The 112295-nt window shown below is 69.7% G+C and carries 109 protein-coding genes and 2 pseudogenes; 39 read left to right on the plus strand and 72 right to left on the minus strand.

Features of this window, described 5'->3' with window-relative positions; translation table 11 throughout:
- Positions 1-97: 97 nt before the first annotated feature.
- Both ABMQ42_RS00005 and ABMQ42_RS00010 read right to left on the minus strand, forming a co-directional pair.
- A complete protein-coding gene (locus ABMQ42_RS00005) occupies positions 98-415 on the minus strand; it encodes a hypothetical protein (protein WP_349720521.1) in 318 nt (105 codons plus the stop codon).
- A gap of 3 nt (positions 416-418) precedes the next feature.
- Positions 419-634 (minus strand): hypothetical protein, encoded by a 216-nt coding sequence (locus ABMQ42_RS00010; RefSeq protein ID WP_349720522.1) that lies wholly within the window; start codon positions 632-634, stop codon positions 419-421.
- A 79-nt stretch (positions 635-713) separates the two neighbouring features.
- Between ABMQ42_RS00010 and ABMQ42_RS00015 the strand changes: the two are divergent.
- Together ABMQ42_RS00015 and ABMQ42_RS00020 are read left to right on the plus strand one after the other, a co-directional pair.
- Positions 714-863: pseudogene (locus ABMQ42_RS00015) on the plus strand (transposase); the annotation flags it as partial.
- A gap of 22 nt (positions 864-885) precedes the next feature.
- On the plus strand, positions 886-2235 hold the full coding sequence (locus ABMQ42_RS00020) for a GNAT family N-acetyltransferase (protein WP_349720523.1): 1350 nt from the start codon (positions 886-888) through the stop codon (positions 2233-2235).
- 21 nt (positions 2236-2256) lie between these two features.
- On the opposite strand, the gene ABMQ42_RS00025 is transcribed toward ABMQ42_RS00020, so the two are convergent.
- The gene (locus ABMQ42_RS00025) at positions 2257-3102 is read right to left on the minus strand and encodes a LysR family transcriptional regulator (protein ID WP_349720524.1); all 846 of its coding nucleotides are present in this window, start codon (positions 3100-3102) and stop codon (positions 2257-2259) included.
- A gap of 396 nt (positions 3103-3498) precedes the next feature.
- On the opposite strand from ABMQ42_RS00025, the gene ABMQ42_RS00030 reads away from it, so the two are divergent.
- The 5 genes from ABMQ42_RS00030 (at position 3499) to ABMQ42_RS00050 (ending at position 7191) form a co-directional block, all read left to right on the plus strand.
- On the plus strand, positions 3499-4401 hold the full coding sequence (locus ABMQ42_RS00030; RefSeq protein ID WP_349720525.1) for a DMT family transporter: 903 nt from the start codon (positions 3499-3501) through the stop codon (positions 4399-4401).
- A 95-nt stretch (positions 4402-4496) separates the two neighbouring features.
- Positions 4497-5159: a hypothetical protein gene (locus tag ABMQ42_RS00035; protein WP_349720526.1), complete on the plus strand. Its 663-nt coding sequence runs from the start codon at positions 4497-4499 to the stop codon at positions 5157-5159.
- On the plus strand, positions 5156-6058 hold the full coding sequence (locus ABMQ42_RS00040; RefSeq protein WP_349720527.1) for an alpha/beta hydrolase family protein: 903 nt from the start codon (positions 5156-5158) through the stop codon (positions 6056-6058). Before ABMQ42_RS00035 ends, ABMQ42_RS00040 begins: the two co-directional genes overlap by 4 nt.
- Positions 6059-6127: 69 nt before the next feature.
- On the plus strand, positions 6128-6955 hold the full coding sequence (locus ABMQ42_RS00045; RefSeq protein ID WP_349720528.1) for a class I SAM-dependent methyltransferase: 828 nt from the start codon (positions 6128-6130) through the stop codon (positions 6953-6955).
- Positions 6952-7191 carry a DUF2249 domain-containing protein gene (locus tag ABMQ42_RS00050; protein ID WP_349720529.1) on the plus strand — a complete coding sequence of 80 codons (240 nt, stop codon included), beginning with the start codon at positions 6952-6954 and terminating at the stop codon, positions 7189-7191. The genes ABMQ42_RS00045 and ABMQ42_RS00050 overlap by 4 nt, the downstream gene beginning before the upstream one ends.
- A gap of 4 nt (positions 7192-7195) precedes the next feature.
- On the opposite strand, the gene ABMQ42_RS00055 is transcribed toward ABMQ42_RS00050, so the two are convergent.
- Positions 7196-8116: a LysR family transcriptional regulator gene (locus ABMQ42_RS00055; protein WP_349720530.1), complete on the minus strand. Its 921-nt coding sequence runs from the start codon at positions 8114-8116 to the stop codon at positions 7196-7198.
- Positions 8117-8208: 92 nt separating this feature from the next.
- Here ABMQ42_RS00055 and ABMQ42_RS00060 point away from each other — a divergent pair, with 92 nt between their 5' ends.
- On the plus strand, positions 8209-9414 hold the full coding sequence (locus ABMQ42_RS00060; RefSeq protein ID WP_349721494.1) for an MFS transporter: 1206 nt from the start codon (positions 8209-8211) through the stop codon (positions 9412-9414).
- Here ABMQ42_RS00060 and ABMQ42_RS00065 read toward each other — a convergent pair.
- Both ABMQ42_RS00065 and ilvD read right to left on the minus strand, forming a co-directional pair.
- A complete protein-coding gene (locus ABMQ42_RS00065) occupies positions 9314-10003 on the minus strand; it encodes a YdcF family protein (protein ID WP_349720531.1) in 690 nt (229 codons plus the stop codon). The genes ABMQ42_RS00060 and ABMQ42_RS00065 overlap by 101 nt on opposite strands.
- A gap of 54 nt (positions 10004-10057) precedes the next feature.
- Positions 10058-11971 (minus strand): dihydroxy-acid dehydratase, encoded by a 1914-nt coding sequence (ilvD, locus tag ABMQ42_RS00070; RefSeq protein WP_349720532.1) that lies wholly within the window; start codon positions 11969-11971, stop codon positions 10058-10060.
- Positions 11972-12048: 77 nt separating this feature from the next.
- Here ilvD and ABMQ42_RS00075 point away from each other — a divergent pair, with 77 nt between their 5' ends.
- From ABMQ42_RS00075 to ABMQ42_RS00110, 8 genes are all read left to right on the plus strand, one after another.
- Entirely contained in the window at positions 12049-12822 is a 774-nt protein-coding gene (locus ABMQ42_RS00075) for a helix-turn-helix transcriptional regulator (protein WP_349720533.1), read from the plus strand.
- 167 nt (positions 12823-12989) lie between these two features.
- Complete coding sequence (locus tag ABMQ42_RS00080; protein ID WP_349720534.1) at positions 12990-14156, plus strand: ABC transporter substrate-binding protein; 1167 nt, start codon at positions 12990-12992, stop codon at positions 14154-14156.
- 19 nt (positions 14157-14175) lie between these two features.
- Positions 14176-15978 carry an ABC transporter permease gene (locus tag ABMQ42_RS00085; RefSeq protein ID WP_349720535.1) on the plus strand — a complete coding sequence of 601 codons (1803 nt, stop codon included), beginning with the start codon at positions 14176-14178 and terminating at the stop codon, positions 15976-15978.
- Positions 15975-16832 (plus strand): ABC transporter ATP-binding protein, encoded by an 858-nt coding sequence (locus tag ABMQ42_RS00090; protein WP_349720536.1) that lies wholly within the window; start codon positions 15975-15977, stop codon positions 16830-16832. The genes ABMQ42_RS00085 and ABMQ42_RS00090 overlap by 4 nt, the downstream gene beginning before the upstream one ends.
- Positions 16829-17557 (plus strand): ABC transporter ATP-binding protein, encoded by a 729-nt coding sequence (locus ABMQ42_RS00095; RefSeq protein WP_349720537.1) that lies wholly within the window; start codon positions 16829-16831, stop codon positions 17555-17557. Before ABMQ42_RS00090 ends, ABMQ42_RS00095 begins: the two co-directional genes overlap by 4 nt.
- Positions 17554-18579, plus strand: a complete 1026-nt coding sequence (locus ABMQ42_RS00100) for a putative FMN-dependent luciferase-like monooxygenase (protein ID WP_349720538.1) — start codon at positions 17554-17556, stop codon at positions 18577-18579. Before ABMQ42_RS00095 ends, ABMQ42_RS00100 begins: the two co-directional genes overlap by 4 nt.
- A complete protein-coding gene (locus tag ABMQ42_RS00105) occupies positions 18572-19159 on the plus strand; it encodes a CMD domain protein (protein WP_349720539.1) in 588 nt (195 codons plus the stop codon). The genes ABMQ42_RS00100 and ABMQ42_RS00105 overlap by 8 nt, the downstream gene beginning before the upstream one ends.
- Before the next feature lies 1 nt (position 19160).
- On the plus strand, positions 19161-19769 hold the full coding sequence (locus ABMQ42_RS00110) for an alkylhydroperoxidase domain protein (protein ID WP_349720540.1): 609 nt from the start codon (positions 19161-19163) through the stop codon (positions 19767-19769).
- Between the two features lie 141 nt (positions 19770-19910).
- Here the strand turns inward: ABMQ42_RS00110 and ABMQ42_RS00115 are convergent, their stop codons facing one another.
- The 5 genes from ABMQ42_RS00115 to ABMQ42_RS00135 all read right to left on the minus strand — a co-directional run bounded on the left by ABMQ42_RS00115 (position 19911) and on the right by ABMQ42_RS00135 (position 24165).
- On the minus strand, positions 19911-21788 hold the full coding sequence (locus ABMQ42_RS00115; protein WP_349720541.1) for a penicillin-binding transpeptidase domain-containing protein: 1878 nt from the start codon (positions 21786-21788) through the stop codon (positions 19911-19913).
- Positions 21789-21973: 185 nt separating this feature from the next.
- On the minus strand, positions 21974-22348 hold the full coding sequence (gene crcB / locus ABMQ42_RS00120; protein WP_349720542.1) for a fluoride efflux transporter CrcB: 375 nt from the start codon (positions 22346-22348) through the stop codon (positions 21974-21976).
- Positions 22345-22761, minus strand: coding sequence for a fluoride efflux transporter FluC (locus ABMQ42_RS00125; RefSeq protein ID WP_349720543.1), 417 nt, complete (start codon positions 22759-22761; stop codon positions 22345-22347). Before ABMQ42_RS00125 ends, crcB begins: the two co-directional genes overlap by 4 nt.
- 4 nt (positions 22762-22765) lie before the next feature.
- Entirely contained in the window at positions 22766-23269 is a 504-nt protein-coding gene (locus tag ABMQ42_RS00130; RefSeq protein WP_349720544.1) for a universal stress protein, read from the minus strand.
- Positions 23270-23568: 299 nt separating this feature from the next.
- Positions 23569-24165 carry a TetR/AcrR family transcriptional regulator gene (locus ABMQ42_RS00135; RefSeq protein ID WP_349720545.1) on the minus strand — a complete coding sequence of 199 codons (597 nt, stop codon included), beginning with the start codon at positions 24163-24165 and terminating at the stop codon, positions 23569-23571.
- 100 nt (positions 24166-24265) lie between these two features.
- Between ABMQ42_RS00135 and ABMQ42_RS00140 the strand changes: the two genes are divergently transcribed.
- From ABMQ42_RS00140 to ABMQ42_RS00150, 3 genes are read left to right on the plus strand one after another with little or no spacing between them, the layout of a single operon-like run.
- On the plus strand, positions 24266-24862 hold the full coding sequence (locus ABMQ42_RS00140) for a DUF6230 family protein (protein WP_349720546.1): 597 nt from the start codon (positions 24266-24268) through the stop codon (positions 24860-24862).
- A complete protein-coding gene (locus ABMQ42_RS00145; protein WP_349720547.1) occupies positions 24853-25338 on the plus strand; it encodes a DUF6114 domain-containing protein in 486 nt (161 codons plus the stop codon). The genes ABMQ42_RS00140 and ABMQ42_RS00145 overlap by 10 nt, the downstream gene beginning before the upstream one ends.
- Entirely contained in the window at positions 25335-26096 is a 762-nt protein-coding gene (locus ABMQ42_RS00150) for a hypothetical protein (RefSeq protein ID WP_349720548.1), read from the plus strand. The genes ABMQ42_RS00145 and ABMQ42_RS00150 overlap by 4 nt, the downstream gene beginning before the upstream one ends.
- Positions 26097-26353: 257 nt before the next feature.
- Here ABMQ42_RS00150 and ABMQ42_RS00155 read toward each other — a convergent pair.
- Both ABMQ42_RS00155 and ABMQ42_RS00160 read right to left on the minus strand, forming a co-directional pair.
- Positions 26354-27157: pseudogene (locus ABMQ42_RS00155) on the minus strand (EamA family transporter); the annotation flags it as partial.
- A 62-nt stretch (positions 27158-27219) separates the two neighbouring features.
- Positions 27220-28512 carry a serine hydrolase domain-containing protein gene (locus ABMQ42_RS00160; RefSeq protein ID WP_349720550.1) on the minus strand — a complete coding sequence of 431 codons (1293 nt, stop codon included), beginning with the start codon at positions 28510-28512 and terminating at the stop codon, positions 27220-27222.
- A 100-nt stretch (positions 28513-28612) separates the two neighbouring features.
- Between ABMQ42_RS00160 and ABMQ42_RS00165 the strand changes: the two genes are divergently transcribed.
- Both ABMQ42_RS00165 and ABMQ42_RS00170 read left to right on the plus strand, forming a co-directional pair.
- Entirely contained in the window at positions 28613-28918 is a 306-nt protein-coding gene (locus ABMQ42_RS00165; RefSeq protein ID WP_349720551.1) for a DUF2470 domain-containing protein, read from the plus strand.
- 80 nt (positions 28919-28998) lie between these two features.
- Positions 28999-29652 carry a biliverdin-producing heme oxygenase gene (locus ABMQ42_RS00170; protein WP_349720552.1) on the plus strand — a complete coding sequence of 218 codons (654 nt, stop codon included), beginning with the start codon at positions 28999-29001 and terminating at the stop codon, positions 29650-29652.
- Between the two features lie 15 nt (positions 29653-29667).
- Here the strand turns inward: ABMQ42_RS00170 and ABMQ42_RS00175 are convergent, their stop codons facing one another.
- Positions 29668-31026 (minus strand): ATP-dependent DNA helicase, encoded by a 1359-nt coding sequence (locus tag ABMQ42_RS00175; RefSeq protein WP_502884562.1) that lies wholly within the window; start codon positions 31024-31026, stop codon positions 29668-29670.
- A gap of 203 nt (positions 31027-31229) precedes the next feature.
- On the opposite strand from ABMQ42_RS00175, the gene ABMQ42_RS00180 reads away from it, so the two are divergent.
- Positions 31230-32318, plus strand: coding sequence for a hypothetical protein (locus ABMQ42_RS00180; protein WP_349720554.1), 1089 nt, complete (start codon positions 31230-31232; stop codon positions 32316-32318).
- An 18-nt stretch (positions 32319-32336) separates the two neighbouring features.
- Here the strand turns inward: ABMQ42_RS00180 and ABMQ42_RS00185 are convergent, their stop codons facing one another.
- The 6 genes from ABMQ42_RS00185 to ABMQ42_RS00210 form a co-directional block, all read right to left on the minus strand.
- Positions 32337-34307 carry a bifunctional copper resistance protein CopD/cytochrome c oxidase assembly protein gene (locus tag ABMQ42_RS00185; protein ID WP_349721496.1) on the minus strand — a complete coding sequence of 657 codons (1971 nt, stop codon included), beginning with the start codon at positions 34305-34307 and terminating at the stop codon, positions 32337-32339.
- 199 nt (positions 34308-34506) lie between these two features.
- Entirely contained in the window at positions 34507-34794 is a 288-nt protein-coding gene (locus ABMQ42_RS00190; RefSeq protein WP_275278049.1) for an HU family DNA-binding protein, read from the minus strand.
- A gap of 526 nt (positions 34795-35320) precedes the next feature.
- The gene (gene rpsN, locus ABMQ42_RS00195; RefSeq protein ID WP_349720555.1) at positions 35321-35626 is read right to left on the minus strand and encodes a 30S ribosomal protein S14; all 306 of its coding nucleotides are present in this window, start codon (positions 35624-35626) and stop codon (positions 35321-35323) included.
- A 4-nt stretch (positions 35627-35630) separates the two neighbouring features.
- Complete coding sequence (gene rpmG / locus ABMQ42_RS00200) at positions 35631-35801, minus strand: 50S ribosomal protein L33 (RefSeq protein WP_029145259.1); 171 nt, start codon at positions 35799-35801, stop codon at positions 35631-35633.
- The gene (gene rpmB, locus ABMQ42_RS00205; protein ID WP_228179498.1) at positions 35801-36037 is read right to left on the minus strand and encodes a 50S ribosomal protein L28; all 237 of its coding nucleotides are present in this window, start codon (positions 36035-36037) and stop codon (positions 35801-35803) included. Before rpmB ends, rpmG begins: the two co-directional genes overlap by 1 nt.
- 429 nt (positions 36038-36466) lie before the next feature.
- Positions 36467-37228 carry an SDR family oxidoreductase gene (locus ABMQ42_RS00210; RefSeq protein ID WP_349720556.1) on the minus strand — a complete coding sequence of 254 codons (762 nt, stop codon included), beginning with the start codon at positions 37226-37228 and terminating at the stop codon, positions 36467-36469.
- A gap of 105 nt (positions 37229-37333) precedes the next feature.
- Here ABMQ42_RS00210 and ABMQ42_RS00215 point away from each other — a divergent pair, with 105 nt between their 5' ends.
- Positions 37334-38170 carry a helix-turn-helix transcriptional regulator gene (locus ABMQ42_RS00215; protein ID WP_349720557.1) on the plus strand — a complete coding sequence of 279 codons (837 nt, stop codon included), beginning with the start codon at positions 37334-37336 and terminating at the stop codon, positions 38168-38170.
- 28 nt (positions 38171-38198) lie between these two features.
- On the opposite strand, the gene ABMQ42_RS00220 is transcribed toward ABMQ42_RS00215, so the two are convergent.
- Entirely contained in the window at positions 38199-38924 is a 726-nt protein-coding gene (locus ABMQ42_RS00220) for a DNA-3-methyladenine glycosylase (RefSeq protein ID WP_349720558.1), read from the minus strand.
- Positions 38925-39071: 147 nt separating this feature from the next.
- On the opposite strand from ABMQ42_RS00220, the gene ABMQ42_RS00225 reads away from it, so the two are divergent.
- Entirely contained in the window at positions 39072-39791 is a 720-nt protein-coding gene (locus tag ABMQ42_RS00225) for a glutamine amidotransferase-related protein (RefSeq protein ID WP_349720559.1), read from the plus strand.
- A gap of 24 nt (positions 39792-39815) precedes the next feature.
- On the opposite strand, the gene ABMQ42_RS00230 is transcribed toward ABMQ42_RS00225, so the two are convergent.
- The 15 genes from ABMQ42_RS00230 to ABMQ42_RS00300 form a co-directional block, all read right to left on the minus strand.
- Positions 39816-41297, minus strand: coding sequence for a hypothetical protein (locus ABMQ42_RS00230; RefSeq protein ID WP_349720560.1), 1482 nt, complete (start codon positions 41295-41297; stop codon positions 39816-39818).
- Complete coding sequence (locus tag ABMQ42_RS00235; RefSeq protein ID WP_349720561.1) at positions 41287-42186, minus strand: TIGR03943 family putative permease subunit; 900 nt, start codon at positions 42184-42186, stop codon at positions 41287-41289. The genes ABMQ42_RS00230 and ABMQ42_RS00235 overlap by 11 nt, the downstream gene beginning before the upstream one ends.
- Entirely contained in the window at positions 42176-43069 is an 894-nt protein-coding gene (locus ABMQ42_RS00240; RefSeq protein ID WP_502884594.1) for a permease, read from the minus strand. Before ABMQ42_RS00240 ends, ABMQ42_RS00235 begins: the two co-directional genes overlap by 11 nt.
- Positions 43070-43208: 139 nt before the next feature.
- Complete coding sequence (locus ABMQ42_RS00245) at positions 43209-43649, minus strand: Fur family transcriptional regulator (protein ID WP_349720563.1); 441 nt, start codon at positions 43647-43649, stop codon at positions 43209-43211.
- A gap of 49 nt (positions 43650-43698) precedes the next feature.
- Positions 43699-44457 carry an ABC transporter permease gene (locus ABMQ42_RS00250; protein ID WP_349720564.1) on the minus strand — a complete coding sequence of 253 codons (759 nt, stop codon included), beginning with the start codon at positions 44455-44457 and terminating at the stop codon, positions 43699-43701.
- Between the two features lie 32 nt (positions 44458-44489).
- Positions 44490-45791, minus strand: a complete 1302-nt coding sequence (gene efeB, locus ABMQ42_RS00255) for an iron uptake transporter deferrochelatase/peroxidase subunit (protein ID WP_349720565.1) — start codon at positions 45789-45791, stop codon at positions 44490-44492.
- Positions 45788-47014, minus strand: coding sequence for an iron uptake system protein EfeO (gene efeO, locus ABMQ42_RS00260; protein WP_349720566.1), 1227 nt, complete (start codon positions 47012-47014; stop codon positions 45788-45790). The genes efeB and efeO overlap by 4 nt, the downstream gene beginning before the upstream one ends.
- Entirely contained in the window at positions 47001-48572 is a 1572-nt protein-coding gene (efeU, locus tag ABMQ42_RS00265; RefSeq protein ID WP_349720567.1) for an iron uptake transporter permease EfeU, read from the minus strand. The genes efeO and efeU overlap by 14 nt, the downstream gene beginning before the upstream one ends.
- A 149-nt stretch (positions 48573-48721) precedes the next feature.
- Positions 48722-49585, minus strand: coding sequence for a metal ABC transporter permease (locus ABMQ42_RS00270; protein WP_349720568.1), 864 nt, complete (start codon positions 49583-49585; stop codon positions 48722-48724).
- Positions 49582-50403: a metal ABC transporter ATP-binding protein gene (locus tag ABMQ42_RS00275; protein WP_349720569.1), complete on the minus strand. Its 822-nt coding sequence runs from the start codon at positions 50401-50403 to the stop codon at positions 49582-49584. Before ABMQ42_RS00275 ends, ABMQ42_RS00270 begins: the two co-directional genes overlap by 4 nt.
- 62 nt (positions 50404-50465) lie before the next feature.
- Entirely contained in the window at positions 50466-51419 is a 954-nt protein-coding gene (locus tag ABMQ42_RS00280) for a metal ABC transporter solute-binding protein, Zn/Mn family (protein ID WP_349720570.1), read from the minus strand.
- Positions 51420-51892: 473 nt separating this feature from the next.
- Positions 51893-53260 carry a dihydrolipoamide acetyltransferase family protein gene (locus ABMQ42_RS00285; RefSeq protein WP_349720571.1) on the minus strand — a complete coding sequence of 456 codons (1368 nt, stop codon included), beginning with the start codon at positions 53258-53260 and terminating at the stop codon, positions 51893-51895.
- 14 nt (positions 53261-53274) lie between these two features.
- Positions 53275-54318, minus strand: a complete 1044-nt coding sequence (locus ABMQ42_RS00290) for an alpha-ketoacid dehydrogenase subunit beta (RefSeq protein WP_349720572.1) — start codon at positions 54316-54318, stop codon at positions 53275-53277.
- Entirely contained in the window at positions 54315-55463 is a 1149-nt protein-coding gene (gene pdhA, locus ABMQ42_RS00295; RefSeq protein WP_349720573.1) for a pyruvate dehydrogenase (acetyl-transferring) E1 component subunit alpha, read from the minus strand. Before pdhA ends, ABMQ42_RS00290 begins: the two co-directional genes overlap by 4 nt.
- Positions 55464-55467: 4 nt before the next feature.
- Positions 55468-56574 (minus strand): histidinol-phosphate transaminase, encoded by a 1107-nt coding sequence (locus ABMQ42_RS00300; RefSeq protein ID WP_349720574.1) that lies wholly within the window; start codon positions 56572-56574, stop codon positions 55468-55470.
- Between the two features lie 96 nt (positions 56575-56670).
- On the opposite strand from ABMQ42_RS00300, the gene ABMQ42_RS00305 reads away from it, so the two are divergent.
- A complete protein-coding gene (locus tag ABMQ42_RS00305) occupies positions 56671-57069 on the plus strand; it encodes a phage holin family protein (RefSeq protein WP_349720575.1) in 399 nt (132 codons plus the stop codon).
- Positions 57070-57116: 47 nt separating this feature from the next.
- Positions 57117-58370: an FAD-dependent oxidoreductase gene (locus ABMQ42_RS00310; protein ID WP_349720576.1), complete on the plus strand. Its 1254-nt coding sequence runs from the start codon at positions 57117-57119 to the stop codon at positions 58368-58370.
- 248 nt (positions 58371-58618) lie between these two features.
- Here ABMQ42_RS00310 and ABMQ42_RS00315 read toward each other — a convergent pair whose 3' ends face one another.
- The 6 genes from ABMQ42_RS00315 to ABMQ42_RS00340 form a co-directional block, all read right to left on the minus strand.
- A complete protein-coding gene (locus ABMQ42_RS00315) occupies positions 58619-59647 on the minus strand; it encodes a pirin family protein (RefSeq protein ID WP_349720577.1) in 1029 nt (342 codons plus the stop codon).
- Positions 59648-59699: 52 nt separating this feature from the next.
- Positions 59700-60092, minus strand: a complete 393-nt coding sequence (locus ABMQ42_RS00320; protein WP_349720578.1) for an OsmC family protein — start codon at positions 60090-60092, stop codon at positions 59700-59702.
- 69 nt (positions 60093-60161) lie between these two features.
- Complete coding sequence (locus tag ABMQ42_RS00325) at positions 60162-60431, minus strand: HPr family phosphocarrier protein (protein WP_349720579.1); 270 nt, start codon at positions 60429-60431, stop codon at positions 60162-60164.
- Positions 60432-60458: 27 nt separating this feature from the next.
- Complete coding sequence (locus ABMQ42_RS00330; RefSeq protein WP_349720580.1) at positions 60459-62483, minus strand: PTS fructose transporter subunit IIABC; 2025 nt, start codon at positions 62481-62483, stop codon at positions 60459-60461.
- A 29-nt stretch (positions 62484-62512) separates the two neighbouring features.
- A complete protein-coding gene (locus tag ABMQ42_RS00335; RefSeq protein WP_349720581.1) occupies positions 62513-63451 on the minus strand; it encodes a 1-phosphofructokinase family hexose kinase in 939 nt (312 codons plus the stop codon).
- Positions 63448-64233, minus strand: a complete 786-nt coding sequence (locus tag ABMQ42_RS00340; RefSeq protein ID WP_349720582.1) for a DeoR/GlpR family DNA-binding transcription regulator — start codon at positions 64231-64233, stop codon at positions 63448-63450. Before ABMQ42_RS00340 ends, ABMQ42_RS00335 begins: the two co-directional genes overlap by 4 nt.
- Positions 64234-64342: 109 nt before the next feature.
- Here ABMQ42_RS00340 and ABMQ42_RS00345 point away from each other — a divergent pair, with 109 nt between their 5' ends.
- The gene (locus tag ABMQ42_RS00345) at positions 64343-65035 is read left to right on the plus strand and encodes a YceI family protein (protein ID WP_349720583.1); all 693 of its coding nucleotides are present in this window, start codon (positions 64343-64345) and stop codon (positions 65033-65035) included.
- Positions 65036-65067: 32 nt separating this feature from the next.
- On the opposite strand, the gene ABMQ42_RS00350 is transcribed toward ABMQ42_RS00345, so the two are convergent.
- The 6 genes from ABMQ42_RS00350 to ABMQ42_RS00375 form a co-directional block, all read right to left on the minus strand.
- Entirely contained in the window at positions 65068-65793 is a 726-nt protein-coding gene (locus tag ABMQ42_RS00350; RefSeq protein ID WP_349720584.1) for a DUF1684 domain-containing protein, read from the minus strand.
- Positions 65794-65906: 113 nt separating this feature from the next.
- The gene (locus tag ABMQ42_RS00355; protein WP_349720585.1) at positions 65907-67400 is read right to left on the minus strand and encodes an amidase; all 1494 of its coding nucleotides are present in this window, start codon (positions 67398-67400) and stop codon (positions 65907-65909) included.
- Between the two features lie 44 nt (positions 67401-67444).
- Positions 67445-68629, minus strand: coding sequence for a M20 metallopeptidase family protein (locus ABMQ42_RS00360; protein ID WP_349720586.1), 1185 nt, complete (start codon positions 68627-68629; stop codon positions 67445-67447).
- Between the two features lie 17 nt (positions 68630-68646).
- Positions 68647-69951 (minus strand): metal-dependent hydrolase family protein, encoded by a 1305-nt coding sequence (locus ABMQ42_RS00365; RefSeq protein ID WP_349720587.1) that lies wholly within the window; start codon positions 69949-69951, stop codon positions 68647-68649.
- On the minus strand, positions 69948-71372 hold the full coding sequence (locus ABMQ42_RS00370) for an MFS transporter (protein ID WP_349720588.1): 1425 nt from the start codon (positions 71370-71372) through the stop codon (positions 69948-69950). The genes ABMQ42_RS00365 and ABMQ42_RS00370 overlap by 4 nt, the downstream gene beginning before the upstream one ends.
- 26 nt (positions 71373-71398) lie before the next feature.
- Complete coding sequence (locus ABMQ42_RS00375) at positions 71399-72013, minus strand: TetR/AcrR family transcriptional regulator (protein WP_349720589.1); 615 nt, start codon at positions 72011-72013, stop codon at positions 71399-71401.
- Between the two features lie 223 nt (positions 72014-72236).
- Between ABMQ42_RS00375 and ABMQ42_RS00380 the strand changes: the two genes are divergently transcribed.
- Positions 72237-73340, plus strand: a complete 1104-nt coding sequence (locus tag ABMQ42_RS00380; protein ID WP_349720590.1) for an alcohol dehydrogenase catalytic domain-containing protein — start codon at positions 72237-72239, stop codon at positions 73338-73340.
- 76 nt (positions 73341-73416) lie between these two features.
- Here ABMQ42_RS00380 and ABMQ42_RS00385 read toward each other — a convergent pair whose 3' ends face one another.
- From ABMQ42_RS00385 to ABMQ42_RS00415, 7 genes are all read right to left on the minus strand, one after another.
- The gene (locus tag ABMQ42_RS00385) at positions 73417-73830 is read right to left on the minus strand and encodes a hypothetical protein (protein ID WP_349720591.1); all 414 of its coding nucleotides are present in this window, start codon (positions 73828-73830) and stop codon (positions 73417-73419) included.
- 257 nt (positions 73831-74087) lie between these two features.
- Entirely contained in the window at positions 74088-75143 is a 1056-nt protein-coding gene (locus ABMQ42_RS00390; protein WP_349720592.1) for an ABC transporter permease, read from the minus strand.
- A gap of 5 nt (positions 75144-75148) precedes the next feature.
- Positions 75149-76813, minus strand: a complete 1665-nt coding sequence (locus ABMQ42_RS00395; protein WP_349720593.1) for a sugar ABC transporter ATP-binding protein — start codon at positions 76811-76813, stop codon at positions 75149-75151.
- Positions 76814-76820: 7 nt separating this feature from the next.
- Positions 76821-78053, minus strand: a complete 1233-nt coding sequence (locus tag ABMQ42_RS00400) for a sugar ABC transporter substrate-binding protein (RefSeq protein ID WP_349720594.1) — start codon at positions 78051-78053, stop codon at positions 76821-76823.
- Positions 78054-78306: 253 nt separating this feature from the next.
- Positions 78307-79704, minus strand: coding sequence for an NAD(P)/FAD-dependent oxidoreductase (locus ABMQ42_RS00405; protein ID WP_349720595.1), 1398 nt, complete (start codon positions 79702-79704; stop codon positions 78307-78309).
- A 49-nt stretch (positions 79705-79753) separates the two neighbouring features.
- On the minus strand, positions 79754-81304 hold the full coding sequence (locus ABMQ42_RS00410; RefSeq protein ID WP_349720596.1) for an aldehyde dehydrogenase family protein: 1551 nt from the start codon (positions 81302-81304) through the stop codon (positions 79754-79756).
- Between the two features lie 60 nt (positions 81305-81364).
- Entirely contained in the window at positions 81365-82822 is a 1458-nt protein-coding gene (locus ABMQ42_RS00415) for a purine-cytosine permease family protein (RefSeq protein WP_349720597.1), read from the minus strand.
- Positions 82823-82948: 126 nt separating this feature from the next.
- On the opposite strand from ABMQ42_RS00415, the gene ABMQ42_RS00420 reads away from it, so the two are divergent.
- The 3 genes from ABMQ42_RS00420 to ABMQ42_RS00430 are packed head-to-tail and all read left to right on the plus strand — an operon-like array spanning position 82949 to position 85067.
- Positions 82949-84382 (plus strand): PucR family transcriptional regulator, encoded by a 1434-nt coding sequence (locus ABMQ42_RS00420; protein ID WP_349720599.1) that lies wholly within the window; start codon positions 82949-82951, stop codon positions 84380-84382.
- A 42-nt stretch (positions 84383-84424) separates the two neighbouring features.
- Positions 84425-84658, plus strand: coding sequence for a FitA-like ribbon-helix-helix domain-containing protein (locus ABMQ42_RS00425; protein ID WP_349720600.1), 234 nt, complete (start codon positions 84425-84427; stop codon positions 84656-84658).
- The gene (locus ABMQ42_RS00430; protein WP_349720602.1) at positions 84642-85067 is read left to right on the plus strand and encodes a type II toxin-antitoxin system VapC family toxin; all 426 of its coding nucleotides are present in this window, start codon (positions 84642-84644) and stop codon (positions 85065-85067) included. The genes ABMQ42_RS00425 and ABMQ42_RS00430 overlap by 17 nt, the downstream gene beginning before the upstream one ends.
- Before the next feature lie 178 nt (positions 85068-85245).
- Here ABMQ42_RS00430 and ABMQ42_RS00435 read toward each other — a convergent pair whose 3' ends face one another.
- Positions 85246-86202: a nucleoside hydrolase gene (locus tag ABMQ42_RS00435; RefSeq protein WP_349720603.1), complete on the minus strand. Its 957-nt coding sequence runs from the start codon at positions 86200-86202 to the stop codon at positions 85246-85248.
- A 108-nt stretch (positions 86203-86310) separates the two neighbouring features.
- Positions 86311-87756 (minus strand): threonine/serine exporter family protein, encoded by a 1446-nt coding sequence (locus ABMQ42_RS00440; protein ID WP_349720604.1) that lies wholly within the window; start codon positions 87754-87756, stop codon positions 86311-86313.
- Between the two features lie 439 nt (positions 87757-88195).
- On the opposite strand from ABMQ42_RS00440, the gene ABMQ42_RS00445 reads away from it, so the two are divergent.
- Positions 88196-89191 carry an ADP-ribosylglycohydrolase family protein gene (locus tag ABMQ42_RS00445; RefSeq protein ID WP_349720606.1) on the plus strand — a complete coding sequence of 332 codons (996 nt, stop codon included), beginning with the start codon at positions 88196-88198 and terminating at the stop codon, positions 89189-89191.
- A gap of 35 nt (positions 89192-89226) precedes the next feature.
- Here the strand turns inward: ABMQ42_RS00445 and ABMQ42_RS00450 are convergent, their stop codons facing one another.
- Together ABMQ42_RS00450 and ABMQ42_RS00455 are read right to left on the minus strand one after the other, a co-directional pair.
- Positions 89227-90771, minus strand: a complete 1545-nt coding sequence (locus tag ABMQ42_RS00450) for a carboxylesterase/lipase family protein (RefSeq protein WP_349720607.1) — start codon at positions 90769-90771, stop codon at positions 89227-89229.
- A gap of 3 nt (positions 90772-90774) precedes the next feature.
- Positions 90775-92061 carry an MFS transporter gene (locus ABMQ42_RS00455; protein ID WP_349720609.1) on the minus strand — a complete coding sequence of 429 codons (1287 nt, stop codon included), beginning with the start codon at positions 92059-92061 and terminating at the stop codon, positions 90775-90777.
- 83 nt (positions 92062-92144) lie between these two features.
- Between ABMQ42_RS00455 and ABMQ42_RS00460 the strand changes: the two genes are divergently transcribed.
- Positions 92145-93326, plus strand: coding sequence for an ROK family transcriptional regulator (locus ABMQ42_RS00460; protein WP_349720611.1), 1182 nt, complete (start codon positions 92145-92147; stop codon positions 93324-93326).
- Here the strand turns inward: ABMQ42_RS00460 and ABMQ42_RS18160 are convergent.
- On the minus strand, positions 93230-93610 hold the full coding sequence (locus ABMQ42_RS18160) for a helix-turn-helix domain-containing protein (protein ID WP_502884566.1): 381 nt from the start codon (positions 93608-93610) through the stop codon (positions 93230-93232). The two genes, ABMQ42_RS00460 and ABMQ42_RS18160, sit on opposite strands and share 97 nt — an antisense overlap.
- A 104-nt stretch (positions 93611-93714) precedes the next feature.
- On the opposite strand from ABMQ42_RS18160, the gene ABMQ42_RS00465 reads away from it, so the two are divergent.
- Positions 93715-94863 (plus strand): Fic family protein, encoded by a 1149-nt coding sequence (locus ABMQ42_RS00465; protein WP_349720612.1) that lies wholly within the window; start codon positions 93715-93717, stop codon positions 94861-94863.
- A 30-nt stretch (positions 94864-94893) separates the two neighbouring features.
- On the plus strand, positions 94894-95142 hold the full coding sequence (locus ABMQ42_RS00470) for a hypothetical protein (RefSeq protein ID WP_349720614.1): 249 nt from the start codon (positions 94894-94896) through the stop codon (positions 95140-95142).
- A gap of 92 nt (positions 95143-95234) precedes the next feature.
- Here the strand turns inward: ABMQ42_RS00470 and purU are convergent, their stop codons facing one another.
- From purU to ABMQ42_RS00505, 7 genes are all read right to left on the minus strand, one after another.
- Positions 95235-96116 (minus strand): formyltetrahydrofolate deformylase, encoded by an 882-nt coding sequence (purU, locus tag ABMQ42_RS00475; protein ID WP_349720616.1) that lies wholly within the window; start codon positions 96114-96116, stop codon positions 95235-95237.
- A 41-nt stretch (positions 96117-96157) separates the two neighbouring features.
- Positions 96158-97300 (minus strand): hypothetical protein, encoded by a 1143-nt coding sequence (locus ABMQ42_RS00480; protein ID WP_349720617.1) that lies wholly within the window; start codon positions 97298-97300, stop codon positions 96158-96160.
- Positions 97301-97500: 200 nt separating this feature from the next.
- A complete protein-coding gene (locus tag ABMQ42_RS00485) occupies positions 97501-97938 on the minus strand; it encodes a thioesterase family protein (protein ID WP_349720618.1) in 438 nt (145 codons plus the stop codon).
- On the minus strand, positions 97935-98537 hold the full coding sequence (locus ABMQ42_RS00490; protein ID WP_349720619.1) for a MarR family winged helix-turn-helix transcriptional regulator: 603 nt from the start codon (positions 98535-98537) through the stop codon (positions 97935-97937). The genes ABMQ42_RS00485 and ABMQ42_RS00490 overlap by 4 nt, the downstream gene beginning before the upstream one ends.
- Before the next feature lie 27 nt (positions 98538-98564).
- Complete coding sequence (locus tag ABMQ42_RS00495; protein WP_349720620.1) at positions 98565-100061, minus strand: class I adenylate-forming enzyme family protein; 1497 nt, start codon at positions 100059-100061, stop codon at positions 98565-98567.
- Between the two features lie 50 nt (positions 100062-100111).
- Positions 100112-101512 carry an MFS transporter gene (locus tag ABMQ42_RS00500; RefSeq protein ID WP_349720621.1) on the minus strand — a complete coding sequence of 467 codons (1401 nt, stop codon included), beginning with the start codon at positions 101510-101512 and terminating at the stop codon, positions 100112-100114.
- 466 nt (positions 101513-101978) lie between these two features.
- A complete protein-coding gene (locus tag ABMQ42_RS00505; protein ID WP_349720623.1) occupies positions 101979-102722 on the minus strand; it encodes an MFS transporter in 744 nt (247 codons plus the stop codon).
- 127 nt (positions 102723-102849) lie between these two features.
- On the opposite strand from ABMQ42_RS00505, the gene ABMQ42_RS00510 reads away from it, so the two are divergent.
- From ABMQ42_RS00510 to ABMQ42_RS00525, 4 genes are all read left to right on the plus strand, one after another.
- Positions 102850-103311 (plus strand): DeoR/GlpR family DNA-binding transcription regulator, encoded by a 462-nt coding sequence (locus tag ABMQ42_RS00510; protein WP_349720624.1) that lies wholly within the window; start codon positions 102850-102852, stop codon positions 103309-103311.
- A 288-nt stretch (positions 103312-103599) separates the two neighbouring features.
- On the plus strand, positions 103600-104997 hold the full coding sequence (locus tag ABMQ42_RS00515) for an extracellular solute-binding protein (RefSeq protein ID WP_349720625.1): 1398 nt from the start codon (positions 103600-103602) through the stop codon (positions 104995-104997).
- 87 nt (positions 104998-105084) lie between these two features.
- Positions 105085-106005, plus strand: coding sequence for a carbohydrate ABC transporter permease (locus tag ABMQ42_RS00520; protein WP_349721497.1), 921 nt, complete (start codon positions 105085-105087; stop codon positions 106003-106005).
- The gene (locus ABMQ42_RS00525) at positions 106002-106886 is read left to right on the plus strand and encodes a carbohydrate ABC transporter permease (RefSeq protein WP_349720626.1); all 885 of its coding nucleotides are present in this window, start codon (positions 106002-106004) and stop codon (positions 106884-106886) included. The genes ABMQ42_RS00520 and ABMQ42_RS00525 overlap by 4 nt, the downstream gene beginning before the upstream one ends.
- A gap of 19 nt (positions 106887-106905) precedes the next feature.
- On the opposite strand, the gene ABMQ42_RS00530 is transcribed toward ABMQ42_RS00525, so the two are convergent.
- Genes ABMQ42_RS00530 through ABMQ42_RS00550 form a run of 5 tightly spaced genes read right to left on the minus strand, consistent with a single transcriptional unit; the run spans position 106906 to position 112243 of the window.
- Positions 106906-108150: a four-carbon acid sugar kinase family protein gene (locus tag ABMQ42_RS00530; RefSeq protein ID WP_349720628.1), complete on the minus strand. Its 1245-nt coding sequence runs from the start codon at positions 108148-108150 to the stop codon at positions 106906-106908.
- Positions 108147-109139, minus strand: a complete 993-nt coding sequence (locus ABMQ42_RS00535) for a transketolase family protein (protein WP_349720629.1) — start codon at positions 109137-109139, stop codon at positions 108147-108149. Before ABMQ42_RS00535 ends, ABMQ42_RS00530 begins: the two co-directional genes overlap by 4 nt.
- The gene (locus ABMQ42_RS00540) at positions 109136-110011 is read right to left on the minus strand and encodes a transketolase (RefSeq protein ID WP_349720630.1); all 876 of its coding nucleotides are present in this window, start codon (positions 110009-110011) and stop codon (positions 109136-109138) included. Before ABMQ42_RS00540 ends, ABMQ42_RS00535 begins: the two co-directional genes overlap by 4 nt.
- Positions 110012-110020: 9 nt before the next feature.
- On the minus strand, positions 110021-111343 hold the full coding sequence (locus ABMQ42_RS00545; RefSeq protein WP_349720632.1) for an MFS transporter: 1323 nt from the start codon (positions 111341-111343) through the stop codon (positions 110021-110023).
- Positions 111344-111376: 33 nt separating this feature from the next.
- Positions 111377-112243: an NAD(P)-dependent oxidoreductase gene (locus ABMQ42_RS00550; protein ID WP_349720633.1), complete on the minus strand. Its 867-nt coding sequence runs from the start codon at positions 112241-112243 to the stop codon at positions 111377-111379.
- Positions 112244-112295 lie beyond the last annotated feature (52 nt).

The raw sequence follows: 112295 nt of genomic DNA on the forward strand, positions 1-112295 counted from the left end.
TTGATCGCACCGACCAGGTCGGCGCCGTCTTCCAGGAGCAGGGTGCCCGCGAACGGGGAGGTGTGGTCCTGCGCGGTGGCCACCAGCGGGTTGGCCATCAGCCCAGGGCCCCCTCGATCTGCCGGATCGAGGCAGCCAGTTCCTCTTCGAACGCGGCCATGTCGTCGCCCACCCCACGGACCTCGTCAGCGGACCGGTCGACCAGGCCCTGCGCGGAGCCGATCGCCGCCGAGGCGGCGGTAGCGACCAGGGTGGCAGGGCCCACCAGGAACGCGCACAGGATCCCGAACGCGCCCCCGGACATGCTGGTGGCCGAGGCGGCATCCCGCGCGGTCTGCACGTCGGCGGAAACCTGCCGCACGCGTGCGGCGTGGGCGATGATCAGGTCCTGATCGATCGTGATCTGACCGGCCACCGGTTACCGTTCCTCGTCCGGGACGCCGGTGCGGGCGGTCACCTCGTCACGCAACCGTGCGACCACCGGGGAGTCCTCCCCGAACGCGGCCGCGGCCAGACCCACCGCCTGCTGCCCGGCATCGCGGGACGCGGCCTGCGCGCGCTGTTGCGCGGCGGCGACCTGATCCTGCACCCGGGCGATCAGAACATCCGGATCCTCAGCCGTGAAACCATCCATCCCGCAAAACGATACGACAAGAAGGACAGGAAGAGGAGAGACCGCTTCTCCGGATCTGATGCGCAGCCTGCTGCAGACGATGATCAACGTCGTGAAACAGCTCGGGATCCACGCCCTGTCCAAGTCGCAGGTATCCCGGATGGCCGCGGACCCCGACGAGCAGGTCGACCAGTTCCGGCACCGGCCCCTTGGCGATGCGGGCCCGTTCACGTTCGTCGCCGCCGACGCGCGGGGAACGGGAAGAACGCCGGATGCGCACGGCTGAGCTCTTCCCGTCGTTGCTGCGGCCGCGCGTCTCGGCCGTCGATGCCGCCGCGCCTACACCGCGGCGCGATGCGACGGCCGATCGCGTCGATATCGTCACGGGGCGTTCCGCCACCCTCGCCGCCGAGACGATTTATGCTGGCCGGAGAGCGTTTTCAACGCGTGCGGGCTGTGACTCACCGGCAGAACTTCTGCTTCTCAAGACAGCGCGGGTTCGATCCCCGTCAGCCCCTCTCAAGCTCCGGCATGCGGCTGGCGCAGAAGGGCGAACCGGCATGGCACAGACATCTCTTCGGCCGCTGGAGCTCGGCGATGTGCCGGCCCTGACCGCGCTGCTTCGTGAGAACCGGGAGCACCTGCGTCGGTGGGATCCACGCCGCACGGACGACTTCTTCACCGAAGACGAGCAGATCCGGCGTGCCCGCAGCACGCTCGCCGAGATGGATGCGGGCAACTCCGCGGCGTTCGTCATCACCGACGGGGACGAATTGCTCGGCCGCCTCACCCTGAGCGGTATCGTCCGCGGCGTGTTCCAGTCGTGCGCGATGGGCTACTGGGTGCGAGCCGATCGCCTCGGCCGCGGGCACGCCACCCGCGCGGTCGAGCTCGCCACCGCCCACGCCTTCGGCGAACTGGGCCTGCATCGCGTGCAGGCTGAGACGGTGCGCGAGAACGTCGCGTCCCAAATCGTGCTGCGGCGCAACGGCTTCACCCAGTACGGCGTGGCCCCGAAGTACCTTGAGATCAACGGGCGCTGGCGCGATCACCGGATGTTCCAGCTGCTGGCAGAAGATGCTCCGCCGAGGCCTGCACCACCGGCATCCACTGTGGTCGACGTCATCACCACAGAAAGACTTGCTCTGCGCCAGATGACAGCCGACGACATCGACGACATCGCCGGGTTGCTCGGCGATCCCGACGTGATGCGCTACTACCCGCGGCCCAAGACGCGCGAAGAGGCCCGGCGCTGGATCGACTGGAACCGTGGTCTCTACCGCGACCACGGCTTCGGCCTCTGGTACATGACGCTTGCGCACAGCGGCGAGTTCATCGGCGAGTGCGGTCTGACGATACAGATGGTCGATGGTGTGCCCGAGGTCGAGGTGGGCTATCACGTTCTGCCTGCTCATCAGGGGCACGGCTACGCCACCGAGGCCGCGGCCGCGTGTCGTGACGCCGCCCGCGAGATGCTCGGAAGCGACCGCATCATCGCGGTCATCAGCCCCGACAACCGCCCGTCGCAGATCGTCGCCGAGCGTATCGGTCTGCGCCTCGAGAAGCACGCCGAGATGTACGGCGAAGGCCGCCTGATCTACGCGTCGCCTGGCCAGACATAAGCGCAGGCGCCTTCGCCTCACTCAGGGCCCCGAGGTCCCTTCCCCTGCCTGCGCCGCCCACACCTCACGCAGCTCCCGGTGGATGCTCTCGCGCACCGGGGCGGTGACCTCCGCCTCGGCCACGAGCGTCAGCGGGACGGTGCCGAGCGCGGGGAGTCCCTCGATCGGCCGTAGGCCGGGCGCGAGGCGGGCCCGCGAGGGCAGCGCGGTGATGCCGACGCCCGATCGCACCGCGCCGAGCAGGCTCGCCAGGTCGATGCACTCGCGCTCGATCGTGAAGTCCTCCCCCAGAGCGAGCATGCGGTCGCGGATGACGCAGGGCCGTGCGAATGCGACGAGCCGATGTGCGGGCACGGTCGCGCGATCCGAGCCGACCCAGCGCAGCGGCACGTCGGCGACGTGCTCGACGCCGCGCCCCAGGTCGCCGAATCCGATCGCCACGGTCGCGGTGCGCTCGTGCACGAATTCGCGCAGTCGCGCGGTGCGGTGGAATTCATACCGGATGCCGCGGTGCGGGAACTCCTCCTGCAGAATGCGTCCCACCCCTTGCAGCATCGGCGCCGACGTGTACTCGGTCGAGGCGACCACGATGTCATCGGCGTCGGCGCACCCCAAACGGGCCAGCGCGGCATCATGGGCCGCGAGCAGCGCATACGCCTCGTGCAGCAGGTTCTCGCCCTGCGCTGTGAACGCGATCGACCGCCCCTGACGGAACACGATCGGGAATCCGAGCTCGTCCTCCAGCCTGCGCAGATGCCCACTCACGGCGGGCTGGGACAGGTGCAGCGCCTCGGCCGCCCGACGCACCCCTGCCAGCGAGGCCACCGCGATCAGACTGCGCAGAGCGGTGATGTCCAGGATCGCCATGTATCCACCTCCTGTGACCGATCACGTTCGGTGATCGGTCAGGTCTCGATGGTACGCCCGCACCGAAGCTGACAGGACGCCGCAGCGCATGTGCGCGCTGCAGCATCCCGAGGAGGTCATCCCATGTTGTTGAATTCGCTGCTCGCCTCCGAACTCGTGCGAGCCAAGCAGGCCGACCTACGGCGCGAAGCCGAACATCATCGCCTGCTCAATTGCGTGCAACTCGCAGCCCATCGCTCGGCGCCGGGCACGCCGGCATCCATCCACCGAACGGGGTGCACAACCGACTGATCGGTGGATCCGCGAATCGACGCCGCGCGCGAGGTACACTCGGAGAATGATCAGGTTTCTCGATCGATCACACCCGTAGCATCGGTCTCCGCCGACGCTGGGAACATGCGAATGGTTCCCGTCTGCGCCGCCTTGTTCATCGCGATCAGCTATCCGATCGGAGCGCTGGCCGTTTCTGTGGTCAGCCCCTTCCTGCTGATCACGCTGCGCTTCACCGTGATCGCAGCAGTGCTGTGGGGGTGGCTGTTGCTGCAGCATTTGACCCGGCCGCAACGGACGTTGCTGCCGCGCGGCGTGCAGTGGAGATGGAGCATCGCCGCAGGCATTCTGGTTCAGGGCGTGCAGATCCTCGCCGCGTACTGGGCGATCGCGCACGGCGTCTCGCCCGGCATGTGCGCCCTGGTGATCGCGATGAACCCGGTCGCCACGGCGGCGCTCGCCCACGTGCTGCGCGGCGCGCGCGAGAACCGCTGGGGCTACGTCGCCCTGGCATCGGGTGTCGTCGGGGTGGTGATCGCGTGCCTGCCGACGCTGGTGGTCGACCCGCAGCTCGGCCCCGGGCTCGTCGCCGTGCTGATCGCGCTGGCGGGCCTGGCCGGAGGCTCGCTCTTACAGGGGCGGCACCTGGCCGGCGTCACTCCGCTGGTCTTCACGGCCGTGGGCAGCGCGGCCTCGGTGCCGCCCGCGCTGGCGCTGGCACTGGTCACGCCTGAGCACGTGACCGATCTGCGCGAGGCGGCGGTGCTGCTGGGCGTACTGGTGATCACGTCGGCGCTGGGCATGGGCTTCTACGCTGCCTGCGTACAGCGGTGGGGCGCCCGGCAGGCGTCGGTGCTGTTCGCGATCATCCCCGCGGTGGCCGCCGTCGGCTCGTGGGCGCTGCTGGGAACGGGCATCGGCGTGTCGACACTGGTCGGACTCGCGTTCGGCACGCTGGCCTGCCTCGCGCAGGTCAGGGCCACACGGTTCGCATCGTCACATGTGGCGACCGTCACCTGCAGACCGTGACGTTCGGCCTATGCGCGTGTCGCACGCTGTGGGCAGGATGGCAGCAGGCGGGATGCCGCCGTTCCGCCCGCACGACAACGAAGAGAGGTCTCGGCATGAACGGTGTGACCGAGTCGATCGTGCTCTGGGTCGCCTTCGCCGCGGGCTGGCTGGCGGTTGCCGCGGCCGCGCTCCGGCGCGCGCCCGAGCTGCCTCCGGTGCGGTTCACCTGGTGGGGCCTCGTGCTGTGGTTGGTCGTGGCGATCCCGTCACTGATCCAGCTCGCCGTTCCCCGGCTGCTCGAGCACGGCATGCGCGACGATGCCATCGTGCAGCATGGCCAGTGGTGGCGGCTCATCACTGCGAACGTCCTGCAGGACGGGGGTCTTGCCGGCACGCTGAGCAATCTGTCGATCCTTGCGGTGACGCTTCTGGTCGTGGGGCGCACGGTACGTGGCATCCTGGCCGTGCCGATCTACGTCGTCGGCGGCATCGGCAGCATGCTGCTGCAGCTGTCGAACCCCGGTGCCGGCAACTCGATGGCCACCCTCGCGCTGCTCACAGCGGTGGTCGTCATCACCCTGGCACGGCCCGTGTCGCCCGCGACGCTGATCGGCTCCGCGGTTCTCATCCTGATCGGCGCCGGGCTGACCGTACTGAGCAACGAGCACGGGCCGGCCATCCTGCTGGGCCTGGCGATCGGGGTGGTGGTGCGGCTGGTGCAGCGCGCAGGGCGACGCGCCACCACCACGACGAGCCAGGATCGGCCGAGCGCATGACCGCGGTGACCGAGCAGCCGCTGCGAGCCCACAATGGCGCTGTGCACCTGGCCGGGTCGATATGGCGGCCGCCGGCAGAACCGCGCGGTCTCGTCATGATGCACCCCGGCTCTGGCCCGAGCGATCGTCACAACGACGTGCTGTTCCCGCCGATCCGCGCGGCGCTGCTCACTGCCGGCATCGCGGTGTGCTCGTTCGACAAACGGGGTGTCGGCGACTCGACCGGCGACTGGCGCGACGCCGATATCGCGATGCAGGCGGATGATCTTCTCGCCGGCCTCGGCGCCGCCCGGCGGGTCGTCGGCCCTCTGCCTGTCGGGCTGTTCGGTCACAGCCAGGGCGGGTGGGTCGTGCTCGAAGCCGCCGCCGACGCACATGCCGATTTCGTGATCATGAACTCAGGGCCGGCGGTGTCGCCGCGCGTGCAGGAGACATACTCCACCGTGCAGACCCTGCACCGGCAGGGATGGGACGATGTCGCGGCCCAGACCGGACTCGCCACCTTCTCGCGCACGATGGATCTGCTCTCGCTGACCTTCGAAGAGGCGCAGCCGCAGGTGCGTGCGCTCCCACTGGTCGAAGAGCTGATCGCGGCCGGGGTGTTCATCCCGACGGATGCTCGACTGTGGTCGCTCGCGGCACGGCTGATGCCCCACGGCCCCGCCGACGCCCTGAGCGCGCTCGACGTTCCGCTGCTCGCCCTGCTGGGTGAAGACGACGACATCGTGCCGGTCGGCGAGTGCGCCGACGTCTTCCGACGCCGGGTACGGCCCGACCTGCTCACGCTGTGCATCCTGCCCCGCGGCGACCACCGTCTGCAGCACGATGACGCCTTCGTACCCGGCTACCTCGACGCGATCACCGGGTTCGCCACGGCGCACGCGAAACGCGCCCTCTGACGCGGCGGGCTTCGGCGGTCGCTCGCCGCTTCCGGAGCCACGTGTCCCCCGCCCCGGTACCGTGGAGGCATGACCGAGGCCGCGGCATCCACACCCCGCTCCCCCGAGATCCCGCTCGGCGATCGCCCTGCCGACGCCGTGCCCGCGCACTGGCTGCTCGCCCGGGTCGGCAAGAAGGTGCTGCGTCCGGGCGGGGTGCAGCTGACGAAGAGACTGGTCGGGATGCTGCCACTGAAGGGCGCCGACGTCGTCGAGCTCGCCCCGGGTCTGGGATTGACGGCGCGGATGCTGCTGGAAGCCCACCCCGCCTCGTACATCGGCGTGGAAGACGATGCGTCGGCCGCGAGCCTCGCCGCCGAGGCGATCGGCGAGCGCGGGCGCGTGATCGTCGGCGACGCGAAGAGCACCGGTCTGCCCGATGCCTCGTGCGATGTGGTCCTCACCGAGGCGATGCTCACGATGCACACGAACGCGCATCGGGGCGAGATCCTCGACGAGGTCGCGCGCATCCTGCGGCCGGGCGGCTGCTACGCGGTGCACGAGCTCGCCCTGGTGCCCGACGACATCACCCCCGCGCAGGCCGACGACGTGCGGCTGTCGCTCGTGCGCTCGCAGAAGGTCAACACGCGCCCGCAGACCACGCCCGAGTGGCGCGCGCTGTTCGACGCGCACGGGTTCGACATCCAGCGCATCGAGCATGCGCCGATGCGCCTGCTGCACCTGCGGCGCCTCGTCGCCGACGAGGGCGTGCGCGGCACCTTGCGCATCGTGCGCAACGTGCTGCGCGACGCCGACGTCCGCCGCCGCATGCTGACCATGCGCGCGGCCTTCAAGCGAAACGAAGACCACATCGCCGCCCTCGCGATCGTGGCCGTCCGGCGAGAGGAGAGAGCATGACCGACTCCGACGAGCAGATCGTCGACGCCCGCGTGCGCGGCGAGATGAGCTGCGCCGACATGGCGATGGGCGCCTTCGACGCACTGGCCGACCAGGCGAGTTTCGTGTTGGTGGCAGACCATGATCCGTGCGGCATCCGCTACATGCTGCAGGCCGAGCGCCCGGGCGCCTCCGGCTGGGACGACCTCGAGTCCGGCCCCGAGCTGTGGCGGGCCCGCATCACGCGCACCGCCTGACCCGCTACCGCTTCGGCAGCCACGCGTCCGCCCGCGCGGCGAGCGCGCACACGGTGCGCGCGGCGGTGGATGCCGCGGCCCGCGTCGACCATGAGATGCCGATCTCGCGGTTGGCGTCGGCATCCCGGATCGGCACCTCGACGACGTCGGTGGGCGCAGGGCTCGCCGGTGGCAGGATCGCGACACCGAGACCGACCGAGACGAGTCCGCGCAGCGTGTGCACGTCTTCGCCCTCGAACCCGCGCTCGACGACGGCGCCCGATCGCTCGAGCATGCGATCGGCGAGGATGCGCAGCCCGTACTCGGGCCGCATCTGCAGCAGCGTCTCGCCGTCGATCTCGCGCAGGCGGATGCCGCGCCGCGCCGCGAACCGGTGGTTCCGGGGCACGGTGAGCACGAGCGGCTCGGCATAGAGACGGACGGTGTGGATGCCGCCACCGCCGTCGTACGGCGGCGACAGCAGTGCGACATCCGTGCGGCCTGATTCCAGAGCCTCCAGGCACAGATCGCGCGCGCCCTGATGCAGCACGAACCGGGTGTCGGGGCGCTCGGCGAGCACGGCGCCCAGCAGCGCCGGCACCACGACCCGGCCGAACGTGTGCTGGAAATGGATGGTCGCGGTGTTGTCGCGCTCGGCCGCGCGACGCTGCGCGATGCCGGTGCCGGCGAGCACCTCGTCGAGCGCACGGCGTGCGTGCGGCAGCAGGTCGGCCGCCTCGGCGGTGAGCGAGACCCCGCGCCCGCGTCGCTCGAGCACCGCGAAGCCGAGCCCGTCGGCGAGCCGTGCGAGGCTGCGGCTGACGGTCGACTGCGGAACCCCGAGCTCGTCGGCCGCCGCGCCGACGCCCCCCGTATCGGCGACGGCGATCAGATACGGCAGGTCCGCGAGGATTTCGCGCAGCGGAGGTGCGGCGGCGTGCGGCATCCACCATTCATAGCACGAGTGGATGTCACTACACCGACTCATGCATTTGAGTCACGGCTTTGACGCGCCTAACGTTGCCCGACGTGAAGACGATGCCGGCGCCTGTCGTATGGGAGGGCCACCCCAAGGGGTCCCCCGAGTACCGGCGCATCCTGCTCGCGCTCGCCTGCGCCGGCGTCGCGACGTTCGCGCAGCTGTACTCGCCGCAGGGCGTGCTGCCCGAGGTCGCGGCCACCCTGCATGTCACGCCGGACCAGTCGGCACTGCTCGTGTCGGCCGCGACGATCGGGCTGGCGATCGGCGTGCTGCCGTGGTCGTGGCTGGCCGACCGCATCGGACGCCTGCCGGCCATGAAGTGGTCACTGGTCGCCGCCACCGTGCTCGGGATCGCGGTCGTGACGTGCCCGTCGTTCGGCGGCATCCTGGCGCTGCGCACGGCAGAGGGCTTCGCCGTCGGCGGCCTGCCCGCACTCGCGATGACCTACCTGCAAGAAGAGGTGCACCCGCGGCACGCGGCGCTGGCCGCCGGCACATACGTCGCCGGCACCTCGCTCGGAGGTCTTGCCGGCCGCATCATCGCGGCACCGATCGGCACCTGGTTCGGCTGGCGCTGGGGTGTCGGCACCGTCGTCATCGTGGCCGCGGCGGCCGCCGTGGCCTTCGCCGCGCTCGCGCCGCGCGCCCGGGGGTTCCGTCGCACGCCGCGCGAACAGCAGGCGCCGATCGCACGGATCGTGTGGCGCCACCTCACCTCACCGAGGATGCTCACGTTGTTCGCGCAGGGGTTCCTGCTCATGGGCGGCTTCGTGACGATCTACAACTACCTCGCCTTCCGGCTCGCCGCGGCGCCGTTCGGGCTGTCGACCGCGGTGACCTCGCTGCTGTTCCTCGCCTATCTGTCCGGCACGTGGTCGTCTCGGCGCGCCGGCGGCGCCGTCGAGAAGCACGGGCGGCTGCGCGTGCTTCTCGCGATGACCGCGGTGATGGTTGCGGGCGTCCTGCTCACGCTCATCCCGCTGCTGCCCGTCATCCTGGTGGGGCTCGTCGTCCTCACGATCGGGTTCTTCGGCGCGCACGCGGTCGCCAGCGGCTGGACGGCCGCCGCCGCCCGCACGGGCCGCGCCCAGGCGACCTCGCTGTACAACCTCTTCTACTACGCGGGCTCGAGCATCGTCGGCTGGGCAGGCGGCGTCGTCTTCACCCACCTCGGCTGGGATGCGACGGCCCTCGTCGTGGCGGCGCTGGCGGTGGGTGCGGGATGCTGCGCGGCGGTGTTCCTGCGCGGGCACCGGGCCTGAGAGCGGGGCCGCACCGTCGCGCCCGCCGCAGCCCGACGAGACCCGCGACGGCGGCGACGGGCTTGAGCCAGATCAGCTCACCGAACCGATACTCGCGGCCGCGTACGAGCCGGGCGGCGAGTTCGGGGCGCAGCATCCTGAGGTACATCCGCCCCTTCTGCGCGTGCAGCGGGTCGGAGACCACCCTGATCGCCTCGGCGCTCTCGATCATCGGGACCGCGTTGCGGATGTTCTGCTCGGTCGTCAGGCTCTCGCGCTCGCGCAGCAGCCGGCCGGTGTATCCGCGCTCGCGTGCGTAGCGGGCGAGGATGTCGGCCTCGGGCTCGGCGCCTGCCACCGCGCCCCCGCAGACCACGAGAGTCGCGTCAGCGCGGTCGATCGATCGGATGCCGGCGCGCACCCGATAGCGGTTGACGAGGTTGGCGCGCCGGCTCTTGTTGCCGAAGCCGAGCACGACGACCACCTCGCTGCGCGGGTGCGGCACACCCGGCCCGAGCTCGCGACGGCTCGCCTGCCAGCTCGCGTACTCGCCCCAGCCGAGCACACCGCACAGCACCGCCAGCGGGATCGCGATCAGTCGGGCGCGCACGACCCCAGCGTAGGCGGGGTAACGAAGCTGCGGATGTCGCGGCCCGCCGCCCGCTCAGACGTTCGCGGCGTCCTCGACGAGCGCGTCCTCGGCCGAGACCCGCGCCATCGCGCGCTCCACGGCGTCGACATCGCGCACGGCGCCCTTGTCGGCCGACTGCGCCATGACGGCATACGCCCGCAGGGCCGCCGAGACCTCGCGCACGCGGGTGCGCGGCTTGTAGCCGCCGGCGGCCAGCAGCGCGCGACGCCGCTCGGCGAGCACCTCGTCCGGCACCTCGAGCACGAGTGCGCGGGTCGGGATGTCGATCGAGATGATGTCGCCGTCCTCGACGAGGGCGATCACCCCGCCCGAGGCCGCCTCGGGCGAGATGTGCCCGATCGACAGGCCGCTGGTGCCGCCCGAGAAGCGGCCGTCGGTGATGAGCGCGCACTTCTTGCCGAGGCCGCGGCCCTTCAGGAACGACGTCGGGTAGAGCATCTCCTGCATGCCGGGGCCGCCCTTGGGGCCCTCGTAGCGGATCACGACGACGTCGCCCTCGCCGACCTGCTTGTTGAGGATCTTCTCGACGGCTTCCTCCTGCGACTCGCACACGACGGCGGGGCCCGAGAACGTCCAGATCGACGGGTCGACACCGGCGGTCTTGACGACCGCGCCGTCGACGGCCACGTTTCCGCGCAGCACGCCGAGTCCGCCGTCGGCCGAGTACGCATGCTCCACATCGCGGATGCAGCCGGCCGCGGCATCCTCGTCCAGCGCCAGCCACCGCTCGGACTGGCTGAACGCCGTCGACGACCGCTTGCCGCCGGGCGCCGCGAACCAGACGTCGCGCGCCTCATCGGTGGCCGAGCCGCCACGGATGTCCCACTCGTCGAGCCACGCACCGAGCGTCTTCGCATGCACCGAGTGGACGTCTTCGTGCAACAGCCCGCCGCGACGTAGCTCGCCGAGGATCGCCGGGATCCCGCCGGCCCGGTGCACGTCCTCCATGTAGTACGTGCGGTCGTAGGCGACGTTCGGCGCGACCTTGGCCAGGCACGGCACGCGGCGCGAGACGGCGTCGATGTCGTCGAGCCCGTAGTCGACGCCGGCCTCGTGCGCGGCGGCGAGCAGGTGCAGGATCGTGTTCGTCGACCCGCCCATCGCGATGTCGAGCGCCATGGCGTTGTCGAACGCGTCGTGTGTGGCGATCGAGCGCGGCAGCACCGTCGCGTCTTCGTCGTCGTAGTACTTGTGCGCGATGTCGACGACCAGCGCACCGGCCCGCTCGTACAGCGCGCGGCGGGCGGTGTGGGTGGCCAGCACCGACCCGTTGCCGGGCAGCGCGAGGCCCATCGCCTCGGTGAGGCAGTTCATCGAGTTCGCGGTGAACATGCCCGAGCACGACCCGCACGTCGGGCAGGCCGACTCCTCGATGCGCAGGATGTCGGCGTCGGAGATGCTCTCGTTCACGGCCTCGCTGATCGCGTCGACGAGGTCGAGGGTGCGCACGGTGCCGTCCTGCAGCACGGCGCGGCCCGACTCCATCGGCCCGCCGGAGACGAACACGGTGGGGATGTTCAGGCGCAGCGCCGCCAGCAGCATGCCGGGCGTGATCTTGTCGCAGTTCGAGATGCACACGAGCGCGTCGGCCTGGTGCGCGTTGACCATGTACTCGACCGAGTCGGCGATGAGGTCGCGGCTGGGCAGCGAGTAGAGCATGCCCGAGTGGCCCATCGCGATGCCGTCGTCGACCGCGATCGAGTTGAACTCGCGGGCGATGCCGCCGGCCTGCTTGATGGCGTCGCAGACGATGCGGCCGACCGGCTGCAGGTGCGTGTGACCGGGGACGAACTCGGTGAAGCTGTTGGCGACCGCGATGATCGGCTTGCCGAAGTCGGAGGCGTCGACGCCCGAGGCGCGCATGAGCGCGCGGGCGCCGGCCATGTTGCGGCCGTGGGTGACAGTGCGGGAACGGAGTACGGGCATTCTTCGATTATGGGGTGGTGGTGGGATGCCGCGGCAGACGCCGCTGATACTGGTGCTGCCACCACTACCCTGGTGTGATGGTGGTCGATCCGCGTCGTCGAGAGCTCGGCGCGTTCCTGCGCTCGCGCCGCGAGCGTCTCGACCGCGCGGCGCTCGGCCTGCCCGCGGGCGGGCGCGGCCGGACGGCCGGTCTGCGCCGCGAAGAGGTGTCGGTCTTCTCCGGGGTGAGCATCACCTGGTACACGTGGCTCGAGCAGGGTCGCGACATCCACCCCTCCCGCCAGGTGCTGCTCGCGGTCGCCGATGCGCTGCGGCTCACCGATGCCGAGCGGAGGTATGTGCTCGACCTCGCCGGCTACGCCCCGCCGCGGCCGGCCCGGGTCGAAGAGGCCCCCGCGCACGTGCAGCGGCTCATGGACGCCCTGCCGCACCCTGCGTATGCGCTCGCACCCGACTGGGGCATGGCCGGGTGGAACGCGGCGTATGAGCGGCTGTATCCGCCGATCGCCGACGTCGCCCGCGGCGAGCGCAATCTGCTGTGGCTCGTGTTCACCGACCCCTACGTGCGACGGCTGCTGGATGACTGGGATGTCACGAGCCGGCGCTTCCTCGCCGAGTTCCGGGCCGAAGCGGCCCGGTCCGCCGATCCGCACGTGGCGCAGCTCGTCCAGGCGCTCATCGAGGCGAGCCCCGAGTTCCGTGCCGGGTGGGAGTCGTACGACATCGGCGGATTCGAGTCGCGCGAGCGCGTGTTCCACCTTCCCGACGGACGGGCCATGACGTTCGAGCATCACCAGCTGCGGCCGTCCGACCGGCCCGATCTGCAGGTCGTCCTCTACACGCCGGTGTGACGGCATCCGGGCCGCAACATGTCGCCGCGTGTCGCCGTGTGACGACACACAGCGTCGCGCGACGACATATACGATCCCCGTGCGCTCTCGGCCTGGCACGGTGGAGGGGAACCGCCGGACGAGCCGTCCGCGCGGCATCCCCCTCATCCCGACGCCAAGGAGTCCTCATGTCCAGACCCATCCGACGCACGCTGCTCGCCAGTGCCGTTGCGAGCCTGGCCGTCATGACCCTCGCGGGCTGCAGCCTCGCCGCCGATGCATCGAGCAGCTCCGACTCGTCGGCGAACAGCACCGTCTACTTCGGCGTCTCGGCCGCCGAGACCGGCCAGTACGCGCAGTACGGCGAGCAGTTCAAGCAGGCGTTCGACCTGGCCGTCGAGCAGGTGAATGCGAACGGCGGCATCGACGGCCACCCCGTGGCGCTGAAGTACGAGGACTCGCAGTCCGACCCCAAGCAGTCCGTCACCGTCGCGCAGAAGTTCGTCGCCGATCCCGACGTGATCCTGGTGTTCGGCGACTATTCTTCGGCCGCGTCCATCCCGGCCTCGCCGATCTACACGTCCGGCAAGCTGCTGCAGTACGGCTTCAACAACTCCAACGCCGACTTCACCGAGAAGGGCACCGACTACCAGTGGTCGAGTTCGACCACGACCGCCGATGAGTACGTGTGGGAGGCCGACTACATCAAGGACCAGGGCGTCGACTCCATCGGCGTCACGTATCTGAACACCTCGGACTGGGGCATCCCCGCCTACGACGCGTTCAAGGCGGAGGCCGACAAGATCGGCCTGAAGATCACCGACGCCGAGGCCGTCGACCCGACCTCCGACGACTACCGCCCGTCGCTGACCAAGGCCGTCGCGGGTGACCCGGAGGCATTCGCACACCTCGGCTACGGCCCCGACTCGGCCAAGCTCGTCACGCAGCTGCGCGCGATCGGCTACACGGGGACGTTCTACGGCGGGCAGGACGAGCAGTCGTTCGATGAGACGCCGGATGCCGAGGGGTCGGTCATCCCCGCGCAGTTCGTCGCTTCCAACCCCGACGAGGCCGTGCAGGCGTTCGTCACGGCCTTCCAGGCGAAGTACCCCGACGACAAGGATGTGACGAGCTTCGAGGCCGGCGCCTACGACGCACTGAACATCGCCGTGGCCGCAGCCAAGGCCGGCGGCACGACCCGCGCCGGAATCCTCAAGGGCTTCCAGGAGATCAAGGACGTCCCGAGCGTCGTGTACGGCAGTGTGACGTTCGATCCCCAGACGCGCCGCATCCTGAACCCGCAGTTCACCCCGACCATCCTGAAGGACGGCACGTGGGTCACTCTCGACAAGTGAGCGGCGCCCGCTTCTCATCATGCTCGACACGCTGATCGCCGGGCTGCTCCGGGGGAACGTCTACGCCCTCGGAGCAGTCGGCATCTCCCTCGTCTTCGGCGTCATGAACGTCGTCAACTTCGCACAGTTCTCCTTCTTCGGACTCGGCGCCATGCTGGCATGGTTCTTCGTCGTCAAGCTCGAGCTGTCGTTCTGGATCGCCCTCCCCCTGGTGCTGATCATCTGCGCACTGCTCGGACTCGTCATCAACATCTCCGTCGTCCGGCCCCTCGCGAAGTACCTGCCGCTCGCGGCCATGCTCTCCACCTACGCGGTCTCACAGGTCCTCGACAACGCGTCGCAGCTCGCATTCTCGGCGCAGTTCCGCGTCTTCCCCGAAGTCCTGCCGACAGGCAACCTGCACATCGGGAACATGCGCATCGGCACCTCCGACATCGTGATGCTCGCCGTCACCGCCGTCGTCATGGTCGCGATGTCGCTGTTCCTGAAGTACGGCAAGACCGGCCGCGCCATCCGCGCGACGGCACAGGACCAAGAGGCCGCCCTGCAGATGGGCATTCCCGTCGGCCCCGTGCAGAACCTCTCGTTCGTCATCGCCTCGGCCCTGGGCGGGCTGGCGGGCATCTTCTTCTCGCTCTACATCGGCGTCGTCAACCCCACCTCGGGGCTGAACATCGGCATGACGTCGTTCGTCGCGGCGACGCTGGGCGGCCTCGGCTCACTCGTCGGCGCCGTCATCGGCGGGTTCGTGCTGGGCATCTTCGAGGCGTTCGGCATCTACGCGTTCGGCGACGCCGCCCGTCAGATCGTCGTCTTCGTGATCCTGATCGTCGTGCTCGTCGTGCGCCCCGGCGGGCTGCTGGGCAAGGTGCCGCTCATCTCTACCGAGCCGCTGACCGGCACCTTCCTCGGCAAGGGCCGCCCCCTGCGCATCCCCCGATGGGTGTGGATCGCGGCGATCGTCGTCGGGGGCGTGGTCATCCCCATCGTCGGCAGCAACTACCTGCTCACCACCGGCACGCAGGTGCTCATCTACGCGATCATCGCGGCCGGCTTCACTGTCACCGCCGGCCAGGCGGGTGTGCTCGCTCTCGGCCAGGCCGGCCCCATCGCCATCGGCGCGTACGCGTCGGCGATGCTGAGCCTGTACGCGCACATCCCGTTCTGGTTCGCCCTGCCGCTGGCCGGCGTCATCGCGGCCGTCATCGCATCGGTGCTCGCCTCGCCCATCTGGGGGGTGAAGGGCCACTACATCTCGATCGCCACGCTGGGCCTGGGTATCGCGATCGTCGCGGTCATCCAGCTGATCGTCCCCCGGGCGATCTATGACATCCCCGTTCCCTCGATCGCCGGCATCCCGCTGAGCACCCCGCTCGCCTACTACCTCATCGACTTCGTCGTGCTGATGCTGACGCTGCTGGTCATGTGGCGGCTGCGCCGCTCGCACCTGGGCCGGGTGATCTCGTCGGTCGGCTCCGACGAGGTCGCGGCCCTTGCGTCGGGCGTGCGCGTGCGCGACTACAAGGCGCTCGCGTTCGCCGTCTCGGCGTTCTTCGCCGGCATCGGCGGCTCGTTGCTCGCGCATCAGTACACGTACATCGACACGACCATCTTCACGATGCTCATGTCGCTGCTGGTCGTGACGATCGTGATCCTCGGAGGCATCAGCCTGCCCTACGGTGCGGTCGTCGGCTCGATCATCCTGATCGGCGCGATGGAACTGCTGCGGTTCGCCCCCGAGTGGCGGATCATCGTCTACGGGCTCGTCCTCATCCTCGTGGTGCGGTTCCGTCCCGGCGGGATCCTGGTGAGGAACTCATGACCGACGCGCTGCTTCAGGTGACCGGCCTCGAGCGCCGCTTCGAGGGCCTCACGGCCGTCGGCGGCGTCTCCTTCGACGTCGCTCAGGGCGAGGTCGTCTCGATCATCGGCCCGAACGGGTCGGGCAAGACGACGACGCTCAACCTCGTGACGGGTGCGCTGCGCCCGAACAGCGGCACGATCACGCTCGACGGAGCGCGCATCGACCGCGCCCGCAGCGTCGACATCGCCGAGCACGGCATCGCCCGCACCTTCCAGAACGGCCGCGTGTTCGCGACGCTGTCGGTCGCCGACAACATCGAGGTCGGCATCCATTCCACCCTGCACGCGCACCGTCCGTTCCGGCGGCTGTCGCACCTGTTCCTGCTGCGGTGGATCCCCTTGCTGGCGGAGCTGTTCGTCGCGATCTTCGGCACGCGCGGCGCCCGGCGTGAGCGGCGCGAGGTCGACGCCGTCATCGACCGCGAGATCGATCGCTTCGAGGCGCGGCTCGGCCCTCGTCGCGACGACCCGACGTACACGCTCAGCTACGCGAACCGGCGGCGCACCGAGATCGCGCGGGCGCTCGCCCTGCGCCCCAAGCTGCTCGTGCTCGACGAGCCGACGGCCGGCATGAACCAGTCCGAGACCGCCGAGGTGCTCACCCAGCTGCTCGAGCTGAAGGCCGAAGGACAGACGATGCTGCTCGTCGAGCACAAGCTCGACCTCGTGATGACCGTGTCCGACCGGGTGATCGTCATGGACGGCGGCCGCATCATCGCGCAGGGCGACCCGCAGACCGTACGACGCGATCCCGCGGTCATCGAGGCCTACCTCGGCCGTCGCCGGCACTCCGACGAGGAGGGCGCCCGATGAGCACGCTGCTGTCGCTGGACTCGGTGGACGTCTACTACGGCCCGTTCCACGCCCTGCGCGGCGTGTCGATCGAGGTCGGCGAGGGCGAGATCGTCTCGCTGCTGGGCGGCAATGCGTCGGGCAAGTCGACGACGATGAAGACGATCCTCGGCTTGAACAGGGTCAAGGCGGGCACCATCACGTTCGCGGGCGCGGACCTCACCCACCGCCCGACCGCCAAGCGCGTCCGCGCAGGCATCGCGAGCGTGCCGGAGGCCCGGCGCGTCTTCCCGCAGATGACCGTCGACGAGAACCTCTACGCGGGCGCCCACACCCGCCGCGACCGGACCGGGATCGCCGAAGACATCGAGCGGATGCGCACGCACTTCCCGCGGCTGGCCGAGCGGCGCCGGCAGGAGGCCGGGACGCTCTCGGGCGGCGAGCAGCAGATGCTCGCGTTCGCCCGCGCGCTGATGAGCCGGCCGCGGCTGATCTGCATGGACGAGCCCACCATGGGCCTGTCGCCGAAGCTCGTCGACCAGGTGCTCGACGAGATCGCGCGACTCAACTCCGAACTCGGCGTCGCCGTGCTCCTCGTCGAGCAGCAGGCCGAGCTCGCCCTGTCGATCGCGAGCAGAGGGTACGTCCTCGCGACCGGCGAGATCGTCGTCGACGGCTCCGCCCAGGAGCTGCTCGACGATCCGAGGATCCAAGAGGCGTACTTGGGAAAGAGCAGTGACCGATGACACAGCGACAGCGACTGGGGTTCTTCACCCGCGTCCTCGATGAGGCGCCGGCGGCCGAACGCTACCGGCTCGCACTCGAGCAGATCCGCACCGCCGAGGCGGTCGGCTTCGACACCGCATGGGTCGCCCAGCACCACTTCCACGAGGACGAAGGCGGGCTCCCCTCTCCGTTCGTGCTGCTGTCGCAGGCGGCGCTGCAGACGTCGCGGATCGTCCTGGGCACGAGCATCATCACGCTGCCTCTGGAGGCCCCGCTGCGGGTGGCCGAGGATGCCGCGGTCCTGTCCCTGCTCAGTGACGGCCGCTTCGAGCTCGGCGTCGGCAGCGGCGGCACGCCCAGCTCGTTCCCGCCGTTCGGCTTCGATCCGAAGGACCGTCCGGCGATCTTCGTGCGGCACCTCGAGCAGCTCGTCTCGGCGCTGCGCGGCGACGTGCTCACGACCGACGGCGGCGCGCTCTACCCGGCCGCACCCGGGCTGCTCGACACCGTGTGGCAGGCGACCTTCTCCGCCGAGGGCGCGGCGCGCATCGGCGAGTCGGGCTTCGGCCTCATGCTCTCCAAGACGCAGCCGCACACCACCGGCACCGGATTCTCGGCTCTCGCCGACACCCAGCGGCTGGTCATCGACGCCTACCGGGAGAAGCTCCCCGAGGGCGTGCGCCCCCGCGTGTTCGGATCGCGCAACCTCGTCGTCGTCGACGACGAGGCCACCGCGGCCCGGCTCATCGCCCGCGGCATCGAGCGCTCGATCCCGGCCGCACGCAAGTTCGGCATCGACATCCCGTCCTCCGCGACTCCGCGTGAGCTGTGCGCCCTGCTCGATGTGCACGTCGGCACCCCTGAACAGGTCATCGCCGAGCTCGCCGAGGACCACGTGCTGCGCGACGCGACCGACATCGTCTTCCAGACCCATCCCGTCGACCCGCCGCACGAGCTGCTGCTGCGCTCGCTCGAGCTCATCGCGACCGAGGTCGCGCCCGCGCTCGGCTGGTCGCCCGCCCTTCAGGAGAGCCATGTCTGACCTCATCGACACGCTCGTCGGCATCGCGCCCGGCGACCCGCTCGACGCTCTGCGCGCCAAGCGACCGGTCGCCCGTGCCGACGCACAGACGACCTACGACGCGCTCGTCGCCGCACCCGCCGACCTCGCACGGGCGACCGCCCTCGAACGCGCAGCCATCGGCTACTGGGTGGCCGCGCTCAGCAGCGCCGCCGCACTCGCGGCGCACTACCGCGCGCTCGTGGCGGACGTCGACGCCACCGTGGCCGATGCGCTCGACGCGGCGCTGCCCGCGGCATCCACCACCGGTCCCTACGGTGCGTACCCGGCCGGCCCGCTCAGCGTCGAGGACGAGGAGGGCCTGCATTACAACGCCACGGACGAGCTGCGTGCCGTCGTCGGCGGTCGTCTGGCGGCGGCGCTCGAGCACGCGCACCTGCTGACCTTCCGGCCGCGAGATGCGAGCCCCGACGCCCTGCAGTCGCTGCTGGACGCCGGCTGGAGCACCGACGGGGTCGTGACCGTCTCACAGCTGGTCGCCTTCATCCACTTCCAGCTGCGGGTCGTCACCGGACTCGCCGTCCTCAAGGAGGCGCTCTGAGATGAGCGAGCAGGTCATCCGTCACCCCGATCTCCCGAGGCCGAACGCCTTCACCCAGGAGGAGCTCGGCTGGGTGCCGTGGCTCGAGCCGAAGCCCGAGTCCGAGCTCACCGAAGACGACTACACGGCGCTCGTCGAGCGTTCTCGCGCGGCCAGCCCCTACTTCCGGCTGCTCGTGCGCGACCCCGTCGTGCTCGGGGCGCGCACCCGTGCCGACAACGACATCTTCTACAACACCGACGCGGGGCTCGCGCGGGCCGAGCGCGAGCTGTCGGCGGCCGCGACCTCGCGCACCAACGGCTGTCTCTTCTGCGCGTCCGTGCACTCGCGCTTCGCGTCGCTGCAGGCCCCGTCGCGACGCGACGACGTGCAGCGCCTGCTCGACGAGGGCATCGACGGCGAGCAGGACGAGCGCTGGACCGCCATCATCGAAGCGGCGGCCGCGCTGACGGCCACGCCGTCGCACTTCGGCGCGGCGCACGTCGACGCGCTCCGCGCGGTCGGGCTCGACGACCAGGCGATCGTCGACGTCGTCCAGAGTGCGGCGTTCTTCAACTGGGCGAACCGGCTCATGCTCTCGCTCGGCGAGCCGACGCCGCCCGGCGCCTGAGCATGCGGCGCGTCACCGCGACGCGCTGACGGCACACTCCGGTCCGGGCACGCTCGGCGGTGCGCGCTCGGCGCGCGCAGGCTCGGCGGTGCGCGCTCTTCGGGCCCGGGTTCAGTGTGCTCGGGCTCAGCGGGCGCGGGCTCAGCGCGCGGCGGTCAGGAACGCCTTCGCGATGGGGCCGGCGGTGTCGGCGCCGCTCTCCCCCGTGTCCACGAAGACCGCGATCGCCAGGTCGCCTTGGGCGGCGACCATCCACGCGTGGACCTCGGTCTTGCCGTCCTGCGTGAACTCGGCGGTGCCGGTCTTCGCGATGACGGGCGCGCCGGGCACATCCTTCAGCGCGACGGCCGTGCCGTCGACGACCGGCTGCCGGAAGATGGTCTTCAGTTGCCGGGCCTCATCGGCGCTCAGGGGCGTCACGGCGTCGGGCACCTTCGCCGGCTGGGCGGGGAACAGCGTGGGCACGACCGTGTGCCCGGCCTGAATCGACGCGATCCCGGCCGCCATCGCCAGCGGCGAGGCGAGCACCTTTCCCTGCCCGATCACCGCGGCTGCGGCCTCGGTGTTGGAGCCGGCGTCGGGGATCTCACCGGGAAAGCTGTCGACCCCCGGCACGGAGGCGATGCCGAAGCCCAGGCTCTGAGCGGCCGCGGTGACGTCGCCGATGGTGTCGCGGGCGTTGATCATCGCGGTGTTGCACGACTGGGCGATCGCGGTCTTCAGGGGGATCTTGCCGACAGCCGACGGCGGATACCACGAGTCGTTCACGAAACGGTAGCCGTCGACGACGGCATCTTCGGTGCAGTCGACTTTCGAATCGGGGGTCAGCCCCGCGCGCAGGAGAGCGAGCGTGTCGAACATCTTGAAGGTCGAGCCAGGCGGCACCTGTCCGTTGAGGGCCGCGTCGAACGCACCCGTGCCCGGGCCGTTCGCCGCCGCCAGGATCGCTCCGTCGCTCGGGCGGATCGCCACGAGCGCGCTGGCCGGGCCGATGTCTTTCAGCGCCGATTCGGCGATCGTCTGCAGGTGCTCGTCCAGCGTGGTCTGCAGCGGTGCCCCGGGCTTCGGCTCGGCCGTGAAGAGCACTGTGGCGTCGCCGTCGGCCGGTACACGGCTGATCTGCACCCCGGCGATGCCCCGCAGCTCGGCGTCGTAGCGCTGCTCCAGCCCACTCAGCCCGACCGTGTCGGTCGTCTGGTACTCACCGGGGTTCTTCTCCATGATCTCTGCGGTGACCGGGCCGACCGCGCCGAGGAGCGGACCGGCGAACCCCCGGTACGGCCCGAGCTGCAGCGAGCTCGACACCGCGAGCGCACCGGGGATGTCGGAGAGGTCGGCGGCCGATGCGGGCACCTGGTCCTTGCGATAGGTGATCGCCTCGACATACTGCTGCGCCCCGCCGGACTTCACGCGCGCGGCGAAGTCGTCGACGTCGACGCCCACCACCCGCGCCAGCTCACCGGCCGAGGTCACCGCCTGCTCGGGCGTGACGTGGCTCTTGTCGATGCCGAAGATCACGACGGGCCGGCTCGTGATCAACGCGGTGCCCCCGCTGCCGAGGATGTCGGCGCGCGCCGGCGCCTCGGTCTTGCGACGCAGCACGTCGCCGGCGACGAGGTCGGGCTCGATGAGCGACGGCGCCCAGTCGACGTACCACTTGCCGTTCTTCTTGGTGGACGTGACCGTGGTCGTGTAGGCCCATTTCCCGTTGCCCGTCGGCCAGCTCCAGTGGGCGCGAGCGGTGCCGCGGTCGTCTTCGACCTTCGGGGCGTCGATCTTCACCGACGGCTTCATCCCGTCGAGCCCCGCGACGATGTCGGAGTACTCCTTCGCCGCCTGCTGCGCCGACGCGCCACTCAGCTGCACGTGGCTGAAGTCTCCCGACGCGAGCGCCTTGCCCAGCGCCTTCACATCGGGTTCGTCGACGGCGGTGCAGGCGGCGAGCGAAGAGGCCAGCACGCACAGGGTCACGGCCGCGGCGACGCGCAGAGTCCACCGCGTGGAGGGAGTGTGGGGCATATCGGCCAATGTATCGGCATCCGCGGACAGCGCGGCGGCGCCTGCCTCGGCTCCGCGGCATCCCACCACCCCACCGTCGGCGAAAGAACATCTGACGGCCGAGAGAGCGGGTACTCCCCGTGCCCTCGGCCGTCAGTCGTTCTCTCACCGGTTTCCGGCGAGCCCGCGGCGCGAAGCCGCGTGGGTCACGACACCAGCGACCCGACCCACAGGCCCAGTGCCGCCGCCGCGAGGGCGACCACCAGCATCCCGAACCCGTTCGCGACGGCCGCGCGCCAGCGGCCCTCCTGCGCGAGCCGCACCGTCTCGTAGCTCGCGGTCGAGAAGGTCGTGTACCCGCCGAGCAGGCCGGTGCCCAGCACCACCGCCCACGGGCCGAGCGGTCCCGCGAGTGCCGTGACGAAGCCCAGCACGAGCGACCCCGACACGTTGATGACCGTCGTGCCGAGCGGGTACGGCACGCGCACGCGCTCTTTGACCGCGCCGTCGAGCATCATGCGGCACGCGGCGCCGATCCCGCCGGCGAGCGCGACCGCCAGCGCGAGCCACAGCCCCGTCACCGGCGGGCTCCGAGCAGGATGCCGGCGAGGGATGCCGCGGCCCCGACGACGACCGTCGCCACCGCGTACGCGATCCCGGGCCAGACGTCACCGGTGACGAAGAGCCCGTCGGTGCCGACGGCGAACGTCGAGTAGGTCGTGAACCCGCCGAGCACTCCGGTGCCCGCGAACAGACGCAGGGCGCGACGGCGGCCGACGTCGGGTCCACGCCGGGCGAGTGCGGCCAGGAGCCACCCCAGGATGAAGGCGCCCACGACGTTGATGAGGAAGATGGGCCACGGCATCCCGCCCCATTCGGGCAGGGCGATCGAGACCAGGTAGCGCACGAGCGTGCCGATGAAGCCGCCGGCAATCACGAGGCCGACCGACGACCAGCGCAGATGCAGGGGTCGTGTGTTCGCGGGCGATGTCACGCGCTCACTCCCAGGGCAGCGGCTCGGAGCCTGCCACCGGGTTGAGCGGGACGACCAGGACCGGCCGATGCTGCCGGTGCGCGAGGTGGCTGGCCACCGACCCCTGGAAGAACTCGCGCAGCGTCTCGCGCACACTCGCCTCGCGGGTGCCGACCACGATGTACCGCGCGTTCACCGACTCGGCGAGACGGCCGAGCGCATGCCCGGGGTCGCCGGCCAGCTCGCGGCCGGTCCACTCGACGCCGCTGCCGGCGAGCACGTCGTCGATGTGGGCGGCCAGCGACGCATCGAACTCGCCCTCGCGCTCGTCGGCCAGATCGGGGTCGATCGAGCGGGTCACGGCCGTGCCGTCGAGCCGCTCGCCCACCGTGTAGCGCTCGAGGTCGACGTGCGCGCAGACGAGGTCGGCGCCCAGGTCGTGCGCGAGGCGTGCGGCCTCGCGCAGAACAGCGTCGGGCAGGCCCTTCTGCACCCCGACGAGGATCGTGCCCATCGTGTCCTCCTGCATCCGCGCTCCCGTCCCGTCGCCGAGCCCGCCGCGCACGCGCGGCGTCTGCGACAGGGACCGTTGTCGGCGGCGCCGAGGTTGTTCGCGGTGAGCCCCACCACCGCCTGGGTCCAGTGTGCCACAGCCGGGCCCGCGGCATCCCCTCCTCCCTCTGCTGTCTCCCCGCCCGCCCGCTTCCCGTGAGAGAACAACTGACGGACGAGGATGCGGGTATTACCCGCTCTCTCGGCGAGCAGTTGTTCTCTCACCGATTCGGGGGTGGCCGGGGGCAGCCTGAGGAGGGGGTGGATGCCGCGGACTCAGGCCGCGCGGCCCACTGCGGCGACGACGCCGTGCACACTCCGCTCGAGGAAGTCGACGATCTCCTCGACGGGGCGCTCGGCCTCGACCGCGAGCTCGACGAGCACCTCCTCGGTGAACCCGACCCACGCGCGCAGCGCGACGCGCAGCAGCTCGGTCTGCGGCATCCCGAGCTCTGTGAACACCCCGAGCAGCCGACGCGCGTTCTCGTCGCGGGACTGGTCGATGACCTCGCGGATCGACGGGTCGCCGCTGGCGACGCCGCGCACGAGCGAGTAGAACGTGCCGCGGTGCTCGCGCACGAACACGACGATGCGGGTGAGCGTGTCGTGCAGTCGCTCGAGCGCCGGCAGCTCGGGACGTGGCTCGCTCGCACGCAGCAGACTGTCGCGCGCGGTGAGCACCACCTCGCGGTGCAGCCCCTGACGCGAGCCGAAGTAGTGGAAGACGAGGCCGCGCGAGACGTCCGCCTTCTCGGAGAGCTCTTCGATCGTGAGCTCTTCGAGGGGCCGGGATGCCAGGAAGTTGACGCCGAGCGCCACCAGCTGCGCCCGGCGCTCCTGCGGGGTGAGCCGGCGGCGGCGATCCTCGGGCATGAAAGGAGCCTAATCCTCCCGCTTGTTGACTGTTGGTCAATAAGACCTCTATGCTCATCCCGGACGCGACGACGACGTCGCGCCAGAACCAGGAGGTCCGATGTCGTTCCGCAGCTTCGCCCGTTCGCACCACGGGCGTGTCATCCTCACCGCCGTTCCGGTCGCCGCCGCCGTCACCCTGCTGACCGCCGGTGTCGCCCAGGGCGCGGTGCCCGTCTCGTTCGCCGTGTCGGGCACGCAGTTCCAGATCAGCGCCTCGCAGCTCGACGGCACCGGCTTCTCGCAGTACGCCGGCGTCGCCCAGGACACCGAGGGCAACCACCACGCCGTCGCCATCGCGAACATCAAGTCGGCGACGCTCAACGACCTCTGCCAGTCGGTCATCACCGACACCCCGCTGGGCAAGGTCGGCCTGCTGATCACCGCCGGCGGCGGCAAGACGCCGGCCACGGCATCCGACCTCCAGATCGGCATGACCGGCCTGGAGGGCGATGCGGAGTTCAAGAACATCCGCATCGGCGTCGACGCCTCGACCGTCAACACGAAGGCCAAGGGCTCGGCCGGCGACTTCGCGCAGGACGCCGACACCGTGACCATCAAGAACCTCGAGCAGACCGCGTGGAGCACCCAGGCATCGGTGTTCACGCTCAGCGGGATGTCGCTGAAGCTCACGGACGGATCGAAGGGATGCTTCTGAGCACCGTGACACAGCAGCAGCGGCGCCGTGCGACCGCGACCCCCACGGCGTGGTCGCGGTTCATCGCCTGGTGCCGGCGCCGTCCGTTCATCGGCGGCGTGCTCGTGGTGCTCGCCGGGGTCGAGATGTTCTTCTCAGGACAGCTCGACCTCGGTCACATCCACGTGCAGCTGGGCATCGAGGGATTCCAGGCGACCGTCATCCCGATCGCGCTCGTGCTGCTGGGCGCTCTCGCGATCGCCATGCCTGCCCATCACGTCTTCTACGGCGTGCTCGCACTGGTCGTGGCCGTGTACTCGCTCGTCGGCGTGAATCTCGGCGGGTTCGTGCTCGGGATGCTGCTCGGCTGCATCGGCGGCGTGATGGTGGTGGCGTGGATGCCGCGGGCAGCGAAGCGCGCGGCCGGTGACGCCGACGCGGGTGATGCGGTGGACGTCGCTCCGGCCGACGTGCCCTCGCCCGGAGCGGACGCATGAGCGGCCGGCGCGCGGGCGCGCTGGTCGGCGTGGCCGCGGTGGTCGGCAGCCTGCTCGCCGGGTCGTCCGTGGCGACGGCCGCCCCGGCGTCGGCCCACATCTGCATCCCGGTGATCTGGCCGTGCGACGACCCGACGCCCGAGCCGTCCGACACCCCCACCCCGACGGCGACGCCGGACGCGACATCCACCCCGTCGGCGTCGGCCACGGCCGAGCCGGGCGACGGTGACGACGCGAAGAGTGACGACGCAAACAGCGACGACACGACGAGCGACGACACGTCCGAGAAGGACGACAAGGCCGAGGCCGCACCCAAGACCTGGTCGCTCATCAAAGACGACGACAGCCAGATCTTCACCCAGCCGGCCGCGCAGCTGGGATCGGACTCGCTGTCGTTCTCGGGCCTGAAGGGCATAGCGCTCGTGAAGCTGACGACCGCCGACGGCAAGAAGGTCACGGCGATCCGGCTGCGGGCCGACCGCATCACGATCAAGGGGTTCAGCCTCACCGTGCGCGCGGCGACCGGCCCCAAGCTCGTCACGACCGCCGACACGATGACGCTCGAGGGCAACGTCAACGTGTACGTCAACTCGCTCACGGCGACCACCGCCGGCGGCGCGTCGTACACCCTCGGCGCCGACACACCGCCGCCGGCCGACGGCGTCACCCCGAAGCTGCTGCGGGTGACACTGGGCCTGGTCGGCTCCAGCGCCGATTCGATCACCTACACGAACACCGACCAGCAGATGCACGAGTGACGGGATGCCGCGGGCTGCGGCATCCCGCCCCGTCGCTCGCTCGCAGCACCCCGCCCTGCCGCCGCACCACACCGCGAGGCGCAGAGCGGAGGCGGGGCTCACGGCAGGGGCTGGGCGAAGGGTTCCTCGGGCTCGTCGGGCGGCGGCAGCGTCTCGATCGGGCCGGTCAGCGGCGGGTTGAGCGCCGCCAGCGGACCCGCGGGGTCGGCCACCATGGCACCCGGCAGGGTCAGGGGTCCGGTCACGACGGGGGGTTCGACGGGGGATGCCGCGGCCTCCGACACCCCCGATCGCACCGCCCCGATGCCGGCGGCGATCACCAACGCGATGCCGACCAGCTCGAGCGGCACCAGCTGCTGCCCGAGCAGCACGAGGCCGGCGAGCGCCGCGGTCGCCGGTGACATGCTCATCAGCACCGCGAACGCCGACGCCGGCAGACGCCGCAGGGCGATGAGCTCGAACGCGTACGGGATGGTGCTCGACAGGAGGGCGACGGCGGCGCCCAGCCCGAGCACCTCGGGCCTCAGCAGCGCTGATCCGGCCGCGACGATGCCGAACGGCAGGGACAGCAGGGCACCGATGCCCATCGCGATGGCGAGACCGTCGAGCTTCGCGAAGCGGCGGCCGACCCGCGCCGCGGCGAGGATGTAGAAGGCCCAGCTGGCGGCCGCACCCAGCGCGAACAGCACGCCGAGGGGGTCGATGCGGTCCCATCCCCCGCCGCCGAGGCACAGGACCCCGGCGAACGCGACCGCGGCCCACAGCCACGCGCTCGCGCGGCGGCTGATCACCAGCGAGAGCACGAGGGGCCCCAGCACCTCGATGGTGACGGTCACGCCCAGCGGCAGCCGCTGCAGCGCGAGGTAGAAGAGCCCGTTCATCGTGGCCAGCACCACGCCGTAGCCGAGCACCGAGAGCCAGTCGTCGCGCGTGCGCGCACGCAGGCGCGGGCGCGTGAGCGCCAGCAGGACGAGCGCCGAGAACACCAGCCGCAGCATCACCATGCCCAGCGGCCCCACCGCCGGGAAGACGAGCACGGCGATGGCGGCGCCGGCATCCATGCACAGCTCGCCGGCGACGACGAGCCCGGTCGCCCAGAACGCGGCGGGGCGCGCCCCGCCGCTCACTTCTCGGGTGCGGCGCAGATCGCCTCGTCGGCGATCACGTCGTGTGCCTGTGCGGCCGTCCACGGCATGCCGACCGCTACGGCCTTCTCACCCGAGGTCGCGGGCGCCTGCACGGCGATCGCCGCGAGCTCGCGGGCCAGGGCGGCGATCACGGTGTCGCCGGCCGTCGAGTTGTTCAGCACGACGACGACCGTCAGTCCGCTCTTCGGGTCGGAGAACGCCGCGGTCAGATACCCGCGAGCCGAGCCGTACTCGCCGATGAAGCTGCCGGCCTGCACCGCCCCGCCGCTGGTCGTGATCCAGCTGGGCAGCGACGACGAGAGCTGCAGCGGCGCGGCGAAGCGGGTCTTGCTCTGCACGAGTGTCCCCGCCGCCAGCGCGTGGGCGTAGGTGGCCAGGTCGGCGATGTCGCTGACGACCCCCGAATCGGCGCCGCCGTAGCTGGCCGAGGCCTCGCTGATGTCGGTCTGCTTCGTGCACTCGTAGGCGCCGGACTTGGTCTTGGAGGCCAGATAGAAGCCGTGCAGCGCGGCCGATGAATCGACGACGGGCAGTGCCGCGGCATCCCCCGGCAACTGCGTGTGCGACATGCCGAGGGGAGCGAAGACGTCCTTCTCGTACAGCTCGGCCAGGGTCTTGCCGGTGGCCCGCTCGAGCGCGAGGCCGAGCAGCAGGTATCCGGCGTCCGAGTCGCGATAGCTCATGCCGGGCTTCACGTCGCCCGACACGTCGCCGACCCCGTAGCCGACGAGCTCGCGGGGATCCCACGCGCGCGCGGGGTTCGTCACCGACTGGTCCTCCAGCATCGCGTCGTACGACCCGAGCCCGCTGGTCCCGTCGCACAGCTGCGTGAGCGTCACGTCGGTGAACTGCGGCATCCCGCCGACGTAGTCGGTCACCGGATCATCGAGCTTGACCGTGCCCTTGTCGGCCAGCGTGTAGAGCACATCGCAGGTCATCGCCCGGGTGACGGGCCCCGCACGGAACGTCATGTCGACGTCGACGGGCGTCTTGCTGTCGGGTGAGACGGTGCCCAGTCCCTTCTGCCAGCTGCCGCTCCACGGCACCCAGACGCCGACGATCGCGCCCGACGACCCGGTCGCCGTCATGGCGTCTTCGACGGCGCTCTGCAGCTGCTTCTGCGTGTCGGAGGGCAGCGCCCTGTCGGGGGCGAGCGTGGCAAGCCCGCCGGCGGCGGCGTCGCCCGAGCAGGACGCCAGTCCCAGGGTGAGCGCGACCGCGGCGACGACGGCGACCGTCGCGCGCTTCATTCCCGAGCGGATGTGCATCCTCACCCCCCGTGATCGTGCATAAGCATTCAAACACACCTTGCGGCCGCAGCCCGCTCCCGACGGGCCCAGGTGTCCCGTCGTTACATAGGCTTGCCGCATGCCTCACACCTTCGACGCCGACGCCGTGACCGCCATCCTGAACCACATGAACGGCGATCACACCGACGACAACCTGCTCATCGTGCGCGCGTTCGGCGAGCCCGACGCCGTCTCCGCGCGCATGACCGGTCTGGACGGCGACGCCGGCGAGTGGGAGGCGACGGGGGCGGATGCCGCGGGCACGACCGTGCGCGTGCCGTGGCCGGGCGGGCCGATCAGCGAGCGCCCCGCGGTGCGCAAGGCCGTGGTGCTCGTCTATCGCGAGGCGTGCGCGCGCCTGGGCGTGGAGGCGCGCTCGCACTGAGGGCCGCGGCATCCATCGTCATTTCCTACGCGCGCGAAAAATTAGCTTAGGCAACCCTTATCTTCAGCTATAGTGAAGGCATGACGCAGCCGATCTCCTTCTCGACCGCACTCCGTGAGCGCTCGGGCGCCGCCCACTCGGGCAGCGAGCACTCCGGCTTCATGTCCGACCTGCTCCGCGGCGAGGGGACCCGCGAGGACTACATCGCCCTCGTCGTGCAGCACTGGTACGTCTACGCGGCCCTCGAAGCCGCGACCGAGCGCATGCGCCACGATCCGGTCGCGGCGCCCTTCATCAGCGACCGCCTGACCCGCCTGCCCGCGATCGAGGCCGACCTCGAGTTCCTCATCGGGCCCGACTGGCGCGACCAGATCGCCCCGCTGCCGGCCACCCGTCGCTATGTCGAGCGCATCTCGCAGGTCGGCGCCGTCTGGGCCGGCGGCTTCGTCGCCCACCACTACACCCGCTACCTCGGCGACCTGTCGGGCGGCCTGTTCATCGGCCGCGTCATGAAGCGCCGCTTCGGCTTCGAGACCAACGGCATCGGCTTCTACCTCTTCGACGACATCGCCGACCCGGCCGAGTTCAAGAACGTGTACCGCGAGCAGCTGGACGCCGCCCCCTGGGACGACGTCGAGCGCGAGCGCGTCATCGACGAGGTGCTTCTGGCCTACCGCTTCAACACCGAGCTGTTCGAGGACCTCGCCGCCGCGAAGGACGAGCTCGTCGCCTGAGCCGGCCGGCCGCTCTCAGGCCGCACCCGTGCGCACCCCGGCCATGAACCGCTGCACGTCCGGATCGACCTGGATGTCGCGCGGCCGCAGCGGGCGCGTCAGGTACAGCCCGTCGAGCGAGGTCAGCCGCGACAGCGCCACGTACGTCTGCCCGGGTGCGAAGGCACCGGCGCCGAGGTCGATGATCGCGCGGTCGTAGGTCTTGCCCTGCGACTTGTGGATCGTCACGGCCCACGCCAGCCGCAGCGGGAACTGCGTGAACTCCGCCGCGATGTCGCGCGTCAGCGCCTTGGTGCGCGGGTCGTACGCGTAGCGGAACTTCTCCCACACGCTCGGCTCGACGTCGTGCTCCTCACCGTCCACGTCCACGCGCACGGTGTCGCCCGCGATGCGCGTCACCGTGCCGATCGTGCCGTTCACCCAGCGCGGCGGGCCGCCCTTCGACGCGATGTCGTTGCGCAGGAACATCACCTGCGCCCCGATCTTCAGCTGCAGCTCGACGTCGGCGGGGTAGGCGTCGCCGCGTCCGAAATCGCCGTTGACCTCGGCCACGGCGGTCTGGGCGCGCCCGGGCAGCGCGTTCAGGTGCTTCTGGTTGATCGCGGTCACCCGGTCGTTGCGGGTGGCCAGCGTGATGATCGGTGCCTCCCCCGCGCCCGGCTCGGGCGGGCGCCGTGCGCCGGTGTCGTTGAGCACCTTCGCGATGTCGGCGGTCACGCGGCCGTGCCGCACCGCGTTGAGCATCGCCTTGAAGCCGGGATCGGACTGACGATGGATGTCGCGCAGCTCGCGGATGTGCAGCTCGGCGCCGTGCCGTCCGAGGTCGAGCAGACCCGACGAGTCGGGCGCCTCCCCCGCCCACACGTGCGCATCGAAGAACCAGAACGAGCGGTAGTGGTCGCTCACATAGCGCGCCTCGTCGCCGCGCGGCGGCACCGGGGCGAGCTGGTACGGGTCGCCGAACATGACGAGCTGCGCGCCGCCGAACGGCTCGGCGCGCCGGCCCCGGGCCGTGCGCAGGGCCCGGTCGACGGCATCCATCAGATCCGCGTTCACCATCGAGATCTCGTCGATCACGAGCGTGTCGATGGCGTTCAGCAGCTTGCGGGTCGCGTCGGACTGCGGCTCGTCCTTCGTGCCGATCAGCCCGATCGGCAGTTTGAACAGCGAGTGGATGGTCTGCCCCTCGACGTTCAGCGCCGCCACCCCGGTGGGAGCGCAGACGGCGACCTGCTTCTGCGTGTTCCAGGCCAGATGCTGCAGCAGCGTCGACTTGCCGGTGCCGGCGCGCCCGGTCACGAACACGTGGTCGCGGGTGTCTTCGATGAGGCGGAACACCTCCTCCTGCTCGGCGGAGAGGGAGGGAGCGGTCACCCGATCCATGGTACGGGGGTGGATGCCGCATCCCGTCCGGTTCTCCACAGACGGTCCCTCGCGCCCCGTCGTTCTGCGTCATTCCTCAGGCTGCGGCCGATGCCGTTTCCTAGACTGGAGCCGTGAAAAAGGAGGCGCTGGACGCAGCGACGCCCATGGGCGCACCCTCCGGCCCGCCGGCCCCGCCGGTGGGTGTCACAACCATGCCCCCTCCGCAGCCCGAGCCGAGCGCGCCGCCGGCTCCCGGCATCCCTCCCCGCAAGGGCCATCCGGTGCGCGATCTGATCGCGATCGGGCTCACGGTGGTCGTCCTGCTGGCGGCCCTGGCGGTCGGCGGCTTCTTCGTCTACCGGGCGCTCTACAGCCCGTCAGCGTTCGTGCAGCACTATCTGTCGTTGCTGGCGAGCGGACATGCCGCCGATGCGCTGAAGGTGCCGGGCGTGGCCATCGACCGCTCCGAGCTCGAGAAGAACGGGCTGCCGAAGAACGCGTCCGAGGCGCTGCTGCGCCAGGCCGCCCTGTCGACGCTCAGCGATGTGCAGGTCGTCTCCGAGACGCGCGAGGACGACGGCGACACGGCGGTCGCCGTCACCTACAAGGCCGGCGGGTACGCCGGGGTCACGACGTTCGAGGTCTCGCCCGACGGCCGTGCGGGGTTCATCCCGACGTGGCGCTTCGCGCGCAGCCCGCTCGCCGTGATCGATCTGAGCGTGCACGGGTCGATGACGTTCCAGGTCAACGACTTCCGCCTCGACAAGCGCCAGGTCGCCCTGGCCGGCACCGCCGTCGACCCCGCCGATCCGGTGCCGATGCTCGTCTTCTCGCCCGGCCTGTACTCGGTGCGCGTCGACACGACCATCTCGTACTCGCCGGGCCTCGCCGTGCTCTCCGACGCGCCGATGAAGGACGTCCCGGTCGAGGTGCAGACCAAGCCGACCGACAAGTTCGTCGCGGTCGTGCAGGACCGTGTCGACGACTTCCTCGAGCAGTGCGCGACGCAGCAGGTGCTCCAGCCGACAGGATGCCCGTTCGGCTACGTCGTGCACAACCGGCTCGACGGGCTGCCGCAGTGGTCGATCGACAAGGCGCCGAAGGTCACCGTCGTGCCCTCCGGCGAGGGCTGGGCGATCCCCGAGACCAAGGGCGACGCGCACATCGTCGTCGACATCCAGTCGATCTACGACGGGTCGATCACGCACCTCGACGAGGACGTGCCCTTCACCCTCGTGGGCACGATCGACATCAGCGCCAACGGCGCCGCGTCGATCCGGGTGAGCGAACCCGGCTCGTGAGCTGAGCGCGCCCGGCGCTCAGGAGCCCAGCCGCGCCTCGCGCTCGGCCGCCCGCGCGTCGCGATCGGCCATGGCCGCGAGCCGCTCGTTGTAGGCGGCGAGCTCGGCGTCGCCGGTGCGGTCGGCGTGCCGGTCGCGGCGCTTCTGCACCTTCTCGTCGTTGCGCGCCCACTCGATGCCCACGATCACCGCGAGGATCAGCGTCGGGATCTCCCCCACCGACCACGCGATGCCGCCCCCGACGTACTGATCCGCGATCGGCGTCGCGCCCCAGGTGCGCCCCATCGAGCCGAACCACTCGGCGACCATGAGCCCGGTGTGCATCATGATCGTGATGCCGAAGAACGCGTGCGTGGCCATCACCAGGATGAGGATGACGATGCGCATCGGGTACGGCAGCCGCGACGGCACCGGGTCGATGCCGATCAGCGACTGCACGAACAGGTACCCTGAGATGAGGAAGTGCACGATCATCCACTCGTGACCGAGGTGGTCGTACATCGCCCAGCGCAGCAGGTCGGTGAAGTAAAAGATCCACAGGGACGCCCCGAAGATCACCGCCGCCACGATCGGGTTCGTGATGACCTTCGCGTACGGGCTGTGCACCGCCCACATGATCCACTCGCGCGCACCGCGCGTGCCGTCGTGGCGCTTCTCGATCGCGCGCAGCGCGAGCGTCACGGGCGCTCCCGGCACCAGCAGCATCGGGATCGCCATGGTCAGCAGCATGTGCCCCATCATGTGCACGCTGAACAGGTAGTCCTGATAGGCGTTCAGCGGCCCGCAGGTGACCCACGCCAGCAGTGCGAGGCCGAGCAGCCAGAACACCGTGCGCTGGACCGGCCACTTGTCGCCGCGGCGGTGCAGCCGCCGGACGCCGGCGAGGTAGAAGAACGCGCCGAACGCGCAGACGACCGCCCAGAGCAGGTCGATGTCCCACTGCGTGAACCAGCGCGCCATCGTCAGCTCGGGCGGCAGCGGCGACCCGGTGAGGATCTCGGCGGGCGTCTCCGACAGGGGCACCTCGGCGCCCGCGGGCGGGGGCGTGCGCGCGAGCGCGACCGCGACGCCGCTGGCCAGGCCCATGATCGTCAGCTCGACGACCACGAAGCCCCAGAAGCGACGGCGGGATGCCGCATCCTGCCGCACCCGCGTGATCAGCCGGGTGCGGTACACCGCGCCCAGCAGGCCGAGCAGCACGAGCGCCGCGGCCTTGACCAGGACGAGCTGACCGTATCCCGACGTGAACAGGCCGGCGACGCCGCCCAGCCCGACGATCGCGCGGGCGATGCCGGAGACGGCGACCACGACGAACGCGACGATGGCGATGCTCGAGTAGCGGCCGAGCACGTCGGCCATCCGGTCCTTGTCGAGCAGCGGACGCACGACCACCAGCAGCACCAGGCCGCCGATCCAGACGGCGGCGCCCATCATGTGCATGATCATCGCCGTCACCGCGATGTTGTGCGACGCCAGGTCTCCGGAGTGCCCCTGCGTGCCCATCGGGATCAGCGACGCCAGCGCGAAGATCGCGATGAGCAGCGTGGCCGTCCAGCCGCGGGCGACGTACGTGAGGATCGTCAGCACCGCGCCGGCCAGCGTCGTGATGAGCCAGGTGATGCCGGCCTCGGTCGTGGTCAGCCAGCTGCCCAGCTGCGAGCCGAACGTGTTGTCGAGCCCCACGGTCGGGTTGAACGTGAGCACGAAGGTGAGGAATCCGGTGGCGGCGGAGGCCACCGTGAAGACGCCGGCGGAGAGGGACGCCACCCCCAGCGCCAGATCGAACGGCTTCTCGCCGACCTTCAGCGCGAACAGGGCGGTCACGAGCGTGCCGCACATCCCGGCGGCCGAGAGGTTCACGACCATCGTGACCAGCGGCAGCCCCCAGCGCACGCCGGGACCGGGGTCGCCGAGCGGCAGGGGCGCGGCTCCGCCGCCGTAGGCGAGCGCCCACAGCGCCGCGACGAGGGCGGCGACGAGAAGCAGCACGGGCCCGACCGCCCGCAGCACGCGGGCCGAGCCCGCGCCGGCGGAGGCCCCGCGCGGCGCATTCGTGCCGCGCGGAGGGGCAGCGGGGATCACCCCTCAAGCCTAAGCGGCCGAGAGAGGGGTGACGCCCATCGATCTGGGCGAGAACGCGAGAGGGGGATGCCGCGAGCTGCGGCATCCCCCTGCGTCGACGTCCGTCTTACTTGACGGCAGCCTTCAGCTTCGAGCCCGCGGTGACCTTCACGCGCTTGCCGGCCGGGATCTTGATCTCGGCGCCGGTCTGCGGGTTGCGGCCCGTGCGGGCAGCGGTCGCGACCTGCTCGAAAGCGATCCAGCCGGGGATCGAGACCTTGCTGCCCTTGGCGACGGCCTCGGAGACCGTGGCGAAGAGCGAGTCCAGGACGCCCGAGACGGTGGCCTGGCTCTGGCCGGTGGCGCTGGCGATGCTCGCGACGAGCTCGGTCTTGGTGATGGACTTGTCAGCCATGTGGGTGTGTCCTCCAGACGGCGGACCCGCCGCCTTTGTCTACGGAACCGGAAGACGTTGTGCCCCCCGGCTGGTCTTTGCGACCGGGTCCGAATGTACCAAGAATCCGCGGAATCATGCGGATTTCGGGGCATCCTCGGCATATTCGTCCGGCGTGTCGGGCTGAGGGGTGTGCCGGGTGTGACAGAAGTGACGGATGGGGATGCCGGGGGCCGCGGCATCCCGAATCTGCGCCTCATCTGCCGGAATGCCGGGCCGCGCGCACGCGTGGACTCTGCGTTTCGACGCCGTCGTCGGGCCGCGTCCCTCTCCCCCCTCCTTGTCCCTTCTCCGGTCCCCCCGCATCGGTGAGAGAACAACGGACGGACGAGGATGCGGGTATTTCCCTATCTCTCGTCCGTCAGTTGTTCTCTCATGGGGAGGAAGGGCGGACGGGGGGATACCGCGGCGGGAGGGGGATACCGCGGCCCGCGGAGACGACGAAGGCCGGAACCCCTGAGGGGCTCCGGCCTTCGTGAAGCGGGTCTTACCAGCTCGACTTGGTCACGCCGGGCAGCTCGCCACGGTGCGCCATGTCGCGGAAGCGGACACGCGAGATGCCGAACTTCGACAGATGGCCGCGCGGGCGACCGTCGATGACATCGCGGTTGCGCAGGCGCACCGGCGACGCGTCGCGCGGCAGCTTCTGCAGGCCGACCCGAGCGGCTTCGCGCTGCTCGTCGGTCGCGTTCGGGTCGATGAGCTGCTTCTTCAGCTCGGCGCGCTTCTCGGCGTAGCGGGCGACGACCTCGGCACGCTGGTTGTTGCGCGCGATCTTGCTCTTCTTGGCCATGAGATCAGCGCTCCTCTCGGAATTCGACGTGCTTGCGCACCACCGGGTCGTACTTCTTCAGCACGATGCGGTCGGGGTTGTTGCGGCGGTTCTTGCGCGTCACGTAGGTGTACCCCGTGCCGGCGGTCGAACGCAGCTTGATGATCGGACGGACGTCCTGTGCCTTCTTGGCCATCAGAGCTTCACACCCTTCGCGATCAGGTCCTTCACGACCGACTCGATGCCACGCGCGTCGATCACCTTGATGCCCTTGGCGGACACGTTAAGGGTGACCTTACGACCGAGCGAGGGCACGTAGTAGGTCTTCTTCTGCACGTTCGGGTCGAAGCGGCGCTTCGTCCGGCGGTGCGAGTGCGAGATGTTGTGACCGAAGCCGGGAACCGCTCCGGTCACCTGGCACACTGCAGCCATGGTGATGTCTCCTTCTGTACCGTGACGCCGGACGGCGTCACCCAAGATCCCTTGTCTGCACCCACGACACGACCCGGTCTCGCGACCGGCGATCATGAAGAGGGAGCGAACTGCGTGCTGGAGTGCGCGCAGACAAAGAGCAAGTCTAGCATGGCGTGGCGTGTCGCCTTGACGTGCGGGGATGCCGCGGCCGCCGTCCCATCGACCGGCTCGGGCATCCCCGCCGGGGCGATCAGCGCTTGCGCGCCTTGACCGGCCCCTCCGCGGCCTTCTCCCTCTTGAGAGCTCGCTTCTCCTTGAGGGTGGCCTGCGGCGTCTTCTTGGCGTTGTGCTTGTCAGCCATGGTCGATACTCGCTTCCCTTTGTCACAGCTGGCGGGTATTCCGAGCGACCATAGCCCACTTCCGACGGGAAGTCACTTCCCCCGGCTCAGGCCGCCGCGTGCGGGTCGAGGCGGTTCAGCGTCCGGACGGTCTGCGCGTAGTCGCCGCGCACCTCGCCGAAGCGCAGGAGCTTCACGTTCTCGACGAGGATCTCGTGCGCATCGGGCTGATCGCGAAGCAGCGCGAGCGTCTCGTCGACGAAGTCGTCGAGCGGCATCGCGATCGGGCTCCGGCTCTGCCCGGGCATGATCTCGGTCGCCACAGCCGGCGGGACGAGCTCGACCACGCGCACGCTCGTGTCGGCGAGCTGCAGGCGCAGCGATTCCGACAGCATGTGGATAGCGGCCTTGGTGGCGTTGTACGTCGGCGTCACGGCGAGCGGCGTGTGCGCGAGCCCGCTGGAGACCGTGACGATCGTCGCGTCGGGCCGCGACTGCAGGTGCTGCGTGAACGCGGCGATCAGCTGGATCGGTCCGAGGAGGTTCGTCGACACGATCTGCTCGGCGTCGGTGACGAACTCCGCGCTGCGCCAGTCTTCGGCGCGCATGATTCCGGCCATCGCGACGAGGACGTTGAGATCGGGATGCCGCGCGATGACGTCGGCGGCCGCGTCGCGGACACTCACGGGGTCGCTGATGTCGATGCGGACGGTGTCGACACCGTGCTCGGCGTGCAGCCGGGCGAGCACCTCGGCCCGGCGCCCGCCGATGATGACGGTGTTGCCCGCGGCCTGCAGGCGGAGTGCGAGGGCGAGGCCGATGCCGCCCGTCGCGCCGGGGATGAAGACGGTGTTTCCTGTGGTGTCCATGCCTCCACGTTCTGCGGCATCCCCCCCCCCCCGCGTAAGAGACCCGTCGATCGGGGGACTCGCGATCCCTGGTCGTCTGCGCGCGCGCATCACAGAATGGAGGACATGGACCGCACCGGGCTCGCCGCCTTCCTCCGCTCCCGCCGCGAGGCGCTGCAGCCCGGCGACGTCGGTCTGCCCGATGGGGCGCGGCGGCGCGCACCCGGCCTGCGCCGCGAAGAGGTCGCGCAGCTGACCGGCATGTCGGTCGACTACTACACGCGCCTCGAGCAGAATCGAGGGCCGCAGCCCAGCGAGCAGATGCTCGCCGCGCTCGCGCGGGCGCTGCGGCTGACCGACGACGAGCGCGACTATCTGTTCCGCACGGCGGGGCACACCGCGCCCGATCGGCGGGGGTCGCTCCCCCACGTCGCGCCGGCGCTGCTGCGCGTGCTCGACCGCCTCGACGACACCCCGGCGATGGTCCTGTCGAACCTCGGCGAGCCGCTCGTCGCGAATCGGATGGCGCAGGCGCTGTTCGGCGATGTGTCGGCTCGCACGGGCCTCGCCCGCAGCGACGTGTACCGGTGGTTCACGGAGCCCGACTCGCGCGAGGTCTACCCCGAGGACGACCGACCGCGCCAGGCGCGCGCACTGGTCGCGAACCTGCGCGTCGCCTACGGTGCGATGGGCCCGCGTTCGCGCGCCGGCGAGCTCGTGCGGGCGCTGCTGTCGGCGAGTGACGAGTTCGCCGAGCTCTGGGACCGCCACGAGGTCGCCGCTCGGTTCGAGGACCACAAGACGCTCGTGCATCCCGAGCTCGGTCCGATCGAGCTCGACTGCCAGGTGCTGTTCACCGAGGACCAGTCGCAGGCGCTGCTCGTGCTCACCGCCGCGCCGCACACCGAGGCCGCCGAGAAGCTCGCGCTGCTCTCGGTGCTCGGGAGTCAGCGATTCGGGTGAACGCGCGAAGCGCGTCGATGCGGGGCGGTCAGCGCGCGGCGTCGAGGCGGAGGGATGCCGCGGCCTCGGCCGCTCCCCTGCCCCACCGGAACGGCGACACGGTGCGGTCGCCGGGGATCCAGAAGCGCCAGGGGAACGCATCGGTGCCGGCCACGCCGGCGATGCCCACGCGCGGACCCGCCGCGACCTCGGCGAGCGGCTCGTCGCGCAGCAGCAGGCTCGCGACGGCGCCGCCGCGCGGCATCCCGTCCACCACGTCGATCCCGTCGTGCAGCGCATGCCGCAGCCCCATCGCGTCGCCGAGCCGCCCCGGTCCGCGCGCGAGCTCGCGGTCGGTGCGTGCGGCGGGACGGCGCGTGCGCGCGATCTCGAGGCCCGCGGTGACCTCGCCGGCGCGCAGCAGGATTCCGCCGGCCTCGCCCTCGGGCCCGCACACGACGTTGGCGCAGGAGTGGATGCCGTGGCTCAGGTAGACATACAGATGTCCGGGCTCGCCCCACATCGTCGCGTTGCGCTGCGTGTATCCCATGCGCGCGTGCGATCCGGGGTCGGGCACGGGGCCGGTCCCCTTGCCGTGGTAGGCCTCGACCTCGGTGATCCGCAGGGCCACCGTGTCATCGCCGAGGACGACGGTGAGGATGCCGCCGAGCAGCCGCGGCGCGACCTCGAGCGGCAGGGGGCGCAACTCTTCGCGGGTCGCGACGTGGAACGCCGCGGCGGCGAGGGGCGCGGGGTCGGAGAGCTGATCGGTCATGGCACGGCGGGCACGGCGCCCGCCTCCACGATACGCCGGACAGCTCGCATCCCGGTCCGTCCGCGTGATGCGCGCGGCTCCGTCCGCATGATGCGCGCGACCGGCATCCCGCCCCCACGGCGAACGCGCGCGGCCTAGAATCGCGCCATGCCGCTGGTGACCCTGTGCGTGCGCCCGCAGCGCGCGGCCGCGCGTGCCGAGTACGCGTCGTTCCGCAGCGAGGCCGGGCTCGACGAGAGCGCGCTGCAGTTCCACGACCTGACGCGCGAGCCGCTGCCCGCCGACGCGTTCGAGCGGTGGTCGGGGTTTCTCGTCGGCGGCAGTCCGTTCAACGTCACCGATGACGACAAGTCCGACGTCCAGCGCCGGCTCGAGGCCGACCTGGAGCGGGTCGCGGCGGCGGCCGCGGCATCCCGCACCGCCGCCCTGTTCACCTGCTACGGCATCGGAATCGTGACCCGGATGCTGGGCGGCGAGGTGTCACGGCGGTTCCCCGAGCCCACCGGCCCGACGCCCGTCTGGTTGACGCCCGCGGGCGTCAACGACCCCGTCACCGCGGCCATGGAGGACGAGTTCGTCGCCCTGTCCGCGCACAAGGAGGGGGCCGGGACCGTGCCGCCGGGCGGCGTGCTGCTGGCCACGAACCTCGCGTGCCCGGTGCAGGCGTATCGGGTGGGCGACCGGCTGTATGCGACGCAGTTCCATCCCGAGTCGACGCCGCTGCCGTTCACCGAGCGCATGGCGTTCTACCGCGACGGCGGGTACTTCTCGGCGGAGGACTACGACGAGATCGCCGGCCGGGTGCTGTCGACGCCGATCACCGAGCCCGCGCGGATGCTGCGCTCGTTCGTGCGCACGTGGGGGTGACACGGATGCGCCGCTGCGCCGGGCTCACTGCCCGAGCGTCGGGGGCACCTGACACCAGGAGGCGTCGAACCCGCTGAAGTCGTGCACCTCGCTGCCGTCGGCGAGCGACACGATGTGCGTGACGACCTTCTGCGGCATGGGCAGCAGATAGTCGTCGTAGTCGTTGTGCACGCTGTCGGGCGCCACCGTGATGGCGGCGTACTGCCCGCTCGGCGACACGCATGTCTGCTGGATCGCGTCGTCGACGGACATCTCGAAGATCGGCGTCGCGCCCCCGTCGGCCGCCACCCGGAACACGGTCGTGCCCTCGGGCGCTCCGCTGTCGGCACCCGATCCGCCGGCGACGTCGAGCACCGTGTACGGCTGCACCGAACCGCCGGCACTGCCCGGCAGCGGCGTGACGACGCCGCGGTGTCCGGGCACGTCGGCTCCGTCGCGGGTGGCCGTGACCAGGGGCGCGACCGTGCCGTCGGTGAGGTCCACGGTGACCATCCCGTCGGCGCGCTCGACATATGCGACCGACGAGCCCCGGGCGATGCCGTCGATGACGGTGCCGGTGCCCAGGTCGGCGGCGCCGTCGCCGGAGGGACCGGCCAGCAGCATCCTGCCGTCGTACGACAGGACGAGGATGCTGTCGCTGTCGGGCACGAAGCGCCAGTCGGCGACGCGCGGGTCATCGCCGGCGACCGTGACCGCGGCGGGCTTCGTGTCGGCCGCGCTGTCTTTGAGCGACGCCGTGTAGAGCACGCTCTCGCGCGCGCCGGCGGCGCCGGGGTCCGCGTCGGAGTAGGTGTAGCCGATGAGCTCGCCGCGGTCGGCGCTCTGCAGCCGGGTGACGGTGCCGTCACCCGGCAGCGGCAGCTCGCGTCGATGGCGCCCGGAGAGATCGGTGACCACGAGCGCCGTCTTGCCGCCGGCGTCGAGCGTCACGGCGACGAGATGGCCGCTGGTGGCGCGGAAGTCCTCGATGTGATCGGCGCGCAGCACGGCGTGCGGGTCCGACCCGTCGAGCCCCGCGCGCACGATGCGGTCTTCGGCGGATCCGCGCTGCAGCAGATAGACATCCGTGTGCGGGGTGGCGAACGTCTGGGTGACGGTCGTGGTGCGTCCGCCGCCCAGCCCCGCGACGTCGTGGAACGTCACGGTGTAGTCGGTCGCGTCGTGCAGCGGCAGCGTGAACCGCACGCCCATCGTGCGGCCCGCGGTGTCGACGGTGAACTCGGCGGCCGGCTGGACGGTGACCTGGCCGGCCGTGATCGTGTGCAGCGACTGGTTCATCGTGACGATCAGGCGCGCGCCGGAGGCGGTGGCCGCGGCATCCGGGTCCACCTGCACCGCCGTCACGCGCGGGCCCTGCGCGCTGCCGACGGCCGCACCCGCGAGGCCGAGCACCACGAGCACGCCGACCACCGCGGCGAACCCGCCGAGGAACGCGCGGCTGCGCCGGCGGCGGGAAGCCGCGCGCCGGGTGCCCTGCCCCCGCCCTTGCCCCTGGTCAGTACTCATACGGATCCTTGGGCTCGGCGATGGGGGTGACCTTCGTCGCGTCGATCTGGAGGGTGCCGGATGCCGTGGACCGCACGGTGCCGGCGACGCTGACCCACACGCCGGTCGCGGGGGACTTCGCGCCGGTCGCGATCGGCACGCGGGCCGGCTGCGCGTCGATGACGCAGTGCGTGATGACCAGGCGGGTCAGATCGAAGGTGCCGTCGTCGCCGGGGGTGACGAATCCGGTGATGGTGACGGTGTCGCCCACGAAGGCGTCGGGGTTCGTCGCCGTCGCGAACACGCTCGCCCAGTCGCCGACCCCGAACGCGGTCGTGTCGCCGTGGACGGCGAGGTTCACGACATCCGACCCCGCGAACAACGGGGCAGCACCCACGTCTCGCGTCTGCGCGATCTCGGCGGAGAGGGACGCGGGCGGCAGCAGCAGGATCGAGAGGGCGACGAGGGATGCCGCGGCTCCGCCGGCCGCGGCGAGCACGGCCGCCGGCCGCCCGGTGCGGGTGCGCGCGTGCGCGTGCGCCGCGGCGCCTTCCCCCGACCCGCCGCCCTGTGCACGCGGTCGGGGATCTTCTGCGACACGCCGCGCCGATCGCTGATCGAGTGGCGTGTCGACCAGGATCCCCGACGCTGTGCCCGCGGCATCCCGCATCCCGGTCGACCCGTGGCCGTGGTCGTGGCCGTGGTCCTCCTCGGCGCCCAGCGGCAGGAGGAAGCTCAGCCCCGCCCCGACCAGCAGCAGCACGGCCATCGGGATCGCGAACCAGTTCGACGACGGGTTGATGTACAGCGCCAGCCGGCCCGTGAATGCCAGGCCGAGCGTCACCACCGCCAGGCACGAGGCGAGCCCGACGCCGAGCCAGCGGTTCCAGAGCGCCGTTCTACGCGACAAGGTTCACCCCCGCGGCGATCGCGAAGGCCGCCAGCAGGACGGTCACGACCATGCCCACGAGCACCTTGGTGGTGAACGTCGTGCGCAGCAGCGCGAGCATCTTCACATCGACGAGCGGCCCGACCAGCAGGAACGCGACGATCGACCCCGGCGTGAACGTCGACGCGAACGACAGCGCGAAGAACGAGTCGACGTTCGAGCAGATCGACACGATCATGGCCAGCAGCACCATGGCCACGATCGAGAAGACCGGGTTCGAGCCGATCGCCAGCAGGGCGTTGCGCGGCACGAGCACCTGCACGGCGCCGGCGAGCGCCGCGCCGATGACCAGGGCGGGCATCACCGCACGCAGTTCGACGACCAGCTGCGCGAGGCTGCGCCGCCACCGGTCGCCCGCCTCGTGCGTCACGGTCTCGCACGCGTCGCGGAACCGATCGGTGACGAGGGCATCGGGATCGGGATGCCGGCTGTAGAGCCATCCGATGAGGTTGGCGATCGCGTACCCGCCGAGCAGGCGCGCGACGAGGATGCCGTCGGAGAACCCGAATGCCTGGTGCGTCGTGATGATGACGATCGGGTTCACGATGGGCGCGGCGACCAGGAACGTGAGCGTCTCGGGCACGCTGAACCCGCGCATCATCAGGCCGCGCGCGAACGGCACATTGCCGCACTCGCACACCGGGATCAGCATGCCGAGCAGCGAGAGCACCGCCCGCCGGGCCCACGCGCGGCGCGGCATCCATCGCTCGATCATCCCGGGCGGGATCCACACCTGCACGACGATCGACAGCACGACGCCCAGCACCACGAACGGCAGCGACTCGATGAGCACGCTGATCGAGAGGGTGAGGCCGTCCTGCGCGCGCGTGGGCAGGTCGGGCATCAGGCCCGGCGCGAATGCGTTCAGTGCGAACAGCACCGCGACCAGGCCCACCCCGAGGCCGATCGCGACCGTCCGGCGGGTCGCCGGTGACACCGACAGCCTGGCCGTCGGCGGCTCGTGCGCGGGCGCCCGCGTCACGTCAGTCTGCACTCGCCTCGGCGTCGGCCCGGCTCGATGCCTGCCCGGCCTGCCGCTTGGCGGTGCACTCGGGGCAGAGACCGAAGATGTCGACGACGTGCTCGGCCTGGGTGAAACCGTGGCGGGCGGCGGTGGCGCGGGCCCAGTCCTCGACGTCGGTCGCGGCGATCTCGACGGCGCGACCGCACGCGCGGCAGATCAGGTGGTGGTGATGGCCGTGCGTCGAGCAGGCGCGATAGAGACTCTCGCCCTCGGGGCTCTGCAGCGAGTCGGCGTCGCCGGCGGTGGCCATGTCGGAGAGGGCCCGGTACACGGTGGCCAGGCCGATGCCCGTGTTGTCGTCGCGCAGGGTCGCGTGCAGCGTCTGCGCGCTGACGAATCCCTGCGCGTCGGTGAGCGCCTCGCGCACGCGTTCGCGCTGCCAGGTGTTCCGCTGGGCCATGGTTCGAGTCTAGAGGCGGCTGCCGGAGGAAGACCTGGGAGCGGCATCGTCACCGCACCGGCTGGGGCTTGACGCGCACATCGCCCATCCACGTGGCGATGAGCACGGCGACGAGCGACCCGGCGGCCATGATCGCGGCGAGCACCACGATCTGGAACCGGCCGGCCTCCAGCGGCGAGATGCCGCCGAAGATCGCCCCGACGAAGGCGCCGGGCAGCACCACCAGCCCCGTCGTGCGGGTCTGGTCGATCGAGGGGATCAGCGCGTCGCGCACGGCACGCCGCGCCATGTGGATCGTCGACTGGCGCGGCGTGCCGCCCAGAGCCAGCCAGCCCTCGACCTCGTCCCAGTGGTCGACGACGGCCGTGGTGAGCATCCGCCCCGTGAGGGTCGCGATCGTCATGGCGTTGCCGATCACGATCGCCCCGATCGCCAGCGCGTAGCGCGAGGTGAGCTCGAGGGCGCCGGTGGTGAAGACGATCGCTCCCGCCAGCGCGACGCCGGCGGCGATCGAGCTCGTCATCATGACGGCGGTGCGCACCGACCATCCGGTGCGACTCGTCGCGACGGAGGCGGCGATCGTGAACATCACGCACAGGGCGACGGCGATCCACACCGGGCTGGAGATGATGCCGGTGAGGATGACGCTGATCACCGCCAGCTGCACGACCCCGCGGGCGATCGCCCGCACGGGTGCCCAGACCGCCGGCACACGGAAGGCCATCAGCACCACGGTGGTGACCGCGGCCAGCACGACGACGCCGATCAGCGTCGGCAGGATGTCGGCCGGGACCGTGAACCCGCTCACAGGGCGAGCCTACTGAGGGGCGGCGACACCGGCTACGCGAACAGCGCCTCGCCGATGTACGAGCCGGTCGCCGGCGCCGGCGGCACCGCGAAGACCGCCGAGCCCACGTGGCCGATGTACTCGTTGAGGAGATCGGATGCCCCGAGCCGGCGCTGCAGACGCACGAAATGCTCCGGGTCGTTCATGTAGGTGAGGAAGAGCAGACCGGCGTCGAGCTGTCCGTACTGGTTGAGCCCGTCGGTGTAGTTGTACGGGCGCCGCAGGATCTTCACGCCGTCATTGTTCTCATGCGCGGCCAGGGCGATGTGCGAGCGCATGTCGATCTTGGTCTGGCCCGCGGCATCCTTCACCGAGAAGTCCGGGGTCGTGTGCTCGGCGCCGCCCGACAGCGGTGCGCCGTCGACCTTCTTGCGGCCGAAGATCTTCTGCTGGTCGGCGACGTCGTCGGCATCCCAGATCTCGATGTTCATCTGGATCTTGCGGGCGATCTGGTAGGTGCCGCCGGCCATCCACGCCTGGTCGTCACCGGCCCACACCCATTTCTCGAAGTCCGCGTCGGTCGAGACGTTGCGCGTGCCGTCCTTGAATCCGAAGAGGTTGCGGGGCGTCGTCTGGTCCGGGCCGGCCGAGGCGCGCCCGAAGCCGAGCACCGTCCAGCGCACGGTCGCGGTGCCCCGGGCGATGCGGGCGAGATCGCGGATCGCGTGGTAGGCGACCTGTGGGTCGTCGGCGCACGCCTGCAGCGACAGGTCGCCGCCGGTCAACGCGGGGTCGAGCCGGTCGCTGGGCAGGGTCGGAAGCTCGGCGAGCTTGGCCGGCTTCTTGTCGGCGAGTCCGAACCGGTCGTCGAAGACGCCGGGTCCGAGACCGACGGTGACGGTGAGGGATGCCGGACCCAGGTCGAGGGCCTCGCCGGTGTCCTGTCCGGCGCCGACGCCTCGAGCGGGCGCGACCGCGCCCACGGTCTTGCCCGCCTGCAGCTGTGCGATCGCGGCCGACCAGCGGGCCAGCAGCACCTGCAGGCTGCGCGCGACCGCACCGGCGGCCAAGTCGAAGGTCATGAACACGCAGTAGCGCTGCGGTGCCGTGCTGATGCCGGGCTGGGGCATCCCCTTCTCCGCCACATAGAACGGATGGCTCTGCAGCAGGTCTACGGTCTCGTCGCTCGCGTGGGCGGCCGAGATGTGCTGCGCGCCGAGCACGCCGCCGACCCCGGCGACCACGCCCAGGCCCGCGGCGATGCCGCCGCCCAGCAGCGAGCGCCGCGAGACGCCCCGGCGGGGCGCGGCATCAACCGAGCCCTGTGCCGGAGCGTCGTCGCGGGTCTCGGTCATGACGCGGCGGCCACCTTCTGCGCGATCTGCGAGAGCGGGTCCTGCAGCGCCTGTACGGCCTGCGAGATCTCGTTGGCGGCGGCCTTCTTCGTGGCGTCGTCGTAGGTGACGTAGCCGCCGAGGGCGGTCGCGTCGCGGTACTTGGCGAGTACGTCGTCGACGTTCTTGAACTGTGCCGTGATCTGGTCGGTCAGGTCGGCGTTGAGCTTCTTCAGGCCGGGCTCGAGGTAGGCGAACGCCTGGCGGGCGCCCTCGACGTTCGAGGCGAGGTCGACGAGGTCGATGTGGCTGTACGCCTCTTCCTCACCGCTGATCTTGTTGGACTGCACCTCTTCGAGCAGGCCGGCCGCGCCGTTGGCGAGGTCCTCGGGCTTGAAGGTCAGGTCCTTCGACAGTTCGCTGAGCGTCGTGACGTTCTCGGTGAGCTCGGCGGCGAGCTTCTTGGTGTCGTCGGTGATGGCGCCCTTCTCCCACAGGTCGCGCTCGATCGCGTGGAAGCCGTGCCAGCCGACCTCGGGGTCGAGGTTCGAGGCGCGCATGTCGATCAGGTAGTCGAGGTTGCCGGCGTTGTCGGTCGGGTCGGCGCCCGGCTTGATGAAGCCCGAGACGTCGGACTCGATCTTCTCGTAGAACTGACGGGTGCCCGCGTAGACGGTCTTGGCCTTGTCGAGGTCGCCCGCGTCGATCGCGGCCTGCAGCTGCTTGGCGCCGTCGAGCAGGTCGGCGATGCGGTCGGTGACATAGCTCGCGTAGCCGGTCGCGCCGTCGGCGAGCAGCTCGGCGGTGTCGCCGGTGGCGGCCTTGGCCGCCTTGCCGGTCACGGTGAAGTCGGTGAGCTCTTTGGTCGCTCCGGGGCAGTACAGCTGGTACGTGCCGCCGTCGAGGGTGACGGTGAACGAGACGGGAGCCAGGCCGGGGGCGAGGTTCTCCTTCTCGCCGACGATGCGCTGGTCCTGCAGCAGCTCGAACTCGATGATGCCGGTGGCCGATTCGTTGGTCACCGAGAAGGTGACCGGCCCGGCCTTGGCCGTCGTCGTGTCTGCGGTGCACTCGTCGCCGTTCGAACCGGAGGCCAGCGTCACGTTGACGGTCGACGGGTCGCCGCTCGACGACGGGTCGGCGCTCGACGTGCTGCCGGAACAGCCGGCGAGGGTCAGCGCGGAGGTCGCGCCGAGGACGGCGGTCAGGGCGACGAGCCGCAGGCGGCGGTCAATGGACGGCATACGAGGTGCTCCTTCGATCGGATTCCGGCGCGGTCGCGGCGGACGGGTTCGACGCCTGCGCGGCGGCGCGGCGCAGGGCGCGCGTGTCGCGCCAGGCGCTCAGTGCCAGCAGGACGGCGGCGAGGCCGAGCGCCAGCGGCAGCCACACCCGCCAGAGGGTGAGCTCGCGGGCGAGGGCATCGCCGGCGGCGACGGCGTCTGCACGCTCGGTCGCCGTCGTCTGGGGAACCGACCACGTCGTCGTGTCCAAGGTCAGGGTGCGCGAGGTCGCAAGGCCTCCGCCGGTCAGGGTGAGCGTCTCGTGCTCGACGCTCTTCGCGTCGACGAGCCCGTCGTGCGCGGTCCACACGGAGGTGACGGCTGTCGCGGTCCAGGTCGCGTCGAACGGGCCAGGGTTCTGCAGCGCATCGATGCCGATCGGCACGCGCCCGAACAGCTCGGTCAGGTGGTCGAGGGTGAGCGTCGCGGGGCGGTCCGTGTCCGCGGCATCCCCCTTCTGCGTCCATTCGGTGACGCGCGCGCCGTCCCGTTCGGTCGGCGTTCCGTCGCGGAAGGTGATGGGGGTGGATGCCGCGCCGCCCGTCACGCGCAGGGTCGGGTTCTCGGCGCTTGAGATCTCGACGGTGCCCGCGGGGGTCAGCCCCGCGGTCGTCGGCAGCGCGGCGGTGCCCGCCGGGATCGCCAGGGCGAGCACGGCGGCCGCGAGGGCCAGGGCTCCGGCGATCGAGAACTTGACCGTCGGCAGTGCGGTGGCGGACGGGCGCCAGCGCTGCGGCCAGAACGCGATGAGCAGCATCGGGACGAGGTAGGCGAACCAGCCGAGCACCTCGATCACACGCGGATCGGACGGGATGCCCAGCACGCCGGTGATCAGCGCCGAGCGGATCGAGCCGATGGGCGCGAGCCACGACAGGTCGACGGTGTGCTGCTGGCCGATGGTGATCCAGCCGGCCTCGTGCGCGCGGCGCAGGGCGGTGAGCACGAGCCCCGCAGCGACGAAGATGAGGAAGATGCTCGAGATGCGGAAGAACCTGCCGAGGTTGAGCTTGACCCCGCCGGTGTAGAGGCCGTAGCCGACAAGGCAGGCCACGGCGATGCCGAGGAGGGCGCCGATGCCCGCCGCGAGCACGCTCGTCGACGCCTGCAACGTCGCGAGCAGGAAGACCGCGGTCTCGAAGCCCTCCTTGATGATGGCCAGGAACGCCATGCCCGCCAGCGCCCAGGCGGTGCCGCGGCCGAGCGCGGCGGTGGCCTCGGCCTCGATCTCGCGCTTCAGGCCGCGCGCGTTCTTGCCCATCCAGGCGATCATCGCGGTGACGAAGACGACCGCGACGACGCCGATGATCGCCTCGAGCCCCTCCTGCTGCGCCTGCGGCAGCGCCTGCTCGAACGCCTGCAGGCCCACGCCCACGCCGATGCAGATCAGGACCGCCGCGAACACGCCGAGCCACATCGGCCGTCGCGAGATGCCGTTGCGCTTCAGGAACGCGGCGACGATGCTGACGACCAGAACGGCCTCGAGGCCTTCACGCAGGCCGATGACGAAGGTTGCGAGCACGAGCGGGATCCGGACTTCCGGTGAGGGGTGTGGGGATGACGGTAAGGCTAACCTTACTCCTTCCCCCGCGTCGAGCCCGCCGGATGTTTCGTGGCGGAGTGTGACACGGATGGGGATGCCGCGGCCCCGGCATCCCCTCGTCTCGACGTCTACGCGGCCGAGCGGGTCACGCGGTCGCGGCGGGCGCCGACTCCGCGGCACACGAGGTAGATCACGAACGAGATCGTCGTGATGTAGGGGCTCACCGGCAGCTCGCCCATGACCGCGAGCAGGATGCCGCCCACCGCCGACACGAACCCGAACGCCGCCGCCAAGAGCGGCACGGCCACGGGTCCAGCCGAGACGCGCATCGCGGCCGCGGCGGGAGTGACGACGAGTGCGAGCACGAGCAGCGCCCCGATGATGTGCACGGCGACGGCGACCACGAGCCCGAGCAGCAGCATGAACGCGAGGGAGATCGCGCGCACGGGCACGCCGCGCGCAGCCGCCGCCTGCGGATCGAGCGAGTCGAAACGCAGCGGCCGCCACATGAGCAGCAGCCCGATCAGGACGATCACGCTGATGACGATCAGCCAGCCCAGCTGCGCATTCTGCACCGTCACGATCTGCCCGGTCAGCAGGCTGAATCGGTTGGCGCTGCGTCCCTGATAGAGCGAGAGGAACAGGATGCCGAGGCCCAGTCCGAACGGCATGAGCACACCGATGATCGAGTTGCGCTCGCGCGCCCGGGCGCCGAGCAGGCCGATGACCGCCGCGGCGATGAGCGATCCGACGATCGATCCCGTGACGGCATCCACCCCCACCAGCAGGGCCGCGGCGGCACCGGCGAACGAGAGTTCGCTGATGCCGTGCACGGCGAACGCCATGTCGCGCTGCATGACGAACACGCCGATGAGGCCGCCGACCAGGCCCAGCACGGCGCCGGCCCAGACGGAGTTCTGCACGAGCGCGAGGATCTCGCCGTAGTCGGAGGCGCCGCCGAACATGGCGTTGACGATGTCGGACCAGTTCATGCGTGCTCGTCCTCGTGGTGGTGATGCGCCGCCTCGGCGTCGGGCGCGCCGACGACGACGAGGCGTCCGCCGGCGTGCCGCACGAAGACGTCGGCGCCGTACAGGTCGCTGAGCACATCGGCGCGCAGCACGTCGCGCGGCCGCCCCAGCGAGAAGCGCCCGCGCGCGAGGTAGAGGATGCGATCGACCTTGTCGAGCACGGGGTTGATGTCGTGCGTCACGAGCAGGACGCCTGCGGCGTGCGTGCGGCGGTGCCGGTCGATCATGCGGACGACGGCTTCCTGATTGGCCAGATCGAGGCTCGTGAGCGGCTCGTCGGCCAGCAGCAGCTTCGGATCGTCGGCAAGCGCCTGGGCGACGCGCAGGCGCTGCTGCTCTCCGCCCGACAGCAGACCGACCGGTCGGTCGGCGAACTCCGACCCCTCGGCATCGGCCAGCAGGGCATCCACCCGGGCACGCTCGCCGCGTCGCGGGATCGGCAGCCCGAACCGGTGTCCGTCGACGCCGAGTTGCACGAGGTCGCGCGCCCGCATCGAGGTGTCGCGCGGCAGCGGGCGCTGCTGCGGGATGTACCCCACGCGCCTGTTGCCGGCACGGCGCACGGGCTCGCCCAGAACCGTGATGCGGCCGGCGCTGAGCCGATCCAGCCCGAGGATCGCCCGCAGCATGGTCGTCTTGCCCGACCCCGACGGGCCGAGGACGGCGATCAGCTCGCCGGGCTCGACGACGAGGTCGAGGTCGTCCCAGAGCGTGCGGTCGCCGCGGCGCAGGGCAGCCCCTTCGATGACGAGGGGCGCGACGGTCTGCTCGGATTCCACCAGTCCACCTTAGTGATAACGATTCTCAGCGCGTGCGCGCAGGGCCGGAGCGGCGGGCCGCGTCACTCCCCCAGCGCGTCGCCCAGCCGCGCGATGTTGTCGGCCATCCAGGTGAGGTATGTCTTGCCCTCGGGCAGCAGCTCGGAGAACTCGATCACCGGGATGCCGGCACCCTTCGCCTCCTGCTCGACGCGCTGCGTCTCGGCGCCGCCGGCCTGCGCGTTGACGATCACGACGGCGACCTGCTTCGACGAGATGATCTTCAGTGCCTCGAGGAGCGTCGCGGGAGCGACATCCTGCCCCTCCTCCACAGCCTCGCTGAACGCCGCCGGCGTCTTGTTGTCGAGCCCGGCGGCGTCGGTCAGGTACAGCGGCAGAGGCTCGGTGACGAACACGCCGGTTCCCTCATGGGCCGACTTCAGCGTCGCGAGCTCATCGGTGAGGGGCTGGATGCCGTCGGTGAAGGCCTTCGCGTTGGCGGTATAGGCGTCGGCACCCGCGGGATCGAGGCCGGCGAGCGCCGCCGCGATCTTCTCGGCGAGCGCGGCCATCACGGCGGGGTCGTAGAAGACGTGCTCGTTGAACCCCTCGAGATGGTCGTGGTCGTGATCCGCGTCGTCGGCGTGCGTGTCGAGGTCGCCGTCGGCCGGGTACTCGGGCGACAGCGTCGCCGCCGTGATGACCTTCGCATCGGTGCCGGACGCGTCGACGAGCCCGTCCATGAACGGGTCGAAGCCGCCGCCGTTCTCGATGACGAGCCCGGCCTTCTTCACGCGCAGCTGGTCTCGGGCGCTCGCCTCGAACTCGTGCGGATCCTGCGCCGCACTGTCGATGATCGACGTGACGTCGACGCGGTCGCCGCCGACCGCCTCGGCGATCGAGCCGTAGACGTTGGTCGAGGCGACGACCTGCACGGCACCGCCGGCCGTGTTCCCGTCGGCCGCGCCGGAGCACCCGGCGAGCGTGGTGGCGGTGGCGGCGAGAACGGCTGCGGCGAGGAGGCGTGTCTTGATCACGCATCCACCCTAACCCGTAATGAGAATCATTCTCAACTCGGGCGATCGCGACGCTCGCGCCCGGCCGCGAATCGCGGCATCCACCCCCGCCAAACGGTGAGAGTGCACCTGGTGGACGAAGAGTGGGGAAGCACCCACGCTCTCGTCCACCTGCTGCACTCTCACTGGGTCGAGGGCACCGAGCCAGCCCCCGCTCCCCCGTCCGCGAGAGAACACCTGCCGGACGAGGGCACGGGTATTACCCGCATCCTCGGCGAGCAGATGTTCTCTCGCCGGGTCGGAGCGGGGCGGGGCGCGGCGGCTGCGGCATCCGCCCCATCCAGCGGTGAGGGCCGCAACGCGTTGAGAACTCCGCAAGACTCGAGCTTTCGGTGCGCTTCGCACGCCGAAAGCACCCTTCTCGGCACATTCTTGCGGAGTTCCGAACAGCCGACGCCCCGACCGCCCGACACGCGCGCCGGACGCCCGACGCCTCAATCGAGCAGCAGGGCCGGCTCCTCGAGGATCGACGCGACGTCGGCCACGAACCGGCTCATGCCGTCGCCGTCGACCACCCGGTGGTCGAACGATCCCGCCACCGTGGTCACGAAGCGCGGCCGCACCTCGCCGTCGACCACCCAGGGCTTCTGCCGGATCGTGCCCATGGCGATGATCCCGGCCTCGCCGGGGTTGATGATGGGCGTTCCGGCATCCATGCCGAACACGCCGATGTTCGTGATCGTGATCGTGCCGCCGCGCTGGTCGGCGGGAGTCGTCTTGCCGTCGCGCGCGTCGCGGGTGAGCTTCTCGAGCGCCTTGGCGAGCTCGTGCATCGACATGTTCTGCGCGTCCTTGATGTTGGGCACGAGAAGTCCGCGCGGGGTCGCCGCGGCGATGCCGAGGTTGACGTAGTGCCGCACGCTGATCTCGGCGCCGACCTCACCGTCGACCCACGCCGCGTTCACCATCGGCGTGCGCCGCGCCGCCCACATGACCGCGCGGGCCATGATCAGCAGCGGCGAGACCTTGGTGTCGGCGAAGTCGGGCGACGCCTTCAGCCGCTTGACGAGCTCCATCGTGCGCGTCGCGTCGACGTCGGTCCACACCGAGACGTGCGGGGCGCTGTACGCCGAGCCGACCATCGCGTTCGCGGTGGCCTTGCGCACGCCCTTGACCGGGATCGTCTCGACCCGGTGCTCGTCGTCGACCGCGAGCCGCGAGGGCGCGGTCGCCTGGACGGGGGCGACGGCGGATGCCGCAACCTCGGGCGAGACCGGGATGCGCTCCTCGCGCACCTCGGGCCACTCGGGCGTCGCGATGTTGCGGAACACGCTCGCCTGCGACGCGTGCCGCAGCACGTCGTCGCGGGTGACCTCGCCCGCGGCACCGGTGGGCGTCACGGCCGACAGCTCGACGCCGAGATCGCGGGCCAGCTTGCGGATCGGGGGCTTGGCGGCGACGCCCGCCGACGCCCGCACCGGCGCCTGCGCGGGCTTGCGGCGGCGCGAGGTGACCGGGCCGCCCGTGCCATAGCCGACGAGCACCGACCCCTCGGGCTCGGGGTCCGGTTCGGGTTCGCCGTGCTCGCTCCGCCCGACGGTGACGTCGGGGGCGGATGCCACACCCGTCGCGATCGTGATGATCGGGGTTCCGACCTCGACGGTCTTGCCCTCGGGCACCAGGATCTCGCCGACCGTGCCGCTGAACGGCGACGGCAGCTCGACGAGCGACTTGGCGGTCTCGATCTCGACGAGCACGTCGCCGTCGGCGACGTCGTCGCCCGGCGCAACGTGCCAACTGACGATCTCGGCCTCGGTGAGGCCCTCGCCCACATCGGGCAGCAGGAAGGTCTGGGGGCTCATGTCGCGGTCCTTTGTCAGTAGGCGAGGACGCGGTCGACGGCCTCGAGGATGCGGTCGGGGTCGGGCAGGAACACGCCCTCGAGCTTGGCGGGCGGGAACGGCACATCGAAGCCCGACACGCGCAGCACCGGTGCCTCCAGTGCGTAGAAGGCCTCCTGCATCACGGTGGCGGCGACCTCACCGCCCAGCGAGACGAAGCCCGGGGCCTCTTGCGCGTAGACCATGCGCCCGGTGCGCCGGATCGAGTCCAGCAGCGGGCCGTAGTCGATCGGCGACAGCGACCGCAGGTCGATGACCTCGCACGAGATGCCCTCGCCCTCGGCGAGCGCCGCGGCCTGCAGCAGGGTCGTCACCATCGCGCCGTGCCCGACGAGGGTCACGTCGGTGCCGCGGCGCACGATGCGCGACGCGTGCAGCGGCAGCGCGTGTGCCGCGGTGTCGACATCGCCCTTGAGCCAGTACTTCGCCTTCGGCTCGAGGAAGATCACCGGGTCGTCGGAGGCGATGGCCTCCTGGATCATCCAGTACGCGTCGTTCGGCGTCGAGGGCGAGACGACCCGCAGCCCGGGCGTGTGGGCGAAGTAGGTCTCGGGGCTCTCCTGATGGTGCTCGACCGCGCCGATGTGCCCGCCGTAGGGGATGCGGATCACGACGGGCATCTTCAGCACGCCCTCGTGCCTGTTCGTGAGCTTGGCGAGCTGCGTGGTGATCTGGTCGAACGCCGGGAACACGAACCCGTCGAACTGGATCTCGACGACCGGGCGGAACCCGGCCATCGCCAGGCCGATCGCGGTGCCGACGATGCCCGATTCGGCCAGCGGGGTGTCAAGGACACGACGCTCGCCGAACTCCGCCTGCAGCCCCTCGGTGACGCGGAACACGCCGCCGAGGCGGCCGATGTCCTCGCCCATCAGCAGCACGCGGTCGCTCTCGGCCATCGCGCGGCGCAGGCCGGCGTTCAGGGCTTTCGCGAAGGGCAGGTTCTCGACGGCCGCGGCGACGCCCGGCCCTTCGTCGCGCTGCGCTCGCTCAGGGGTCTGGGTCGTGGGAGTGCTCATCGCGCGCCCTCCTCGAAGGATGCCTCGTACTCGGCCAGCCACGCCTGCTCGCGCTCGACGAGGGGGTGGGGTTCGGAGTACACGTGGTCGAACATCGTGCTGACGGGGATGGCTCCCAGCGCCCGGGTGCGCTCGCGCACATCCTCCGCGCCGGCGGCGGCCGCGGCATCCACCTCCGCGAAGAACGAGTCGGACGCCCCGCGCCCCCGCAGATACGCACGCATGCGGGCGATCGGGTCGCGCCGCGCCCACGAGGCCTCCTCGTCGGAGGTGCGGTACTTCGTCGGGTCGTCGCTCGTGGTGTGCGCGCCCATGCGGTAGGTGACCGCCTCGATCGCGCGCGGACCCTCGCCGGCGCGTGCCTCGTCGAGCGCGCGCCGGGTGACGGCGTAGCTGGCGAGCACGTCGTTGCCGTCGAGCTGGATAGACGGGATGCCGTAGCCGGCGCCGCGCTGGGCCAGCGGCACCCGCGCCTGGGTCGAGACCGGCACCGAGATCGCCCACTGGTTGTTCTGCAGGAAGAACACCTCGGGGGTCTGGTAGCTGGCCGCGAACACCATGGCCTCGTGCACGTCGCCCTGGCTGGAGGCGCCGTCGCCGTAGTAGACCATCACGGCCTCATCGCGATCGACGTCGCCGGTGCCGGATTTCCCATCGAAGGCCAGTCCCATGCCCAAGCCCGTCGCGTGCAGCGTGTGCGAGCCGAGCACGAGCGTGTAGATGTGCGTGTTGCCGTTCTTGGGGTCGTACGGGTCCCATCCGCCGTGCGTCATGCCGCGCATGAGCCGGATGATGTCGATCGGATCGACGCCGCGGATCGTGCACACGACGTGCTCGCGGTAGGAGGGGAAGAGGTGATCCTGCGGGCGGGCAGCGCGGGCCGAGCCGACCTGCGCGGCCTCCTGCCCGAAGCTCGGCGGCCAGAGGGCGAGCTGCCCCTGGCGCTGCAGGGTGGTCGCCTGCTGGTCGAACGCGCGCACCACGACCATGTCGCGGTAGAACTGCTCGAGGTCGGTGTCGGCGAGCTTCTCGACGAGGTCGAGGTAGGGCTCGGCGGCCGGGCTGGGGGCGTAGGTGCCGTCCGCGTCGAGGATCCGGACCAGGTCCGGCTCGTCGCACGCCACGGTGTCGTCGGTCGGCGTCACCGTTCTACGCTAACGCGCGGCCCGCATGCCCCTCTGGAAGAGCCTCGACAATGGATGCCGCAATCTGCAGTACCTTTTCGACAGATTCCTCTTCGCCGACCGAGATGCGGATTCCGTCGCCCGCGAACGGACGGACGATGCAGCCGCCGTCTTCGAACAGAGCCGCGGCATCCATCGTCTGCTCTCCCGTGGCGAGCCACACGAAGTTGCCCTGGGCGTCGGGCACCGCCCAGCCCTGCGCGCGCAGGGCGGCGGCGAGCCGGTCGCGGCGCTCGGCGATCGTGCGCACGCGCGCGAGCAGTTCGTCTTCGGCGGCGAGGCTCGTCAGCGCGGCCTCTTCGGACTGCGCCGTCACCGACAGCGGCACCGCCGTCGAGCGTGCAGCGTCGAGGATGCGCCGGTGCCCGATCGCGTAGCCCACGCGCAGCCCCGCCAGGCCGTATGCCTTCGAGAAGGTGCGCAGCACGACGACGTTCGGGTGGTTCGCGATGCCGAGCTTGCGCAGCCCGTCGACGGCGTCGGGATCGGTGACGAACTCCGCGTACGCCTCGTCGAGGATGACGAGCAGATCGGACGGGATCTCAGCCAGGAACGCCTCAAACTCGGCCTGCGTGACCGTCGGGCCGGTGGGATTGTTCGGGGTGCAGACGATGACCGCGCGGGTGCGCTCGGTGACCGCCGCGGCCATCGCGTCGAGGTCGTGGCGCCCGCCGGGCGCGAGCGGCACCTCGACCGGTGCGGCACCGGCGATGAGCACGAGCCCCGGATACGCCTCGAACGAGCGCCAGGCGTAGACGATCTCGTCGCCCGGGCCGGCGGCGGCGAGCGCGAGCTGCGAGAGGATCGACACGCTGCCGGCACCGATGTGCACCTCGTCGGGCGTCACGCCGTACCGCACGGCCAGCTGCTGTCGCAGGCGGGCAGCCGTGGCATCCGGGTATCGATTCACCCCGACGGTGCGGCGCAGCGTCTCGACCACCGCGGGCAGCGGCTCGTACGGGTTCTCGTTGCTGGACAGCTTGAAGGCCTCGGATCCGGCCTGCTTGCCCTGCTTGTACGGGGGCAGCGCCGCGATCTCGGGGCGGATGCGGACAGGAGCGTCTTCGGTCACCCCACGAGTCTACGTTCGCGCGCCCGGTTGCGAAGGGGCGGGATGCCGCGGCTGGGCGCCCGCGACAACGTCGGGTGCTCGTGCCAGACTGTGCGGATGCGATTCATCATCCGCGTGGTCGTCAACGCGTTCGCGATCTGGGTCGTCACCCTCATCCCGGCGCTCACCGTCTCGGTCCTGCCCATCCAGGTCGGCTGGAACGAACCCCTGCCGCAGATCCTCACGCTGCTGATCGTGGCCGCGATCTTCGCCATCGTGAACTCGATCATCGGCACGGTCATCAAGATCGTCGCGTTCCCGCTGTACATCCTCACGCTCGGGCTCATCTCCATCGTGATCAACGGCCTGCTGCTGTGGATCACCGCGTGGCTCACGCACTGGTGGAACTGGGGCCTGCGCGTCGAGGACTTCTGGTGGGGTGTGCTGGCGGCGATCGTGATCTCGCTGATCAACTGGTTCTTCGGGATCATCCTGCGGCCGCAGCGCAAGCGCTGAGATCCATTCATCGGAATAAAACGGTCCCGTCAGACGCTGTCCCGGGCATGAGGGACGTGTTCGACGGGCGGATGCTGCGGGTCGCCGTGATCGGCGCCGGCCAGGCGGGCCTGTCGGCGGCGTACCATCTCGCCGCCCGCGGGCTCGAGCCCTGGCGCGACCTCGTGGTGCTCGATGCCAATGACGGGCCCGGCGGCGCGTGGCGCCATCGCTGGGACTCGCTGACGTTCGATCGCGCACATGCGATCCATCCGCTGCCGGGCGCCCCGCTCGAGACGCCCGATCCCCAGGAGCCGGCCAACCGCGTCGTGCCCCGCTATTACGGCGACTATGAGCGGCGCTTCGCACTCCCGGTGGTGCGCCCGGTGACGGTGACGGCGGTGACGCACGATGACGGCGGGTTCACGGTGCACACCGACCGCGGACCGGTGGCCGCGGCATCCATCATCAGCGCGACCGGCACGTGGGACAGCCCGTACCTCCCGCACTACCCGGGCATCGAGCGATTCGCCGGTCGACAGCTGCACACGCACGACTACCGCGCGGCCGAGGAGTTCCGCGGGCAGCGCGTGCTCGTCGTCGGCGGCGGCACCTCGGCGGCGCAGGCCGTGCAAGAGCTGCACGCGCACGGTGCCGAGCCGGTGTGGTCGACGCGGCGCACGCCGCAGTGGACCCGCCGCGTGTTCGATGAGGACTGGGGGCTGAACGTCGAACGCTCGGTGTCCGCCCGCACGCGGCAGGGGCTGCCGCCGCTGTCGGTGTCGGCGGCGACCGGGCTGCCACTGACCGACGTCTACCTCCCCGACATCGCATCGGGACTTCTGGTCAGCCGCGGACCGATCGTGCGCTTCAGCGAGCACGGCGTCGTGCTCGACGGACCGGGCCCCGACGGCTTCGGGCGGCCCGACCAGGGCGAGGCGGAGGCGCTCGTGGGTGCGGCGCCGGCGCTGCCGGGCGTGCCGACGGCCGGCCCTTCGTCTCGCTCCGCGGTCCCTGAGCGAGGAGCGCAGCGACGAGACGAAGGGCGCTCAGGGCCCTCGCTGTGGGAGACCCCGATCGACGCGGTGCTGTGGGCTACCGGGTTCCGCGCGCATATCCCTCATCTGCGAGGGCTCGGCATCCGCGAGCGCAGCGGCGGCATCGTCATGGCCGACGACGGCGTGACCGTCGTGAAGCTGCCCGGTCTCTATCTGGCCGGGTACGGTTCGTCGGCGTCGACGCTGGGCGCTACCCGCGCCGGACGCAAGGCCGCCATGGCAGCGCTCCGCTTCGCGCGCGAGCGCGACGAGGCGGCGGCGTAGGCCAACCCTCCCCGCGGATTCGCCCTACCCGGGCAGGCGCCCGGCGAGCGTGCGCTTACGACGCGGTCCACACGACGCTCCTGGGGATAAGGACGCTCTTCGTCCCCGTCTCACGACGCACCCGGCGTCCTTATCCCCAGGAGGCACCCGCGACGTGCGCGCGACCAGCGCACGATCAGCCGCGATCGTCCGCGACGGATGACCGTCGCGTCGCCGCCGCCCCCTCCTCCCGCACCCGCGATGCCCGGCTACCCCTGCACGTGCGGCGGGCGGTTCTGCCGCGGATGCAGCCGCACCCCCGGCAGCGCGGGCGCGGGCAGCCGCGGCAGCCCATCGGGGTCGTGGCCGATGTACCCGACCACCTCGCCGAAACGCTCGCCCTCGTCCTGCCACTCCTGCCGGTAGCGGGCGATCTCGTCGGAGTCGCGGCCGACGAAGTTCCACCACATGATGATGTCCTCGCCGAACGGCGCGCCGCCGATGAGCACCGCGCGCACCGGCGCCGCTCCGTCGTTGCGCAGTCGCAGCCGGTCGGACCCGATGCCCGTGTACCCGATCGTGGCGCGCGGCACCGGCACACCATCGAGGCTGAGGGCTCCGGCATCCACCAGCACTCCGTGCTCGAAGAGCGGGTCGACCGGCAGCTCCAGCAGGGCGCCGGGATCGAGACGCAGTTCGGCGGCCACGAGCGGGGAGTGCACGTCGACAGGGGACGCCGTGCCCAGCAGCGAGCCCAGGAAGACCAGCGCCGTCCCGCCCTCGAACGCGACGGGTTCGGGCTCGTAGTGCTGGAAGCGGCGCGGCAGATCGTCGCGCACGGCGTCGGGCAGCGCGAGCCAGAGCTGCACGCCGTGCAGCACAGTCGTCTCGGCGGTCGAGACCTCAGAGTGGCAGATGCCGTGCCCGGCGGTCATCAGGTTCAGCTGACCGGGCAGCACGCGCCCGACGTTGCCGCCCGAGTCGATGTGGTCGATGGCGCCCTCGAACAGCCAGCTGACGGTCTGCAGCCCCGTGTGCGGGTGGGGCGCGACATCCATCCCTCCGGTGACCGAGACGTCGTCGGGGCCGTAGTGGTCGGCGAAGCACCAGGCGCCGATCATCGAGCGCTGCCGCTGCGGCAGGGTGCGGCGCACCGTCATGGCGCGCGGGCCGCCCAGCGGCACATCGCGTGCCTCGATGATCTCGACGGGGACGCCGTCGGCACACTCCGCACGCGGGCCCGGCAGCCCGCCGTCGGTGCACACGACCTCTTGCGGGTGGGCCTCGGTGTTGCTCATGCCCTCATCCTGGTTCGGGATGCCGCTGCCCGCCACCCCGTGCGGCAGGTGCTCACCGGGCGCGATCGATCTGCATGCCCACGCGCAGCACCTGCGGGATCTCGGCGACGGCATCGACCTGGGCGATGAGGGCCTCGACGTCGGCGCGAGAGGCCGGTGTGTCGATCTCCACGCGGTACTCGATGCCGGTGGAGGTCCACTCATCGGTGTCGAACCCGCCGTCGGCGGTCACGCGCACACCGTCGATCGTGATGCCCAGGCCGACGGCCTCGCGGTACACGTCGTTGAGCACGCATCCGGCGACGGCGAGGTGCAGCAGGTGCGCACCGGTGAAATCGGTGCGCACGCTGACGCCCTCGTCGCTCCAGCGATGCGGGAACACGACGACATCCGGCCTGTCATCACGGAACGATCCGGCCGCGGCGACGGCCTCGAACCCGCCCATGCGGCCATTGTCCCGCGGCGCGGACCGCGGCACCAGAGGGAGACTCCGGTGCCGCGGGGGCCTGGACGCCTACTCGGCGTCGAGGTCGGTCTCGAGCAGCGTGACGAGGCCGTCGAGCGCGGCATCCGCCCCGTCGGCGTCGGAGCGCAGCGTCACGACGGTGCCCTGCGCGGCGCCCAGCCCCATCAGCGACAGGATGCTGCCGGCGTTGAGGTCGGGGCCGCCCTCGACGGCGATCGTGACGGGGATGCCCGTCTCCTTCACGGCGTTCACGAACAGCTTGGCGGGGCGGGCGTGCAGCCCCGAGGCGCTGGCGATGGTGGCCTGGCGTTCTGCCATGGGTTCTTCTCCTTCTCGAGCTCGATCTCAGGCGGCGACCGCGACGGGCGCGGAAACCTCTTCCACGGCCGCGGGGCGGCCGACGAACTTCTTCAGCGCGACCAGCAGCAGCGCCGTCACGACGGTACCGGCGAGCAGCGCCACGATGAAGCCCCAGATCGGATCGATCGCGAAGAACACGAAGATACCGCCGTGCGGGGCGCGGGATGCCACGTCGAACGCCATGCAGAGCGCTCCGGTGACGGCTCCCCCGACGAGGTTGGCGGGGATCACGCGCAGCGGGTCAGCCGCAGCGAACGGGATTGCGCCCTCGGAGATGAACGACAGCCCGAGCAGCCAGGCGGCCGCACCGTTCTCGCGCTCGACGGTGGTGAACCCGCGACGGTAGAGCACGGTCGAGGCCAGGGCCATGCCCAGCGGGGGCACCATGCCGGCGCACATCACGGCGGCCATGATGTGGAAGGCGGCCGGCGTCTGCGCGGCGAGCCCGGCGACGGCGAACGCGTAGGCGGTCTTGTTGACCGGCCCGCCCAGGTCGAAGCACATCATGAGGCCGAGGATGATCCCGAGCCCGATCGCGCCGGCGCCGGTGAGCCCGTTGAGGAACGAGGTCATCTGCGTCATGAGCCACGCGATCGGCGCGCCCAGGATCAGCAGCATCAGGCCCGAGGCGATCGCCGAGGCCAGCAGCGGGATGATCACGACCGGCATGAGGCCCCGCAGCCAGCGCGGCACGGTCGGCTTGCCGATGAGGTAGGCCGCGTACCCGGCGATCAGGCCGCCGACGAGTCCCCCGATGAACCCGGCGTTCATGAACACCGCGACCGAACCGGCGACGAAGCCGGGGGCGATCCCGGGTCGGTCGGCGATCGCGAACGCGATGTAGCCGGCGAGCGCGGGCACCAGGAAGCCCATGCTGATGTTCCCGATCTCGAACGCGATGGCGCCCAGGTAGTAGATCAGTCCCTCGGGCGGAAGGTTCCAGAGCGCGTAGTTCTGCAGCGCGTACACGGCGTTGTTGACGCCCGAGTCGCCGTGCGCGAGCGCGATGCCGTACCCCGCCAACAGGAAGCCGATGGCCATCAGCAGGCCGCCGCCCGCGACGAACGGGATCATGTAGCTGACGCCGGTGAGCAGGATGCGCTTGATGCGCGCCCCGCCCGACTCGGTCGGCGCCTCGGCGGCGGCCGCGACGACCGCGCCGCTGACGCGTTCGGCGCGCGGGTCGGATGCCGCCTCCACCGCCTCGTGGATCAGCTCTTCGGGCCGCTCGATGCCGGCCTTCACCGATGCGCGCACGACGGGCTTGCCCGCGAACCGCTGCGGCTCGCGCACATCGACGTCGACCGCGAAGATCACGGCGTCGGCGGCGTCGATGACGTCGGCGGGCAGCGCCTTGTATCCGCTCGAGCCCTGCGGCTCGACGACGAGGTCCACACCGGTCTTCTTTCCGGCGGCGGTCAGCGCGTCCGCGGCCATGAAGGTGTGGGCGATGCCCGTGGCGCAGGCGGTCACGGCGACGATGCGAGGGCCGGATGCCGCGGCCGCGGCCTGCTCAGCGGGCACCGCGGCGGCGGCCGCGGCATCCCCCGCTTCCTCTTCCTCGCCGATTGCGACGCGCACGATGTGCACGACATCGTCGGGGGTCGCGGCGCCGCGCAGGCCGGAGGTGAACTCCTCCTGCATGAGGCTGCGCGCGAGTTTGGAGAGCACGGCGAGGTGCGCCTCGGCCGCGTCGGCGGGTGCCGCGATGAGGAACACGAGGTCGGCGGGACCGTCGTCGGCGCCGAAGTCGACGCCGGGCGTCAGCCGCGCGAACGCGAGCGACGGCTCGGTGACGGCGGGGCTCTTCGCGTGCGGGATCGCGATGCCGCCGGGCAGGCCCGTCTCGTCCTGCTGCTCGCGCTTCCATGCGTCGGCGAAGAGCGCCTCGGCGTCGGTGGCACGGCCCTGGTCGACGACGCGCTGCGCGAGCGACCGGATGACCGCCGCCTTGTCGGCGCCGAGCGGCGCGTCGAGGCTGACGAGCTCGGGGGTGATGGTGTGTGACATGGTGACCTCCGTCGGTCAGGGGTGAGGTTCTAGAGGTGCGCGACCGGGATGTCGGCGGTGGGAAGGTCGCCCGGGCGGGGCGCCATGGTTCCGGGGAGGGATGCCGCGGCAGCCCCGTGCCGGATGGACGAGACCAGGCACGCGCCGGGGTCGGCGCCCTGTGACTCGGCGAGCAGGTAGCCGGCCAGCGAGCTGTCGCCGGCGCCCACGGTGCTGCGCACCCGGGTGGGCGGCGGGACCGCGGCGTACGCGGCATCGGCCGTGACCAGCACCGCGCCGCGGCCCCCGAGGGTGACCAGCGCCGCCGCGACCTTCGACGGAGCGAGCGCCCGGCCGATGCGGGCGGCAGCCTCGGTGAGATCGCCGTCGAGCACCTGTCCGGTCAGTTCGGCAAGCTCGTCGTCGTTGGGCTTGATGAGGTCGGGATGCGCGTGCTCGACGACCGCGGCGAGGGCCGGGCCCGAGGCATCCACCGCCACCCGAGGGGCGGCATCGCCCCAGCGCGTGCGGACGGCCTCGATCACGCGCGCGTAGAAGTCGTCGGGCACCCCGGGCGGCAGAGAACCGGCGAGCACGACCCAGCGGGCGCCCTCGGCAGCGGCGACGACCGCCTCTTCGAGGGCGGTGAGCTCGTCGTCGGTCGGAGTCGCCCCCGGCAGGTTGAGCTTGGTGGTGACCCCGGCGGGGTCGGTGATGGTGACGTTGGCGCGGCAGTGTCCGCCGACGGGGACTGCCCGGGCGGGCACGGCCCCGGCGTGCAGCACCGCCGCGAACGGGTCGTCGGCGGCCAGCGGCAGCACGGCGAGGACATCGGCCCCGGCGGCGTCGAGCACCCGCGCGACGTTGATGCCCTTGCCGCCGGCGTCTTCGCGGGTGGATGCCGCGGCCTGCACGGCGCCCGGCTGCAGCGGCGCATCGAGCACGATCGTGCGGTCGAGCGACGGGTTCACGGTGACGGTGACGATCATGCGACCCACACCTCCACGTCGGCGGCGTCGAGCGCCGCGGCGAGATCGCCGGTGGGTGCGGTGTCGGTGACGAGCACGTCGATCTCGTCGAGGGCGGCGAACCGCACGAGCGACTCGGCCTCGAACTTGCCGGCGTCGGCGACGACGATCACGCGCCGCGCCGCGTGCACGATGGCCGCCTTGACGGCGGCCTCTTCGGGGTCGGGGGTGCTCAGACCGAACGACGATGAGACGCCGTTGGTGCCGATGAAGACGATGTCGGGGCGCAGCGCCTCGATCGTGCGCACCGTGCTCGCGCCGACCGCGGCAGCGGTGTCGCGACGCACACGCCCGCCGACCACGGTGAGGGTGACCTCGTCGACGACCGCGAGGGCGGGCGCCAGGGTCAGCGAGTGGGTGACGACGTCGGCCGTGCCGTGCACGGCGACGAGCCGGGCCGACAGCTGCTCGGCGACCGCGGCGGTCGTGCTGCCCGCATCGAGGAAGAGCGATCCGCGGAAGCCCTCATCGATCGCCTCGAGCGCCCGCGCCGCGATCGCCGATTTCTCCTGCGTGCGGCTCCGGATGCGCTCGGTGATCGTGGTCTCGACCGTGCTGCCGCGTTCGATGGGGACGGCCCCGCCGTGCACCCGACGCAACCGGCCCGCGCGTTCGAGGACGTCGAGGTCGCGGCGCACGGTCTCGGTGGTGACGTCGAATCGCGCCGCGAGATCGTGGACGCCCACGCGCCCTTCGGCGGTCAGCACCTGGCCGATCAGTTCATGACGCTCCGTCGCGTACATCTGCGCCTCCTCGCTTTTCCCACACAATACAACACAATCCAACAGAAACAAACACATTTCTCCGGCGACGTCAAATGACTTTCCCAGCGCCGATCCGTACCGTTGGGGGATGAAGAAGCGCACCGCCATCGCCCTGGTGACCGCCGGCGCGGTGGTCGTGGTGGGCGCGGTGGTCGCGTTCGCCGGGCCCGTCTTCTACCGCGACGTGATCGTGGGCGCACCCGACCCCACCCCGACGGTCACCGCCGGGACCTCTGCGGGCGCCACGGTCGATCCGGCCGATGTGCAGGGCGACTGGAAGGTCACCGACGACTCCTACGCCGGCTACCGCGTCGACGAGGTGCTCAACGGCACGGATGTGACCGTCGACGGGCGTACCGACGAGGTGACCGGCACCGTCACCGTCGACGACGCGACCGTCACCGCGGCGAGCTTCACCGTCCAGGTGGACGCGATCGCCACCGATCAGGGCAGTCGCGACTCCTACTTCCGCAACACGGCGATGCAGACGTTCCGATACCCCACCGCGACGTTCACGCTGACGCAGCCGATGGCCGCGGCATCCACCCCGCAGGTGGGAGTGAAGCAGACGGTGACGGCGACCGGCGAGCTCGAGCTGCACGGGCAGACGCAGACGGTGTCGGTGCCGATGCAGCTCGTCTTCGACGGCGAGAGCGCACAGGTGGCCGGCAGCATACCGATCACGTTCGCCGACTACGGCGTGGAAGCGCCGAACCTCGGGTTCGTGAAGGTCGAAGACCACGGGTTCGTCGAGTTCTCCCTGGTGCTGACGAAGGAGTGACGGGATGCCGCGGCCGCGGTCACGCGCCGGGGTCAGTGTGATGCTGTGGCGGATGCCGCGTCCGTGGCGAACAGCGGGAGCTTCTCGCCCGCGCGCACCGCGACGGCGAGACGGTTCGATGCGGGCGGGAACGGGCAGTTGTACTGATCGCTGAAGCCGCAGGGAGGCACGAACGCGCGGTTGAAGTCGATCGCCACCCCACCGGCCGTCGCGAAGCCGTCGGCGGCGCGCTCGACGAAGACGAAGCGCCCGGCACCATACGTCTCGCTGCCGTTGGTCGTGTCGGCGAACACGAGCAGCAGGGTCCCACCGTCGTCGAACGCGTGCAGCGCGTAGGGCTGCCCATCGATCTCGACGTCGATCCGCCCGGGGACGGCGAGATCACGAGTACGGCCGTTGTCGCGCAGATGCTCGAACGCCACGGTGTGGCCCTCGTCCAGGGGTGTGTACCGACCGGTGACCACCCACGCGGGGTCGTAGGAATACGCGACGATGCCGGTGAACGCCTCGATCGCCGGGGAGTGGGCATCCCACCGGCGCAGTCCCTCCTGCACGAGACCGCTGTCGAGGTCGGTGCGACGTAGCGTCGTGATCGTCACGCCGTCGTCGTCGGCGCGGAGGTCGTCCGCGGGAATCGTCGTACCAGCCGGGTACCACCGCGTCTCGACGAGCGCGAGATTTCCCTGCGGCGACGATACGAATGCCACGCGGTCACGCCGCCACTGCTCGTGCCGCTTCTCATCACTCGTCGTCGCCATCACCCCATCTTCCCCTTCGCCTGCGCGGCAGGGGCCGGGTGTTACCCCGTGCGACAGAGGGTGGGGCGGTCGCGCCGGCAGGCGGGGTGCGGCCGCCGTCTCGATCTCAGACCTCAGCCGACAAGCATGCGGCTCGTCTGGGCGACGACCACCGCGTCGACATCATCGAGGGGGAAGCCCTGCGCCCGCAGTGCCTGCACCGCCGGTCCGGCGTCGCCCACCGCACCATCCACACCCGCGTCGGGGTCGGGGATGGCGGGCGCCACCGTGTGAAGAGCCGCCTCAGGCGGCGTCGCGAGATGCCAGCGGGTCGCTCTCTGCAGGCATTCGCCCAGTGCGACGAGCGTCGCGTCGGCGCCTGGGATGCCGACCAGTTGAAGACCGACGGGCATCCCCTCTTCGGCCAGACCAGCCGGCAGCGAGATCGCCGGGAACCCGACGGCGTTCCACGCGGCCGTCACGTTGGTCTGGTCGGCCGGAGTCCCGCCGTTGGCGAAGTACGAGAGCGCGCCGGTGGGCCAGGTCGGCATCGCGACAGCATCGAACGCGGCGAATCGCTCGGTCAGGGCTGCGCGCAGCTCGGCCGCGCGCAGCAGTGCACCCTGGTAGACATCGGCCGACACCAACGCACCCATCACTGCGAGGCGCCGGAAGGAACGGCCATAGTCGTTCCACCGAGTGCGAAGGGTGCGCTCGTGCTCCAGGAAGACTTCGTGGATCATCACCGTCATCGTGAGCCGGACCAACTCATCAAACTCCGGCAGTTCGACCTCTTCGAGCGTGAACCCCTCGGATTCGAGCACGGAGAGGGCATCACCCACGCGCTCGGCGACCAGCGGTGCGACGCCCCGCTCAGGGTCCAGGAGAGATCGCACCACGCCGATGCGATGTGCGAGTGGCTGGGCCTGCGTCCCGAAGCCGGGCGAGAGCACCTCCATCATCAGACGCAGATCGCGGCTGCTGCGCGCCATAGGGCCGACGATATCGAGCGTGGGTGCGGCCGGCAGACAACCCCCGACGGACAGGAGTCCGTGTGTGGTCTTCAGCCCGGTGATCCCGCACATCGACGCCGGGATGCGCACCGAGCCGGCGGTGTCGGTCCCGAGGCCCGCGGGGAAGACCTGCGCGGCCACACCGATGCCGGTTCCCGAGCTCGATCCGCCGGGCCAGCGCTCGGGATCCCACGGATTGCGCGGCACCGGGAACGGTCGGACCGGATCGGGGCGGCCCATTGCGTGCTCAACCATTGTCGTGTGGCCCAGGACCGTCGCGCCCGCTTCTCGCAGCGCGCCGACCGTCACGGCGTCGCGACCGCGGAACAGCTCCGGGTCGTACACCAGGCTCTGGGCGGTCGCCACAGCCTCGCGACAGGCGAGGATCGCCTTCACGCCGACCGGCACACCCGCCAGTGGCCCGACAGCGTCGCCGGATGCCAGGGCACGGTCGGTCGCGGCAGCGGCGGCGAGCGCCGCCTCGTCGAACCGGTCGAGCATGATCCCGAGTGTCGGGTCAACCGCATCCGCTCGCGCCAGTGACGCGCGCACGACCTCGCTCGCGCTGGTCCGTCTCGACAGGATGAGGTCTCGGATGTCGGTGAGGTCGTGCACCGGTCCTGACACTGCGGCCGCGATCGATGGTTCGTTGCTCGGGGTCATCGCGCCGCGAGCCGCTCCCACGCGAGCGTGGCCAGCACGGCCGCCTGGTCGCCGAGGACCGCATCGTCGAAGAGCACCGTCGGCGAGTGGTTGAACGCCGCCGTGGCCGGATCGGTACCCGGGGGCGAGCACTGCAGCATGATGAACGCGCCCGGCACCTTCTCGAGCACAAACGAGAAGTCCTCCGAGCCCATTCCCGGCTCGGGGACCTCGATCATCCGCTCAGCGCCGAGGGCAGAGCGGACGGTGTCGATCGTCCAGGCTGCTTCGGCATCGTCGTTCACCGTCACCGGGTACTGCACATCGAAGTCGACCTCGGCAGTGCAGCCGTGCGCTGCAGCGATTCCCTCGGCAACGGTCCGGGTGCGTTCGATCATGAGGTCGAGCGACGCCCGCGAGAGCGTGCGGATCGTGGCCTGGAGCCACGCCTCGCTCGGGATGATGTTGACCGCAGGGCTCGCCCCCAGCCGCGTGACGCTGAGCACGACCGGGTCGAAGACGTTGACCGACCGCGTGGTCATGGCATGCAGCCCCGTCACGATCTCGGCAAGGGCCGGCACCGGATCGGTCGCCGACCAGGGCATCGAGCCGTGACCGCCCTTGCCATGCACCTTCACGGTCAGTGCGTTCGCCCCAGCGGCGATCGTGCCCGAGCGGGTTGCGAAGACGCCGAATTCGCCGGGACCGACGTGGATGCCATAGGCGGCCACCGGCCGCTCCCCGGCCGCATCGAGCACGCCTTCATCGATCATGACCGAGGCGCCGTTGCAGCCTTCCTCCCCCGGCTGGAACATGAAGATGACGGTGCCGGGGAGCTCGTCGCGATGCGCGGCGAGCAGACGGGCCGCACCGACCAAGCCGGCGGTGTGCAGATCGTGTCCACAGGCGTGCATGGCGCCGTTCGTCGAAGCGAATTCGAGTTCCGTCTGCTCCTCGATCGGCAGAGCGTCCATGTCGCCGCGCAACAGCACCGTCGGGCCGGGTCGGCCGCCGCGGAGCACGCCGACGATCGAGGTCGTCCTCTGTCCGAGCGTGAGCTCCAGACCCAGCCCATCGAGCGCCGCCAGAACCCTCTGCTGCGTCTCGGGCAGGTCGAGCCCCACCTCGGGGTTGCGATGCAGCGCGCGCCGCAGGTCCTGCAGATTTGGCAGCAGCGCTGCCGCCTCGGTTGCGAAGTCCATCGTCTCCCTCTCTGTGATCAGCCCAGCCGCGCGCTCACCGCGCCGCCGGGGAATCGCCCGTCGTCGTCCTTCACGACGCGCCCACCCTGGATCACCGCGTCGATCGTGTCCGGGTCGCCGAGCGCGTGGATGTCGCGCAGCGGGTCGGTCTTGGTGATCACGAGATCGGCGAGCTTGCCGGCTTCGATCGTGCCGAGGTGCTCGTCGAGTCGAAGCAGTCGCGCGGCGTTGATGGTGCCCGCTTGGATGGCCCCCATCGGTGACAGACCGAGATCGACCATGTGTCCGAGCTCGATGAGGTTCTGCCCGTGCGGACAGACGCCGGAATCTGTGCCGAGCGCGACCTTCACGCCCGCCTCGATCGCCTTCGCCACATGCTCGCGCGCGATCGCCGACCAGCGCACCTTCTTGGCGTAGAGGTAGTCGGGCACCACGGCCGGATCAGGAACGCGCAGCGCCGAGCTCAACGTGGGCACGAGGTACGTCCCGCGCTCAAGCATGAGGTCGATGCCCTCCTGATCGATCTCATAGCCGTGCTCGACACTGGCTACGCCGCCGCGGATCGCCTCTTTGATGCCTTCCGCGCCCTGTGCATGGGCGGCGACCGGCTGGCTCTGACGCCGCGCCGTCTCTTCCACGATGAGCCGCACGTGGCGCTCAGGAACTCCGAGGTCGTGCGGGGTGTCCGCCGGGCTCGACACTCCACCGGTCGTGCAGACCTTGATGACGTCGGCGCCCGAACGGACGAGCCTGCGCACCGTACGGCGCACGTCGTCATCCGTGTCGACGATCGAGTCGATCTCGGGCTCCCCACCACCCGGATAGACGGAGGTGCCATTGGGCAGGTGGAAGTCGGTGTGTCCACCCGTGGGAGACAACGCCATGATCGCCAGATGCAACCTCGGACCGAGGATCGTGCCGTTCGCGATCGCAGTCCGGAACCCGGCATCCAGCCCGGCGAGATCGCGGGCCGTCGTCACGCCTGCCATCAACGTCCTGCGCACGGTCGCGGCCGCGTTCAGCACCGTCTCACTGGGGAACTGCGCCGCCAGCCGCTGAGGGTTGTCCTCGATAGACATCCCCAGGTGCACGTGCGTGTCGAAGAATCCCGGCAGGATCGTCGCCCCCTCGACGTCGACGACGACAGCGTCCGGGTCGGCGGCCGGCGCGAGGTCGGCCGCCCCGGCCCACGCGATGCGATCGCCCTCGATCCGGATCTCGGCGTTCGGCACCGGTTCGGCGCCGCTGCCGTCGATGAGTCGTGCACCGATGATCCGGGTCGATCCGGTGCCGGCGGGTGTCAGCGGAAGCCGCGCGGTCATGCGACCACCTCCTTCGTTGCATCTTCTACGGGAGTGCGCTGCACCAGCAGCACGAGGAACGCCACCACGAAGAGCGCAACGCAGACGATCCACACCGTGACGTATCCGCCGACGCCGGCGACCGCGGCGCCGGGCGCGGTGAACGCGGTCAGGATGACGCCGAAGATCGCCCCCGCGACTGCACCGCCGAGCGTGCGGAGCGAGTTGTACACGCCCGTGGCGATGCCCGTCTGATCAGAAGGTGCAAGCTCGGCGATCAGGGCCGGCAGAGCACCGAGCAGCAGGCCGATGCCGAGTCCGTTGACGCAGAATGCCGTGACCACCAGCGGGAGGACCGCATAGCCGGCCGCCAGGACGATGTTCGCGATGATCGCGAACGAAACACCCATCAGGATGACCGTCTTGATCCCGAGCGGCTTCGCGAGATACGGGAAGGCGAACGCGCCGACAGCACCGAGCAACGCGGTTCCCGCGGTGAAGAGACTGATGACGCCCGGATTGAACCCGAACCCATAGCCGGCCGCATCGGGATCGGCCGCCAGGAAGGTCGTTATGAGGGACTGCGTGCCGAAGAGCACCATGCCGAACACGAACGAGGTCACGAAGATCGGCCACAGCGCGCGCGAGGCGATGAGGCGCAGGTCGATCGCCGGGACCTTGACGCGCAGCTCCCAGACGATGAACCCGATCAGGAGGACGAGTGAAACGATCAGGAGGAGGATCACGAGAGCGCTTCCGAATCCGGACGCCTGAGCCATGCGAAGGCCGAAGAGCAGCGCGAGCATGAACAGTGCGAGGAGGGTGAAGCCGACACCGTCGATCTTGGGGCTGGTCCGCGTCGTCGACTCCGGGATCAGGGTGAAGACGATGACCAGACACAGCGCGAGCACCACCGCCGGCACGAGCAGCACGACGGTCAGGCTCGAGATGGCGGTGCCGAGCACACCGCCGAGGATGCCACCGATGAGCGCGCCGATCGTCAGCGCCGAAATGAGGAAGCCGACGCCCTTGCGCGCGGTCTCACCCTTGATGCGGCTGTGGATCAGCGCGATCTCGAGCGGCAGCCAGACGGCGAGCGGCCCCTGGATGACGCGACCGACGAGAGTGAGGGTGAAGCCCGGCGAGAAGGCGATGAGCACGGCCCCCGCGAAGACGCACGCGATGGCGATGCGCAGCATGCGCCGGTGACCGAAGATGTCACCGAGCTTGGCGAGGATCGGAACGCTGACGCCGGCGGCGAGTGACTGCAGTGTCACGAACCAGGTGATGTCGGCGTCTGACACCTGGAGGTGCCCTGCGATGGCGGCGATCAGAGGCAAGTAGTACCCCTGGATGAATCCACTGGTGAGCTCGACGAAGACGAGGAAGCCCACCACGGTTCCTGCTTTGACCCTGATCGGGGCCGTGAGAGTCTCAGACATTCTGTTTCCTTCTGTGAGAGCGTGCGTCAGTGCGCGCTGCTGCGATCGGTACGAGGAGGGGTGTTCACGAGCGCACTCACCAGAGCGTGGATCTCACGCTCTGAGGTGCCCACCGGGCGGACCGCGTTCCGGTAGAGGACGATGCCCGCGATCGCGTCGAGCATCGTGTCGGCGTCGACTTCGGCCGGGAGGTCACCCCGTTCGACGGCTCGGGCGATGATCGCCCGGCCCAGGTCACGTCGCTTCTTGAGAAAGCCCGCTTCCCAGAGGTGTGACCGCACCTCTGGTGCGACCAGCGCAGAATACGAGGGGTACTCGTGTGCCCGCGTCCGGTCCTGGTTGCGGATGTTCCAGCCCGCGTGCTCGACGAGATCGTCGACGAGCGATCCGGTGTCAGGCAGTTCGCCGATCGCCGACACCCAGTCGAGCGCGGCGGCCGTGAGCTCCCCTTTGTCAGGCCAGCGACGGTAGATCGTGCTCTTGCCGCATCCCACCCGCGATGCGACCCGTTCGATGCGCAGGCCGTGGTAGCCACGCTCGAGGATCTCGTCGAGTGTCGCCTGGAGGATCGCGTCGGTCACCTCTTCATCACGGGGCCGACCCACACGGGTCTCGGTCTCCGCCTCGTCGCGATCTGCCATGCGAAGACGATAAAGGAAGATTGGGATATTACGAAACGCACCGGATCGATTCGTAACATGCTTGTTACAAAACCACTTCTGCATGAGCACTCAGGACGGCGCCGTCAGGTCGACGGCGCACCGCCCAGGGCCGCATCGCGCACGCCCCGGCGACGGGCGCCGATTGACAGCATCCACCCCGCTCGACGACGCTGAGAGGGGATGCCGGAGCCGAAGGAGACTCATGAACATCACGGGTGCCGTCCTCGAGGAGATCGGGCGCGAGCGCCCGTTCGCACAGTCGCGACCGATCACCATCAGCGAGCTCGAGCTCGATCCGCCGCAGCCGGGCGAGCTGCTCGTGCGCATCGAGGCGGCGGGCGTGTGCCACTCCGACCTGTCGGTGGTCGACGGCAATCGGCCGCGACCGGTGCCGATGCTGCTCGGTCATGAGGCGGCGGGCACGATCGAGCAGACGGGCGGAGACATCCCCGGCTTCGCGGTGGGCGACCGGGTCGTGATGTCGTTCCTGCCGCGCTGCGGGCAGTGCGCGGCGTGCGGCACCGACGGGCGGCTTCCGTGCGAGGTCGGCACGCGCGCGAACAATGCCGGCGTGCTGATGGCCGGCGGATCGCGCCTGCGCCGCGACGGCCAGGCCGTGCACCACCACCTGGGCGTCTCGGGCTTCGCGACGCACGCCGTGGTCGACCACCGCTCGGCCGTCGCGGTGGGGCGGGATGTCGCCCCCGACGTCGCCGCCGTGCTCGGCTGCGCGGTGCTCACCGGCGGGGGCGCGGTCATCAACGCCGGCGACGTGCAGCCGGGACAGGACGTCATCGTCGTCGGGCTCGGCGGCGTCGGCATGGCCTCGCTCATCACCGCGGTCTCGCTCGGCCACGGCCGCGTGATCGGCGTCGATGCCCTGCAGGCCAAGCTCGATCGCGCCCGCGAGCTCGGCGCCGACGACGCCCTCACCCCCGGCGATGCCACCGCCGGCGGCATCCGCGCCCCGCTCGTCATCGAGGCGGCGGGGCATCCGCGTGCGTTCGAGACCGCGTTCGCGCTGACCGCCCCCGGCGGCCGTACGGTCACCGTCGGGCTGCCGGCGCCCACCGCGACGAGCACGATCACGCCGCTGACGATCACGGCCGAGGCCCGCTCGATCGTCGGCTCGTATCTGGGGTCGGCGGTGCCCTCCCGCGACATCCCCCGCTACGCGCAGCTGTGGCGCGAGGGGAGGCTGCCGGTGGAGGCACTCATCTCCGACCGCATAGCGCTCGACGACATCAACGCGGCGATGGACCGGCTCGCCGCCGGCGAGGCGGTGCGGCAGATCATCGCCTTCTGAGCGGTGGATGCTGCGGGCCGCGCCGTCCGCGCCGCGCGGTCGTGTGCCCCGCCGTGCCGCACGGCCGCGCTGTTCCTCAGTCGCCGCTGTCTTCCGCGGCGCCCACGAGCATCCCGATTCCGATCCCCAGCATCCAGGAGTCCTTGCTGATTGCGGTGCCCGCCTGACTCGGCCAGATGCTGTTCGGCTTGCGCAGCTCGGGCGTGCGCAGGTACATACCCACCAGCCCCGACGAGAACCCGGTCAGGACGGCGCCGGCCAGCCACGCCGGGACGAACGGCACCAGCAACAGCGACCCCACGCTGATTTCGGCGATCGCGAGCATGCGCACGAACTTCGGTGCGGGGATGTCGCGGAGCAGGGGAAACGCGCCCGCGGCCGCTCCGTGCAGGCCGTCTGCCTGTTCAGGCCCGGCCTTCAGCTTCGTGATGCCGGAGTGCAGGATGTACGCACCCGTGGCCAGTCTCGTCGAAACGTCGCGCAGTCGCATGTGTCCTCCTTGATCGAGCCCCCGTCGAGGGCTGCTGGTGGCACGATACGCCGGACCGCGCGAGTGCCGAACCCCCCTCGCGCGCGCTGTCGGGTCGAGGTCTTCCGGTGACGCTCCTGGGGATAAGGACACGTCCTTATCCCCAGGAGTATCGACGAAGAGCGCCGGTAGAAGCCGCTCCCCGCCACAAGAGCCAGGGGGAGCCGCTCGCATCTCGGCTCGGCGGTGCCATCGCGCGACATCCCGCGCTGGCCCGCTCACTCGGTCTCAATGAAGCTCTCGTCGGTGCCGCCGCCGTACCGCCGCTTGCTGAGCACACGGGAGAGCAGGATCGCGATCGCCAGGATCACGCCGTAGAAGATCTGCTGGATGTAGATCTGCGCGCCCAGCAGCTGGAACCCCGACACGCCGAACGCCAGGAAGTACACGGCGATGCCGGTGCCGATGGCGTTGAAGCGCCCGGGCTGGATCGTCGTCAGGCCGAGGAAGGCCGCCGCATACGCGGGCAGCAGCAGGATGTTGCCGTCGCCGGGACTCGCCGACGCCTGCGTGCCGACGAACAGCAGCCCCGAGATCGCCGCCATGAACCCGGCGATGATGAACCCGTAGGCCCGCGCGCGTGCGACGGGGAAGCCGCTGAGGCGTGCCACCTGCCGCGACTGGCCGACGAACAGTGCGCGCTGGCCGAACGGCGTGAACGTGAGCACGTACCAGACGATGAGCATGATGATGATGCCGATGTAGAACTCCCATGGGATGCCGAACAGGTCGTTGTAGAACACGATCTGCACGAGGTCGCTGGAGACCCCGGTGATCGTCTGCTCACCCGAGATCCATTCGATGAGTCCGACGAACACCGTGCCGGTGGCCAGGGTCAGGATGAACGAATTGGCGTTGAACCGGATGATGAGGAACGCGTTGATCGCGCCGCCGACCAGCCCGACGCCCAGGCCGATCAGACAGCACAGCCAGATGTTCACGCCGGCCTTGGTGTTCAGCACCGCGACGACCATCGACACGAGCCCCGACAGGCTGCCGACCGACAGGTCGATGTCGCCGTTGGTGAGCGGGATGAGCAGCGCGAGTGCCAGCACGAACAGCACCGCCTGCGAGCCGAGCACACTGGAGAAGTTCGCCGCGGTGAAGAAGCTCGGCGTGGCGATCGTGAACGCGATGATCAGCAGCACGAACGCGACCGGCAGCATCGCGCTCTCCAGGATGTTGCCCGACCGGCCGGCCAGCAGGCCGCGACGGTGCGACACGCGCGTGCGCTGCGTCGCGGTGGGCGTGCTCAGCTTCGGTGCGACGGCCATGGCCCTCACCCCTCTCGTCCGGGCGTCCGGGCCCCCGCCGCATACACGGCGGAGGTGATCCGGTCGCGGGTGATCGGCGGTGTGATCTGGTCGGCGATCACGCCGTCCGAGCAGATCAGCACCCGTTGCGCCACATCGGCGAGCTCGTCGAAGTCGGTGCTCACCCAGATGATCGCGATGCCGGTGGCGGCCAGCTGCCGCAGCATGCCGCCGAGCTCGGCGCGGGTGCCGACGTCGACGCCCTGGGTCGGCTCGTGCAGGACCAGCACCTGCGGCGGGTCCTCGAGCCACCGCGCCAGCACGACCCGCTGCTGGTTGCCGCCCGACAGCGACGAGACCAGCGCGCCCCCGTCGGGCGGGCGCACGCCGAACGCGAGTGCGCGCTCGTCGGCCGTGCGCCGCAGCGCGCGGCGGTCGAGAAAGCCCCACCGCACGTACTGCCCGAGCACGAGCGACAGCATGTTCTCGCCGACCGTCAGCGCCGGGGCGATGCCCTGCTGCTTGCGATCGGCGGGCACGAGGGCGAGCCCCGCGCGGCGGGCGGCGCGCGGGCTGAACCGTGCGAGGTCATGCACGGCGCCCGCGACGCGCAGGGTGCCGGTCGCTCCTGCGAGGGCGCCGAACAGCGCGTACGGCAGGTCTTCGGCGCCCGAGCCGAGCAGTCCCGCGATGCCGACGATCTCGCCGGCGTCGACCGTGAACACCGCGTCGCGCAGCTGGCCGCCGGCGACGCCCGTCGCCTCCAGCAGCGGGCCCGCACCGGGGCCGCGGGCCGCGGCATCCACCCCCTCCGTCGCCGCCTCGCGCACCGTCTCGACCGCGCGCGACGCCGCGCGCTCGATCGTCGCCGACGCGAGGTGACCCGAGATGAGCTCGACGAGGCGTTCGTCGCTCGTCTCGGCGACCGTGACGTCGCCGATCACGGCGCCGTCGCGCAGGATCACCGCACGGTCGGCGAGTTCGCGGATCGCCGGCAGGTCGTGCGAGACGAACAGCACGGCCGTGCCGCCGGCGGCGACCTGGCGCACGAGGTCGAAGAGGAAGACCTTCTCGTCTTCGGGCAGGAACACCGTCGGCTCGTCGAGCACGAGCACGCCGTGCGCGGCCTCGGCGCCCGCTTCTGCGGTCGTGCGCTCGCGGAACATCCGCAGGTCTTCGGCCGCCCGCACGATGGCCAGCAGCGCCTGCGCGGTCGGCCGCAGATCGCCGACCGTCGCCCGCGGGTCGAGGTCGACGTGGTACCGATCGAACACCTGCTGTGCGGCGCGGCGCTCGCGGGACCAGCCGATGGGGGTGAGGATGCCGCGGGCCCTGCCGACCCGCCGCCCGACGAACAGGTTCTCGACGACGCTCAGCCCGATGCCCAGGCCCAGGTCCTGGTAGACGAAGCTCAGCCCGTAGTCGCGGTAGTGGTCGTGCGGCACGGGCAGCGGCACCTCGTGCCCGGCCACCCGCAGGCTGCCGCCGGGCTCGGGCACATGGAACCCGGAGAGGATCTTGACCAGTGTCGACTTGCCCGACCCGTTCTCGCCGAGCAGGGCGAGCACCTCGCCCTGCTCGATGGTCAGGTCGACACCGGCCAGCGCCAGCTGCCCGCCGAACCTCTTGGCGAGATGCCGTGCCTGCAAGGCCGGCACCGAGGTGCCGGCATCCCCTCCCACAGGATCCATGTCGCCGTCAGAGCGTCGGAGCGTTCCAGAGCGTGCGGTAGGCGTTCTGATAGGTCTTGCCGCCGTATCCCTCCTCGTTGTAGCCGCCGCTCGACGTCAGGAACCCCTGCGCGTTCGACGGGACCCAGAAACGGTTGGGCACGAGCTCCTTCTCGGGCGTCGCCGCGGTCGAGCCCGACAGCAGCCGGATCGTCTGGTCCATCTCGGCGTAGGCGTCCCAGGCCACGCTCGGCCCGACGTCGGCCTGCAGAATGCCGTCGTCATGGCCGACCATCGTCTGGATCGTCGTGGCGCTCGCGCCCCACGCGTAGACCTTGACGTCGTCGCGCTTGGCCTGCTGCACGCCGGTGACCGCGAAGGTGGCCATGCCGTCGAAGGCGACGAACACGGCGTTGATCTTCGGGTCCGCGAGCAGCGCCGACGACACCTGGTTCGTCGTGTCGCTGGTCCAGTTCTGCACCGGGATGTCGATGGTCTTGTCGACCGTGCACACGTCGCCGCAGACGGTCTTGACCTCGTTCTTGACCGCGGCCGTCGCCGCCGGTCCCTGGATGACCGAGCTGCTGGTGACCATGAGCGCATGCAGCGGCTGGCCGTTCAGGGCCACCACCGCGGCATCCACACTCGTCTTCATGCCCTCGGCCGTCTCGACACCGGTCACCGCATCGAGACCCGTGTAGTCGTTCGTCTCGTTGTAGTTGCCGTCGATGATCTTGATGCCGGCCTTGGCCGCCGACGTCAGCTGCGGGCCGATGGCGCCCGGGATGATGCCGCAGAACATCGCGAGCACGTCCGCGTGCGCGGCGATCGCGTTCTTCACGCCGGTCGCCCATTGGTCGGGCGAGCCCGAGTTGCTGAACGTGATGACCTTGGCGCCGAACTCCTCACCGAGCTGCTTGTAGGCGGCGACCTGGTGGTTGCAGGTGTCTATCTCGTTGTTGATCGGGAAGGCGTAGATCGTCTTGCCCTTGATCGCCGAGACGTCGACGCTGTCGCCGGGAGCGCTGAACGTCGGCACGGCCTCGGCCGCCGTGACCTCGGTCTTGAGCTGGGCGAGCGTCGCCTGCGACACCTGCGTGCCGGCCGCGGTGCTGCCGCCGGACCCGCCGGACCCGCCGGAGCCTCCGCCCGAACTGCTGCATCCGGCCAGCGCCAGCGCGCACGCGAGTGCGGTGACGCCGACGACCATCCCCCGTTTGATCACGCGCCCTCGGGTGGCGCGCGTGTTCACTGCATGCATCTGATCCTCCGCCCAATCGATGATTGCGGGCACTTCTCAGAGGCACACTCTGCGCATTGTGCGCACGTAGCGGTCAGCCGACCTCGTTCGGGCTGTTCGGGAGACCAGCCCCAGCGGGACCATCCAATCGTCGCGTCGTTGCAACGCGTGCATGTGTCTTGTTCCGCATGCTAGAGATCGCATACCAGATCGTCAACAATCTTGGATGGGCTCGAATGATACTCACAAGTTGGAGGCGAGTGGATGCCGCGGGCTAGCGGCCGCTGATCCGGTCGGCGATCGTCGCGACGATGTTCGTCCGGTCGCCGTGCGCACGGTACTCCCGACGGTCCGCGAACCGGTAGGCGGCGTAGAGGGCGGTCGCCCCGAACCAGCGCAGCGGCTCGATCTCCCAGTTCCGCGCGCTCCGGCCGACCCACGGCAGCCGCGTCAGCGGTGTGTCCTCGCCGAGGATCAGGTCACGCAGCGTGCGGGCGGCGAGGTTGGTGCCGCTCAGCCCGTGCCCGGTGTATCCCCCGCCCCAGGCCACACCATCCTTCGGGTCGTAGTCGACAGCCGCGCACCAGTCGCGGGGCACACCGAGCACCCCAGTCCAGGTGTGCTCGAGGTCGACGCTCCCCAACGCAGGGAACAGCTCGAGCAGCCGCGCCCGGATCAGTTCGACGGCGAACTCTGCCGTCGAACCTTGCCGATCGAACCCGGAGCGGAAGTTGTAGGGCACGCCGCGCCCGCCGATGGCGATGCGGTCGTCGGCTGTCCTCTGCAGATAGCTGAAGCTGTGCGCCATGTCACCGAGGAGCTCTCCCCCGTTCCAGCCGACAGCATCCTGCTGCTCGGCGGTGAGCGGCCGGGTGATCACCATGCTGCTGTTCATCGGCAGCAACCGGCGCTGCAGACCCGGCTGGCTGAGCGTGTACCCCTCCAGCGCCCGCACGACGATGCGCGCACTCACGTCACCGTTCCCGGTGCGCACGCGATGCGGCTCGATCGCCGTTGCACGGGTCTGCTCGTAGATCGTCACGCCGAGGCGGGACACCGCGTCTGCGAGCCCGAACGTGTACTTCGCGGGGTGCACCCGTGCGCAGTGCGGCGTCGCATACCCGCCGAGCGCCCCGTCGACCGCGACGCGGTCGACGACGTCGCGAGCGGTCAAGGTGGAGACGTCGTCATCCGCCCACCCCTGCTCCTTCATCGCCCGAATATGCGCGTGGGCGCGGGCGAGCTGCGGACGAGAGGTCGCGACGTGGATGAGGCCGTTGTCGGCGACGCTCTCACCGAACCCCTCGCGGCGGGCGACGTCGACGGACTCGCGCACCGCCCCGAACATCTCCCTCTGGAGGGCGCGCGCCGACTCGACCCCGCGACTGGCGGCGTACCGGCGGAACTGGCCTGCCGGCTCGGCGCTCATCCATCCGCCGTTGCGCCCGGACGCCCCGAAACCCGCGAACTGCTCCTCGATCACAGCAATCGACCAGTCGGGCCGGGCTCGCTTGAGGTAGTACGCCGTCCACAGCCCGGTGAGTCCGGCCCCGACGATGGCGACGTCCGCCTCGATGCTCTCGGTCAGCGGTGGGCGGGGATCGGGGTAGCCGGCGTCACGCACCCAGAAGGAGACGCCGCCGTTGACGAAGGTGGCTTCGGTGGTGGTCATGGGGGCCCTCTCGTGAGCGCGCGGAACAGGATGCGGGGACGTCGGCCGTCTACCAGGCCTCGTCGTCGGCGTAGGGGAACCACCAGAAGTCCTGCTCCGAGACGACGGGATCGATCATGACGAGCTTGGTGTGACGGAAGGTGTCCAGGCCCTCTGCGCCGAGCTGCCGGCCGATTCCCGACAGCTTCCGGCCGCCGAACGGGCCGGCGTCGTTGTCGAGCAGCGGCGCATTGACCCAGACCATGCCGGTCACGAGCTCGCGCTGCGCACGATCGATCTCGCGAATGTCCGTCGAGTAGAGGGTCGCACCCAGACCGAACGAGGTGCCGTTCGCGAGTCGGAGTGCCTCGTCGAAGCTCGAGACCTTGTACACCGGCGCGACCGGCCCGAACACCTCCTGCTCGTAGAGGTCGAAGGCAGGGCTCATGCCGGCGATGACGGTCGGGCTGAAGAAGTGTCCTTCGGCGAGCTCCCCGGGCAGCGAGAGACGCGAACCTCCGGTGAGCACCTGCGCACCCTGCTCCACCGCACGGGCGAGCAGCCGCTCGACGCGTTCCCGTTCGCGCGCGTTCTCCATCGCGCCGACATCGACGCGATCCAGTCCGTGGCCCACGCGCAGCCGTTCGACGTTCTGCACCAGACCGGCGACGAACTCGTCATAGACGTCCTCGTGGACGAGGATCTTCTCGGCCGACGTGCACACCTGGCCGGCATTGAGGAACGCGGCGAAGGTCGCAGCGCGGGCGGCCACCTCGATCGGCGCGGAGGGCATGACGATGAACGCGTCGCTGCCCGACGCCTCGATCAGGAACGGCTTGAACATGTCGGCGCACGTGCGCGCCACGGCACGCCCGGTGGGGACACTGCCGGTGAAGGCGACCATGTGGGTGTCGGGGTGGGCGACCAGCTGCTTGGCGACATCCGCACCGCCGGGGAGGACCTGCACCAGCCCCTCCCCGAGCACCGAGAACAGCTCGCAGAACGCGAGCGTCGTCAGCGTCGCGTTCTCGGACGGCTTGACGATCACGGCGTTGCCCGCCGCGAGGGCCGCGGCCGCCGACCAGACCAGCAGAAGCAGGGGGAAGTTCGCGGGGAGCACGATAACGACGGTGCCCATCGGCTCCTTGATGGTGAAGTGCGTCTGCCCCGGTGTGGCAGTCCCGTGCACCGTCCCGATTGAGTGGCGACCCACCTCGGCGTAATAATCCACGGCAGAGGCCGACCAGCCCATCTCATCCGCGGATTCCTTGAACGGCTTCCCGGTCTCGAGCGTGAGCAACTCGGCGACCAGCCGCGTATCGTCACGGATCGCACGCGCCACCTCGTGCAGGAGCTCCGCCCGCGCGAGAGGGGTGACGCGGCTCCACGCGCGCTGAGCGATGGCCGCTGCGGCCACGGCGTCGTCGACCTGAGGCTCGGTCGGGTCCGTGAAGCTGCCGATCGGACGGGCTGTGGCGGGATCGCGCACGACCTCGCGCCGCTCGCCTGCTGCGGCGAGGAGTCCGTGCGCGCCGAGCAGCCGGTCGGAGACGCGTTCCAGCACCTGTTCCGCCTGCTCCGACGGTGCGAATGCCGTGCGTGTCGGGGATGTCGTGGTCACGGGGATCACTCCTTCTTCCTTCTCTTCTCTCGGCTGTGTGGGCCGCGGCGGGGCTGTGCTCTACTCGACCGGCCGGGCCACGGCATCCAGATCTCTGTCGGCGTCGGCGATCCGGGCGAACTCGGTGTCGAGATCGAGAGAGCGGCAGAAGAGCCAGTAGAGGATGCCGGCCACCGGGATTCCGACGAAGAACGCGATGTCGACACCTCCCAGGGCGACCGACACCGGCCCCTCGTAGAAGCCGAGGTTCATGAACGGGACCATGACTGCGAGCGTCATGACATAGGTGACGATCCCCCGCCAGTTCCAGAGCCCGTAGACGCCATCTCTCTTGAACATCTCGGAGATCGAGTAGCGGCCGCGACGCACGATGAAGAAGTCAGTGAGGTTGATCGCCGTCCATGGCGCCATGAAATAGCCGACCACGAACAGCACGGTGCTGAAGCTCGTGTTCAGAAAGTCCTCGGGGATGAGCGCTGCGGCGACGGTCCCGGTCAGGCCGATGAGGAGGATCGTGATCACGCGCAGACGACGGGTCGGCTTGACCGGACGGATGCTGTCGAGCGCCGTGATGAGGGTGAGCGATCCGCCATAGACGCACATCGCCATGAGACCCAGCAGCCCGAGTCCGCCGGCGATGAGCATGATCGCACCCAGGCCCGGGAACACATAGTCGCCGGTGACAGCGAGGCTCTTGATGATGCCTTCGGTCGGCAGCAGGGCCGCACACACCGCGCCCACCCCCATGAAGGCGAACAGCCCGAAGAACAGACCCAGCGACGTGAACGAGATGATCGCGCCCTTGTGGGTGTCGGCGGGCATGTACCGCGAATAGTCGGAGACGAAGAACGCCCAGGTGAGCTGATAACCGGTCGCAGCGACGACGACGATCGAGAACGACACCGGGTCGAAGGTCTGCGTGAGGTCGAAGAACTCGGCCGGGATGAATCCGCCCGACACGAGCCCCACGACGTACACCACGATCACGACGACCAGGACGATCGTGATCACTCGCTGGGCGACGTGCAGCCAGTGGTAGCCGAAGACGGCGAGCGCGATGGCCACCAGACAGACGACGACGGCCCACGCCGGCGCACTTCCCCCGGCCAGCTCGGCGCCCGTCGAGCCCAGCAGGTTGCCACCGAGCACGATGTATCCCCAGTACACGATGATCGCCATCGCCCAGATGATCAAGGCGCCGTATCGACCGAACTGCGGGCGCGTCTGCACCATCTGCGGCAGCCCGAGGTGAGGTCCCTGGGTGGCGTGCACCGATACGGGGATCGTGCCGAGGACGGTACCGAGTGCGAGCGCGAGAAGCGTCCAGCCGAGGTTGAGACCGAGGCTGATGCCGATGGCGCCCGTGGCGAGCGACAACAGCTGCGCGCTGCCGGCGAACCACACGGTCGCCTGGTCGAAGAGCTTGCCGCCGCGTTCGGCCGCGGGCACGTAGTCGATGGATCGGGTCTCGACGCGCGCCAGGACTCCTGTCTGCGTCGTGAGGGTGCTGTCGCTCATGACTCCACTTCCTTGTGTCGGGTGAGCACTGCGGATTGCTGTCCTCCCAGATTCGTGGACGACGTCGCATCACAGAACCGAATCTTGGTCTTAATCTCCTTCGATTTTCGTACTATCGTCCAGTTCATGACGACACCGCAGTCCGTGCTCACCGTGGACGACATCGTGTCGACGAAGAGCCTCGACGTCACCGTGCTCGCCGGCAGCTCGGGACTCGACCGCCCCGTGCTCTGGGCGCACAGCTGCGAACTGATCGACCCTGAGCAATGGCTCGGGCCGCAAGAACTGCTCATGACCGTGGGGCTGTGCGTCCCGGGTGACGCAAGCGCACAGGTCGACTTCATCCGCCGCCTTGACACCGCCGCTCTGGCCGGCCTCATGGTGGGCGACCACGAAGCACTGCCCGCACTGTCCGACGAGATGCTGCGAGAGGCAGATCGTCGCGGATTCCCCGTCCTACTCGCGGCCACGCATACGCCATACGCAGCGGTCGCCCGGCACGTTGCGGCGGCGAACACCTCGTCCCAGCTGCAGCAGGTGCTCACGTTGAGCAAGCTCTACCACCTGGCGGCGGAGGTCGATGACGACGCCCAGGCACTCATGGACGGACTCGTGAAGATCCTTGGGGCGGGCATCAGCGTCGAGGATCGGACGACCGGCCTGATCGTGCTCAGCGCAGACCACCCGGCGCGCGCCGAGACGCGGCCCGAACCGCGGAGGTATGTGCTGCGCGGAGCGGATACCGCCGATCTTGTGCTGTCGGAGTATCCGGGTGAAGAGCTCGACGCCCTTCTGCTCGTCCACCTCATCAAGATCCTTGAGGTCACCGTCGACAGAATCCTCGCGGCTGCACGTCGCCGTGCAGAACGGGGCGCACGCGCTTTGGCGTCGCTGCTCGACGGCACGAGACCAGCAGCACTGGACGAGCTGCTCGCACCGCACACCGCGAGCGAGGGCTTCCAGGTCGCCGCCTTCGCCTCGGCGGACGCTGACCGCGTGGCGCGCGCGGTGGCGCTGCGCGGGCTGCCGGTGCTTGTGGGACCCGGCCGCACGAGTTCTCTCGCACTACTCCCGGTCGAAGCCACACCGCAGGTCCGTGCCGTCGCCGAGCCCGGCGGAGTCCGCTTCGGCGTCTCATCGGTGTTCACGAGTTACGGCGACGTGCGGGCCGCCGCCGACGAGGCAGCTCGGGTGCTCAGTGCGTCTCGTCAGTCCGATCGTGCATGGACAGAGTTCGCCGGCACCACGATCTCGGTGCTCACCCGGTCGAACCGCGAGGCGGCTGACATCATCACCGGTGTGCTCGGCCCCCTCGCGGACGAGCGACCCTCCGCCGAGAAGCTCCGGGAGACGCTCTTCGCATACCTGCGTCACGACCGGCACTGGCAGGAGACGGCGGATGAACTCGGCATCCACCGTCAGACGCTCTCCTACCGTCTCAACCGCATCGAGGAAGAGACCGACATGAGCGTGACGCGCTCCTCGGATCTGTCCGCGTTCTGGATCGCGTACCAGGCCTGGGAGACTACGCGTGCCGGCGCATCGCCCGGCGTCGGATGAATGCTGCATGCATAATGCAGGCAGCGGCGCTAGAATAGCTGCATGAGCGTGACGATCACCGTGCGCAACGTGCCCGACGGCGTCCGCGACGAGCTCGCCGCGCGCGCCGCACGTTCCGGCAGGTCGCTGCAGGAGTATCTGAGTCTTGAGCTCACGCGCCTCGCGACCACGCCGAGGGCGGCTGAGGCCATCGCACGGGCACGACTCAACGCCCTCTCCTACCCCGAGGTCTCGATGGACGAGATCGTCGAGACCGTGCATGCCGCACGACGGTGATCCTCTCGCCGACGAGGTGGTCGTCGTGGATGCGTCCGTCGTCATCGCACTCGTCGCCTCGCGGTCGGATGCCGCTGCCCGCCTCGCCGCGAGGCTCGAATCGGCCTCGTTGCACGCTCCGGTATTGCTGCCGGTGGAGGTCGACAGCGGCATCCGCGGCCTGGTTCTCGGGCGTCGACTCTCTGCTGAGCAAGGCACGGCGGCACGTGCCGCCGCACATGCATTGCCGATCGACCTGTGGCCGTGGGAACTGCTCACCGACCGCGCCTGGGAACTGCGCGAGAACCTATCGAGCTATGACGCCGGGTACGTCGCACTGGCCGAGCGCCTCAACGTTCCTCTGCTCACGGGCGATGCGCGCATCGCCCGTGCCGCAGGCGCGCGGTGCACGGTCGAGGTGTTCCGCTGACGCTCCCGCGACTCCCCCGCTGACGCTCCCGCGACTCCCCCGCTGACGCTCCCGCGACTCCCCCGCTGACGCTCCTGGGGATAAGGACGCGTCCTTATCCCCAGGAGGGTCCGACGATCACGCGCGGGTCAGGCCACGCGACATCCCCCGACGCTGATCGGCGAGCGAACCGTCCGCGTCACAGCCCGGCGCTGAGCCGCTCCACCGCCTCGACCACGAGGTCGGCGAAGCGGCCGTGGTCGAGCTGCAGCGCGACATCCACTCGATACTCACTGCCCGTGCCGTGGTGCATCGCCGGCACGTCCACGAAGTCGACGACGGTCATGCCGCGGGTCCAGGTGCCGCGAAGCTCGACGTGCACGTCGGCCTTCGCCGTGTTGAAGACGGCCGGGTCGATCACCGCCGCCACACAGCACGCGTCGTGGATGGGAGGATGAACGAACCCGAACACCTCGCGGTAGGTCGATCCGAAGAACTCCCACACATCGAGCACGAACCGGCTCACCGGTCCGTCGATCGCGCGCACGCGCTCGTTCAGCTCATCGGTCGCGAGAGCCTGATGCGTCAGGTCGAGGCCGACCATGGTGACGTCCCATTCTCCGCGGAACACGTCTTCGGCGGCCTCCGGATCGACCGCGATGTTGAACTCGGCGGCCGGCGTCGTGTTGCCGCGCGTGTACGCGCCGCCCATCACGACGACGCGCTTGATCCGGTCGATGATCTCGGGATGCACCCGCATCGCCAGAGCGACGTTGGTGAGCGGTCCGGTCGCGACGAGCGTGATCGTGCCCGGCGCGTGGGCCATGACCGTGTCGGCGATGAGGTCGACAGCATGCCGCTCGTCGACGTCGAACGCCGCCGGCGGCAGTACGGGTCCGTCGAGCCCGGAGTCGCCGTGGATGTCCTCCGCCACCCGCTGCGGCTCGACGAGCGGCCGGTCAGCACCGCGCGCGACCGGCACCCGGATGCCCGCGACCGCGCACACGGCGAGCGCGTTGCGCGTGACCTTCTCGAGCGTCTGATTGCCGGCGACCGTCGTGATCGCGAGCAGCTCGACCGCGGGACTGCCCGCCGCCAGCAGGATCGCTATCGCGTCGTCATGCCCCGGATCGCAGTCGAGGATGATCTTCTCCATCGCCCGATTCTCGCGCACCCGCGCTCCGCGCGGCATCTCCAGTGTGTATTCGGAGAGGCTGCGCCCGCACGCGAGACCACCCTCTCAGCGCCGAGACCACCCCGCCCCCTACCGCCGCACCCGCGAACGCCGCTGCGCGGCGCGGGCCGAGCGGTCGAGGCCGAAACTCAGGCGCGCGATGTATCCGCCGATGGCGGTGCCGGCGGCAAGGCCCAGCCCGGTCGCCGCGGCCGACAGCAGCGCGGGCACGGCCGCTGACGGGTCGAAGTCGTCGCCGATCAGCGCATACAGGCCCTGGTAGAAGGCAAGACCGGGGATGAGCCCGATGATCCCCGCCATGGCCATCGCGGCCTCCGGTACCTTGACCCACCGGTAGGCGAGATAGGCGATCACCCCCGCGACCGCTCCGGCGATGCCGGCGGCAAGCCCCGGCTGCGGCATCAGCGGACGCAGCAGAAAGTACACCGCGAACACGATCACCGCCGCCGCGGCCATGAGCGGCGCGAGCCCGAACCGCACATAGGAGGTGAGGGCGAAGCCGATGCCGACGAGCGCGACCCCCAGCATCCCGGCCCACAATCCGCGGCCCGTGCCGAGCGATGTTCCGACGGACGCCGGAACCCCCAGGCGGAAGGCGACCCCGATCGTCACCCAGATGCCGATCGCGAGTCCGAGGGTGAGCATGACGACTTCCATGGCGCGCGCCGACGCGGTCAGATAATACCCGTCGACGGCGTCGCGCGCAGCGGTGGTCAGGCCGATGCCCGACAGCAGCATGATGATCCCCGAGATGACGATCACGGTCGGATGGTTCGTGCCCGGCAGCTCGACGCCCAGCGATCGCAGCCAGTACATGAACACGGCGATCGCGGTGATCGCCGCCGCGCACGCGATCTGCGAGAAGAAGACGGCGATCCCCCATTTGGCCAGGCGCCGTCCGATCAGATCCGCGACGACGGCGGATGCCGCGGCCACCAGCGCCAGCACGATGCTGGCGTTGAACATGACGACGACTCCGCCGGCGAGCACCGCCATGCCGAGCGTCACGACCCAGCGCCGGTAGGGATGCGGCTGGTTCAGGATCGTGCTCAGCCGCTCACGCGCGTCATCGACGTCGACGGCGCCGCCGCTCGTGACGATCTCGTCGATGAGCAGGTACACCGCCTGCAGCCGGGTGTAGTCGATCGTCCGGACCTTGACGACGCGCATGATCGAGATCGGATCCTCGTCCATCCCGCGGTGCACCGAGATCGTGATCGACGTGAACGCGATGTCGACGTGCACGTTGCGCAGCCCGTAGATGCCGCTGATGCGCAGCACGGTGGCCACGACGTCGGCGGTGGTCGCACCGGTCGCGAGCATCGCCTCGCCGCTGCGCAGGCACAGGTCGATGACCGCCCGCGCGTGCCGCTGCGAGAGCGCGTCGGCGCTCCACGGGATCGAGACGCGCTGCGTGGGCGGAAACGCCGTCCGCACGATCTCGCCGGTGAACGCGCGCATGCGCGCCGCCCACCAGGTGCGCAGCCGGCCGGCCGGTTCGGTCTCGCGCGTCACGGTTCCAGCCTAGGCGCGCGGTGTTCTGCGGCAAGGGCGGAAACGACGAGTGGATGCCGCGGCCCGTGGCTTCCGCCCGGCTGGGTACCCCGCGTCCGAAATTCTGCGGCACCCGAGGAGTCTCGATTCCCTCACCAGTTGATAAGCGGTGCGTATCAAGAGGTGAGCGCAGCGAAAGACACCGCGGAGCCCGAAATTTCCGTGTTCGGAGTCTCCGGGTCCGAAATTTCCGGCCCCGGAGCGCCTCTCGATTCGTTCACCACTTGATGTTCCTGAGACATCAACTGGTGAGCGAATCACGAAACCCCTCCCGCGCGGAATTTTCGCCCCGTCACGCGCGCCGGTGGTTCCCGCTCGTTGAGCGAGCGAAGGGCGTCGATACGCCGCCGCCCGAGCACTCGCTGCCTACCGCTGACGGCCGCCCTGCCAGACTGGCCCCATGCCCCTGACCTCCGCACAGCTCGACCGCGCCGTCGGCGCGGTGCTCGCCTCGGCCGCCGGCGACGCGCTCGGCTCGCAGTACGAGTTCGGTCCGTCGCTGCCCGACAGCATGACTCCCGAGTTCGGCGTCGGCCACTTCGGACACGACGTCGGCGAGTGGACCGACGACACGAGCATGGCGATCCCGATCCTGAAGGTCCTGGCCGACGGACGCGCGCTCGACGACCCCGACTCCCTCGCCGAGATCGTGCAGGCGTGGCGGGTCTGGGCGCAGACGTCGAAGGATGTCGGCATCCAGACCCGCGGCATCCTCTCGTCGCTGTCGTCGACGGCGAGCGCGGACGACGCCACCGCCGCCGCCCGGCGGTCGCACGACGCGACCGGGCGCAGCGGCGGCAACGGATCGCTCATGCGCACCGGCCCGGTCGCGCTCGGCTACCTGGATCGCACGCGCGCCGAGCTCGCCGATGCGGCGGGCCGCGTCGCGCAGCTGACCCACTGGGAGGATGACAACGTCATGGCGTGCGCGCTGTGGTGCGTGGCGATCCGTCACGCGATCCTCACCGGCGAGCTCGACATGCGCGCGGCCCTCAGGTCGTTGAGCGAGCGGTCGTTGAGCGCCCCGCGAAGCGGCGAGTCGAAACGCCCCGACCCGCTCACGCCCGAGGCCCTGACCCGCTGGGGCCAGCACATCGACGAAGCGCTGGCGCCCGGCATCCACCCCCGCGCGTTCAGCGAGCAGAACGGGTGGGTCGTCCGGGCTTTTCAGGGGGCGCTGGCCGCCGTCGCCGGGGCGACGTCGCTGGTGGATGCCGTGCAGCGCGCCGTCCGCGGAGGCAACGACACCGACACCGTGGCGGCGATCGCCGGTTCACTCGCCGGCGCCGTCTACGGCGCGACCGCCATCCCTGCGGACTGGCGGGCGCAGCTGCACGGCTGGCCGGGGATCGACGCCGACGAGCTCGAGCGGCTCGCCCGCCGGGCGGTGGCGTAGCGGCTTCAACAACCGGCCGCACCGCCGTGCGCAGCTCAGACCACCGGTGCGGTCATGTCGACGTCCGCCGGCAGCGACAGCCCCTCGCCGTAGGGCGTCCCGAAGCAGTGGACGTTCTGCATATCAGCAGTGCTGCGGTCCCACCCCGGATCGCCCTCGTGGGCGAAACGCGCCCAGGCGCCCATCATCTCGCGTGACACCGCGAGACGATCGAGGTCGCGGCCGGTGAGCGGAATGCGGTCGACGGTCCCGAAGACGTAGGCCAGCTCGAGGCTGTGGCAGGCGCCAAGAAGCCCGCCGAGCACCTCGGTCGGCTGCTCGAATGCGTATATCCAGACGCCGTCGGCACGGTCCGCGGCGAGCCGAGCGATCTCGCGCGCCGGCTTCTCGAACATCAGCGAGCTCACCCGGCGCGCGAACACGAGGTGCGGCGGCTCGGCGGGCCGCGGGCCGGCCAGGTCCGCATATCCGATGCCGTCGATCGGGCGCATGGCCTCGAGCCGCGTTGATGCCTCGTCCGCCGTCAAATCGACACGGTAGGAGGGGTCGTCGGCGAGGAACATGCCCGCCTCGTGCGCGGTCCATCCGATCATCAGGCCCTTGCCCGCCAGTAGCTCCGATGCTTCGTCGCCGAACGCATCGCCGGGGATGTCGGCGGCGTCATGCGACGGTCCGAATCCGGGCAGGGAGTCGAAATCCACCCGCAGCTCACCCTTGCCGGCGGGCTCGAGCGGAGCCTGGCGCAGGATCTCGGCCTGCACATCGAGCAGGGTCTCGAGCGACGCCGCTCGCAGCTCGTCGACGGATGAGTGCCCACCGATCTCCATCGCGTGGGCTCGCAGGCTCGCGGCCACAGCCTCCGGCGCCGGCCGGCGGAAGGGGCCGCTCATCATGATCGAGCGGTGGAAGAGTCCCTGCGCTGCCGGCATGGCGTTCAGCATCGCCACCTTGCCGCTGCCGCCCGACTGTCCGCAGACGGTCACGCGGTCGGGATCACCACCGAACGCGGCGATGTTCGCGTGCACCCAGTCCAGCGCGGCGACGATGTCGAGCATGCCGGCGTTCGCGGAATGCTCCTCACCGAGCTCGCGCAGGTCGAGGAACCCGAGGATGCCGAGCCGGTGCGTCACCGTGACGACGACGAGATCGCCGGCTTGGGCGAGCACATCGCCGTTGAACGCCATCTCGTTGCCCGACCCGTGCGTGAACCCGCCACCGTGCAGCCAGACGATCACGGGCCGCGGCGACGGCGATGCGTCGGACGGTGCCCAGATGTTCAGTCGGAGGCAGTCCTCGCCGATCGGCCCACCCTCGGCGGGCGAACCCGTGCGCGGATAGAGCATGGAGAGCAGCCGGGGTCCGTTCTCCGCAGCGGCAGGTCTGGTGTCAACCTGCGGCGCAGTGGGGCCGAAGGTCAGCGCGTCCCGAATCCCCTCCCATCGCGGCGCGGGCTGCGGCGGGCGGAAGCGATTGGCGCCCGAGGTGTCGGCGCCATACGGTACGCCGAGGAAGGTGATGGTGCCCGCATTGTCGATGCCACGCAGCATCCCCTGGTCAACGGTTCGTGTGATGAAGGGCATGGGTCAGGCCACCTTTCGGATTGGGGAGATGAAGAAGGCCGACAGCAGCGCCGCCACGGCGGCGAAGATGAACAGGGGCGCATATCCGCCGGCGAGGGTGATCACGAGCGCCGCCAGGAAGGGACCCGCGATCTGCGGGCCTGTGGTCGCCACATTGAGCAGACCGAGGTCGCGCGCCGTGTTCTCAGGGTCGGGCAGTACGAGGGTCATGATCGCCTGGTCGACAGCCATGTACACGCCGAAGAAGAAGCCGACGACGACCGAGTATGCGAGCATGCCGCCCCATGTCGGCAGGAACACGGGGATGAGCGCTCCGGCGGCCACGCCGACCGAGGCGATGATCACGAAGATCTTGCGACGGCGCACCTTGTCGGAGAGCGGCCCCGAAACGAGCGAGGTGACGAACGAGACGGCGAGGTTCACCGTGCCGAGCAGGGCGACCGCGGCGGCGGCGTTGCCACCGGGCAGGTTCTCGACGCCGATGTAATCGGTGAGCGTGTAGAGCTGGTAGGTCGAGATCGTCCAGTACCCGATCATGATGGTCGCGCGCGACCAGAACGCCCACGCGAAATCGTGGTCGCGAAGACCCGAGAAGAAGTGGCGGATCGACTGACGTTCGTGGGTGGATGCCGCGGCCTCCTGCCGCGCGGTGGGGTCGGGCGTCAGGAACACGAGCAGCAGGGTGCCCACGACCAGCAGTGCGCCGATGAGCAGGTACGCCAGCACGGGCCGGTCGACGAAGAACGGCGCGACGTTGAGTCCGTAGATCACGCCGATCGTCGTGGCGATACTGGCGATCGACGAGGCGAGGCCGCGGCGCGATTCGGGCACACGGTCGGGCATCACCGCGGTGATCACCGCCTGGAAGGCGCTCATCGTGATCATCACGAGCAGGTACGCAGCGCCGAGCCAGAAGAGGCTTGCCATTCCCCCGAGGACGGCGAGCAGCACCAGAGCCACGATCGCGGTGATCAGCAGCCACGGGGCGCGGCGACCGAACCGGCTTTTCGTGCGGTCGGAGAGCGCGCCGAACAGCGGGTTGCCGATGGCTGCGGCGAGCGCGCCGATCGAGGCGAGCACGCCGTAGGCGCCGACCTTGCCCTCGGGCTCGATGAGCGCGATCTGCGAGGGCAGCACGATCTGCTGCATCCCCTGGAAGATCGCGTACATGCCGGCGTTGGCGAGCAGGAAGGTGGTCAGGAAGCGGGCGCCCCCGATGATCTTCCCGTCGGGAAGGCTGTTCGCCGGGGCGACCGGATCGCCGGTCGCCGGCTGGGTAGTGTCAGACATGAAGACCTCCTCGTCGATGCACACTCGGGTCGATGAGCGCTTCCAGTATTATTTTCACACTCAGAAGTTAAGTCAAGGGGAATATGCCGAGCCGTACGTCGTCGCCCGAGACCGACAGCCTCGCGGGCATCCGCCGCGCCAGCCTCAACCGGGTGCTGCGCGCCGTCGATCGCACCCCCGGCCTGTCACAGAGCGAGATCGCCGCCGAGACCGGCCTGGCCATGGGCGCGGTCAGCTCGGTCGTCGGCGAGCTGCTCGACGCGGGCATCGTCATCGACGATCCGGAGCGTGCTCAGCGCGGCCGGGGCCGCCCGAAGCGCGCGATCATCCTGGCCCGCACGTCGGCCGATCTCGTCGGTGTGACGGTGACGCGCACGGCCGTCACCGCGCGGTCGACGACGCTTGCCGGCGAGGTGGTGGCCGACGCCGCGCACCGGTTCACCGAGGTTCCGACGATCGAAGAAGCCGCCGGCGTGATCGTCACGCTCGTCGAGCGCGTGTGCGCCGGAGCGACGGACCGGCCGCCCCGGATCTCCATCTCCATCCCCGGCGCGACCCTGCCCGTGGGCTTCGGTGCACTCGAGCTCAACTGGTCACCCGCCGACCCGACCGTCATCCTCGATGCGCTGACCTCGCGCGGATGGCCGGTGCCGGTCATCGGCAACGACGGCAGCTTCGCAACCCTGGCGGAGTGGGCCGGCGGCGACGCGCCGCACGTGGGCAACACCGTGGTCATCCTGCTCAGCCGCGGACTCGGCGGCAGCGCGATGGTGAACGGCTCACTGCTGCTCGGCGCCGAAGACGCTCCCGGTTTCGGCCACACCCCCCTGGATCCCCACGGCCCACCGTGCTCGTGCGGACTCAGCGGATGCGCGGAACTCGCCGTCTCGCTCGTCCATTTCGCAGTCAAGCTCGGCGACGCCGAACGGTTCGATGCGATGACCGCCGCGGAGTATGCGGCCGAGTTGGCGTCGCGGGCCGATGCCGGTGACGCTGCCGTCATGCGGGTGCTCGAAGACGGGCGCCGCAGCCTGCACCGTCTGGGCGACATCGTGTCGTCGCTGCTGAACCCGGAGCGCGTGCTGCTGACCGGCGAGGGGATGCGCCTGGCGTCCTGGCTGCTGCCCGGGCCCGTGGGCAACATCGGCGTCCCCACGGCGACCGGACGCTACGGCGACGACGCCGTGCTCGAGGGCACGATCCGTGCGTCGCGCGACCGCTTCTTCGCCGATCCTCTCGGCACGCTGACGGCCGTCGGCGCGTAGTCGCACCCGCCAGCGCCGTGGGCGCGCGGCGATGCGCGCTCGCCCGCGCCGGTCATGCGACTTCCCGTTCGCTCTCTTCGACGAGGACTCTGTGTCGCGCTGGTCGGATCAGGCCGCCCGTTCTCGACCGTCGACAGATTGGATGCCGCGATCCCCGCGAGCTTGCTCACATCACGCGCGCTCACCCCCGCGTTGCCGCGGGCCCTGCACAACGACTCGACCAGCACGATTCTGCATTCTTCTGTTATCGAATGAGGTAACAGGGTTCCTGAACGTAGTCTCACACTATTCTGATTTAGCCAGCTAATCTAAAATAGTGACACCGGTTATTTCACCTTCGGATCGCTGGCCCGCGCATGCGGTCGAGCGGCACCCCTGGCATCAGTCGGTGCGCGGAGGCAGCCGCGAAGACCGCATGCTGCGCGTCGTCGATACATCGATCCCGCCGCGTATCGCTGACCTCCACATCAGGCTGGCTCCCGACCGGGCCGCCGCCGCAGAGCGCGCAGTGATCGAGATCGCCACGACCGACACCGACGCCCGCCCCCAGCCTCGGGCGCTGGGGCGGTTCATGCTGCGCTCCGAGTCGGTGGCGTCATCGAAGATCGAGCGAATCTCGGCATCGGCTGACGACTTCGCGCGAGCGCTGGCGGGTCAGCGCAGCAACTCCAGCGCGACCAGCATGGTCGCGGCATCCACCGCCCTCACTGAGCTCATCGATCGCGCGGGCGCGTCGTCGGCGCTCACACTCCCAGATCTACTTGATGCGCACCACCTGCTCATGGCCGACGATCCCACCGAGCGGGAGTACGCCGGCACTCTCCGCGATATGCAGAACTGGATCGGGGGCAGTGACTACAGCCCCCGCGACGCTCTGTATGTGCCGCCTCCCCCGGAGAACGTCCCCGCTCTCCTGGGCGATCTGCTGAGCTGGATCTCCCGCGACGACATCCCCGTGTTGGCGCAGGCAGCGATCGCCCACGCGCAGTTCGAGTCGATCCACCCGTTCACGGACGGCAACGGGCGCATCGGGCGGGCTCTGATCAGCGCGGTGTTCCGGCGACGCGGACTCACCAAGAACGTCGTCATGCCTCTCGCAGCGGGGCTGCTCGCCGTGCGGAACGAGTATTTCGACGCCTTGACGACGTACCGGCAGGGCGACCCGAACCCGATCATCGATGTCATCACCCGCTCCGCATCGGTCGCAGCCGTTCAGTCGCGCGCGTCGCTCGACGCCTTGCGCGCACTGCCGGCCGAGTGGCGCGCACTGCTCCCTCGCGCACGAGCCGACGCTGCCGTCGACAGCGTGATCGCCGCCTTCTTCGACAATCCCGTCATGGGAGCGGATGAAGTCGTCACCGTCACCGGGGTCACGCCGGCATCCGTGTACGCCGCGATCGACAGACTCGTGGATGCCACGGTCTTGACCGAGATCACGGGGCGAAAGCGCAATCGGGTCTGGGCGGCGCTCGATGCGCTCGGCGAGCTCGACGAGCTCGATCGGCGCATCCACGCGGCGACGCGGGCGACACACTGAGCACCGCGCCCCACCTGCCTTCCTTGAGACATGACGCTTGCCCGCGACATCCCGAACGTCCTCGCCTCGTTCCGCACGAACCGCCGCGATCTGCGGATGACCCGACATGCCGACGACTTCGCCTTCGAAGCCGAGCAGACCGTGCCGCTGCTGGCCGACATGGCCGAGGATTACGGCGCGAAAGACGTGATCCCCGTCGTGCGCAAGGCGATCGCCAGCACGTTCCATCGACCCCGTCTCCGACGAATGCGGGCGGGCGCAGCTGCGCAGGAGCGCTGAGCGGAGATCCCGATGAGACCCGCGTTCCGCAGGACGATCGATCTCCACCCTCGAGACCGACGGCGCGCGCAAGGGTGGGGCCGAGTCCGCCCTCAGTCCGAGAAGACCACACAACTGCGCCCGTTCACGACGACGCGGTCCTCCAGGTGATGGCGCACAGCACGTGCGAGCACCCGGCGCTCGATGTCACGTCCCTTGCGGACCAGCGTCTCCGGCATATCGCGATGCGTCACGGCTTCGACATCCTGCGTGATGATGGGTCCCTCATCAAGATCACCTGTGACGTAGTGCGCTGTCGCGCCCACGAGTTTCACGCCGCGTTCGAATGCCTGGTGGTAGGGCTTGGCCCCCTTGAATCCGGGCAGGAAAGAGTGGTGGATGTTGATGCACCGACCGGCCAACTCCCCCGCGAACTCATCACTGAGGATCTGCATGTACCGCGCCAGAATGACCAGGTCGACGTTCAGCTCATCGATCAGGCTGGACACCTTTCGCTCCTGATCTCGCTTCTTGCCGGCTTCCACGGGCACATGGTGGAAGTCCACGTCATCGAACGACAATGCCGGATAGGACTCCCGCGGATGATTCGACACCACCCCCACGACATCCATCGGCAGCTCCCCGCTGCGCCATCTGTACAACAGGTCACCGAGGCAATGGTCTTGTTTTGACGCCATGATGAGCACGCGTTTGCGAGCGGAGCGGGGATGGAGCGTGTAGTCCGCCTCCAGGTGATCCAGAGTCTCTCGCACCAGCCCGTCGATGGCGTCGGCATCCAGACGATTCGACGTGGCCGATGCGAACTCGATGCGCGAGAAGAAGCGGCCCGTGACGGGGTCGTCGAATTGCTGGGAGTCGCGTATCGTCGCGCCGATCTCGAACAGCGCGGCGCTCACTCGAGCGACGATGCCAGGCTCATCGCGGCAGCGGAACGTCAGGATGAAGGACTCATCCGATCCAGCGCCAGACGACATCGCTCACCTCCGATCCACAGTGGATCTCTTCGCACATCCGGTTAACTCCTCTTCGCAGTATCGACGTCATAGTCCTCATTGCGAGGCAGGTCCAAATAGGGGAAGCGCTCGACCGTCGCGCGGATCTGCTTGATGCGGTGCCCGTGATCTCCCCAGTGCACAATCACCGTATTGCCGATCTCGGCTTCCTCGAGATCGACCGTGGCTTGCGACAGAAGCTCGCGGTAGTAGTAGCTGTACACGACCGCCGAGGAGACCCCGACCGCTTGCCCACCCTTGGTGACGAGGTCGGCGTGGCCGCCCGCCGGCTGCTGCGGCGACACCGGGAACTCGATGAACTTGTACGGCTCGCCCGACTTCAGCTGCGAGGCGAAGACGTCCGTCACGTCGTCGGGGTCCCAGCGAAGCGTCACGGTCTTCCGGCGAGGTTCCGCCACCTCTCTCTCGAATGCGTCGCGGCCGATGAAGTCGTGATCGAGCTTTCCCATCCAGGCCCAGTTGACCTCTTGTGGAGTACGGAGGCGGGCCCTGATGTCGTCGGCGGGGATGCTGCCGCTGAGAGGCGCCGACAGCGATTCCATCCTGGTGCCGGCCACCGCCGGGTCGAAGACCATCGAGGGAAGGAAAGTGACGTTCAGCTGAGGGAATCCGCCCTCGGTGTGATTGACCGCGTATGTCCGCCATCCCAGCCGCACGATGTCCCACCGGCGTCCCGCTTGATAGACGGCGTCGTACACGGCAGGGCCCAGGTCATAGGCACCGCGGATCTCATACGCCAGAGTGCCCGCCATCCCGATGCGCGACAGTTCAACAGCTCCTTCGACTCCCGGAACCTGGATGGGAACGACGTCGAGAAACGCCACGTTGCTCAGGCTTTGCTCGAGCATCGCTTCCAGCACGAGCAGCGATTTCGGGCCCGCGATCTGGAGGATGAAGATCTTCCGTGCCTCGATGCGGACGTCCATTCCAAGACGTTCTGCCTGGATGAGAGGCCACGGAAGCCCGGCGAGAGTCCGGAACTGCTGCTCGGAGTCCCTGACCGCGAGCGCGTGGTTCGCGATCGTTCCGTCTTCACTGAGCATGACCAGGTGCTTCGATCTGCCGACCGGCCACTTCCACACGTTGTTGATACTCAGCTGCGAGAGCAGCTTCTGCGCTTCGGGTCCGGTGATGACGAACTCCATCCGGCCGATGAGATTCGCCGCGACGTACGCGCTCTCCTTCCACGACAAGGACTCACGCTGCCAGCCGTCGCCCTCCCAGACGCGGAGCTCGTTCCAGATCGGCGAGTAGCTCTTGATGTCGGGGTATGCCGGAACCGCCCCGACAGCGCGCATGGTCGGCCGTGTGGATGACATGTCTCGTCCCTCTTCCTTGATGATGGTCACGATCGGACCGCCCTTGCCTGCGATGCCTCGGCGAGCTGCGCGCGGACGCGGTCGAATCGTCGCTGAATCACCTCAGAGGGGAGAACGACCTGTTCTGTGCCACCTTCGGCGATGACATCGCCGAGCTCGCTCATGGCTCGGCATTCCGAGACGATCCGGTTGGCGGTGGTGGCGACGAGCGTGGCGGTGATCGTGACACGCATACCGACAGGTGCCGAGTTGAAATGCTTCACCGTCACCGAGTGACCGATGCCTTCTTCCCCGTGGTCGAGAAAGGGCAGGATCAGCTTCCGGCTGACCTCTTCCATGTGCTTGGCGATCCAATATGTCGCGTAGACCGGATGCACCGGGCCGAGCTCATCGAAGTCGACGGTCATCTCCCGGGAGACGACGACATCAATCGTGCTGCAGAGCCCCGCAGGCACCTCTCTCATTCTGGCTCCTCGTTCGTTCCGTGGGGCTGTCCTGTGCTCCCCACCGGGGGCACGTGAAATGCGAGCATCTTGCGCAGGGCCCGCACGAAGGACTTCTGCTCGTCGGCGGACAGCACCGAGGCCCAGGTCTTCTCCCGCGCACTCTGTCTCACGACCACCTCTGCGATCGTCGCGCGGGCCTTGTCCGTGATGCTCACGGTGACAACGCGTCTATCGGAGTCACTGCGACTGCGCACGATGTGACCGTCACGCTCCAGAGTGTTCAGCGTCGCGGAGATACTTGCACGCGAGACCCCGGAGAGGTGGGCGAGCACCCGCGGTTCCAGATCGCCTGCGACCCAGAGCGCGAACATGACACGCCAAGACGCCCACGTCAGGCCGGCAGGTCGATGCACAGTCTTCTCGAGGTCCGCGACGACACGACCGCTCAGGCGAACCATGTTGAAGATGACGGCCATGGCACCGAAGTCGGCCTCGGGAACAAACCGGTCGACGGCTTCCTCTGCCATTGCCTCGAATTGAACGGCATCGATTCTGCGCTCATCTGTGGCGTCGATCATTCTCTCTCCCTCACTGCGGGTCTTGACGGCGGCGACCATCACATCTTCTCGGTTGGATCCCCGTCATCAGGAGATGCGACGCTCATGACCAGCCCAGTACGGTTCGCGCAGTTCCCGCTTCAGGACCTTCCCCACCCCCGACCGGGGCAGCGGTTCTGAGCGGATCTCGATGGACTTCGGAACCTTGAATCCCGCAACATGCTGCCGGCAATGGTCGATCAGCTCGTCCGCCGTCACATCACCGTCCACGCAGACGATGGCGTGCACGGCTTCGCCCCAGCGTTCGTGGGGGATGCCGATCACGGCGACCTCGACGACGGCCGGATGGGTCGCGATCGCCGCCTCGACTTCGGCGCTGTAGACGTTCTCGCTGCCGCTGACGATCATGTCTTTCGAGCGATCGACGAGGAACAGATACCCGTCGCCGTCGAGGTATCCCACGTCTCCCGACCAATACCAGCCGTCTCGGAAGGCGGACGACGTCTCGTCCGGCTTGTTCCAATATCCCTTCGCGACGTTCTTTCCGGAGACGAGCACCTCGCCGACACCGTCCGCCTGCTCGATCTGCGCGATTCGCACGCCGACGTTCGGCGCGGCTCGCCCGCTCGATGCCAGGCGCGGATGGCCGATCAGCAGCTGCTCGTCCGGTAGCAGCGTGACGATGGGCGAGCATTCGGTCGCGCCGTAGACGTCGAGGAGCCGTGCCGAAGGGAAGGTGCTGTGGAAGTGCTCGAGCAACGGACTCGATGCGGGCGAAGACCCGTGACACACGTAGACGAGCGAGCTCACGTCGCGAGGCCGGGCTTCCTGTTCCTCCGCCAGGCTCTTGAGCGTCGCCGGGACTGCGACCGTCGAGGTGACGCGCTCCCGCTCGACGAGGTCGAGCAGCACTCCCGGGTCGAAGGCCGGAAGCACGACGTGACGCCCTCCGTTGGCCACTGTGGCGAGTGCCCCGATGGTGCCCGCGGTGTGGAACATCGGCGCCGCCAAGAGCCAGGTCGTCTTGATGTCGAACGGCCAGCAGCTCGACAGGCTGCTCGCGTTGGCGAGAAGATTCGCGTGGGTGAGCATGACGCCCTTGGCCAGGCCCGTCGTGCCGCCCGTGTAGAAGATGCCCGCCAGGTCGTCAGGACTCGTCTCAGGCCAGAATGTGGTCTCCCCCGCACCACCGAGCAGCGCTTCGTACTCATCCGGAATCATGACGACCGTGAGGTCGAGATCGTCGATCCCTGGGATCGCACGATCGGTGAACAGCACGCGCGTCCCCGAATCCCGAAGGATGTAATGGATCTCTGGTGTCGCCAGGCGGACGTTGACGGGGACGAGCACCAGTCCTGTCGAGGGCACCGTCAGATACAGCTCGAGGTACCGATGACAGTTGGCGCTAAGCACCGCTACACGGTCACCCCGCTCAAGCCCGAGGCTCTCGGTCAGCGCCGCAGCGAGCGCGTGCAGTCTCGTGTTCAGCTGCGCGTAACTGTACTGCTCAGACCCGCACGTCACCGCGGGTGACGACGGATCCAGATCCACACCCGAGCGGATGACGTCACTGATACTGCGCATCGCGGTCCAGTCCACCACGTCGACCTTCTTTCTCTCCTCCGAGCGGCTGCTCAGCCGCGTCCGGCTTGCGGGACCCCGTAGATGGGGCTCACTCCCTGAGCCTGTTCGCCGTCCGCGCCCAAGGGGATGCCGACCCGGTCACGCAGCAACAGCGTCGCGAGCAGGCCGATCATCGTCATGCCTGCGAGATACCAGGTGACGGACGTCGTCACACCCGTCGCCTGCACCAGCGCGGTCGCGATGGTCGGCGCGAACGCCCCGCCCAGGATCGCGCCGAGCGAGTACGCGATGGACACACCCGAGAACCTGACCGAAGCCGGGAACAGCTCCGCGAACAACGCCGAGATCGGGCCGTAGGTCATTCCGACACCGATCGACAGCAGGTCGAGCGCGGCGAACACGAGCCAGATCTCGCCGGTGTTGACGAGCGGGAACAGCGCGAACACACCGATCAGCTGAACGATCCACCCCACGACGAAGGTATTCCGCCGGCCGACGACATCGCTGAGCCACCCGCCGAACCAGGTCGCCCCGAGCCACACCACCGCCGAGCCGGTCACCGCCCAGAGCACCGGCCCCCTGTCCATCGCCAATGGCCCATCCGGATTCGTCGCGTAGTTCTGGATATAGCCGCCTGTGGTCATGTAGCCGGCTGTGTTCGACCCGGCGAACACCAGTGCCGCGATGACCACCAGCAGCGCGTGCCGACGGAAGAGCCCGACGATCGGCATCCGAGTCGCTTCCTTCCGTTCCGCAAGTTCGACGAACACGGGGCTCTCTTCGACCCGGCGGCGTACGTAGAACCCGACGATGATCAGCACGACGGAGAACAGGAAAGGCACGCGCCAGCCCCAGGCCAGAAATGCGTCACCCGGCGCGATCGCCGTCATCACCGCCATGACAGCCGACGCGAGAAGCAGCCCGAGCGGCACGCCGATCTGCGGCGAGGCCCCGAACAGTCCTCGCTTCGACTTCGGCGCGTGCTCGACGGCCATGAGTGCCGCACCGCCCCACTCTCCACCGGCGGAAATGCCCTGGAGCACGCGCAGCACGATGAGAAGCACGGGCGCTGCAGCGCCGATCGTCTCGTACGTCGGCAGAAGGCCGACCAGTGTGGTGGCACCGCCCATCAGAATCAGCGTCAGCATCAAGACGACCCGACGCCCGTGTCGGTCGCCGAGATGGCCGGCGATCAGCGCGCCCAGCGGCCGGAACAGAAAAGAGATGCCGACCGTGATGAACGCGATCAGAGTTGCCATCTCCCGACCCGCCGGCTCGAAGAACAGTTGACCGAAGACGAGACCCGCCGCCGAGGCGTAGATGAAGAAGTCGTACCACTCGATCGTCGTTCCGACCACTGTCGCGAAGACGACCCTTCGCCGATCTGCCGGCGTTGCGATCGTGCCCGTCGGCGTGAATCCGGCGACCGACTCGGGATGTGACGCACTCATGGACAGCTCCTTTGCTTGCGGGTGCGTATGACGGGCCTACCCCGTACTAATTTGTACTCTAATCATCTCAGTCCTGATTGTCAAAGGTCTAACTATTGACATTGCGCCCACCCTGGCCGGCTCAACGGCCCGTCGACCAGGAAGTGCGTCAGCGTCGATGAGCAGTCACCCGGCGCGGCATCCGGATTCGTCTTCACCGTCGCCCGTGCCGTCGCGGTCCAGTCACCGGGTTCCTCACTGTCGTCGAGGGAGATCGGTGTCAGCCGCAGCCCAGCGCCGGGAACGACAGTGACCGGGAGAAGTCCCCGTCGGTCGAGGTACCTTTCACCCGAACGCTCCCGGTGGGGATGGATGCCGCGAGCTCAGCTGCCCGCGCGCCAGGCACTGACCCCAGCCTCCGTCTCGGCTCTGCTCACGCCGTCGAGTGTCTGTGCCGCCGCCGGGTGTCTGTGCCGCCGCCGTGCCGTCAGGCCTCGGCCCGGATCACGCTGTCGTCAGCCTTGATGCGGCGACTGACCAGCACCGCCACGATGCCGACGACGCCGAGCAGTGAAACCAGGCCCGACAGCAGGTAGGTCTGCCCGTTCGCGGCACCGACGAGGCTCGCCGCCACGAGCGGAGCGAATCCCGCTGCGAGGGTCGCCGCGAGCTGATACGAGATGCCGACACCGGTGAACCGGGTCCTCACCGGGAACAGTGCGGCCATGTAGGCCGCAAGGGGGCCACCGATGGCGGCGTTTCCGATCGGCTGCAGGATGATGAACGCTCCCAAGACGGCCCAGGCGCTGGGGACGGCCAGCAACGCGAACGCTGCCCAGACCAATATTGCGCCGAGTACGAACCCAACGATCATCACCCGTGAACGACCGAACCGGTCAGACAGCCACGCGAAGAACAGGGTCGCGAAGATCGTGAGGAAGTTCGAGATCGTCAGCATCCACAGCGCGACGGATTGCGGGGTGCCGTTGCCGACAGCGAATTGAAGCGCGAAAGTCGCCGTGAGGGACTGAAGAAAGAAGGGAGAAAGTGCTGTCAGCACGATCACCAAGACGCTCGACCAGTTCTGAACGAATGTCGTGACGATAGGTATCCGCACGGTGTCATGTGCGTCACTGGTCTTGACGAACTCCGGAGACTCCTTCACGCCAACGCGGATAACGAGAGCAACGATCACGATGATCGCGGATGCCAGGAACGGGATGCGCCACACCCAGGCCAGGAGTTGGTCCTGGGGGGGCAAGGGACACCAGGGAGAACGCGAGGGTAGCAAGCACGGCGCCGGTCGGCCCGCCGCTCTGGACGATCGCGCCTGCAAATCCCCGCCGACGCTGGTTGGCGTGCTCGATCGACATGAGGCTGGCACCCGCCCACTCACCACCGACTGCGATGCCTTGCAGCAGCCGAAGCGCAACGAGAAGGATCGCCGCGGCCGAGCCTATCCGACCGGAACCGGGCGCACGATCACGCAGACGACGACCGGTCCCATCTCGATGCGTCTGGCATCCAGCGATCACGAGATCGACGTGCACGCCGAGTTCGCCTTCATCGGTGTCGGGGCCGTGTCGGCGACCAGCGGCTTCACGACCAGCAACCTCGGGGATGCCGCGATGATGGCGGCGATGATCGCCCGGTCAGCCCGCGTCGCGATCCTCGCCGACTCGACGAAGTTCGGCAACGACCTGTTCGCCGAGGTCGCGCCGCTGGAAGCGGCCGACTACCTCATCACGAACGCAGAGCCGCCCGCGCCGCTGGCCGCAGCGCTGAAGGCCGCCGGCGTCGAGGTGCTGATCGGCGAGTAGCCCAGGGCCGGGGCCCGTGGGGCCCGGCCGGAGAAGCCCGTGCCCGTGGCCGGCACGCCCGGCGCGTCGGCCAGACGACCCGAATCCATGCACGCGAGTTCAGGCCGTTGATACCCCGGGCCGACTCCGCGCGTCCGCACTGCGACATCCACCCCCGATCCGCGAGACCCCTGTCGCCCGCCGACCGGCCGCCCTATGCTGAGCCGCATCAAGGGTTACGCGCCGGCGCGGGCCCGCGACAGAACCGTCGACGGTCTCATCGCCTGCGCACCACATAAGGGGGGCACGATGAGGGCACAGAATGCACGACGGGTCCAACGGATCTCGGGTCTTCGCGTCACATCCATCGCCGTGGTCGCCGCGTCGGCGGCGCTGGTGCTGGGTGGTTGTTCCGGCGGAGGAAGCAGCGACAACGGCTCGGCGACGCTGAAGATCACGTACGAGAAGTCCGACTCGTTCACCGTCATGGACACGCTCATGAAGAAGGTGAAGACCGAGTTCGAGAAGCAGCACAAGAACGTGACGGTCGACCTGCAGCCGATCACCGCCGACGACACCGACTACAGCACGAAGCTCGCGCTCTCCCTGCGCTCGGCGTCGACGGCGCCCGACATCTTCTATGAAGACACGTTCCGCGTGAAGGGCGACATCGAGGCCGGATACCTCTATAACCTCGACGACAAGCTGAAGTCGTGGAGCGACTGGTCGCAGTACCTCGACAGCGCCAAGGCCGCCGGCCAGGGCGACGACGGCAGCTACTACGCGATTCCGCTCGGCGCCGACACGCGGGTCATCTGGTACAGCAAGCCGGTGCTCGAGGCCGCGGGGATCTCCGTTCCGTGGGCGCCGAAGACCTGGCAGGACATCTTGGATGCCGCGGCCAAGATCAAGGCGGCCGAGCCCGACGTGGTCCCGTTCACGATGTACGCGGGCACCGGCACCGGCGAGGGCACCGTGATGCAGAGCTTCTACGAGCTGCTGTACGGCACCGGCGATGGCCAGGGCCTGTACGACAGCGACTCGGGCAAGTGGATCGTCGGGTCGCAGGGCTTCGTCGACTCGCTGCAGTTCCTCCAGACGCTGTACGACAAGAAGTACGCGGTCACGCCTGCCGAGGCGCTCGACGCGAACGTCTGGAAGACCGTCGTCGGTGACCTGTTCCCGAAGGACAAGGTCGGCGGCACCGTCGAGGGCTCGTACGCACCGTCATTCTGGGAGACCGGCGGCCCCTACCCGTGGGCCGACTACGCCGACAAGGTCGGCGCGGCGCCGTTCCCGACGCAGAACGGGCAGGCACCCGGCGGCGTGAGCATGTCGGGCGGCTGGACGCTGGCGATGAGCGCGAAGACGAAGAACGCCGACCTGGCGTTCGACTTCATGAAGATGGCCTTCAGCCGCGAGAACGCACTCTGGTACGACACCACGAACGCGAAGATCGCGGTCAGGAAGGACGTGGCATCCGACCCCTCCTACCTGAAGGCGAACCCCTTCATGAAGGAGGTCTCGGACGTGCTCGAGTTCAGCCACTACCGGCCCGCGAACGGCGTGTATCCGAAGATCTCGGCCGCCGCGCAGGAGGCCACCGGTGACGTGATCACGGGCAAGAAGACGCCGCAGCAGGCTGCGGCCGATTACGACGCCGCGGTGAAGCAGATCGTCGGAGACGACAAGACGATCGCGAAGTAGAACGTGACGACCCAGATCGCGCCCGCGGCCTTCGCCGGTCGCGGGCGCGGCACCGGGCGCGGCACCGGGCACCGGCGCTCGCGGTCGCTGCTGCGCGCGCTGCCGCTGCTGCCCAGCGTCCTGCTGCTGCTCGCGTTCCTTGCCGGGCCCGTGGTCTGGGCGTTCTACGGCTCGCTGACGAACGCCGCGCTGACCGGCCCCGGTGCACTGTCGCCCGACTTCGTCGGGCTCGACAACTTCGTGCGCCTGTTCACCGACCCGACGTTCCCGAAGTCGCTGCTGCTGACCGTGGTGTTCGTGGTCGCCTCGGCGATCATCGGGCAGAACGTGCTGGGCATGTGGATCGCCGTGCTGCAGCTGCGCGCGAACCGCACCGTCAGCGCCATCACGAGCACCCTCGTGGTCGCGGCGTGGGTGCTGCCCGAGATCGTCGCGGGCTTCATCTGCTACGCGTACTTCTCGAAGGACGGCACGCTGAACCAGATCCTCGCGGGCCTGGGCATGACCGGACCGAACTGGCTCTACAGCTATCCGATGCTCGCGATCATCCTCGCCAACATCTGGCGCGGAACCGCGTTCTCGATGATGATCTACCAGGCGGCGCTCAACGACGTGCCGCCCGAGATCACCGAGGCCGCGATGATCGACGGGGCCGGCGGCAGCCAGCGCTTCTTCCTGGTGACGCTGCCGATGATCCGTACCTCGGTGTCGACGAACCTCATGCTGATCACGCTGCAGACCCTCGCCGCCTTCACGCTGATCTGGGTGATGACCGCCGGCGGACCGGGCGACGACTCGAGCACCCTGCCGGTGCTCGCCTACCGCGAGGCGTTCCAGTTCGGCGACATCGGCTACGGCACCGCGATCGCCGCCGTGATGATCGTGATCGGCGCCGTGTTCTCGATCTTCTACGTCGCGCTGCTGCGCGAGAGGCCCGCGCCGAAGGCCGCCGAACCAAGTGCGCCCGGGCCGCGGCATCCCACCCCCGAACAGGAGGCGGCGTCATGACCACGACCGCGCCGTCGAGGGTGGATGCCGCACCCCGCGCCCCGCGCAGCATCGCGTCGCCGCGCCGCGTCGTCTCGAAGGTGTACGCGAACGGCGTGCTCGTGATCGTGGCGCTGTGCTTCCTCGTGCCGCTGGCGTGGGTGCTGCTGGCCTCGGTCGACGCGCACGCCGGCTTCGAGACGCAGCTGCCGAAGGTGTTCACGCTCGCGAACTTCAGCGCCGTGCTGCAGCCCGACCTGACGCTCGTGCCGCTGTGGAACAGCCTGCTGCTGTCGGTCGGTGCCGCCGTGGTCACGGTGGTGGTGGCGGTGCTGGCGGCGTATCCGCTGTCGCGCTATCAGGCCAGGTACAACAAGCCGTACCTGTACACGATCCTGTTCGGCACGTGCCTGCCGATCACCGCGATCATGGTGCCGGTCTACAGCCTGTTCGTGCAGGTCAACCTGCTCGACTCGATGGTCGGCGTGATCTTCTTCATGGCCGCAACCTCGCTGCCGATGGCCATCTGGATGACCAAGAACTTCATGGACTCGGTGCCCATCAGCCTCGAAGAGGCCGCCTGGATCGACGGGGCCTCGGCCATGTCGGCGCTGGGACGTGTGGTCGTGCCACTCATGCGCCCCGGGTTGAGCGTGGTGTTCATCTTCGTGTTCATCCAGGCGTGGGGCAACTTCTTCGTGCCGTTCATCCTGTTGCTCGACCCCGCCAAGCAGCCGGCCGCGGTGAGCATCTATTCGTTCTTCGGGCAGTACGGGGCCATCGCGTACGGACAGCTGGCCGCATTCTCGATCCTCTATTCGGTGCCGGTCATCGCGCTGTACGTGCTCGTGTCGCGGGGCATCGGCGGATCATTCGCGATGACCGGGGCGATGAAGGGGTGAGGGGATGCCGCGGGCCGCGTCAGCCCCCGACCCGCACGGCTTCGAGCACATCGACGATGGTCGAGACCTCCCCCACGTTGCCCGGCACCACGATGTAGAGGACGGGTCGTCCTTCGGGCGTGACGACGTCCCACACGGACACGCCCGGGACGACCTGGCCCCGCACGAGTGCGCGCTCCGCGCCCAGCCCGACGCGAGCGACGTCGGCGGAGGTGATCCCGCCCTTCGAGACGACGACGTCGACCCGATCGCGCAGCGCGGCGACGGCCTCGGTGAGCACCGCCATCACCCGCTCGCCGTGTGCGAGCGTGTTGTGTTCGGACCGACGCACCCGTTCCGACGCGAACGCACCGAACCCCGTCGAAGCCAGTCTCGAGCCGACCGCGTCCACGATCCGGGCGGACTCGACCTGCGGTTCGGCGAACGCGTGGTCGGTGCCGATCGTCTCGATCTCACCCCACCGTTCCTGCACCGGCGACAGCTGACGGGTCGCACCCTCCGTGTGCGAGCCGCACACGAGGAGGGTCGTGCGCGCGGCATCCACCAACGGCGTCTCCAGCAGACCGGTGCTCTCGACACCCGCGATGGCCGCGGCCAGCGGCGACGCCGATCTCACGACCACGCGTCGACCCTCGGCCCAGACATCGCGCACGGCCTCGGCGATGAGCCGCACATCCTCGTCGCTCACGGCGTCCGGGAGCACGACACGTCCGGGCGACGCGGCGAGCACGGCCCGAAGCTCCCCCGCTCGCACGGTGGCCAGATCCACGGCGACGGGTTCACGCGACGATCGCTGCCGCACGTAGTCGGGCAGGAACCCCGTGTCGAACGGGAACACCGGATCGTCCGCGTACTCGCTCTCATGGGCGGGCACATCGACGCCCTCCCGCCGCACATAGTGCATGCCGTCGCGCGTCGTACGACCTCCCTGCGGGAACGCGGGCACGAACAGCACGACATCGTCGTCACCGGCGAAGACCTCGGTCTCAGCGAAGACGTGCCCCCGCAGCGTCGAGTCGCCACGGAGAACGACGTGCACGGGTTCGCCGAGAGACGTGGATGCCGCCGCCAAGTCCGCGCGCACACCACGGAGCAGCGTGACCGCAGTGGTCTCGTCGATCGCCCGCGTATTCGTCAGCAGGTAGACGGCATCGTTCTCGCGCAGCGCGTCCGTCAGGCTCGCGGCATCCCACCGCAACAGCACGATCGCGTCGGACGCCGACTGGGTTCCGGTCGGGTCGTCGTCGAGAATGACGCTTTTCATCGCAGTTCGCCGAGCACCTTCTGCACGATGGCCGACGTCGCCAGGCCGTACCGCTCGTGCAGCGTCGGGAGCGCACCCGCATCGAGGAATGCGTCGGGCAGCCCGATCGGCGTCACCCGTCCCCCGACGCCACGACGCACCAGCGCCGACGCCACGGTCTCGAACAGCCCCCCGACCACGGTGTGGTTCTCGAGCGTGAACGCGACGCGTGGGGTGTCGATCTCGCGGAGCACGGTCTCTTCGTCGAACGGCTTGATGGTGGGCGCGTGCACGACGGCGACATCGATCTTGTGCGTGGCAAGCTCTTCGGCCGCCTGCAGCGCGCGCATCGTCATGAGTCCACTCGAGACGAACACGACGTCTGCTCCGGGCCGGATGACCTTCGCCTTGCCGAGCTCGAACGTGTAGTCGTAGTCGTCGAGCACCGTCGGCACCTTGCCGCGCAGAAGTCGCAGATAGGTCGGGCCCTCGGCCGCGGCGAGCTGCGGCACCGCCTGTTCGATGTCGACGGAGTCGCAGGGATCGACGATCGTGAGGTTCGGCATGGCGCGGAATATCGCCATGTCTTCGGTCGCCTGGTGGCTCGGACCGTATCCGGTGGTCAGGCCCGGGAGTCCGCCGACGATGTTGACGTTCAACTTCGGCTCGGCGATGTCCAGACAGACGAAGTCGTAGGCGCGGCGAGTCGCGAAGACCGAGTATGTCGACGCGAACGGCACGAGACCGACTTCCGCCATGCCTGCCGCGGCACCGAACAGCAGCTGCTCGGCCATGCCCATCTGGAAGAACCGGTCGGGGTGCGCATCGCGGAAGATGTGCATGTCGGTGTACTTCGCCAGGTCTGCGGACAGGCCGACGACGCGCTCATCCGTCTCGGCGAGCCTGTTCAGCGCGTGCCCGAACGGGGCGGAGGCCGTACGCTGACCGGGATCTGCGAATGACGCGATCATCGCCGACGTCTTCAGTCGCGGTGCGGTCGTGGTGCTCATCGGGTGACCCCCTCGTATCCGGCGATCAGCTGCTCACGGCAGATGGCCCATTCGTCCTCTTCGACACGCATGAAGTGGTTCTTCTCGCGCGTCTCCAGCAGTGGCACACCGCGCCCGACCTTCGTGTCGCACACGAGGACCTGCGGCTGTCCGACACTGTCGCGTCCGGCGATCGCGTCGAACGCCGCGAGGAGTGCCTCGGGGTCGTTGCCGTCGACCCTCTGCGTGTGCCAGCCGAAAGCCGCCCACTTCTCTTCGACGGGTTCGATCGAAAGGACGGATGCCGTGGGTCCGTCCGCCTGCATCGCATTCATGTCCACGACCGCGGTGAGGTTGCCGAGGCGATGGGATGCCGCGGACATCGCCGCCTCCCAGGTCGAGCCCTCATCGAGCTCACCGTCGGAGAGGAAGTTGAAGACGCGTGCGTCACTGCCCCGGTGCCGAAGTCCGAGCGACATGCCCACGGCAACCGTGAGCCCATGGCCGAGACTTCCGCCGGAGATCTCCATACCCGGTGTGTAGCTGGCCATCCCCGACATCGGCAGGCGCGAGTCGTCCGAGCCGTAGGTGTCAAGCTCTTCGATCGGGACGATGCCTGCCTCCGCCAGAGCCGCGTACAAGCCGATCGCGTAGTGACCGGTGGACAGGAGCATGCGGTCCCGCCCGTCCCCCTCGGGTTCCTGCGGACGGAAGCGCAGCTGGTCGAGGTACAGCGCGGCGAACACGTCGGCCGCACCAAGCGCCTGACCGATATAGCCCTGCCCCTGCACCTCGCCCATGTGCAGCGCGTTCAGGCGGATGCGGTGGGCGGATTCACGGATGCGCTCCACCCGCTCGGCGCGGGTCGCGGCATCCATCGTCAACGTGGTCATGATCTCTCCTCAGTCCGTCGCGGGAAGCGCGAGCGGCACATCCTTCAGCTCACCGGTCTTGATCGGCGCGGTCTCGCGGGTGAACACTGCGGTCACGGTGGAGATGATGCCGAGCAGCCCGAAGAGAACCGCCGGCCCGATCCAGCCGACCCATCCGAAGAGCGCGGTGGCGATGAACGGCAGCAGACCGGCGACGATCGACGCGCCGTTGTATCCGAGTGAGATGCCCGACGAGCGCAGATTCGCGGGGAACTGCTCGGAGAACCAGCTGGCCTCGACGGCGAAGATCGGGTCATGGCTGAACAGCAGTCCGAATGCGACCGCGACGACGACCATGATCACCACGCCGGTGTTGATGAGCAGGAACATCGGGAACGCGAACAGGATCGTGAAGATCGAACCGATGAGGAAGACGTTTCGGCGCCCGATGCGGTCTGACAGCGCCCCATACAGCAGGTGCGAGCCGAGGCCCAGAGCCGATCCGACGATGGTGCCCAGCAAGACGTACTTCTCGTCGATGATCTGGGCGAGGACGACATAGCTGATGACGAAGCTCGTCGTGATGTAGTAGCCACCGGTCTCGGCCATGCGCAGTCCGATGATGCGCAGGATGACCCGCCAGTCGGTCTTGATGACCTCGAGCGCGGGACGCTTGCGGATCTCGCCGGCCGCCTTGACCTTCTCGAACTCGGGCGATTCTGTGATGCCGAGCCGGATCCACAGGCCGATCACGACCATGACGGCCGAGGCGATGAACGGCACGCGCCACACCCAGTCACCGTCGAAGATCAGCGCCGACAGCAGGAAGACGCCGTTGCCCAGCAGCAGACCGGCCGGGATGCCGATCTGCGTGACCGATCCGAAGAACCCGCGGCGCGCGGCCGGCGCGTGTTCGACGGCCATCAGCACCGCACCGCCCCACTCTGCGCCGTAGCCGATGCCCTGGACGGCGCGCAGAACGATGAGCAGCACCGGAGCCGCAGCCCCCACGAGCGCGTATGTCGGCAGGAATCCGATGAGGACAGTCGCCACACCCATGAGAGACAGCGCCGCGATGAGGATGAACTTGCGGCCGATGCGATCACCGTAGTGGCCGGCCAGGTATCCGCCGATCGGACGGAACAAGAACCCGACGGCGAGTGTCGCGAACGATGCGAGCACGCCGATGAACGGGCTGGCCGCGTGGAAGAAGGCGGTGCCGAAGTAGGCGGCCGCGGCGGTGCCGTAGATGAAGAAGTCGTAGCTCTCCACGGCGGTGCCGACCATTGAGGCGATCGACACCTTGAGCGGGTTGTCACGCCGGATCGGCGAATCAGTGACGGGACTGGTCACGGTGTTCCTCCTTGAACAGGGTGGTGGTTGAGGTCAGGCGTAGGTCTCGATGACGCGGGAGTCGTCGCGGGTGCCCAGACCCGCTTCCGCGGCCGCCAGGTAGCGGGATCGAGCGGCGTCGAGGACGGGAGTGGCGGCGCCGACCGACTGCGCGGCGTCGGCGACCAGGCCCGAGTCCTTCACGAAGATGTTGATCTGGCTGGTGACCTCGACGTCGGTGTCGCCGAGCATGCGGGGGCCGCGGTCCGAGAGCATCCAGGACCCGGCAGCACCGGACTCGACGAGCGGCAGCACGTGCGCGGGGTCGAGTCCGAGCTTCGCGGCCAGGGCGAGCGCCTCGGCCGCGACGACGATGTGGACCGCGCACAGGTGCTGGTTGACGACCTTGATCGATTGACCCTGCCCGAGCTGTTCGCCGACGACGCGGACGCTGCCGAAATGCGACAGCAAGGGGGTCACCGTTGCGACGTCGTCACCCGGGCCTGCCGCGAAGATGGTGAGCTCGCCTGTGCGTGCACGAGCCACGCCGCCTGTGACGGGCGCGTCGACGACGCGGGTTCCCGCGGCGATCAAGCGGGTGGCGGCGTCGGTGACGGCATCAGGGCCGACAGTGCTCATGATCACCCAGGTGGTGCCGGCCGCCACGCCGGCGCCGAGAGCCTCGGAGACGAGCGTGGCGAGCTGATCGGGAGTGGCGACCATTACGACGATCACGTCGGCGACGGGGACCTCGACGATGGATGCCACGGCTGACATGCCACGTTCCCGTGCGCGTTCCTGCGCGGCGGGGAACGGATCGACCGCTGTGACGGCATAGCCGGCGGAATGGAGCTGCTCCGCCATGGGGAGGCCGATGGCCCCCACACCGACGAAGGCGACGGTGGGCAGTTCTGCGGACATGGGGACCTCCATCGGTACCGGGATCACGTGCTCACAATTGGTAGAACCAATT

Origin of the sequence: Microbacterium sp. KR10-403, assembly GCF_040196215.1 — a bacterium.
Taxonomy (GTDB): Bacteria; Actinomycetota; Actinomycetes; order Actinomycetales; family Microbacteriaceae; genus Microbacterium.

Bases quoted from the DNA above. Each gene is read 5' to 3' on its own strand.
- ABMQ42_RS00010 (WP_349720522.1), bottom strand. From the start codon at position 634: ATGGATGGTTTCACGGCTGAGGATCCGGATGTTCTGATCGCCCGGGTG.
- ABMQ42_RS00020 (WP_349720523.1), top strand. From the start codon at position 886: ATGCGCACGGCTGAGCTCTTCCCGTCGTTGCTGCGGCCGCGCGTCTCG.
- ABMQ42_RS00025 (WP_349720524.1), bottom strand. From the start codon at position 3,102: ATGGCGATCCTGGACATCACCGCTCTGCGCAGTCTGATCGCGGTGGCC.
- ABMQ42_RS00030 (WP_349720525.1), top strand. From the start codon at position 3,499: ATGCGAATGGTTCCCGTCTGCGCCGCCTTGTTCATCGCGATCAGCTAT.
- ABMQ42_RS00035 (WP_349720526.1), top strand. From the start codon at position 4,497: ATGAACGGTGTGACCGAGTCGATCGTGCTCTGGGTCGCCTTCGCCGCG.
- ABMQ42_RS00040 (WP_349720527.1), top strand. From the start codon at position 5,156: ATGACCGCGGTGACCGAGCAGCCGCTGCGAGCCCACAATGGCGCTGTG.
- ABMQ42_RS00045 (WP_349720528.1), top strand. From the start codon at position 6,128: ATGACCGAGGCCGCGGCATCCACACCCCGCTCCCCCGAGATCCCGCTC.
- ABMQ42_RS00050 (WP_349720529.1), top strand. From the start codon at position 6,952: ATGACCGACTCCGACGAGCAGATCGTCGACGCCCGCGTGCGCGGCGAG.
- ABMQ42_RS00055 (WP_349720530.1), bottom strand. From the start codon at position 8,116: ATGCCGCACGCCGCCGCACCTCCGCTGCGCGAAATCCTCGCGGACCTG.
- ABMQ42_RS00060 (WP_349721494.1), top strand. From the start codon at position 8,209: ATGCCGGCGCCTGTCGTATGGGAGGGCCACCCCAAGGGGTCCCCCGAG.
- ilvD (WP_349720532.1), bottom strand. From the start codon at position 11,971: ATGCCCGTACTCCGTTCCCGCACTGTCACCCACGGCCGCAACATGGCC.
- ABMQ42_RS00075 (WP_349720533.1), top strand. From the start codon at position 12,049: ATGGTGGTCGATCCGCGTCGTCGAGAGCTCGGCGCGTTCCTGCGCTCG.
- ABMQ42_RS00080 (WP_349720534.1), top strand. From the start codon at position 12,990: ATGTCCAGACCCATCCGACGCACGCTGCTCGCCAGTGCCGTTGCGAGC.
- ABMQ42_RS00085 (WP_349720535.1), top strand. From the start codon at position 14,176: ATGCTCGACACGCTGATCGCCGGGCTGCTCCGGGGGAACGTCTACGCC.
- ABMQ42_RS00090 (WP_349720536.1), top strand. From the start codon at position 15,975: ATGACCGACGCGCTGCTTCAGGTGACCGGCCTCGAGCGCCGCTTCGAG.
- ABMQ42_RS00095 (WP_349720537.1), top strand. From the start codon at position 16,829: ATGAGCACGCTGCTGTCGCTGGACTCGGTGGACGTCTACTACGGCCCG.
- ABMQ42_RS00100 (WP_349720538.1), top strand. From the start codon at position 17,554: ATGACACAGCGACAGCGACTGGGGTTCTTCACCCGCGTCCTCGATGAG.
- ABMQ42_RS00105 (WP_349720539.1), top strand. From the start codon at position 18,572: ATGTCTGACCTCATCGACACGCTCGTCGGCATCGCGCCCGGCGACCCG.
- ABMQ42_RS00110 (WP_349720540.1), top strand. From the start codon at position 19,161: ATGAGCGAGCAGGTCATCCGTCACCCCGATCTCCCGAGGCCGAACGCC.
- ABMQ42_RS00115 (WP_349720541.1), bottom strand. From the start codon at position 21,788: ATGCCCCACACTCCCTCCACGCGGTGGACTCTGCGCGTCGCCGCGGCC.
- ABMQ42_RS00130 (WP_349720544.1), bottom strand. From the start codon at position 23,269: ATGCAGGAGGACACGATGGGCACGATCCTCGTCGGGGTGCAGAAGGGC.
- ABMQ42_RS00135 (WP_349720545.1), bottom strand. From the start codon at position 24,165: ATGCCCGAGGATCGCCGCCGCCGGCTCACCCCGCAGGAGCGCCGGGCG.
- ABMQ42_RS00140 (WP_349720546.1), top strand. From the start codon at position 24,266: ATGTCGTTCCGCAGCTTCGCCCGTTCGCACCACGGGCGTGTCATCCTC.
- ABMQ42_RS00145 (WP_349720547.1), top strand. From the start codon at position 24,853: ATGCTTCTGAGCACCGTGACACAGCAGCAGCGGCGCCGTGCGACCGCG.
- ABMQ42_RS00150 (WP_349720548.1), top strand. From the start codon at position 25,335: ATGAGCGGCCGGCGCGCGGGCGCGCTGGTCGGCGTGGCCGCGGTGGTC.
- ABMQ42_RS00160 (WP_349720550.1), bottom strand. From the start codon at position 28,512: ATGCACATCCGCTCGGGAATGAAGCGCGCGACGGTCGCCGTCGTCGCC.
- ABMQ42_RS00165 (WP_349720551.1), top strand. From the start codon at position 28,613: ATGCCTCACACCTTCGACGCCGACGCCGTGACCGCCATCCTGAACCAC.
- ABMQ42_RS00170 (WP_349720552.1), top strand. From the start codon at position 28,999: ATGACGCAGCCGATCTCCTTCTCGACCGCACTCCGTGAGCGCTCGGGC.
- ABMQ42_RS00180 (WP_349720554.1), top strand. From the start codon at position 31,230: ATGCCCCCTCCGCAGCCCGAGCCGAGCGCGCCGCCGGCTCCCGGCATC.
- ABMQ42_RS00190 (WP_275278049.1), bottom strand. From the start codon at position 34,794: ATGGCTGACAAGTCCATCACCAAGACCGAGCTCGTCGCGAGCATCGCC.
- rpsN (WP_349720555.1), bottom strand. From the start codon at position 35,626: ATGGCCAAGAAGAGCAAGATCGCGCGCAACAACCAGCGTGCCGAGGTC.
- rpmG (WP_029145259.1), bottom strand. From the start codon at position 35,801: ATGGCCAAGAAGGCACAGGACGTCCGTCCGATCATCAAGCTGCGTTCG.
- rpmB (WP_228179498.1), bottom strand. From the start codon at position 36,037: ATGGCTGCAGTGTGCCAGGTGACCGGAGCGGTTCCCGGCTTCGGTCAC.
- ABMQ42_RS00210 (WP_349720556.1), bottom strand. From the start codon at position 37,228: ATGGACACCACAGGAAACACCGTCTTCATCCCCGGCGCGACGGGCGGC.
- ABMQ42_RS00215 (WP_349720557.1), top strand. From the start codon at position 37,334: ATGGACCGCACCGGGCTCGCCGCCTTCCTCCGCTCCCGCCGCGAGGCG.
- ABMQ42_RS00220 (WP_349720558.1), bottom strand. From the start codon at position 38,924: ATGACCGATCAGCTCTCCGACCCCGCGCCCCTCGCCGCCGCGGCGTTC.
- ABMQ42_RS00225 (WP_349720559.1), top strand. From the start codon at position 39,072: ATGCCGCTGGTGACCCTGTGCGTGCGCCCGCAGCGCGCGGCCGCGCGT.
- ABMQ42_RS00230 (WP_349720560.1), bottom strand. From the start codon at position 41,297: ATGAGTACTGACCAGGGGCAAGGGCGGGGGCAGGGCACCCGGCGCGCG.
- ABMQ42_RS00240 (WP_502884594.1), bottom strand. From the start codon at position 43,069: ATGCCCGACCTGCCCACGCGCGCGCAGGACGGCCTCACCCTCTCGATC.
- ABMQ42_RS00245 (WP_349720563.1), bottom strand. From the start codon at position 43,649: ATGGCCCAGCGGAACACCTGGCAGCGCGAACGCGTGCGCGAGGCGCTC.
- efeB (WP_349720565.1), bottom strand. From the start codon at position 45,791: ATGACCGAGACCCGCGACGACGCTCCGGCACAGGGCTCGGTTGATGCC.
- efeO (WP_349720566.1), bottom strand. From the start codon at position 47,014: ATGCCGTCCATTGACCGCCGCCTGCGGCTCGTCGCCCTGACCGCCGTC.
- ABMQ42_RS00270 (WP_349720568.1), bottom strand. From the start codon at position 49,585: ATGAACTGGTCCGACATCGTCAACGCCATGTTCGGCGGCGCCTCCGAC.
- ABMQ42_RS00285 (WP_349720571.1), bottom strand. From the start codon at position 53,260: ATGAGCCCCCAGACCTTCCTGCTGCCCGATGTGGGCGAGGGCCTCACC.
- ABMQ42_RS00290 (WP_349720572.1), bottom strand. From the start codon at position 54,318: ATGAGCACTCCCACGACCCAGACCCCTGAGCGAGCGCAGCGCGACGAA.
- ABMQ42_RS00305 (WP_349720575.1), top strand. From the start codon at position 56,671: ATGCGATTCATCATCCGCGTGGTCGTCAACGCGTTCGCGATCTGGGTC.
- ABMQ42_RS00310 (WP_349720576.1), top strand. From the start codon at position 57,117: ATGAGGGACGTGTTCGACGGGCGGATGCTGCGGGTCGCCGTGATCGGC.
- ABMQ42_RS00315 (WP_349720577.1), bottom strand. From the start codon at position 59,647: ATGAGCAACACCGAGGCCCACCCGCAAGAGGTCGTGTGCACCGACGGC.
- ABMQ42_RS00320 (WP_349720578.1), bottom strand. From the start codon at position 60,092: ATGGGCGGGTTCGAGGCCGTCGCCGCGGCCGGATCGTTCCGTGATGAC.
- ABMQ42_RS00325 (WP_349720579.1), bottom strand. From the start codon at position 60,431: ATGGCAGAACGCCAGGCCACCATCGCCAGCGCCTCGGGGCTGCACGCC.
- ABMQ42_RS00330 (WP_349720580.1), bottom strand. From the start codon at position 62,483: ATGTCACACACCATCACCCCCGAGCTCGTCAGCCTCGACGCGCCGCTC.
- ABMQ42_RS00335 (WP_349720581.1), bottom strand. From the start codon at position 63,451: ATGATCGTCACCGTCACCGTGAACCCGTCGCTCGACCGCACGATCGTG.
- ABMQ42_RS00340 (WP_349720582.1), bottom strand. From the start codon at position 64,233: ATGTACGCGACGGAGCGTCATGAACTGATCGGCCAGGTGCTGACCGCC.
- ABMQ42_RS00345 (WP_349720583.1), top strand. From the start codon at position 64,343: ATGAAGAAGCGCACCGCCATCGCCCTGGTGACCGCCGGCGCGGTGGTC.
- ABMQ42_RS00350 (WP_349720584.1), bottom strand. From the start codon at position 65,793: ATGGCGACGACGAGTGATGAGAAGCGGCACGAGCAGTGGCGGCGTGAC.
- ABMQ42_RS00360 (WP_349720586.1), bottom strand. From the start codon at position 68,629: ATGGACTTCGCAACCGAGGCGGCAGCGCTGCTGCCAAATCTGCAGGAC.
- ABMQ42_RS00365 (WP_349720587.1), bottom strand. From the start codon at position 69,951: ATGACCGCGCGGCTTCCGCTGACACCCGCCGGCACCGGATCGACCCGG.
- ABMQ42_RS00370 (WP_349720588.1), bottom strand. From the start codon at position 71,372: ATGTCTGAGACTCTCACGGCCCCGATCAGGGTCAAAGCAGGAACCGTG.
- ABMQ42_RS00375 (WP_349720589.1), bottom strand. From the start codon at position 72,013: ATGGCAGATCGCGACGAGGCGGAGACCGAGACCCGTGTGGGTCGGCCC.
- ABMQ42_RS00380 (WP_349720590.1), top strand. From the start codon at position 72,237: ATGAACATCACGGGTGCCGTCCTCGAGGAGATCGGGCGCGAGCGCCCG.
- ABMQ42_RS00385 (WP_349720591.1), bottom strand. From the start codon at position 73,830: ATGCGACTGCGCGACGTTTCGACGAGACTGGCCACGGGTGCGTACATC.
- ABMQ42_RS00390 (WP_349720592.1), bottom strand. From the start codon at position 75,143: ATGGCCGTCGCACCGAAGCTGAGCACGCCCACCGCGACGCAGCGCACG.
- ABMQ42_RS00395 (WP_349720593.1), bottom strand. From the start codon at position 76,813: ATGGATCCTGTGGGAGGGGATGCCGGCACCTCGGTGCCGGCCTTGCAG.
- ABMQ42_RS00400 (WP_349720594.1), bottom strand. From the start codon at position 78,053: ATGCATGCAGTGAACACGCGCGCCACCCGAGGGCGCGTGATCAAACGG.
- ABMQ42_RS00405 (WP_349720595.1), bottom strand. From the start codon at position 79,704: ATGACCACCACCGAAGCCACCTTCGTCAACGGCGGCGTCTCCTTCTGG.
- ABMQ42_RS00415 (WP_349720597.1), bottom strand. From the start codon at position 82,822: ATGAGCGACAGCACCCTCACGACGCAGACAGGAGTCCTGGCGCGCGTC.
- ABMQ42_RS00420 (WP_349720599.1), top strand. From the start codon at position 82,949: ATGACGACACCGCAGTCCGTGCTCACCGTGGACGACATCGTGTCGACG.
- ABMQ42_RS00425 (WP_349720600.1), top strand. From the start codon at position 84,425: ATGAGCGTGACGATCACCGTGCGCAACGTGCCCGACGGCGTCCGCGAC.
- ABMQ42_RS00430 (WP_349720602.1), top strand. From the start codon at position 84,642: ATGCCGCACGACGGTGATCCTCTCGCCGACGAGGTGGTCGTCGTGGAT.
- ABMQ42_RS00435 (WP_349720603.1), bottom strand. From the start codon at position 86,202: ATGGAGAAGATCATCCTCGACTGCGATCCGGGGCATGACGACGCGATA.
- ABMQ42_RS00445 (WP_349720606.1), top strand. From the start codon at position 88,196: ATGCCCCTGACCTCCGCACAGCTCGACCGCGCCGTCGGCGCGGTGCTC.
- ABMQ42_RS00450 (WP_349720607.1), bottom strand. From the start codon at position 90,771: ATGCCCTTCATCACACGAACCGTTGACCAGGGGATGCTGCGTGGCATC.
- ABMQ42_RS00455 (WP_349720609.1), bottom strand. From the start codon at position 92,061: ATGTCTGACACTACCCAGCCGGCGACCGGCGATCCGGTCGCCCCGGCG.
- ABMQ42_RS00460 (WP_349720611.1), top strand. From the start codon at position 92,145: ATGCCGAGCCGTACGTCGTCGCCCGAGACCGACAGCCTCGCGGGCATC.
- ABMQ42_RS00470 (WP_349720614.1), top strand. From the start codon at position 94,894: ATGACGCTTGCCCGCGACATCCCGAACGTCCTCGCCTCGTTCCGCACG.
- purU (WP_349720616.1), bottom strand. From the start codon at position 96,116: ATGTCGTCTGGCGCTGGATCGGATGAGTCCTTCATCCTGACGTTCCGC.
- ABMQ42_RS00480 (WP_349720617.1), bottom strand. From the start codon at position 97,300: ATGGAGTTCGTCATCACCGGACCCGAAGCGCAGAAGCTGCTCTCGCAG.
- ABMQ42_RS00485 (WP_349720618.1), bottom strand. From the start codon at position 97,938: ATGAGAGAGGTGCCTGCGGGGCTCTGCAGCACGATTGATGTCGTCGTC.
- ABMQ42_RS00490 (WP_349720619.1), bottom strand. From the start codon at position 98,537: ATGGTCGCCGCCGTCAAGACCCGCAGTGAGGGAGAGAGAATGATCGAC.
- ABMQ42_RS00495 (WP_349720620.1), bottom strand. From the start codon at position 100,061: ATGCGCAGTATCAGTGACGTCATCCGCTCGGGTGTGGATCTGGATCCG.
- ABMQ42_RS00500 (WP_349720621.1), bottom strand. From the start codon at position 101,512: ATGAGTGCGTCACATCCCGAGTCGGTCGCCGGATTCACGCCGACGGGC.
- ABMQ42_RS00515 (WP_349720625.1), top strand. From the start codon at position 103,600: ATGAGGGCACAGAATGCACGACGGGTCCAACGGATCTCGGGTCTTCGC.
- ABMQ42_RS00525 (WP_349720626.1), top strand. From the start codon at position 106,002: ATGACCACGACCGCGCCGTCGAGGGTGGATGCCGCACCCCGCGCCCCG.
- ABMQ42_RS00530 (WP_349720628.1), bottom strand. From the start codon at position 108,150: ATGAAAAGCGTCATTCTCGACGACGACCCGACCGGAACCCAGTCGGCG.
- ABMQ42_RS00535 (WP_349720629.1), bottom strand. From the start codon at position 109,139: ATGAGCACCACGACCGCACCGCGACTGAAGACGTCGGCGATGATCGCG.
- ABMQ42_RS00540 (WP_349720630.1), bottom strand. From the start codon at position 110,011: ATGACCACGTTGACGATGGATGCCGCGACCCGCGCCGAGCGGGTGGAG.
- ABMQ42_RS00550 (WP_349720633.1), bottom strand. From the start codon at position 112,243: ATGTCCGCAGAACTGCCCACCGTCGCCTTCGTCGGTGTGGGGGCCATC.